This is a genomic window from Geminicoccus harenae (assembly GCF_019800005.1).
Taxonomy (GTDB): domain Bacteria; phylum Pseudomonadota; class Alphaproteobacteria; order Geminicoccales; family Geminicoccaceae; genus Geminicoccus; species Geminicoccus harenae.
In genome coordinates, this window is the sequence record NZ_JABGCL010000009.1 from 114,194 (window position 1) to 210,043 (window position 95,850).

The 95,850-nt window shown below is 70.0% G+C and carries 91 protein-coding genes, 1 tRNA gene, 1 other RNA gene and 3 pseudogenes (1 of these 96 running past the window's edge); 49 read left to right on the forward strand and 47 right to left on the reverse strand.

Features of this window, described 5'->3' with window-relative positions:
• The 6 genes and pseudogenes from HLA95_RS28820 to rpsD form a co-directional block, all read left to right on the forward strand.
• Positions 1–1,095 carry the 3' portion of a GumC family protein gene (locus HLA95_RS28820; RefSeq protein ID WP_222183265.1) on the forward strand. The gene continues 1,104 nt to the left of window position 1, outside the view, so only the last 1,095 of its 2,199 coding nucleotides appear in the window; its start codon lies off the left edge, out of view; the stop codon is at positions 1,093–1,095.
• Positions 1,096–1,241: 146 nt separating this feature from the next.
• Positions 1,242–2,582 (forward strand): annotated as a pseudogene (cysS, locus tag HLA95_RS10590) (cysteine--tRNA ligase); the annotation flags it as partial.
• Positions 2,583–2,741: 159 nt separating this feature from the next.
• Entirely contained in the window at positions 2,742–3,059 is a 318-nt protein-coding gene (locus tag HLA95_RS29890) for a CysS/YqeB C-terminal domain-containing protein (RefSeq protein WP_440588846.1), read from the forward strand.
• Entirely contained in the window at positions 3,046–4,656 is a 1,611-nt protein-coding gene (gene cimA, locus HLA95_RS10595) for a citramalate synthase (RefSeq protein WP_191059201.1), read from the forward strand. Before HLA95_RS29890 ends, cimA begins: the two co-directional genes overlap by 14 nt.
• Positions 4,653–5,465, forward strand: coding sequence for an RNA methyltransferase (locus tag HLA95_RS10600; RefSeq protein ID WP_191059200.1), 813 nt, complete (start codon positions 4,653–4,655; stop codon positions 5,463–5,465). The genes cimA and HLA95_RS10600 overlap by 4 nt, the downstream gene beginning before the upstream one ends.
• Before the next feature lie 91 nt (positions 5,466–5,556).
• Entirely contained in the window at positions 5,557–6,171 is a 615-nt protein-coding gene (gene rpsD / locus HLA95_RS10605) for a 30S ribosomal protein S4 (RefSeq protein WP_191059199.1), read from the forward strand.
• Between the two features lie 82 nt (positions 6,172–6,253).
• Here the strand turns inward: rpsD and HLA95_RS10610 are convergent, their stop codons facing one another.
• Both HLA95_RS10610 and HLA95_RS10615 read right to left on the reverse strand, forming a co-directional pair.
• A complete protein-coding gene (locus tag HLA95_RS10610) occupies positions 6,254–6,961 on the reverse strand; it encodes a glutathione S-transferase family protein (RefSeq protein ID WP_191059198.1) in 708 nt (235 codons plus the stop codon).
• Positions 6,958–8,208: an alginate lyase family protein gene (locus HLA95_RS10615; protein ID WP_191059197.1), complete on the reverse strand. Its 1,251-nt coding sequence runs from the start codon at positions 8,206–8,208 to the stop codon at positions 6,958–6,960. Before HLA95_RS10615 ends, HLA95_RS10610 begins: the two co-directional genes overlap by 4 nt.
• A 53-nt stretch (positions 8,209–8,261) precedes the next feature.
• Between HLA95_RS10615 and HLA95_RS10620 the strand changes: the two genes are divergently transcribed.
• Entirely contained in the window at positions 8,262–9,035 is a 774-nt protein-coding gene (locus HLA95_RS10620) for a DUF3108 domain-containing protein (RefSeq protein ID WP_191059196.1), read from the forward strand.
• Between the two features lie 65 nt (positions 9,036–9,100).
• On the opposite strand, the gene grxD is transcribed toward HLA95_RS10620, so the two are convergent.
• The 9 genes from grxD to HLA95_RS10665 form a co-directional block, all read right to left on the reverse strand.
• The gene (gene grxD / locus HLA95_RS10625; protein ID WP_191059195.1) at positions 9,101–9,430 is read right to left on the reverse strand and encodes a Grx4 family monothiol glutaredoxin; all 330 of its coding nucleotides are present in this window, start codon (positions 9,428–9,430) and stop codon (positions 9,101–9,103) included.
• 21 nt (positions 9,431–9,451) lie between these two features.
• Positions 9,452–9,688, reverse strand: a complete 237-nt coding sequence (locus tag HLA95_RS10630; RefSeq protein WP_159716501.1) for a BolA family protein — start codon at positions 9,686–9,688, stop codon at positions 9,452–9,454.
• 13 nt (positions 9,689–9,701) lie between these two features.
• Positions 9,702–11,903 (reverse strand): phosphoribosylformylglycinamidine synthase subunit PurL, encoded by a 2,202-nt coding sequence (purL, locus tag HLA95_RS10635; protein ID WP_255591786.1) that lies wholly within the window; start codon positions 11,901–11,903, stop codon positions 9,702–9,704.
• The gene (gene purQ, locus HLA95_RS10640) at positions 11,900–12,568 is read right to left on the reverse strand and encodes a phosphoribosylformylglycinamidine synthase subunit PurQ (protein ID WP_191059082.1); all 669 of its coding nucleotides are present in this window, start codon (positions 12,566–12,568) and stop codon (positions 11,900–11,902) included. The genes purL and purQ overlap by 4 nt, the downstream gene beginning before the upstream one ends.
• Positions 12,569–12,575: 7 nt before the next feature.
• Entirely contained in the window at positions 12,576–12,821 is a 246-nt protein-coding gene (gene purS, locus HLA95_RS10645; protein ID WP_191059081.1) for a phosphoribosylformylglycinamidine synthase subunit PurS, read from the reverse strand.
• An 82-nt stretch (positions 12,822–12,903) separates the two neighbouring features.
• Positions 12,904–14,442, reverse strand: coding sequence for a calcium-binding protein (locus HLA95_RS10650; protein ID WP_191059080.1), 1,539 nt, complete (start codon positions 14,440–14,442; stop codon positions 12,904–12,906).
• A gap of 63 nt (positions 14,443–14,505) precedes the next feature.
• Positions 14,506–15,270, reverse strand: coding sequence for a phosphoribosylaminoimidazolesuccinocarboxamide synthase (gene purC / locus HLA95_RS10655; protein WP_159716507.1), 765 nt, complete (start codon positions 15,268–15,270; stop codon positions 14,506–14,508).
• A gap of 130 nt (positions 15,271–15,400) precedes the next feature.
• Positions 15,401–16,384: a 2-dehydropantoate 2-reductase gene (locus HLA95_RS10660; RefSeq protein ID WP_191059079.1), complete on the reverse strand. Its 984-nt coding sequence runs from the start codon at positions 16,382–16,384 to the stop codon at positions 15,401–15,403.
• On the reverse strand, positions 16,384–17,916 hold the full coding sequence (locus HLA95_RS10665; protein WP_191059078.1) for an acyl--CoA ligase: 1,533 nt from the start codon (positions 17,914–17,916) through the stop codon (positions 16,384–16,386). The genes HLA95_RS10660 and HLA95_RS10665 overlap by 1 nt, the downstream gene beginning before the upstream one ends.
• A gap of 176 nt (positions 17,917–18,092) precedes the next feature.
• Between HLA95_RS10665 and araD1 the strand changes: the two genes are divergently transcribed.
• The 8 genes and pseudogenes from araD1 (at position 18,093) to HLA95_RS10710 (ending at position 25,749) form a co-directional block, all read left to right on the forward strand.
• Positions 18,093–19,076, forward strand: coding sequence for an AraD1 family protein (gene araD1, locus HLA95_RS10670; RefSeq protein WP_191059077.1), 984 nt, complete (start codon positions 18,093–18,095; stop codon positions 19,074–19,076).
• A 295-nt stretch (positions 19,077–19,371) separates the two neighbouring features.
• Positions 19,372–20,028 carry a DapH/DapD/GlmU-related protein gene (locus HLA95_RS10675; RefSeq protein ID WP_191059076.1) on the forward strand — a complete coding sequence of 219 codons (657 nt, stop codon included), beginning with the start codon at positions 19,372–19,374 and terminating at the stop codon, positions 20,026–20,028.
• Between the two features lie 72 nt (positions 20,029–20,100).
• A pseudogene (locus HLA95_RS29110) lies at positions 20,101–21,653 on the forward strand (putative N-acetylmannosamine-6-phosphate 2-epimerase).
• Positions 21,650–22,969 (forward strand): ABC transporter substrate-binding protein, encoded by a 1,320-nt coding sequence (locus HLA95_RS10690; protein ID WP_191059777.1) that lies wholly within the window; start codon positions 21,650–21,652, stop codon positions 22,967–22,969. The pseudogene HLA95_RS29110 and the gene HLA95_RS10690 overlap by 4 nt, the downstream one beginning before the upstream one ends.
• Positions 22,970–23,030: 61 nt before the next feature.
• Positions 23,031–23,894 carry a carbohydrate ABC transporter permease gene (locus HLA95_RS10695; protein WP_222183275.1) on the forward strand — a complete coding sequence of 288 codons (864 nt, stop codon included), beginning with the start codon at positions 23,031–23,033 and terminating at the stop codon, positions 23,892–23,894.
• Positions 23,891–24,709, forward strand: a complete 819-nt coding sequence (locus HLA95_RS10700; protein ID WP_191059776.1) for a carbohydrate ABC transporter permease — start codon at positions 23,891–23,893, stop codon at positions 24,707–24,709. Before HLA95_RS10695 ends, HLA95_RS10700 begins: the two co-directional genes overlap by 4 nt.
• Before the next feature lie 82 nt (positions 24,710–24,791).
• Positions 24,792–25,259: a VOC family protein gene (locus tag HLA95_RS10705; protein ID WP_222183277.1), complete on the forward strand. Its 468-nt coding sequence runs from the start codon at positions 24,792–24,794 to the stop codon at positions 25,257–25,259.
• Between the two features lie 67 nt (positions 25,260–25,326).
• The gene (locus HLA95_RS10710; RefSeq protein ID WP_191059775.1) at positions 25,327–25,749 is read left to right on the forward strand and encodes a YciI family protein; all 423 of its coding nucleotides are present in this window, start codon (positions 25,327–25,329) and stop codon (positions 25,747–25,749) included.
• 40 nt (positions 25,750–25,789) lie between these two features.
• Here the strand turns inward: HLA95_RS10710 and HLA95_RS10715 are convergent, their stop codons facing one another.
• A complete protein-coding gene (locus HLA95_RS10715) occupies positions 25,790–26,878 on the reverse strand; it encodes a BMP family ABC transporter substrate-binding protein (RefSeq protein ID WP_191059774.1) in 1,089 nt (362 codons plus the stop codon).
• 788 nt (positions 26,879–27,666) lie between these two features.
• Between HLA95_RS10715 and HLA95_RS10720 the strand changes: the two genes are divergently transcribed.
• Positions 27,667–28,464 (forward strand): OBAP family protein, encoded by a 798-nt coding sequence (locus tag HLA95_RS10720; RefSeq protein WP_223861515.1) that lies wholly within the window; start codon positions 27,667–27,669, stop codon positions 28,462–28,464.
• Positions 28,465–28,491: 27 nt separating this feature from the next.
• Here HLA95_RS10720 and HLA95_RS10725 read toward each other — a convergent pair whose 3' ends face one another.
• From HLA95_RS10725 to tatA, 11 genes are all read right to left on the reverse strand, one after another.
• Positions 28,492–29,025, reverse strand: coding sequence for a hypothetical protein (locus HLA95_RS10725; protein ID WP_191059773.1), 534 nt, complete (start codon positions 29,023–29,025; stop codon positions 28,492–28,494).
• A 175-nt stretch (positions 29,026–29,200) separates the two neighbouring features.
• The gene (locus HLA95_RS10730; protein WP_191060725.1) at positions 29,201–30,796 is read right to left on the reverse strand and encodes an ABC transporter ATP-binding protein; all 1,596 of its coding nucleotides are present in this window, start codon (positions 30,794–30,796) and stop codon (positions 29,201–29,203) included.
• Positions 30,797–30,800: 4 nt separating this feature from the next.
• Positions 30,801–31,634: an ABC transporter permease gene (locus HLA95_RS10735; RefSeq protein ID WP_191060724.1), complete on the reverse strand. Its 834-nt coding sequence runs from the start codon at positions 31,632–31,634 to the stop codon at positions 30,801–30,803.
• The gene (locus tag HLA95_RS10740; RefSeq protein WP_191060723.1) at positions 31,631–32,587 is read right to left on the reverse strand and encodes an ABC transporter permease; all 957 of its coding nucleotides are present in this window, start codon (positions 32,585–32,587) and stop codon (positions 31,631–31,633) included. Before HLA95_RS10740 ends, HLA95_RS10735 begins: the two co-directional genes overlap by 4 nt.
• On the reverse strand, positions 32,580–34,163 hold the full coding sequence (locus HLA95_RS10745) for an ABC transporter substrate-binding protein (protein ID WP_222183279.1): 1,584 nt from the start codon (positions 34,161–34,163) through the stop codon (positions 32,580–32,582). The genes HLA95_RS10740 and HLA95_RS10745 overlap by 8 nt, the downstream gene beginning before the upstream one ends.
• A gap of 77 nt (positions 34,164–34,240) precedes the next feature.
• Entirely contained in the window at positions 34,241–35,824 is a 1,584-nt protein-coding gene (locus tag HLA95_RS10750) for an ABC transporter substrate-binding protein (RefSeq protein ID WP_191061553.1), read from the reverse strand.
• Positions 35,825–35,864: 40 nt separating this feature from the next.
• Positions 35,865–36,629 carry a class II aldolase/adducin family protein gene (locus tag HLA95_RS10755; RefSeq protein ID WP_191061552.1) on the reverse strand — a complete coding sequence of 255 codons (765 nt, stop codon included), beginning with the start codon at positions 36,627–36,629 and terminating at the stop codon, positions 35,865–35,867.
• A gap of 143 nt (positions 36,630–36,772) precedes the next feature.
• Positions 36,773–37,828 carry an ABC transporter ATP-binding protein gene (locus tag HLA95_RS29115; RefSeq protein ID WP_222183281.1) on the reverse strand — a complete coding sequence of 352 codons (1,056 nt, stop codon included), beginning with the start codon at positions 37,826–37,828 and terminating at the stop codon, positions 36,773–36,775.
• Entirely contained in the window at positions 37,825–40,017 is a 2,193-nt protein-coding gene (locus HLA95_RS10765; RefSeq protein WP_191061070.1) for an ABC transporter permease, read from the reverse strand. Before HLA95_RS10765 ends, HLA95_RS29115 begins: the two co-directional genes overlap by 4 nt.
• A 7-nt stretch (positions 40,018–40,024) precedes the next feature.
• On the reverse strand, positions 40,025–41,053 hold the full coding sequence (locus tag HLA95_RS10770) for an ABC transporter substrate-binding protein (RefSeq protein ID WP_191061071.1): 1,029 nt from the start codon (positions 41,051–41,053) through the stop codon (positions 40,025–40,027).
• 116 nt (positions 41,054–41,169) lie between these two features.
• On the reverse strand, positions 41,170–41,400 hold the full coding sequence (gene tatA / locus HLA95_RS10775; RefSeq protein ID WP_191061072.1) for a twin-arginine translocase TatA/TatE family subunit: 231 nt from the start codon (positions 41,398–41,400) through the stop codon (positions 41,170–41,172).
• 139 nt (positions 41,401–41,539) lie between these two features.
• Here tatA and HLA95_RS10780 point away from each other — a divergent pair, with 139 nt between their 5' ends.
• Both HLA95_RS10780 and HLA95_RS10785 read left to right on the forward strand, forming a co-directional pair.
• Positions 41,540–43,078, forward strand: coding sequence for a trimethylamine methyltransferase family protein (locus HLA95_RS10780; protein WP_222183282.1), 1,539 nt, complete (start codon positions 41,540–41,542; stop codon positions 43,076–43,078).
• A 67-nt stretch (positions 43,079–43,145) separates the two neighbouring features.
• Complete coding sequence (locus HLA95_RS10785; protein WP_191060764.1) at positions 43,146–45,158, forward strand: CocE/NonD family hydrolase; 2,013 nt, start codon at positions 43,146–43,148, stop codon at positions 45,156–45,158.
• Between the two features lie 39 nt (positions 45,159–45,197).
• On the opposite strand, the gene HLA95_RS10790 is transcribed toward HLA95_RS10785, so the two are convergent.
• From HLA95_RS10790 to HLA95_RS10800, 3 genes are all read right to left on the reverse strand, one after another.
• Entirely contained in the window at positions 45,198–46,079 is an 882-nt protein-coding gene (locus tag HLA95_RS10790) for an OmpA family protein (RefSeq protein WP_223861618.1), read from the reverse strand.
• 240 nt (positions 46,080–46,319) lie between these two features.
• Positions 46,320–46,994, reverse strand: coding sequence for an Hpt domain-containing protein (locus HLA95_RS10795; RefSeq protein WP_222183283.1), 675 nt, complete (start codon positions 46,992–46,994; stop codon positions 46,320–46,322).
• A gap of 119 nt (positions 46,995–47,113) precedes the next feature.
• A complete protein-coding gene (locus HLA95_RS10800; protein WP_222183284.1) occupies positions 47,114–48,031 on the reverse strand; it encodes a pseudouridine-5'-phosphate glycosidase in 918 nt (305 codons plus the stop codon).
• Positions 48,032–48,117: 86 nt separating this feature from the next.
• Here HLA95_RS10800 and HLA95_RS10805 point away from each other — a divergent pair, with 86 nt between their 5' ends.
• The 3 genes from HLA95_RS10805 (at position 48,118) to HLA95_RS10815 (ending at position 53,082) form a co-directional block, all read left to right on the forward strand.
• Positions 48,118–48,534, forward strand: coding sequence for a tellurite resistance TerB family protein (locus HLA95_RS10805; protein WP_191062481.1), 417 nt, complete (start codon positions 48,118–48,120; stop codon positions 48,532–48,534).
• A gap of 12 nt (positions 48,535–48,546) precedes the next feature.
• Positions 48,547–50,055: an NAD(P)H-hydrate dehydratase gene (locus HLA95_RS10810; RefSeq protein WP_255591788.1), complete on the forward strand. Its 1,509-nt coding sequence runs from the start codon at positions 48,547–48,549 to the stop codon at positions 50,053–50,055.
• A 147-nt stretch (positions 50,056–50,202) separates the two neighbouring features.
• A complete protein-coding gene (locus HLA95_RS10815; protein WP_222183285.1) occupies positions 50,203–53,082 on the forward strand; it encodes a bifunctional diguanylate cyclase/phosphodiesterase in 2,880 nt (959 codons plus the stop codon).
• A 12-nt stretch (positions 53,083–53,094) separates the two neighbouring features.
• On the opposite strand, the gene HLA95_RS10820 is transcribed toward HLA95_RS10815, so the two are convergent.
• Together HLA95_RS10820 and lipB are read right to left on the reverse strand one after the other, a co-directional pair.
• Positions 53,095–53,628, reverse strand: coding sequence for a pentapeptide repeat-containing protein (locus HLA95_RS10820; RefSeq protein WP_191061434.1), 534 nt, complete (start codon positions 53,626–53,628; stop codon positions 53,095–53,097).
• A pseudogene (gene lipB, locus HLA95_RS10825) lies at positions 53,625–54,374 on the reverse strand (lipoyl(octanoyl) transferase LipB); the annotation flags it as partial. The gene HLA95_RS10820 and the pseudogene lipB, both read right to left, overlap by 4 nt.
• A 76-nt stretch (positions 54,375–54,450) precedes the next feature.
• Here lipB and HLA95_RS10830 point away from each other — a divergent pair.
• The 5 genes from HLA95_RS10830 (at position 54,451) to wrbA (ending at position 58,644) form a co-directional block, all read left to right on the forward strand.
• Positions 54,451–54,537, forward strand: a tRNA-Leu gene (locus HLA95_RS10830).
• 155 nt (positions 54,538–54,692) lie between these two features.
• Positions 54,693–55,991: a nickel-dependent lactate racemase family protein gene (locus HLA95_RS10835; RefSeq protein ID WP_222183286.1), complete on the forward strand. Its 1,299-nt coding sequence runs from the start codon at positions 54,693–54,695 to the stop codon at positions 55,989–55,991.
• Complete coding sequence (gene larC / locus HLA95_RS10840) at positions 55,975–57,147, forward strand: nickel pincer cofactor biosynthesis protein LarC (protein ID WP_191059905.1); 1,173 nt, start codon at positions 55,975–55,977, stop codon at positions 57,145–57,147. The genes HLA95_RS10835 and larC overlap by 17 nt, the downstream gene beginning before the upstream one ends.
• Positions 57,144–57,929 carry an ATP-dependent sacrificial sulfur transferase LarE gene (larE, locus tag HLA95_RS10845; RefSeq protein ID WP_191059898.1) on the forward strand — a complete coding sequence of 262 codons (786 nt, stop codon included), beginning with the start codon at positions 57,144–57,146 and terminating at the stop codon, positions 57,927–57,929. Before larC ends, larE begins: the two co-directional genes overlap by 4 nt.
• Positions 57,930–58,041: 112 nt before the next feature.
• Positions 58,042–58,644 carry an NAD(P)H:quinone oxidoreductase gene (gene wrbA, locus HLA95_RS10850; protein ID WP_191059899.1) on the forward strand — a complete coding sequence of 201 codons (603 nt, stop codon included), beginning with the start codon at positions 58,042–58,044 and terminating at the stop codon, positions 58,642–58,644.
• A gap of 12 nt (positions 58,645–58,656) precedes the next feature.
• Here wrbA and HLA95_RS10855 read toward each other — a convergent pair whose 3' ends face one another.
• The gene (locus HLA95_RS10855) at positions 58,657–58,881 is read right to left on the reverse strand and encodes a hypothetical protein (RefSeq protein ID WP_191059900.1); all 225 of its coding nucleotides are present in this window, start codon (positions 58,879–58,881) and stop codon (positions 58,657–58,659) included.
• 97 nt (positions 58,882–58,978) lie between these two features.
• Here HLA95_RS10855 and HLA95_RS10860 point away from each other — a divergent pair, with 97 nt between their 5' ends.
• The 7 genes from HLA95_RS10860 to HLA95_RS10885 all read left to right on the forward strand — a co-directional run bounded on the left by HLA95_RS10860 (position 58,979) and on the right by HLA95_RS10885 (position 65,294).
• Positions 58,979–59,959 carry an ABC transporter substrate-binding protein gene (locus HLA95_RS10860; protein ID WP_191059901.1) on the forward strand — a complete coding sequence of 327 codons (981 nt, stop codon included), beginning with the start codon at positions 58,979–58,981 and terminating at the stop codon, positions 59,957–59,959.
• Between the two features lie 94 nt (positions 59,960–60,053).
• Entirely contained in the window at positions 60,054–61,082 is a 1,029-nt protein-coding gene (locus HLA95_RS10865; RefSeq protein ID WP_222183287.1) for an ABC transporter permease subunit, read from the forward strand.
• The gene (locus tag HLA95_RS10870) at positions 61,075–61,821 is read left to right on the forward strand and encodes an ATP-binding cassette domain-containing protein (protein ID WP_191059902.1); all 747 of its coding nucleotides are present in this window, start codon (positions 61,075–61,077) and stop codon (positions 61,819–61,821) included. Before HLA95_RS10865 ends, HLA95_RS10870 begins: the two co-directional genes overlap by 8 nt.
• Positions 61,818–62,690, forward strand: a complete 873-nt coding sequence (locus HLA95_RS10875; RefSeq protein ID WP_191059903.1) for a DMT family transporter — start codon at positions 61,818–61,820, stop codon at positions 62,688–62,690. The genes HLA95_RS10870 and HLA95_RS10875 overlap by 4 nt, the downstream gene beginning before the upstream one ends.
• Before the next feature lie 145 nt (positions 62,691–62,835).
• Complete coding sequence (locus tag HLA95_RS28165; RefSeq protein ID WP_255591789.1) at positions 62,836–63,495, forward strand: histidine phosphatase family protein; 660 nt, start codon at positions 62,836–62,838, stop codon at positions 63,493–63,495.
• Complete coding sequence (cobA, locus tag HLA95_RS10880) at positions 63,492–64,295, forward strand: uroporphyrinogen-III C-methyltransferase (protein ID WP_370467482.1); 804 nt, start codon at positions 63,492–63,494, stop codon at positions 64,293–64,295. The genes HLA95_RS28165 and cobA overlap by 4 nt, the downstream gene beginning before the upstream one ends.
• 132 nt (positions 64,296–64,427) lie before the next feature.
• The gene (locus tag HLA95_RS10885) at positions 64,428–65,294 is read left to right on the forward strand and encodes a formate/nitrite transporter family protein (protein WP_191061870.1); all 867 of its coding nucleotides are present in this window, start codon (positions 64,428–64,430) and stop codon (positions 65,292–65,294) included.
• A gap of 13 nt (positions 65,295–65,307) precedes the next feature.
• Here the strand turns inward: HLA95_RS10885 and HLA95_RS10890 are convergent, their stop codons facing one another.
• The 5 genes from HLA95_RS10890 to HLA95_RS10910 are packed head-to-tail and all read right to left on the reverse strand — an operon-like array spanning position 65,308 to position 69,655.
• Positions 65,308–66,432: an anhydro-N-acetylmuramic acid kinase gene (locus tag HLA95_RS10890; protein WP_222183290.1), complete on the reverse strand. Its 1,125-nt coding sequence runs from the start codon at positions 66,430–66,432 to the stop codon at positions 65,308–65,310.
• Positions 66,429–67,208 carry an SDR family oxidoreductase gene (locus tag HLA95_RS10895; RefSeq protein WP_222183292.1) on the reverse strand — a complete coding sequence of 260 codons (780 nt, stop codon included), beginning with the start codon at positions 67,206–67,208 and terminating at the stop codon, positions 66,429–66,431. The genes HLA95_RS10890 and HLA95_RS10895 overlap by 4 nt, the downstream gene beginning before the upstream one ends.
• On the reverse strand, positions 67,208–67,945 hold the full coding sequence (locus HLA95_RS10900; RefSeq protein ID WP_322100121.1) for an HdaA/DnaA family protein: 738 nt from the start codon (positions 67,943–67,945) through the stop codon (positions 67,208–67,210). Before HLA95_RS10900 ends, HLA95_RS10895 begins: the two co-directional genes overlap by 1 nt.
• 4 nt (positions 67,946–67,949) lie before the next feature.
• Complete coding sequence (locus HLA95_RS10905) at positions 67,950–68,597, reverse strand: CDP-alcohol phosphatidyltransferase family protein (RefSeq protein ID WP_191062323.1); 648 nt, start codon at positions 68,595–68,597, stop codon at positions 67,950–67,952.
• Entirely contained in the window at positions 68,546–69,655 is a 1,110-nt protein-coding gene (locus HLA95_RS10910; RefSeq protein ID WP_222183294.1) for a DUF8605 domain-containing protein, read from the reverse strand. The genes HLA95_RS10905 and HLA95_RS10910 overlap by 52 nt, the downstream gene beginning before the upstream one ends.
• Positions 69,656–69,827: 172 nt before the next feature.
• On the opposite strand from HLA95_RS10910, the gene purM reads away from it, so the two are divergent.
• A complete protein-coding gene (gene purM, locus HLA95_RS10915; RefSeq protein WP_223861745.1) occupies positions 69,828–70,940 on the forward strand; it encodes a phosphoribosylformylglycinamidine cyclo-ligase in 1,113 nt (370 codons plus the stop codon).
• Entirely contained in the window at positions 70,916–71,593 is a 678-nt protein-coding gene (gene purN / locus HLA95_RS10920; RefSeq protein ID WP_191061902.1) for a phosphoribosylglycinamide formyltransferase, read from the forward strand. The genes purM and purN overlap by 25 nt, the downstream gene beginning before the upstream one ends.
• Here purN and HLA95_RS10925 read toward each other — a convergent pair.
• Positions 71,586–72,746, reverse strand: coding sequence for a tetratricopeptide repeat protein (locus HLA95_RS10925; RefSeq protein WP_222183296.1), 1,161 nt, complete (start codon positions 72,744–72,746; stop codon positions 71,586–71,588). The two genes, purN and HLA95_RS10925, sit on opposite strands and share 8 nt — an antisense overlap.
• A 158-nt stretch (positions 72,747–72,904) precedes the next feature.
• The gene (nudC, locus tag HLA95_RS10930; RefSeq protein WP_223861702.1) at positions 72,905–73,798 is read right to left on the reverse strand and encodes an NAD(+) diphosphatase; all 894 of its coding nucleotides are present in this window, start codon (positions 73,796–73,798) and stop codon (positions 72,905–72,907) included.
• 79 nt (positions 73,799–73,877) lie between these two features.
• Between nudC and ffs the strand changes: the two genes are divergently transcribed.
• From ffs to HLA95_RS10980, 10 genes are all read left to right on the forward strand, one after another.
• An RNA gene (gene ffs / locus HLA95_RS10935) (signal recognition particle sRNA small type) lies at positions 73,878–73,974 on the forward strand.
• A 2-nt stretch (positions 73,975–73,976) separates the two neighbouring features.
• Complete coding sequence (locus HLA95_RS10940) at positions 73,977–75,767, forward strand: DNA polymerase III subunit gamma/tau (protein WP_255591820.1); 1,791 nt, start codon at positions 73,977–73,979, stop codon at positions 75,765–75,767.
• On the forward strand, positions 75,764–76,087 hold the full coding sequence (locus HLA95_RS10945; RefSeq protein WP_191062209.1) for a YbaB/EbfC family nucleoid-associated protein: 324 nt from the start codon (positions 75,764–75,766) through the stop codon (positions 76,085–76,087). The genes HLA95_RS10940 and HLA95_RS10945 overlap by 4 nt, the downstream gene beginning before the upstream one ends.
• Before the next feature lie 13 nt (positions 76,088–76,100).
• On the forward strand, positions 76,101–76,709 hold the full coding sequence (recR, locus tag HLA95_RS10950; protein ID WP_222183328.1) for a recombination mediator RecR: 609 nt from the start codon (positions 76,101–76,103) through the stop codon (positions 76,707–76,709).
• Between the two features lie 104 nt (positions 76,710–76,813).
• Positions 76,814–77,017 (forward strand): hypothetical protein, encoded by a 204-nt coding sequence (locus HLA95_RS10955; RefSeq protein ID WP_191062208.1) that lies wholly within the window; start codon positions 76,814–76,816, stop codon positions 77,015–77,017.
• Between the two features lie 134 nt (positions 77,018–77,151).
• Complete coding sequence (gene def, locus HLA95_RS10960; protein WP_191062320.1) at positions 77,152–77,667, forward strand: peptide deformylase; 516 nt, start codon at positions 77,152–77,154, stop codon at positions 77,665–77,667.
• Positions 77,657–78,631 carry a methionyl-tRNA formyltransferase gene (fmt, locus tag HLA95_RS10965; RefSeq protein ID WP_322100122.1) on the forward strand — a complete coding sequence of 325 codons (975 nt, stop codon included), beginning with the start codon at positions 77,657–77,659 and terminating at the stop codon, positions 78,629–78,631. Before def ends, fmt begins: the two co-directional genes overlap by 11 nt.
• The gene (gene truA / locus HLA95_RS10970; RefSeq protein ID WP_222183300.1) at positions 78,631–79,392 is read left to right on the forward strand and encodes a tRNA pseudouridine(38-40) synthase TruA; all 762 of its coding nucleotides are present in this window, start codon (positions 78,631–78,633) and stop codon (positions 79,390–79,392) included. The genes fmt and truA overlap by 1 nt, the downstream gene beginning before the upstream one ends.
• A gap of 67 nt (positions 79,393–79,459) precedes the next feature.
• A complete protein-coding gene (gene queF, locus HLA95_RS10975; protein WP_191057970.1) occupies positions 79,460–79,924 on the forward strand; it encodes a preQ(1) synthase in 465 nt (154 codons plus the stop codon).
• A gap of 107 nt (positions 79,925–80,031) precedes the next feature.
• On the forward strand, positions 80,032–80,793 hold the full coding sequence (locus HLA95_RS10980) for a hypothetical protein (RefSeq protein ID WP_191057971.1): 762 nt from the start codon (positions 80,032–80,034) through the stop codon (positions 80,791–80,793).
• Between the two features lie 990 nt (positions 80,794–81,783).
• On the opposite strand, the gene HLA95_RS10985 is transcribed toward HLA95_RS10980, so the two are convergent.
• The 3 genes from HLA95_RS10985 to dapD are packed head-to-tail and all read right to left on the reverse strand — an operon-like array spanning position 81,784 to position 84,351.
• Entirely contained in the window at positions 81,784–82,338 is a 555-nt protein-coding gene (locus tag HLA95_RS10985; RefSeq protein ID WP_191057972.1) for a hypothetical protein, read from the reverse strand.
• Positions 82,339–82,342: 4 nt separating this feature from the next.
• Positions 82,343–83,509, reverse strand: coding sequence for a succinyl-diaminopimelate desuccinylase (gene dapE / locus HLA95_RS10990; protein ID WP_191057973.1), 1,167 nt, complete (start codon positions 83,507–83,509; stop codon positions 82,343–82,345).
• Complete coding sequence (dapD, locus tag HLA95_RS10995; RefSeq protein WP_191057981.1) at positions 83,509–84,351, reverse strand: 2,3,4,5-tetrahydropyridine-2,6-dicarboxylate N-succinyltransferase; 843 nt, start codon at positions 84,349–84,351, stop codon at positions 83,509–83,511. The genes dapE and dapD overlap by 1 nt, the downstream gene beginning before the upstream one ends.
• Positions 84,352–84,479: 128 nt before the next feature.
• Between dapD and HLA95_RS11000 the strand changes: the two genes are divergently transcribed.
• Genes HLA95_RS11000 through HLA95_RS11010 form a run of 3 tightly spaced genes read left to right on the forward strand, consistent with a single transcriptional unit; the run spans position 84,480 to position 88,038 of the window.
• Positions 84,480–85,913 (forward strand): FAD-binding oxidoreductase, encoded by a 1,434-nt coding sequence (locus tag HLA95_RS11000; protein WP_223861365.1) that lies wholly within the window; start codon positions 84,480–84,482, stop codon positions 85,911–85,913.
• Positions 85,910–86,422, forward strand: coding sequence for an O-acetyl-ADP-ribose deacetylase (locus tag HLA95_RS11005; protein WP_191057974.1), 513 nt, complete (start codon positions 85,910–85,912; stop codon positions 86,420–86,422). Before HLA95_RS11000 ends, HLA95_RS11005 begins: the two co-directional genes overlap by 4 nt.
• Entirely contained in the window at positions 86,422–88,038 is a 1,617-nt protein-coding gene (locus HLA95_RS11010; RefSeq protein WP_191057983.1) for an acyl-CoA dehydrogenase family protein, read from the forward strand. The genes HLA95_RS11005 and HLA95_RS11010 overlap by 1 nt, the downstream gene beginning before the upstream one ends.
• A 62-nt stretch (positions 88,039–88,100) precedes the next feature.
• Here HLA95_RS11010 and HLA95_RS11015 read toward each other — a convergent pair whose 3' ends face one another.
• The 7 genes from HLA95_RS11015 to hisG form a co-directional block, all read right to left on the reverse strand.
• Positions 88,101–88,889, reverse strand: a complete 789-nt coding sequence (locus HLA95_RS11015) for a lysozyme inhibitor LprI family protein (RefSeq protein ID WP_222183304.1) — start codon at positions 88,887–88,889, stop codon at positions 88,101–88,103.
• A gap of 105 nt (positions 88,890–88,994) precedes the next feature.
• Positions 88,995–89,264, reverse strand: a complete 270-nt coding sequence (locus HLA95_RS11020) for a hypothetical protein (protein ID WP_191057975.1) — start codon at positions 89,262–89,264, stop codon at positions 88,995–88,997.
• A gap of 63 nt (positions 89,265–89,327) precedes the next feature.
• Positions 89,328–90,572: a phosphoribosyl-ATP diphosphatase gene (gene hisE, locus HLA95_RS29120; protein ID WP_191057976.1), complete on the reverse strand. Its 1,245-nt coding sequence runs from the start codon at positions 90,570–90,572 to the stop codon at positions 89,328–89,330.
• On the reverse strand, positions 90,569–91,321 hold the full coding sequence (hisF, locus tag HLA95_RS11030) for an imidazole glycerol phosphate synthase subunit HisF (protein ID WP_191057977.1): 753 nt from the start codon (positions 91,319–91,321) through the stop codon (positions 90,569–90,571). The genes hisE and hisF overlap by 4 nt, the downstream gene beginning before the upstream one ends.
• Before the next feature lie 2 nt (positions 91,322–91,323).
• Positions 91,324–91,917: an imidazole glycerol phosphate synthase subunit HisH gene (gene hisH, locus HLA95_RS11035; protein ID WP_191057978.1), complete on the reverse strand. Its 594-nt coding sequence runs from the start codon at positions 91,915–91,917 to the stop codon at positions 91,324–91,326.
• Positions 91,914–92,504: an imidazoleglycerol-phosphate dehydratase HisB gene (gene hisB, locus HLA95_RS11040; protein WP_222183306.1), complete on the reverse strand. Its 591-nt coding sequence runs from the start codon at positions 92,502–92,504 to the stop codon at positions 91,914–91,916. Before hisB ends, hisH begins: the two co-directional genes overlap by 4 nt.
• A 43-nt stretch (positions 92,505–92,547) precedes the next feature.
• On the reverse strand, positions 92,548–93,438 hold the full coding sequence (gene hisG / locus HLA95_RS11045; RefSeq protein WP_222183309.1) for an ATP phosphoribosyltransferase: 891 nt from the start codon (positions 93,436–93,438) through the stop codon (positions 92,548–92,550).
• A gap of 121 nt (positions 93,439–93,559) precedes the next feature.
• On the opposite strand from hisG, the gene HLA95_RS11050 reads away from it, so the two are divergent.
• Positions 93,560–94,531: a nucleoside hydrolase gene (locus HLA95_RS11050; protein ID WP_191057980.1), complete on the forward strand. Its 972-nt coding sequence runs from the start codon at positions 93,560–93,562 to the stop codon at positions 94,529–94,531.
• Between the two features lie 998 nt (positions 94,532–95,529).
• Here HLA95_RS11050 and HLA95_RS11055 read toward each other — a convergent pair.
• A partial coding sequence (locus HLA95_RS11055; RefSeq protein ID WP_255591802.1) for a flagellin occupies positions 95,530–95,850 on the reverse strand: 321 nt, incomplete at its 5' end.

Genomic DNA, 95,850 nt, shown 5'->3' on the forward strand with positions numbered 1-95,850 from the left:
GCCCGCCAGCTCGAGGCGATCAAGGGCGAGGCCGCGGGCATGGCCACGAGCCGCCAGGAGCTGGCCGCCCTGGAGGAGGAGGCGCGCAACCGGCGCCAGGCGCACGATGCGTTCGAGCTGAAGGCCCAGGAGATCTCCCAGCGCCTGGCCGGGCAGGCCCCGGATGCCCGCATCGTGTCCGAGGCGGTGCCGCCCGCCGCCCCCGCCTTTCCCAAGCCCGGCACCTTCATGTCGGTGGGCGGCAGCGTCGGCCTGCTCCTGGCCGGCCTGTTCGTCTGGTTCACCGAGGCGCGCGACCGCTCGGTGCGCACCGCCAGCGCGCTGGAGGGCGTGACCGGGCTGGTGACCGTCGCGATGGTGCCGCAGCTCGTGCGCAAGGCCGAGCGGCTCCGCCCGCACGACGTGGCGCTCGACCAGCCGCTCGGGCGCTACAGCGAGGCGCTGCGCGACATGCTGGCGGCGGTGACCGGGCCGTTCGACCGGCCGGAAGGGCGCGGCATCGCGGTGCTGGTGACCTCGGCGGTCCCGGACGAGGGCAAGACCACCACCGCCATCTCGCTGGCCCGCCTGGCAGCGGCAGAAGGGCTGAAGGTCGTGCTGATCGACGGCGACCTGCGCCATCCCTCCGTGCTGGGCCGCCTGGGCCTCCCGCCCGGCCCCGGCTTGCAAGAGATTTTGGCCGGCAAGGCCACGCTGGAGCAGGCGCTGCGCACGGACAGCCGCTCGCCGCTGCAGATCCTGCCGGGCAGTGCGGCCGCCCGCGCGGCTTTGGCCAGCCAGAGCGGCGAGCGGCTGCGCCAGGTCGTCCAGTCGCTCACTCGGGACGTCGACCTGGTGGTGGTGGATGCCGCCCCGGCGCTCGCGGTGGCCGACACCAGGCTGCTGGCCCGCGCCGTCGACCGCGTCCTCCTGCTGGCCCGCTGGGGCCAGACCAGCGACTGGCTGATCGGCCGGGCCGCGGCCGAGCTGCGCGAGGTCGGCGCACCGCTCACCGGTGCGGTGCTGACCGCGGTGGATCTCAGCCGCCAGCCGCTCTACGGCCTGGACGACCGGACCTTCGCCTATTTGAAGCATGCGCGCTACTATGCCGCCTGAGACCTGACGGGCGGATCAGGGTGACCGGACCGGTGGAATCGGGCGCGCGATCCTGGTAACGAGCGGGTCCCCCGTGCCGGGACTGCCCGGCGCGGCGGGCGGCCGTGGCAGGACGCCACCCGAACTCCCATGCCAGGAACGGTCCCTTGTCCCCGACCCTCGCCCTCCACGACACCGCGACCCGCGCCAAGCGGCCGTTCGCGCCGATCCGTCCGGACCGGGTGGGCCTCTATGTCTGCGGACCGACCGTCTATGACCGGATCCATATCGGCAATGCCCGGCCGCTGATCGTCTTCGACGTGCTGAGCCGGCTGCTGCGTCACCTCTTCAAGGAGGTGACCTATGTCCGCAACATCACCGATGTCGACGACAAGATCATGGACCGCGCCGCGGAGCGCGGCGTGCCGATCGCGGAAGTGACCGAGAGCACGACCCGGCAGTTCCACGAGGATGCCGCGGCCCTCGGCTGCCTGCCGCCGGATCACGAGCCGCGCGCCACCGAGCACATCGCCGGCATGATCCGGATCATCGAGGCGCTGATCGGAAACGGCCATGCCTATGCACAGGACGGCCACGTGCTGTTCCACGTGCCCTCGTTCGCCGAGTATGGCCGGCTGTCCGGGCGCGACCGCGACGAGCAGGTGGCCGGCGCCCGGGTCGAGGTGGCGCCCTACAAGCGGGATCCGGCCGACTTCGTGCTGTGGAAGCCGTCCGCGGCTGACCAGCCCGGCTGGGACAGCCCCTGGGGCCGCGGCCGGCCCGGCTGGCATATCGAGTGCTCGGCCATGTCCGAGCATCACCTGGGCGTGCCGTTCGACATCCATGGCGGCGGGATCGACCTGACCTTCCCGCACCACGAGAACGAGATCGCCCAGACCCGCTGCGCACATGGCCTGGGCCGGATGGCGAACTTCTGGCTGCACAACGGTTTCGTCACCGTGAACGGCGAGAAGATGGCCAAGTCGCTCGGCAACTTCACCACCGTGGCCGACGTGCTGGCGAAAGCATCGGGCGAAGCGATCCGCCTCTGGACGCTCGGTACCCATTACCGCTCGCCACTGGATTTCAGTTGGGAGGGGATCGAGCGGGCCGAGGCGACGCTCGATCGCTTCTATGGTGCACTTTCGCGCGCACCGTACGAACCCGAGGCATCGGATTTGCCCGAACCGACTCAAGCACACGCCCCCTTGACCTCATCCCCAGGCTCGACCGGGGGATCAACCGCCACACGAATTCTACCAAACGAACCCGAGCCCGCCCTGGTCGAGGCGCTCTGCGATGACCTGAACACGCCGAAGGCACTGGCGGTGCTGCACGACCTGCTCGGTCGGCTGAATCGCACGAACGAACCCGAGGATCGGGCTAGGCTAATCGCCTCTGCGAGAGTCCTCGGCCTACTACAGATGGACCCAAAGGAACGTCTGCAGGGGAAGGTCGAATACAATCCAGAGGCAGTTCGCGAACACATTCTTGATAATATCATTGAAACACACTTCTCACCGGCTGATGATAGCGAAAGAACTTCAATCAAGAATAGGCTACAGCTAGCTATTACTCGTGCAATAGATCTGATATGGCGTCGTAGTGAGGTGGGTTCCCCACCTTATCTTGAGGCTTCAATAAAGCATTTCGAATCATTAGATGAAATGGCGCAACAAATTAACTGCATTGCTCATCAAGTTCTAGAAGAGAACAATCTAAATAGAGCTACACATGCGGCAGATTTGCTTCTGTCGTGTGGCGTAAACCTACAGATCATAGATCACAATGAACTTTTTATCCCAAATGAGAATGCAAAAATCAGCGCTATGGTTCGGGTTCGGCAGGTTGCGCGGAATATGAAGAATTATGCAGAAGCAGACAATATCAGAGAAGAACTAAAGCAGATGGGGGTGCAGGTCGAAGACACAAAAGGCGAACCAGCCTGGAAACGCTTGTGGAGTGTCAGACTTGAGCGCTCCTGATCGTCTTTGGCTCTACGACACCACGCTGCGCGACGGCGCCCAGACCCAGGGCGTCGACTTCTCCGTGGCGGACAAGGCGAAGATCGCGCGCCTGCTGGACGAGCTCGGCATCGACTATGTCGAGGGCGGCTGGCCGGGGGCGAACCCCACCGACGATCAGTTCTTCGCCAAGCCGCCCCAGCTCGCCCGGGCGACCTTCACCGCGTTCGGCATGACGCGACGGGCCGGCCGCTCGGCCGATAACGACCCGGTGCTGGCGCCGCTGCTGCGCGGCCAGGCGAAGGCGGTGACGCTGGTCGGCAAGTCGTCGCGGGAGCAGGTCGAGCAGGCGCTGGGCGTGGCGCCCGAAGAGAATCTGCGGATGATCGCCGACTCCATTGCCGCCCTGGTGGCGCGCGGCAAGGAGGCGCTGTTCGACGCCGAGCATTTCTTCGACGGCTGGAAGAGGGACCCCGGCTACGGCCGGGCAGCGCTGCAGGCGGCGCTGGACGCAGGTGCCCGCTGGGTGGTGCTCTGCGACACCAATGGCGGCACCCTGCCCCACGAGGTCGCGCGCATCACGCGCGAGGTCGCGGCCTTCGTTCCTCCGGACCGGCTCGGCATCCACACCCATGACGATACCGGCAACGCGGTCGCCAATACGATCGCCGCGGTGATGGAGGGGGCCCGGCAGGTCCAGGGCACGCTGAACGGATTAGGGGAGCGCTGCGGCAACGCCAACCTGGTGAGCCTGATCCCGACGCTGGTGCTGAAGCTGGGCTTCCAGACCGGGGTGAGCCCCGCCGGGCTGAAGCGGCTGACCCAGATCAGCCGGACCTTCGACGAGCGGCTGAACCGCACGCCCAACCGCCACGCGCCCTATGTCGGCGCCTCGGCCTTCGCCCACAAGGCGGGCCTCCATGCCTCGGCGGTCGCCAAGAGCCCGCATTTCTACGAGCACCTGGACCCGGCCAGCGTCGGCAACAGCCGCGAGGTGCTGGTCTCCGACCAGGCCGGCCGCTCCAACCTGCTGTCCCGCTTCGCCGAGATGGGCCTGGCGGTCAGCCCCAGCGACGAGCAGGTCCAGGAACTGCTCCAGACCATCAAGGCACGCGAGGCGGAAGGCTGGGCCTATGACGGGGCGGCGGCCAGCTTCGAGGTGCTGGTACGCCGCTCGCTGGGCATCCTGCCCAATTATTTCGAGCTGCTGCGCTACCGGGTGATCAACGAGCGCCGGTTCGACGCGCGCAGCCACGTGGCCGACCTGTCCGAGGCCAGCATCAAGGTCGCGGCCGAGGGCCATGTCTTCCACACGGTCGCGGAAGGCAACGGCCCGGTGAACGCGCTGGACCAGGCGCTGCGCCAAGCACTCAGCCACATCTACCCCTCCCTGCGAGACATGCAGCTGGTCGACTACAAGGTGCGCATCCTGACCCCCAGTGCCGGCACCGCCGCGGTCACCCGCGTCATCATCGAGAGCGCCGACGAGGACGGGCGGGTCTGGCAGACGGTGGGCGTGTCCGGCAACATCATCGACGCTTCCTATGCGGCCCTGTGTGACGCGATCATCTGGAAGCTCGTGACCGAGCAGCGGGCTGCGGCCGCCGAGGCCGCGTGAGGGACAAGAACCTGATCCGGTCCAAGACCCTGCGCGGCGGCATCGAGACCCTGGGCGAAGCCCCGGTGGTGATCCTGTGCCGCCCGCAGATGGCCGAGAATGTCGGCACCGCCGCGCGTGCCATGCTGAATTTCGGCATCTACGAGCTGCGCCTGGTGGCGCCCGGCTTCGGCTGGCCGAACGCCAAGGCGCTGATGGCGGCGTCCGGGGCCAACGAGGTCCTGAACCGCATGGAGATCTTCCCGGACCTCCCATCGGCGCTGCACGACATCCACACGCTCTACGCCACCACCGCACGCGGCCGCGACCTCCACAAGCCGGTCCTGCCCGCCGACACGGTGGCGGAGGCCGCACACGCCGCGATCGCCGAGGGGCACCGGGTGGGCTTCCTGTTCGGGGCGGAGCGCACCGGCCTGGAGAACGACGAGATCGCTCTGGCCGATGCGATCCTGACCATCCCGGTCAATCCCTACTTCCCGTCCCTGAACCTGGCCCAGGCCGTGCTGCTCACCTCCTACGAGTGGCACCGCCGCCGGCCGAAGGAGCCTATCGCCCCTGCCCCCGACCGGACCCTGCCGGCCGCCAAGGCCGACGTGCACCGGCTGCACGAGGCGCTGATGGTCGAGCTGGACCAGGTGGACTTCTTCAAGACGCCGGAGCGGCGGCGCACCTTCGCGCTCACCATCGAGACCATGCTGGAGCGGCGCGGCTTCACCACCTCCGAGATCCACCTGTTCCGCGGCATCCTGAAGGAGCTGACCACGGCCCGGCGGGACAAGGAGACGGGAAATCGGGAGGCAGGCGCTTGACAGCCGCGTGGCTTTCGCTATTAGCTCCGCGGCACGCTGCTTCGCTCCGGGAGCGGCGTTGTTTTTGTCGTGCCGTGGGTATCGAGGGTCGATGACTAAGCGTAACGCCGCGAAGAGCAAGATCTGCCGCCGTCTGGGCGTGAACCTGTGGGGCCGCGCCAAGGATCCGCTCGCGCGTCGCGCCTACGGTCCCGGGCAGCATGGCGCCAAGCGCAAGAAGGTGACGCCCTACGGCGTCCAGCTCGCGCAGAAGCAGAAGATCCGCGAGTACTACGGCAACATCACCGAGAAGCAGTTCCGTAACACTTACGAGGACGCTTCGGCGATGCGCGGCGACACCGCGGAGAACCTGATCGGCCTGCTCGAGCGCCGGCTGGATGCGGTGGTCTACCGCATGAAGTTCGTCTCGACCCCGTTCGCCGCCCGCCAGTTCGTGAACCACGGCCATGTCCAGGTGAACGGCCGCCGGGTCACCATCCCCTCCTACCGGGTCCGCCCGGGCGACGTGATCGAGCTGTCGGCCAAGGCCAAGGACTTCCCGTTCGTCGAGGAAGCCCTGAACCTCGCCGAGCGCGACATTCCCGAGTATGTGCAGGTCGACACCAAGGCCAAGCGGGGCACCTTCGTCCGTACCCCGCTGATTGCGGACGTGCCCTACCCGGTCGAGATGAAGCCCGCGGAAGTGATCGAGTTCTACTCGCGCTGATCCGTCGAAGAGTTTCGCGAAAAGGCCCACCGGAGGCGCCTCCGGTGGGCCTTTTCGTTGTCCTGGGGCTGCGCTCGCCGGCTCAGCCCGGCGGGTAGTTGGACGGGAACATTGCCCGCCTGGCCGCCTCGTCCATCTCCTGCTTGAACGCATGGCCCTGGCCGATCGCACGGGCGCGTTGGGCCGCCGGGCGGGCGTCGATCGCGCGGAACCAGCGCCGCAGCTCCGGGAACGGCGCCAGCGGGTCACCGCCATCTTCCGCCGGCAGGGCGAAGTCCGCCCGCACCAGCCAGCCCCATGCTGCCATGTCGACGATCGTGTAGTCGTCGCCCAGCACGAACGGGCGCCCCTGCAACTGGCCGTCCAGCACCCGGTAGTGCCGCTCCACCTCGCGGCGGTAGCGGTTGATGGCATAAGCGACGGGCTCGGGCGCGAACTTCTGGAAATGCACCGACTGGCCGGAGAACGGGCTGAGACCCGTGGCGACGAACATCAGCCAGGACAGAAGCTGCGGGCGGTCTCCGGGCGCGCCCAGGAACTGCCCGGTCTTCTCGGCGAGATAGAGCAGGATCGCGTTGGAATCGAACACGGTGGCGGGCTGGCCGCCGGGCCCCTGCTCGTCGACGATGGCCGGCACCTTGCCGTTCGGGTTGATCCGGCGGAATGCCGGCTCATGCTGCTCGCCCCGGCGCGGGTCGATCGGCACCTTCTCGTAGGGGAGCCCCGCCTCCTCCAGGAACAGCGCCACCTTGAGCGGGTTGGGTGAGGCGTTGAAGTAGAACCGGATCACCTGGAATCGTCTCCTGCCGTGGTCAGCGCTGCCTGGGCGCTTGGCCCCTCCGCCACCTGGCCGGACGGTGCGGGGGCGAAGAAGCAGCTCATGTTGCCGCCGGAATAGTCGTCGATCGCCGGCTGGAAGTCAGGGTCCCATTCCGCCAGGATCTCGGTGAGCGCCCGTGCCTCCGGCCGCTCCGGGAAGCGCGCCCGATAGGGCTCGACCCAGGCCATGTACTGCCGGCCATGGCCGCGGGTCTGGAGGAAGGTCAGGTCCTGGTCGCGCCAATCGGCATCGGTCCGGGAGTTGGCGTCCTCCTTCGCATAGGGCGCGACCAGGGCGGGATCATGGATCGCCGCCACCAGGAAGCCGATCGCGTCATGGAGGCTCCGGCCGTCCACCTCGCGGGCGTAGAGGTCCACGCCCTGCACCGCGGCGAGCTCGGCGATCGTCACCAGCGAGGCGATCGCATGGCGCTGGTACCAGAGCGCCCTCGCCCCCCGGCGGGTCTCGAGCGGCAGCGAGCCGTCCGGCCGGAGCTCGGCCAGGGCGTCCATATAGGCGTCCACGCCCAGGTCGAACGCCTCCTGGTTGCCGACCAGCGCGCCCCAGGCCATGTCGACGCTGGCGTTCAGGTAGTGATGGTTGTTGCGCGCGGTGGTCTTGTCCGGGGCCGGCGCCATCTGCCGGCGCATCCGCATGAGCTCGGACAGCCAGCGCTCGATCCGCCCGACCTTCTCGCGGTCCATGCCCGGGGCGGACTTGAGCGCGGCGAACGAGACGATCACCGGCAGCACGGTGCGGTTGACGGCATAGAGCTCGTTGCTGGTCTCATCCACCTTGGTGAGTGCCCGGCCATTGGCCCAGCGGTTCATCACCCGCGCCACCGCGCGCCCCGAAGCGCGGTCGTGGGTCGCGACCGTCCAGGCCGTGGCGCGCATTACCTCCATGGCGAACGGCTCGGCCGACTGGCCGCGGTCGCTGCCGGGCGCCTTCGGCCGGGTGATCGCCTTGAAGCTCTGCCACTCCTCGCTGGGCGGGCCGCACAGGAAGCTGCGATCGGCCTCCGTCATGGCGGCCAATTCCTGGTGGCGTGCTTCCGGGTCGAACAGCACCACGCCCGGCCGGGTCAGCCGGCTCGGCTCCACGAGCTGCCAGGACAGGCCGTCGCGGCCGGGGTCACACCCGACCAGTCCCAGCAGCGCAAGGCTTGGAACCACCATGCGCCCGAACCACTTGTCCGACAGTTTCATCGATGCCATCAGGTCGATCGCGGGTCTTGTCCCTATCGCAACTGAGTGGAGGTCTGTCGACGATGATCCACCGGCGCGGGCTGCTAATCGGGGCGCTTGCCATGATATCGCTGCCCAGGCTCGGCATGGCTGCCACCAGCGGGGTCGAGGATTTCCGCCTGGGCGTCAACTGGGGCGGCATGCATGTCGCCGACGTGGCATTGGGCTTCCGTCCGCAAGGGGATGCCATCGACGGCAGCATGGGCATCACCAGCCGGGGCATGGCCTCGCTGCTCACCTCCTATGGCGGCGAGATCCGCGCCACCTCGCGCGAGCGCGCAGGCCTGCTGCGCTCCGGCTACTACCGGGCGCATTACTCCAGCCGCCGCTACACCCGCGACATCGAGATCCGCTACGACGAGGCGGGCGACCCGGCCGAAGTGCAGGTGCTCAAGCGGGGCGAGCCGCAGACCGTCGACATTCCGCGGGACCTGTGGGGCGGCACGGTCGACCCGCTCACCGGGATCCTGCGGGTACGGCGCTGGATGGTGGCGGACGACCGGCCGGAGCGCCTGGTGGTGCCGATCTTCGACGGGCGCTCCCGCTACGATATCGAGGCGAGTGCCATGGCACCGGCCGGCGGTGCCGCGCGCGCCAGGCTCGTGGTCAACCCCCTGGCCTCGTCCAGCCGCTCGTCCTGGCTGGAAGGCTGGGAGAATGACGATGGCCGCTGGATCGAGGCCAAGGTCACCAACGACCCGCGCGCCGTGCCGCTGCTGATCGCCACCCAGGACGGCGGCACCGCCTCCTCGATCGAGCTGGACAAGGACTGCTCCAACGCCACGAGCTGCAGCTGAACGGCAAAAGGCCGCGCCCTGAACGGGGCGCGGCCTTCTTGTCCGGCCTGGTGGCGTGATCCGGCTCAGGAGGCCTTGGCGACCGCCTTTTCCTCGAAGAGCTGGGCGAGCTCGCCCGACTGGTACATCTCGCGGACGATGTCGCAGCCGCCGACCAGCTCGCCGTCGACATAGAGCTGCGGGAAGGTCGGCCAGTTGCTGAACTCCTTCAGCCCCTGGCGCAGCTCGGCGTCATCCAGCACGTTGTAGGTCTGGAACTTCACACCGGTCTGGGAAAGGATCTGCACCACCGCGGCGGAGAACCCGCACATCGGGAAGACCGGGGTGCCCTTCATGTAGAGCACCACCGGGTCGCTGGTGACCTGGGTGCGGATCGTCTGGTTGATATCGCTCATCTCGACCGTTCTCCGGGCTCGTCAGGACGCAGGGGCGGAGGTGGACAGGGCCAGGGCATGCAGCTCGCCGCCCATCCGGCCGCCCAGGGCCGCATAGACCATCTGGTGCTGCTGGATGCGTGACTTGCCGCGGAACGCCTCGGACACGATGACCGCACGATAATGGTCGCCGTCACCGGCCAGGTCGTCGATCCGAACGGTGGCGTCGGGAAAGCTCTCCTTGAGCATGCGCTCGAGATCGTCCTTGGCGACTGGCATCGAAGCTCCTCTGTCAGGCAGCGACGGCGTCCCCGCCCATGAAGTCCGGGAGCCAGGCCTCATGGGCACGCCGCAGTTCCTCAACCGATATGGGGGGCAGGTCCTTGACCTGCAACGCGTCGCCCCCGACCCGGCCGATCTCGCGCGCGATCACCCCGGCGCGCGCGGCATCCGCCAAGAGGTCCTTGAGCGCCGCCGGCTCGACCGCCAGCACGTAGCGGCCCTGCTCCTCGCCGAACAGCCAGCCGACCGCGGCCAGACCCTGGGGGATACGCAGGTCCGCACCCTTGCCGGACGCCAGGCACATCTCGGCCACCGCGATCGCGAGGCCGCCATCGCTCACGTCATGGCAGGCCCGCACGACGCCGCCCTGGATCTGCTCGAGCACGAACGCGCCGTTGCGATGCTCGTGGGCCAGGTCGACCGGCGGCGGCGCCCCTTCCTCACGGCCCATGATCTCGCGCAGCCACAAGGAGGCGCCCATCCAGCCATAGGTCTCGCCGACCAGGACCAGGACCTGGCCTTCCGTGGGGGCGATGCCCACCACCCGGTCCAGGTCCTCGATCAGGCCGATGCCGCCGATATTGGGCGTGGGCTGGATCGCCCTGCCGTCGGTCTCGTTGTAGAGCGACACGTTGCCGGACACGACCGGGAAGTCGAGCGCGCGGCAGGCTTCGGCCATGCCCTCGATGCAGCCGACGAACTGGCCCATCACCTCCGGCCGCTCCGGATTGCCGAAGTTCAGGCAGTTGGTGATGGCGAGCGGCCTGGCGCCTGTGGCGATCAGGTTGCGCCGGCATTCCGCCACCGCCTGCATCCCGCCGGTGCGCGGGTGGGCCTGGCAGTAGCGGGGCGTGCAGTCGGACGAGACCGCGAGCGCCCGGTCGCCGCCCAGCACCCGCACCACCGCGGCGTCGCCGCCCGGGCCAACCAGCGTATCCGCGCCGACCGTGTGGTCGTACTGCTCCCAGATCCAGCGCTTCGAGGCGAGGTCCGGGCAGCCGATCAGCCGCAGGAGCGCCTGGTCGTGCGGCATGACCGGCACGGCCGGCTCGGACAGCGCCACCGGGATGGGTGCGGCCGGCTCCTCATAGGGGCGGTCATAGACCGGCGAGCTGCCGGCGATCGGCGCCACCGGCAGGTCGGCCACCACCTCGCCATGGCGCTGGAGCACCATCCGGCCGGTGTCGGTCACCTTGCCGATCACCGCGAAATCCAGCTCCCACTTGCGGAAGATCGCCTCGGCCTCGGCCTCGTGCCCCTCCTTCAGCACCATGAGCATCCGCTCCTGGCTTTCGGAGAGCATGATCTCGTAGGGGGTCATGCCGGGCTCGCGCATCGGCACCCGGTCCAGGTCCAGCTCGATTCCGGCATCGCCCTTCGACGCCATCTCGAACGAGGACGAGGTCAGGCCGGCCGCCCCCATGTCCTGGATCGCGACGATCGCGTCCTTTTCCATGAGCTCCAGGCAGGCCTCGATCAGCAGCTTCTCGCGGAAGGGGTCGCCCACCTGCACGGTCGGCCGCTTCTCGTCGCTGTCCTCGCCCGAGAACTCGGCGGACGCCATGGTGGCGCCATGGATGCCGTCGCGCCCGGTCTTGGCGCCGACATAGACCACCGGATTGCCGATGCCGGCGGCGGCCGCATAGAACACCCGGTCGGCCCTGGCCACGCCCACGCACATGGCGTTGACCAGGATGTTGCCGTCATAGGCGCGGTGGAAGGTGGTCTCGCCGCCCACGGTCGGCACGCCCACGCAGTTGCCATAGCCGCCGATGCCGCGCACCACGCCATCGACCAGGCGCCGGGTCTTGGGGTGCTGCGGCGAGCCGAAGCGCAGCGCGTTCAGGTTGGCGATCGGCCGTGCCCCCATGGTGAACACGTCGCGCATGATGCCGCCCACCCCGGTGGCGGCACCCTGGAACGGCTCGATATAGGAGGGGTGGTTGTGGCTCTCCATCTTGAAGATGGCGACCAGCCCGCCGCCGATGTCGACCACGCCGGCATTCTCGCCCGGCCCGCACACCACCCAGGGTGCCTCGGTCGGCAGCTTCCTCAGGTGGTTCTTCGACGACTTGTAGGAGCAGTGCTCCGACCACATCACCGAGAAGATCCCGAGCTCGACCAGGTTCGGCTCCCGGCCGATCAGCTCGATGATCCGCTGGTACTCGTCCGGGCTCAGGCCGTGGGACTTGACGATGTCGGGCGTGATCATCCGCGGGTGACCGTTTCGAGCAGGGACTGGAAGATCGCGCGCCCACCGGTATGGCCGGTGCGCGGATCCACGTGGCATTCGGGATGAGGCATCATGCCGAGCACCCGGCCGCTGGCATCGGTGATGCCGGCGATGTTGCGCAGCGAGCCGTTCGGGTTGTCGACATAGCGGAACACCACCCGCCCCTCGCCTTCCAGCCGGTCGAGCGTCGCCTCGTCGGCCGTGTAGTTGCCATCACCATGGGCGGTGCTGACCAGGAGCTGGTTGCCCTGGCGGAGCCCGGCGGTGAACGGCGTGCCGGCCCGCTCGACACTCAGCGCGCAGGGATGGCAGATGAAGCGCAGCCCGACATTGCGGACCAGCGCACCCGGCAGCATCCCGGCCTCGCACAGGATCTGGAAGCCGTTGCACACACCGAGCACATGGCCGCCGGCGCGGGCAAAGTCCGCCACCGCGCGCATGGCCGGCGAGCGGGCGGCGATCGCACCGCAGCGCAGATAGTCGCCATAGGAGAAGCCGCCCGGGATGCCGACCACGTCGACCGGCGGCAGCTCGGTGGCCTCGTGCCAGACCAGATGGACCTCGGCAAAGCCGGTAGCCTTGAAGGCGCGCACCAGGTCGCGGTCGCGGTTGGCGCCTGGGAAGGTGACGACGGCGGCACGCATCAGCGGGTCACTCTTCCACCGTGAATCGGTAGCTCTCGATCACCGGGTTGGCGAGCAGCTTCTCGCACATCGCCTTGACCGAGGCCTCGGCCGCCGCGCGGTCGCCAGCTTCCAGGTCGAAGGTGAAGACCCGCGTCTTGCGCAGCCCGCTCACCCCCTCGAAGCCCAGATGGAGCAGCGAGCGCTCGATCGTGACCGCCTCCGGGTCGAGCACGCCCTGCTTCAGGCCCACTTCCACGCTGACCTTCACCACCTGTCTCCGTAAGCCGCTGCCAACTTTGCCGCGGCCCTTCCCTAGTCCCAGCCCGGCTTGTGGACAAGCATGCCGGGCTCCTTCAGAGCCAGGTCTCCACGTCGTTCCTCGCCAGGTGGTTGATGCCGACCAGGAAGATCTCCTGCGTCTGGAGGGGAACCAGCCCGCTGATGAAGCCCAGATCGATGAGCAGCCCCTGCTGGTCGATGCCGTCCACGCTGCGCGTCACCAATGCCGTCCCGCGGTCGAACGTGTCGACCTGTAGGTTGCCGTCGGTGTCGAGCATGTGGAACATGATGAACACGTCCTCATCGAACCCGAAGACCAGGGTGTCCTCGCCGTTCGTGAAGTCGCCGATCGTGAGATGCATGGGACGTTCATCGAGCGGGAAGAACTTGCTCGAACCGTGCTCGATGGTGATCCGGTCCCGGCCTTGGCCGCCAATCAGCAGGTCGTTGCCGGGCCCGGCCAGGAGGCGGTCGTCGCCGTCGCCGCCGTCGAGACGGTCGTCACCAGAAAGGGCGGGGTCCACCACACCGCGCCCCTGGTGGTCGCCGCGCAGCACGTCCTCGCCCGCACCGCCGCTCAGGATGTCGTTGCCGCTGTCGCCCTGCAGGACGTCCTCGCCCGCCCCACCATCCAGGATGTCGTGGCCAGTGCCACCGAAGATATGGTCCTCACCCCCCTCGCCCAGCACGACATCGTCGCCGGCCCCGCCTTCGATTCGATCCGAACCAGGCCCGCCTCTCACCTCGTCGTTGCCGCCGCCCGCCAGGATCACGACGGAATCCTCGCCGGCGCCGAACCCTTCCGGATCATCCGTGCCCGTCAGCGTGAACGGCGTGCGGGAGCCGAAATTGCCGATCGCCTCGGGCGCCAGTTCCGTCACGCCGAACAGGGTGATCGTCTGCGCGGAGCCGTGCGGCAGGTTCAGCGCTTCCACGAGGTCGAGCAGCAGCGAGTTCCGCGTCTGGCCCTCGACCGTCACGGCCTGGATCGTCGCCGCCCGGTCGCCGTCGCCCAGCCGGCCGGACTGGTTGTCATCCAGGAGATCGAAGCTCAGCCGGACGATGTCGGCGGACTGCCTGGGCTCGATCACGCCGGCGCTCCAGATCGCGACCAGCCGGTCGAAGGACTGGAAGTCGAGGATGATGTCCCGGCCGCTTTGCAGATCGACGCCCTGGTAGCGCTGGATCACGAAGTCGAACTCGTCGGCGCCGCTGCCGCCTTCCAGCAGGTCATGCCCCGGTCCGCCGAACAGGAAGTCGTCGCCCTGCCCGCCGGACAGCCGGTCATTGCCGGTGCCGCCGGACAGGATGTCCGTGTCGGTGTTGCCGAACAGCAGGTCGTCGCCCGCCCCCCCGGCGATCACGTCACGGCCGGCATCACCGAAGATCTGGTCGTTGCCGTCGTTGCCGAGCAGTTCGTCCGCGCCCGGCCCGCCCAGCAGCCGGTCGTGGCCCAGCCCACCCTCGATATGGTCGGCCCCGGATCCGCCCGCGATACGATCGTTTCCGGCTCTGCCCAAGAGGAAGTCCTCCCTGGCCAGACCGTCGATGCGATCGTCCTCCAGCGTTCCCCGGATGGAGTCTTCACTGGTGGATCCGGTCAATGTCGCCATGCCTGCCTCCTGGCCCTGACGGGCCGGAGCATGGCATGAAGTTGAAACACACGAACAGAAATTCTACTGGACGGTATCCGTACCGCGCAGGTCCCGCGGCCCGGCCTCCGGCAGGATGCCCAGCCGGCGGGCGACTTCCTGGTAGCCTTCCTCGACCTTGCCGAGGTCGCGCCGGAAACGGTCCTTGTCGTAGCGCTCGCCGGTCTTGACGTCCCAGAGGCGGCAGTTGTCCGGGCTGATCTCGTCGGCCAGCACGATCCGGAACTCCTCCTCCTCCCAGAGCCGGCCGAACTCCAGCTTGAAGTCGACCAGGCGCAGGCCGACCGAGACCAGGAGGCCGCTCAGGAAGTCGTTGATCCGCAGCGACAGGTTCAGGATCTCGTCGATCTCCTGGTAGGTCGCCCAGCCGAACGCGGTGATGTGCTCCTCGGTGACCAGCGGGTCGCCCAGCTTGTCGTCCTTGTAGTAGAACTCGACGATCGAGCGGGTGAGCTGCGTCCCCTCCTCGATGCCGAACCGGGTGGCGATCGAGCCGGCCGCCACGTTGCGGATCACCACCTCGAGTGGGATGATCTCGACCTCGCGGATCAGTTGCTCGCGCATGTTCAGGCGGCGCATGAAATGGGTCGGGATGTTGATCTCGTGCAGCCGCAGCATGATGTACTCGCTGATGCGGTTGTTGAGCACGCCCTTGCCGGTGATGACGCCCTTCTTCTGGTTATTGAAGGCGGTGGCGTCGTCCTTGAAGTACTGGATCAGGGTGCCGGGCTCGGGTCCCTCGAAGAGGATCTTCGCCTTGCCCTCGTAAACTTGGCGGCGGCGACTCATCTGCACTCTCCGACGGGGAACGAAACAAGGGCGCGCGCGGTCTCGTCACTCCGCGGGCACCCCTTGGCAACGCGCGCGCTTGTAGCGGTCCGGGCCGGCACTGACAACGTCGTCGTAGGTCCGCCCTCCGTCAGGCCTGCCCGTAGAGGCCGAGCACGCGGGCACGGGCGGTGACCAGGGCATGGACGGAGGCCAGGTTCGGGCTGTCCAGCCCGGCCATCCGGCCGAGTTCCAGCACGGCGGTGACCAGCGCGTCGATCTCGAGCGGGCGGCCGCGCTCCAGGTCCTGGAGCATGGAGGTCTTGTGCGCGCCGGTGGCGCCCGCGGCATCGATCCGCTTCTCCACCTCCATGAGGAAGCGGGCGCCCATCGCCTCGCCGATCCCCCGGGCCTCGGTCATCACCCGCCGGCACAGGGCGCGCAGCTCCGGGTCGGCGGTGATGTCCCCGAGCGTGGCGCCGGTGAGGGCACTCACCGGATTGAAGCAGCAATTGCCCCAGAGCTTGGTCCAGATGTCATCGCGCAGCCGCGGGCGGACCGGCGCCTTCAGCCCGGCCGCGATCATCGCCTGCGACAGGCGCTGCACCCGCTCGCTGCGCTCGCCGGTAGGCTCGCCCAGGTCGAAGCGCTCGGAGGCGATGTGCCGGATCACGCCCGGGCCGACGATCTCCGCTGCCGGCCAGACGACGCAGCCGATCGCCCGCTCCGGGCCGATGCCTGCCCAGATCCGCCCCCCCGGGTCGACCGCCTCGACCCGCCGGTTCTCGAACGGCCCCTTCAGGCCATAGGTGTACCACCACGGCACGCCGTTCGCGGCAGTCACCACCGCACCACCGTCTCCGCACAGATGGCGGATGCCGTCGACGGCGCCGGCGACCTGGTGGGCCTTGAGGGCCACCACGACGTAATCGGCCGGGCGCATGGAAAGCGGGTCCTCGGCCGCCTCCACCCGTACCTGGAATTCCTCGCCACCTGCCTGAACGGTCAGGCCGTCCACCTGGAGGGCTGCCAGATGCGGCCCGCGCGCGACCACCGCGACCTCCACGCCGGAGCGGGCGAGCTTGCCGGCCAGATAGCCGCCGATCGCCCCGGCGCCATAGACGCACACCCGCATCAGCCGAGCCCCAGCTTCGCCGCCAAGCCGATGCGCTGCAGCTTGCCGGTAGCACCTTTGGGGATCTCGTTCAGGATCAAGACGCGGCGCGGCACCTTGAAGGCCACCAGCCGGGCTGCCGCGAAGTCGCGGATCTCCCGCTCGCTGGCGGTCATGCCGTCGCGCAGCACCACGGCGATCGCCACCTCCTCGCCGAGCTTCTCGTGCGGCATGGCGAAGGTGACGCACTGGCGTACGGCCGGATGGTCCATCACCACCTCGTCCACCTCCAAGGGACTGACCTTCTCGCCGCCCCGGTTGATGATCTCCTTCAGCCGCCCGGTGATGCGCAGATAGCCCTCCTCGTCCATGCGGCCCTGGTCGCCGGTCCGGAACCAGCGCTGCCCGTCGTGCTCGAAGAAGGCCGCCGCGTTGGCGGACGGGTTGGCCTCGTAGCCGGGCGTCACGTTCGGCCCCGAGATCACCACCTCGCCTTCCTCGCCCGGCGGCAGCATGTCGCCCGCGGCCGTGCACACCCTGACCTCCGGGCCGGCAGCGATCCCGACCGAGCCCGGCTTGCGCGGTGCCGGCGGCAGCGGGTTGCTGGTCATCTGGTGGGCGGCCTCGGTCATGCCGTAGCTCTCGATCACCGGGCAGCCGAACACCTGCTCCAGTTCCAGCATGACCTGGGCAGGCAGCGAGGCCGAGGACGAGCGCAGGAGGCGCAGGCCCGCCCGCGCCAGCGCCTCCCGGTTGCGTCCGGCCCTGGCCAGGATTGCCTGGTACATGGTCGGCACCGCGGTCATCCAGGTGGCACCGCTGCCGTCCAGCTCGCGGAAGAAGCGCAGCGCGTCGAAGCCGCCTTCCGGCGCGGTCAGGGAGCCGCCCGTCGCCAGCGGGGCGAGCGTGCCGGCGATCAGGCCATGGATGTGGAACAGCGGCATGACCGTGAAGCAGCGATCCTCCGCGCCGAGCTGGAGCGTGGCACCGATATGGCGGGCCGAGGCCGCGAGGTTCGCCTGGGTCAGCGGCACGATCTTGGGCCGCGAGGTGGTGCCCGAGGTGTGGAGCACCAGGGCCACGTCGTCCGGCCCGGGTGCGGTCGCCGCCACGGCCGGCTGCGCTGATCCCTCCGCCTCCAGCCGGAAGGCACCGGCCGGGCCGTCCGGATCCTCGTGCAGGCGCAGGATCGTGCAGCCTCTGGCTTGTGCCACCGCGATGGCGGAGCTCTCCGCCCCGGCGGCGACCACCAGTGCCTGGGCACCGAGGTCGCCCAGATAGAAGTCGAACTCCTCGGCCCGGTAGGCCTGGTTCAGCGGGGCGGTGGTGGCGCACTGGGCGATCGCCACGAAGGCGCTGGCCATGGCCGGCCGGTTCGGCAGGACGATCGCGACCCGGTCACCCGGGCCGATCCCGATCCCGGCCAGCATCGCCCGGGTTGCTTCGGTCAGCCGGGCGAGCCCGCCATGATCCAGCGCCGGGCGCCCGGGTCCCAGGATCGCCGGTGCCTGCGGGCTGGCCGCCTGGAGCAGTGCCGTCATGGTCGTCGTCATTGCCTGCCTGCCTCCCGGCCCGGTTCCCGCCGCATCGATCCTGGTCGCACGCGGCCGGTATCGCCGCAAGCCGATCGGGGCTGCCGGCACCAGATGTCCCAGCGGCCACAGAGGTGGTGACGCCGCAACCTCCCGTCGCTAGTTTCCCGGTCGTTTGACGGGAGTAGGGGATCGGCATGAACCTGGTTCAATTCAAGACGGCGCATGGTGGCCGGGCCGTCGCGGTGGTCGAGGGCGGCGAGCTGCGCGTCGTGGACCGGGCGACGACCGTCTACGGCTTGGCCTTGGCTGCGGTCGCCGCGGGCGAGGGTCTGGAGAAGGTCGTGGCCGAGCGGCTGAGCGACCAGACCGAGGATTACGAGGCGGTGATCGCGGAGAAGCGGCTGCTGACACCGCTCGACCATCCCGATCCGGCCCATCTGCTGGTGACGGGCACCGGTCTCACCCATCTCGGCAGTGCCGCCACCCGCGACGCCATGCACGTGGTCGAGCCCGAGAAGCTCACCGACAGCATGAAGATGTTCAAGATGGGCATCGAGGGCGGCAAGCCCGCCCAGGGCGAGATCGGCGTGCAGCCGGAATGGTTCTACAAGGGCGATGGCGGCTCGATCGTGCCGCCCGAGGCGGCGCTGGACTATCCAGGCTTTGCCGAGGACGGCGGCGAGGAGCCGGAGATCTGCGGCCTGTACCTGATCGGCCCGGACGGCACGCCGTGGCGGCTGGGCTTCGCGCTAGGCAACGAGTATTCCGACCATGTGACCGAGCGGGTCAACTATCTCTGGCTGGCCCATTCCAAGCTTCGGACCTCGAGCTTCGGCCCGGAACTGCGGATCGGCGCGCTGCCGGACCGGGTCGAGGGCACCTCCTCGATTCTGCGCGACGGCAAGACGCTGTGGTCCAAGCCGTTCGTGTCCGGCGAGGACGCGATGTCCCACACGCTCGCCAACCTGGAGCACCACCACTTCAAGTACGACTTCTTCCGCCGGCCCGGCGACGTGCATGTCCATTATTTCGGCACGGCGACGCTCAGCTTCGCGGACGGGATCAAGGCGCAGCCCGGCGACGTGTTCGAGATCCAGGCGGAGCCGTTCGGCAGGCCGCTGCGCAACCCGCTGGGCGAGAAGCGCGAAGACCGGCCGGTGCTCGTCCGCGACCTCTGAGCCCGTCACCGGACCGTCACCGCGGCATCGAACGTCGATCACCGTCCGGGCCTAGCACTTCCTGCGTGACCGATGGCGTACAGGAGGCAGGCGGCATGCTCGTTCCCCGGGACATCGGGATGGCCTCGGACAAGGTGAAGGTGCTGCGCGGGCAGCGGTTCCCGTGAGCGCCTGCTCCTGGGCGGATGAAGTTGCAGTGCTGCGACCCGGCCGCCTTCATCCCGCGCGCGATCCCGGCGGCCGCGGTCATGGCCGACCGGATCCCGGCGCGGATCAGCCGCCGGTTCATTCGGCGATGAGCTATGTCGAGCGCCACCCCGCGGAGAACGACCCGGGCCAGCCGCCGCTCTCGCCGGATGGCCCCTCGCTCCATCCTCATGCCGAGGTGCTCCGCTCCGGGTTCGGCGGCTGGACGGCGGTGGGTGCCCGCAGTTCGGTCGTCGAGACGCAGATGGGCGAATATTCCTATGTCGTGAACGACGCCCAGATCATCTACGCCACCATCGGCAAGTTCTGCTCGATCGCCGCCCATACGAGGATCAACCCGGGCAACCACCCGACCTGGCGCGCCTCGCAGCATCACTGGCTCTACCGCGCCGCCGGTTACCGGCTGGGCGAGGACGAAGCCGAGTTCTTCAGCTGGCGGCGCGCCCATGCCGTGTCCATCGGCCATGACGTGTGGATCGGCCATGGTGCCGTGATCCTGGCCGGCACCCGGATCGGCAATGGTGCCGTGATCGGTGCCGGGGCGGTGGTGAGCAAGGCGGTGGCACCCTACCAGATCGTAGGCGGGGTACCGGCCAGGCCGCTGCGGCCGCGCTTCGAGCCGGCCATCGTCGAGCAGCTGGAAGCGCTGGCCTGGTGGGACTGGCCCCACGACCGCCTGGCCCGGGCCATCGACGATTTCCGCCACCTGCCGATCGAGGCGTTCCTCGAAAAATACCCGGCCTGAGCAGCATTTTTTCGCTGTTCCCCGGCGCACCTGCTGCCAAGACTGCGGCCAGCAGCGGGCAGCCCAGGGCGGATCATGGACATTCTTCTCGATCAACTGCGCGGTGGCCTCGTGGTCTCCTGCCAGCCGGTGACCGGCGGGCCGATGGACCGGGTGGACATCGTGGTGGCGCTGGCGCTGGCGGCCCGTGATGGCGGCGCCGTGGGCCTCAGGATCGAGGGGGCGGCCAATGTCCGGGCCGTGCGCCAAGCCTGCGACCTGCCGATCCTGGGCCTGATCAAGCGGGACCTGCCGGACAGCCCGGTGCGGATCACGCCCTGGCGGGAAGACGTACAGGCCCTGGCCGAGGCCGGCGCCGACGTGATCGCGTTCGACGCCACCCGCCGGGCGCGGCCGGTGCCGGTAGCGGACCTCCTGGCGGAGGTGCGGCAGGCGGGGCGCCTGGCCATGGCCGACTGCGCCGACCTGGACGATGCCAGAGCGGCCGCGGCCATGGGGGTCCACCTGGTCGGCACCACCATGAGCGGCTACACGGGCGGCCCCGTGCCGGAAACGCCCGATCTCGACTTCGTGCGGGCGGCAGCGGCGGAACTCGACCTGCCGGTGCTGGCCGAGGGCCGCTTCAACACGCCCGATGCCGCCGCGGAGGCGATCGCGGCGGGCGCGTTCGCGGTGGTGGTGGGCTCGGCCATCACCCGCACCGAGCACGTCACCGGCTGGTTCGCCAAGGCCGTGGCGGGGGCCAGACGATGACCACCGTGCTGGCGCTCGACCTGGGCGGCAGCAAGATCCTGGCCTGCCTCGTCCAGGACGGCCTTGTGCTGGAGGAGCAGCGTGTCGCCACCCCCCGGCAGGGCGGTGTCGTCGCCTGGCTGGACGCGATCGCCGGGCTGGCGGCGTCCTGGTCCGGCCGGTTCGCCCTGGCCGGCATTGCGGCGACTGGCCTCGTGCGCCGGGGTCGCTGGCAGGCGCTGAACCCGGACACCCTCCCGATCCCGGGCGAGTTTCCCCTGGAGCAGGAGCTGACCCGTCGCCTGCGCGTGCCGGTCACCGGGCTCAATGACGCTCAGGCGGCCGCCTGGGGGGAGCATGTCGCCGGGGCAGGACGCGGCTCGGCCGACCTCGTGTTCGTGACGCTTTCCACCGGGATCGGCGGCGGCGTGATCACCGGCGGCCGGCTGCTGCAGGGGCGCAGCGGCATGGCGGGCAGCGTCGGCCAGGTCCGCCTGCTTACCGGCGAGCGGATCGAGGAACTGGCCTCGGGCTCGGGCATCGCGCAGCTGGCCAAGGAGGCGGGCCATCCGGTCGACGCGGCGGCCGTGTTCGCGGCGGCCACTGCCGGTGCCGCCTGGGCGGAGCAGGTCGTGCACCGGGCCGCGCAAGCCGCGGCACTGCTGCTGCGCGACCTCCAGTTCCTGTTTGACCCCGAGCGGATCGTGGTCGGTGGCGGCGTCGGGCTGGCGCCCGGCCATCTCCACCGGATCCGGACCATGCTCGCCGACCTGCCCCCGCTCGAGCGCCCGCATCTGGTGCCGGCCCTGCTGGACAGCCGGGCTGGCATCATCGGGATCGCCGATCTCGCCCTTCGCGAAGCCGCAGCCATCAGAGAGGACCAGACCTTATGAGATCGTCGCGCCTGTTTGCCGCCCTGACCGCCCTTCTCCTGACCTCCGCGGCCGCACAGGCGGAGGTCACCGTGCTGGGCTGGCCGGGCGGGCCGGAGGAGACGGCACTGCGCGACGCGGCCAACCTCTACAACAGCAAGGCCGACGTCGCCGACGAGGACAAGGTCGAGCTGATCTTCTTCAACCGCGATGGCTTCTGGGACAAGCTGCAGACCGACCTGGCGGCCGGTGGCGGCGAGTTCGACCTGAACCTGCTCGCGACCTATGCGATCGGCCGCTATGCGCCGTTCATGGAGCCGGTCGAGCTGCCGGACAGTGCGGTCGAGGTGTTCGGCGAGAAGGTGCTCGCCACCATGCAGTTCGAGGGCCAGCAATATGGCGTGCCCACCGACCTGTCGCTGCATTTCATGTACTATCGCACCGACCTGATCGACCAGTTGCTCTCCGATGCCGACTGGCAGGCGCGCTATGCCGAGATCGCCCAGAAGAAGCTCGGCAAGGCGCTTAAGCCGAAGCCGCCGGCGGAGTGGACCTGGGACGACTACCAGGCGACCGCGCTGTTCTTCACCAAGGCGGTCAATCCCGACAGCCCCGTCCGCTACGGCACGGTGCTGCAGATGAAGAACCTCCTGTTCAACATGATGGTTTGGCATTCCACCGCGCGCTCTCAGGGCGGCGATTGGATGGATGCGGAGGGCAACATCACGGTCGACAGCCCGGCCTACCGCAAGGGGCTGGAGCTCTATAAGGAGCTCTACGACGCGGGCGCCTCGCCCAAGGACAGCCTGAGCTACGAGTTCGCCGAGGCCAATGCCGCGTTCGGCTCGGGCCAGGTCGCGACCATGCTGCAGTGGAATGCCGCGGCCGCCGACCTGAACGACCCGGAGAAGACGCCGGCCGTGGGTGGCAAGGTCGGCACGGTGCCGCCGCCGGCCGGCGAGGCCGGCCGCTTCACCCATATTCACGGCCTGGGCCTGGGCCTGAACAAGTCGGCGCAGAACAAGGCAGGTGCGCTGAAGTTCCTGGAATGGCTGGCCACCCCTGAGGCGATGCAGGCCTATGCCGCGGGCGGCGGCACGCCGGCACTGAGCCCCGACGTGCTGGCGCCGGTGGCAGCGCAGCGCCCGGACCTGACCCAGCTCGGCGACTATGCCGGCCAGTACGGCTTCGTGATGACCGGCGCCACCTCGGCGGGTGCACTCTCGACCTACGAGCTCCAGGCCGAGCAATTCACCGGCTACTGGGCCGGGCAGAAGAGCCTGGACGAGGCGCTGGCCGCCACCGCCCAGGGCATGGCCGACCTCCTGAAGAAGTGAGCCGGCTCGAGGGGGTGTCCACGAGGCACCCCTGACGCCCGCCAATGGGAGCCTTTCTCCGTTGCAGTCCCAACATCTGCGCGACGGGCGGATCCTGCTCGCGCCCCTCACGATCTTCCTCCTGGCGATGCTGGGCCTGCCACTGGTCGTCGACCTGATCTACTCGGTCTCCCGGGTCGAGTTCCGCACGATCCTTTCGCCCGAGTTCGTGGGCCTGGCCAACTATGCCAGCGCGCTCAGCTCGGAGAACTATTGGCAGGCCGCCTGGTTCTCGCTGCGCTTCGGCCTGGTCTGTGCCGTGGCCCAGCTCCTGCTCGGCCTGTTCCTGGCGATCTTCTTGGCCCCGCTCATCGACAGGCGCCCCTGGCTCCTGGCCTTTTTGATGCTGCCGATGATGGTGGCCCCGGCCCTGGTCGGGCTCATGTACCGGCTGATCCTGCATGAGTTCGTGGGCGTGGTGCCCTGGTTCATGTTCACCTATTTCGGCGACAGCCCGTCCTTCCTCGGCCCCGACAACGCGTTTCGCACGCTGGTGGTGGTAGAGGTGCTGCAGTGGACACCGTTCGCGCTGCTGATCCTTTATTCCGCCTATGCTGCGATCCCCAAGGATGTGCGTGAGGCCGCCTCGATCGACGGGGCCGGCCCCTGGCAGCGCCTTTGGCGGATCGACCTGCCGCTGATGACGCCGGTCCTGGGTGCGACCTTCTTCATCCGCTTCATCGACAGCTTCCGGGTGTTCGACAATGTCTACACCCTGACCGGGGCGGGGGCCGGCGGAGCCACCACCACGATGAGCATCTGGGTCTACGAGGCCTTCTTCAAGTCGGGCGACATCGGCCGCGCGGTGGCCGCCTCCATGCTGCTGCTGGTAGCCGCCTGGGCCGTCCTAGCGATCGTCCACCGCCTTTCGGAGCGCCGGGCATGAATTTCCTGCGCTGGCTCGTGTTCGCCATCGCCGCACTCGCGATGAACTTCCCGGTGCTCTCGACGCTGGTGACTTCGTTCAAGTCGGAAGCCGAGATCGCGTCCAATCCGTCCTTGTGGATCCACGCACCCACGCTCGCCAACTATCTGGACGTGTTCCGGATCTCCGACCGGTTCGACATCCTCCATTATCTCTGGAACAGCTTCGCCTCCTCCATCCTGGGGGCCGGCCTGTCGCTGCTGCTGGCCTTCCCGGCCGCCTACGGGCTGGTGCGCTTCGGCACCGGCCGCAAATGGCTCCTGCCGCTGGTCGCCAACCTGCGGGCGATCCCGCTGATCGTGTTCGCGATCCCGCTCTACCTCGTCTATGCGCGGGTGGGCCTGCTCGACACCCGGCTGGGCTTGGCCCTGATCCTGTGCATCGTGAACCTGCCGCTGGTCCTGGTGCTGCTGGTGGCGGCCCTGCGCGACCTGCCGGCCGAGCTGGACGAGGCGGCCCGGGTGGACGGTGCCTCGACCTTCACCCTGCTCTGGCGGATCATCCTGCCGCTGGCGGCACCGGCGCTGGCCACCACCATGGTGCTGGGCTTTGTCTATGCCTGGAACGAGTTCCTGTTCGCCCTGATCCTGACCACGCGCGATGCGGTCACCACCACCGTCGGCGCCTCGTTCTTCTTCGCCGCGTCCGGCGGCGGCGTGCGCTGGGGCATCGCGGCCGCCGTCATGGTGCTGAGCGTGCTGCCGCCCATGGCGCTGGGCCTGCTGCTCTACCGGCGCATCGGCCAGTCGCTCGCGGCGGGTGCGGTGAAGGGCTGAATCGGCCGCATTCCTCGTCGCATTCCCGTGGATTGACGGGCCCAGCCCCTGCCGCTATATACTTAACCTTATGATTAACGATATGGCGCTCCGACGCAGGATGCGCGGGGCGGCGCTCAGGGAGGAAGTGGTGAAGGTCGAGCCTTATCTGTTCTTCAACGGCCGTGCCGACGAAGCCATCCGGTTCTACCAGGACAAGCTCGGCGCCAGGGTCGAGATGCTGATGCGCTTCAAGGAAAGCCCCGAGCCGCCTCCGCCCGGTGTCGACGCGGCCGCACTTGCCGACAAGGTCATGCATGCCAGCCTGCTGGTGGGCGAGACCCGGATCATGGCCTCGGACGGCTGCGGCACCGGCTCCACCAGCTTCGAGGGCGTGTCGCTCTCCGTCCAGGTGCCGAGTGCCGCCGAGGCCGAGCGCCTGTTCGCCGCACTGGGCGAAGGCGGCAGCGTGCAGATGCCGCTTGCCCCGACCTTCTTCTCCGCCGGGTTCGGCATGGTCGCCGACCGGTTCGGCGTGAACTGGATGATCGTGGTCGATCCGGCCGGCTGAGCGATCCGCCCATCACCTGTGGCGGCCCTGGCTGCCCCGCGCGGCCCGGTCGCCAGGAGGCATTCCCATGCGCTTCATGATGCTGATGATTCCGAAGGGCTACGAGACCGCAGAGCCCGGCGAGGCGCCGGGTGCCGAGGCCGTGGCGGCGATGATGCGCTACAATACTGAGTTGCAGGAGGCCGGCATCCTGCGCGGCCTGGAGGGGCTGCACCCGCCCTCGGCCGGTGCGCGCGTGACCTTCGCCGGCGGCAGGGCGCAGGTGATCGACGGGCCGAAGATCCGCAGCAGCGAGACGCTGGGCGGCTACTGGATGATCGAGGTGCCGTCCAAGGACGAGGCGATCGCCTGGGCCAGGCGCTGCCCGGCCGGCGAGAACGAGATCATCGAGATCCGCCAGGTCCAGGAGATGGAGGACTTCCCGGCGGACGTGCAGGCAGCGGCAGCGGGCTTCGCCGAGATGCAGGCTGCTGTCCAGGCCGGCCGATGAATTCGGACGGACGCCGGCTGGCGCCCGTCCGGTTCGGGGGTCAACCCGGCAGCGTGCTGTCCACGCCCTGCACGAAATACATCATCTTGAGCAGGTCGGCGTCGCTGATCACCGTGCCGGCCGGGACCACCACCTCGCCGGCCTGGTTCTTGACCTCGCCCTGGAAGGGGTGCGTGGTCTTGTTCTTGATCTCGCTGACGAGCTGGTCGAGCTCCGCCTGGACGTCGGCCGGCACCGCGTCGTTCCAGGGCGTCAGCACCACCGACTCCTCGGCGAGCCCGCCCCAGTAGTCCTCGGACTGCCAGGTGCCGTCCAGGACGTGCTGGGTGGACTTGATGTAGTGGGACGCCCAGTCGTCCACCACCGAGGTCAGGCAGCGCTCCGGGCCGAACCGGCCCATGTCGGAGGCCTGGCCGACGCACCACACGCCACGCTTCTCCGCCGCCTGCACCGGCGCCGGGCTGTCGGTGTGCTGGACGATGAAGTCGCAGCCCTGGTCCATCAGCGCATTGGCGGCCTCGGCCTCCTTGCCCGGGTCGTACCAGCTGTTGACCCAGACCACCTTGGTGGTGACGTCGGGGATCACCCGCTGCGCACCCAGCGTATAGGCGTTGATGCCCATGATGTTCTCGGGGATCGGGAACGAGCCGATATAGCCGATGGTCTTCTTCTGGCTCATCCGCCCGGCGAGATGGCCGGACACGTAGCGGCCCTCGTAGAAGCGGCCATTGTAGATGCCGACATTGGGTGCCGTCTGGAAGCCGGTGCAGTGCTCGAACACCGTGTCAGGGAACTGCTTGGCGACGTTGATCACCGCCTGCATGAAGCCGAAGCTGGTGGCGAAGATCAGCTTGTTGCCGGCCTGCGCCATCTGGCGCAGCACGCGCTCGGCATCGGCCCCCTCCGGCACGCTCTCCACGTAGCTGGTCTGCACCTTGTCGCCGAAATGCTCTTCGACGGCGAGCCGCCCCTGGTCGTGCTGGTAGGACCAGCCGAGATCGCCGATCGGGCCCACATACATGAAGGCGATCTTGAGTGGGCCTCCATCCTGGGCGCGCGCACCCTTCAGGCCACCGAGCAGAAACGGCGCGGCCAGCCCGCCACCTACCAACGTCCGACGGTCGATCATGCTGCACTCCACTGCGGGCCGGCGACGCGCAGGCCCATCCCACCCCTGCGGCGACGTCACAACGGAAATGGCAGACGGTCAACCACGTACGATGATGCTTTCTCCCTGCCCTCGCCAGCCGCGATGGCGCAGAGCCTGGGAAAGCTCGATGGAGAAACCGACATTCGATCCAGGCATTCGCGTCGGTAGCTAGTCCCCACCTCCGCCGCCGTCGCTGCTGAAGTCGTCCCAGCTCCATTCACCGGAGCCTCCCGAGGCATGCGAGGTGCGGACCCGGGGTCGCTTGCCGAACTTCGTCCGGCCGCAGGTGGTGCACCTGACGGCAGGGATGAACTGGTTGTTGCGCCAGCGGGAAGCATCCATCCAGGCGTGCTTGCAGAAGAAGGGCCGAAGGAAGGCGGGCAAGGAGAAGGACATGAGGCCTCCTTGTCTGGACGATGCCATCCTACCAGCACCTCGGGCAAAGCCACCAATCAAACGCTCGGGAAGAAGACCACTTGAGCCCGAGTGTCCCCAGAGAGCTACAGGAGCCCGGCATGACCACTGACCTTACGCCAGTCAGGCGGCCATTGATGTAATCAGCGCCATCCTGACCGATGCGATGGCGGCTCATCTGGACGCGCAGCCGAACGTCGAGGTCTCGACGGCGAGCTGCCGGTCGAACGGCTCGCGATCGGCAACAGCTGGAGAGTAGGGCCGACGCGGCCCAAGCCGCCCGGCCGAAGCGGCGCAACCTCCGGCCGGCGCGACCGTTGCGGGCACATGGCCCAACTTCCTGGATGCCGCTCATGAACTGGTCGATGCCGCGTTTCGGCCGCCGCCGCCTGGCCTCGATGGCCGGGGCGGCTGCCGCCTTCGTCGCCTGCGCCTGCGGCCGCTCCCATGCGATGCAGGGCGCCGCGGAGGGCCAGCCAGTGACCGGGGAGGAGGTGACGCCCGGCACGGGCATGCTCGCCACCGGCGCCGACCTCCTGCAGAGCAAGGGACCGGTGAACGACATCGACATGTACCTGAATGGGTTCCATTTCTATGCCGACGACCTGGGCCGGCAGATCGAGGCGCATCACTACTGCACCCACGTCACCGAGGACTTCATCCAATGCCTGATCTATGACGGCAACCGCTCCGGTGCGCGGCTGATCGGCATCGAGTACATCGTCAGCGAGCGGGTGTTCCTGACCCTGCCGGAGGAGGAGAAGCGCCTCTGGCACAGCCATCGCCACGAGACGCTCTCGGGCACGCTGGTGATGCCGGGCATCCCGGAACCGGTCGAGAACATGGCGATCGCCAAGCTGGTCACGACCTATGGCAAGACTTGGCATACTTGGCAGATCGATCGCGATTCCGAGCTGCCGCTGGGCATCCCGCAGCTCATGATGAGCTTCACGAAGGACGGGCAACTGCGCAGGGAGATGGTCGAGGCGCGCGACCGGGCGCTGGAGATCAGTACGGCCGAGACCAGGGCCGGCCGTGAAGAGATGGCCAGGGATGCACCGCCGGTCCGGCCGGGCGCCGATGCCTGGCAGAGCGGCCAGACCGTGCAGCTGGAACTCGGCCAGAAGCCGGTCCAGAACCTGCCCGGCTGACGCGCGGGCAGGTGCCGGAAAGCCTGCCTAGCAGGCCTGGGCCGTGGGCTTGGTGTCGATCTTCACCCCGAGAAAGTCGAGGTTGAAGGTCACCGACGTGACCAGGACGTAGTAGAAGGAGTTGCTGTTGTTGACCGTCGCTTGGCTGATCGAGGTCGACGAGGCGATCCGCACGGCATCGGCCACCCCGGACGCGCTGGTGACCTTGGCCATGACCACCGGGGCGCTGAACGGGTTGCTGCCGCTCGCATAGGTCTTGCGCACGAGGCGCGCCTCGATGGCGTCGCTGGCATTGACGTCGCGATAGACCAGGCTCAGCCGGCACACCTTCACGCCGCTCGGAAACGAGACCGGCGCGAAGAAGCGCGAGTTGGGCATGATCGTCTTGAGCGTGCCGGCCTGCTCCTCCTCCAGGTAGCCGCCCGGTGCCGGGCAAGGGCAATGGGTGCCAAAGCCCATGGCGGAGATGGCGATGGTCTCCGCCTTCGCGGGCGGGGGTGCCAGCGCAGACAGCATCAGCCCGGTCAGCATGGCTGCCAGACCCAGACTCAGGCGCTTCATGGCGCAGTCCTTTCCAGTCGCGGGGCCGCGCCGGCCAGGACGGCCGGCCGGGCTGCGCCGCGCGACCCCTCGCCCCGGGGGCGATGGCATATCGGGGTGCAGCGATAGTCTTGTGCAGCTTCCGGGATTGCGCGTCTGTGTTCCAGATCACCCGGAAACGGCGGCCCTCATCAGCTCACGCCCGGCCGGCCAGCACCTCGTCCAGCCAGTCGGTGCGCATCTCCGGAACCGAGCGGATCAGCTTGCCGGTATAGTCGTGGAAGGGCGGCGCCATCACCTCGTCCTTGGCGCCGCTGTCGACCACCCTGCCCCGCTGCATCACCACGACCTCGTGCGCGATCGCCCGCACGGTCGCCAAGTCATGGGTGATGAACAGGTAGGACAGGCCGCTCTCCTCCTGCAGGCGCAACAGCAGGTTCAGGATCTCGTCGGCGACCAGCGGGTCCAGGGCGGAGGTGACCTCGTCGCAGATGATCAGCTCGGGCTCCGCGGCAAGGGCCCGGGCGATGCTGATGCGCTGCTTCTGACCGCCCGACAATTCGCCCGGGAACCGGTCGGCGAAATGGGCGGGGAGTTCGATCCGGGCGAGCAGATCCTTGACCCGGCGGCGCAGTGCGTCGCCGCGCATGCCGAGATAGAAGGTGAGCGGCCGGCCGATGATCTCCTGAACGGTCTGGCGCGGGTTCACCGCGACGTCCGGCATCTGGTAGATGAGCTGCAGCCGGCGGCGCTGCTCCTTGCTCCGGCCGGCCAGATCGTTGCTCAGCACCTCGCCGCCGAAGCGGACCTGGCCGCTGCGCGGCGGCAGGAGACCGGTGATCACCCGGGCGAGCGTGCTCTTGCCGCTGCCGCTCTCGCCGACCACCGCCACGGTGGCGGCGCGCTCGACCCGCAGCGACACGTCGAACAGGACCTGCTGCGCGCCATAGGCGGCATCGACCCGGTCCACCGCCAGCACCACCGACCGCTCGTGGCCGCCGTGCCGCTCGTGCTCGCCACGGCGCACGCTCACCAGTGCCTTGGTGTAGTCCTCCCGGGGCTGTTCCAGGATCTGCCGGGTCTCGCCCAGTTCCACCGCTGCGCCATGGCGCAGCACCAGGATCCGGTCGGCCATCTGGGCCACCACGGCCAAGTCGTGGGTCACATAGAGGGCGGCGGCACCCTGCTCGCGGATGGCGCGGCGCATCGCCGCCAGCACCTCGATCTGGGTGGTGACGTCCAGCGCGGTGGTAGGCTCGTCGAACACCACGAGGTCGGGCTTGGTGATCAGCGCCATCACGGTCATGGCGCGCTGGAGCTGGCCACCCGAAACCTGATGGGGGTAGCGTTGGCCGAAGCGCTCCGGGTCCGGCAGGCCCAGCTTGCCGAACAGCTCGACCGCGAACCGCTCCGCTGCCGCGCGCGGGCCCAGGCCATGGCGGCGGTGGACCTCGCAGATCTGGTCGAGCAGCCGGTGCGCCGGGTTGAAGGCGGCGGCAGCGCTCTGGGCGACATAGGCGACCCGGCGGCCACGGATGTCGAGCAGTTGGCCCACGGGCGCACCCACCAGTTCCTGCCCGTCCAGCCGGACGCTGCCGCCGGCAAAGTGGCAGCCGGGCCGGACATAGCCCAGCGCCGCCAGGCCGATGGTGGACTTGCCGGCCCCGGATTCGCCGATCAGGCCCAGCACCTGGCCGCGGTCAACCTCGAGGGACACGTTCTTGACGATCTCGACGCTGTTGCCGTCGACATCGGTGCCGTCGATCCGGAGATTCTCGATCTGCAGCAGCATGGCGTCAGCCCCGGCGAGAGCGGCGGGAGGCCTGGTCGAGCAGGAAGTCGACCACGAGGTTCACCGAGATGGTGAGCAGCGCGATGCAGCCGGCCGGCAGGAGCGGTGCGGGCAGGCCGAAGGCGATTGCCTGGGCGTTGTCCTTGACCATCCCGCCCCAGTCGGCGGCCGGCGGCTGGATGCCCAGGCCCAGGAAGGAGAGCGCGCTGATGAGCAGGAAGGAGAAGCAGAAGCGCACGCCGAACTCGGCCAGGAGCATGGGCAGGGCATTGGGCAGGATCTCCTTGCGCGCGATCCACCAGATCCCCTCGCCGCGCAGCCTGGCCGCCTCGACGAACTCCATGACGTTCAGGTCGACCGCGACCGCGCGGGCCAGGCGGAACACCCTAGTCCCGTCGATGAAGGCGAGCGTCAGCACCAGCACCGGGAGGGAGCTGCCCATCACCGAGAGCACCAGCAGGGCCAGGATCAGGGCCGGGAACGACATGAACACGTCGACGATCCTGGATGCCACCTGGTCGGCCCACCCGCCGGCGATCGCCGCCAGGAAGCCGCAGACGGAGCCCACCGCAAAGGACAGGACGGTGATCACCAGGGCCAGGCCGATCGAGCGCTGGGCGCCGAAGAGCAGCCGGCTCAGCATGTCGCGGCCGAGCGTGTCGGTGCCGAGCGGAAAGCCCGCCGTCCCAATCGGCTGCCAGACATCGGCCACCGGCTCGGCCTCCGGATAAGGCGCCAGCCAGGGGCCGAACGCCGCCAGGAAGGCGAACAGGAGCACGAGCAGGAGGCCCAGCCGGGTGATCCACGGCATCCGCCGCAGCAGCAGTGCAGCCGTCATCGCGGATGCCGTAGGCGCGGGTTGGCCAGGATCGAGACGATGTCCGCCAGCATGTTCAGCCCGACATAGGTGATCGCGAACACGATGGCGCAGGCCTGGATCAGCGGGATGTCGCGCTTGGACACGGCATCCACCATGAGCTGGCCCATGCCCGGATAGACGAACACCACCTCGACCAGGATCACGCCGACCACCAGGAAGGCCAGGTTCAGCACCACGACATTGGCGATCGGGCCAATCGCGTTGGGCAAAGCGTGGCGGAAGATGATCGCCCGGCGCGGCGTGCCCTTCAGCTCGGCCATCTCGATATACGGCGCGGAGAGCACCTGCACGACCGCCGCGCGGGTCATGCGCATCATGTGGCCGGTCGTCACCAGGGTGAGCGTGAGCGCCGGCAAGGCGATCGCCCAGAGCTTCTGGCCGAAGTTGGCGCTGGGCGAGATGCGCGAGATCGCCGGGAACCAGCCGAGTTGCACGGCGAAGACATAGACCAGCAGGTAGCCGATGAAGAACTCCGGCATGGAGATCGCGGCGAGCGTGGCGGCCGACGTGGTCTTGTCGAAGGTCCGGTCGCGCCAAAGGGCCGAGAGCAGGCCCAGCGCAATCGCGAGCGGCACCGCGATCACGGCGGCGGTCGCGGCCAGGAACAGGGTCGCCTGCAGCCGCGGCAACAGGACGGTGGTGATCGGCCGGCCGGATGCCAGCGAATTGCCGAAATCGCCCACCAGCACACCGCTAAACCAGCGCCAGTAGCGGAGCACCGCGGGGTCGCCCAGGTTCAGCTTGGCGCGGATCGCCGCCACCGCTTCCGGGGTGGCAGTCTGGCCCAGGATCACCTCGGCCAGGTCGCCCGGCAGAAGCTCGGTGCCGATGAACACCAGCACCGAGACCGCGAACAGGGTGAGGAGCCCAAAGAGAAGCCGCTTGCCGATCAGGCGTACGAGATCAGGCATCGAGCCAGACGCGCTCGGGTGCCCGCATGCCGCACAGGCCGAGCTGCGGCGTCAGCTCGAAGTTCTGCACCTCGGCGGTGGAAGCATCCACGAAGTCGTTGAACATCGGGATGAGCTCACCGCCGTCGTCGTGGATCATCCGCTGGAGCTCGGCATACATCTGCGCGCGCTTGGGCCGGTCGAGCTCGGCCCGGGCCTGGACCAGCAGCTTGTCGAATTCCGGTCGGAACCAGTAGGACTCGTTCCAGGCTGCCTTCGAATGATAGGCGATGCTCATCATCATGTCGGCGGTGGGCCGCCCGCCCCAGAAGGTGAAGCAGAACGGCTTCTTCATCCAGACATCGTTCCAGTAGCCGTCGGCGGGCTCGCGGATGACGTCGATGTTGATGCCGGCCGCGGCCGCGTGCTGCTGGTAGAGGACCGCCGCATCCACCGCCCCGGCGAACGGCGCATCGGAGGTCGAGAACGGAATCTTCTCGCCGCCATAGCCGGCCTTCTTCATGTGGAACTTCGCCTTGTCCGGATCATAGGTCCGCTGCGGCAGGTCGGCGGCGAAGAAGGGATCGGTCACCGGGATCGGCTGGTCGTTGCCGACCCGGCCCAGGCCGCGCAGGATCTTGTCCAGGATGTCCTCGCGGTTGGCGGCATATTTCAGCCCCAGCCGGAAGTCGTTGTTGTCGAAGGGGGCCGTGTCGCAGCGCATCACCATGGAATAGTGGCCACCGCCAGCGGCGCGGTGGATGACGACGCCCGGCATCTTGCCGAGCAGGTCGACCGTCTTCGGGTCGACCCGCTCCATGATCTGGATCTGCCCGGTCTGCAATGCTGCGGTGCGCGCCGCCGGGTCGGCGATGCCCACGATCTCCACGCTGTCGAGATTGGCGCGGCCGGTCTTGAAATAGTTCTCGTTGCGCTCGCCGAAGATCCGCACACCCGGGTCGAACTCGGTGATCCGATAGCCGCCGGTGCCGATGCCCGACGCCGGGTCGGAATCCTTCTGCATGATGACGAGGTGGTAGTCGGTCATGAGGTAGGGCAGGTCGGCATTGCCCTCCTCGAGTTCCACCACGACCACGTGCTTGCCGTCGGCCCGGAGGTCCTTCACCTGGGTCATGATGCCGGCGGCACCGGACTGGCTGTCCTCGCCGCGGCTCTGGTTCAGCGTCCAGATGACGTCCTCGGCGTCCAGTTCCTTGCCGTCGTGGAAGGTGACGCCCTTGCGCAGGTTGAAGCGCCAGGTCTTGGCGTCCGGCGACGGCTCCCAGCTCTCGGCCAGTTCCGGCACGGCCGAGCCGTCCGTGCCGTACTCGACCAGGCAGTTGCCCCACATGAAGCTGGTGAGCTGGTGGATCGAGGCGGTCGCCAGCAGCGGGTTCAGCGTATCGGTGGTGGCACCGCCGGTGGCGCCGATCGCGACCGTGCCGCCCCTCTTCGGCTCGCCCTGCGCACGCGCGGTGCCGGGCAGCATGCCGCCGATGGCGGCCCCGGCACCCAGCATCGCCGTGAGCTTGCCGAAGCCGCGCCGGTCCAGCCCGCCCTGCCGCAGAACCCGGTCATACCCGCTGAAGGCACTCATTCTCGTTTCCTCCCCTTATCCAGGCGCCCGGCGGCGCAGCATTCATCCTTTATAGTCGGCCAGACCGCAGCAGCGGGTCAGCCTTCCATCCAGACGCGCTCGGGCGCCCGCATCCCGGCCAGGCCGTATTGCGGGCTCAGCTCGAAATTCTTCACCGTGTCCACGGCGGCATCCACGAAATCATTGAACATCGGGATGAGCGCCCCGCCATCGTCGCGGATCATCCCCTGGAGCTCGGCATACATCGCGGTGCGCTTGGCCGGGTCGAGCTCGGCGCGGGCCTCCAGCAGGATCTTGTCGAAGTCCGGGCGGCGCCAGAACGTGTCGTTCCAGGCCGCGTCCGACTTGTAGGCCACCGTCAGCATCAGGTCGGCGGTGGGCCGCCCGCCCCAGTAGGAGACGGAAAACGGCTTCTTCATCCAGACGTCGTTCCAGTAGCCGTCCGAGGGCTCGCGGATCACGTCGATGGTGATGCCGGCTTTTGCCGCGTGCTGCTGGTAGAGGACGGCGGTGTCGACCGCCCCGGAAAAGGCGGCATCCGAGGTCGAGAGCGGGATCGCCTCGCCGCCATAGCCGGCCTTCTTCATGTGGAACTTCGCCTTGTCCGGGTCGTAGGCCCGCTGCTCCAGGTTCTTGGCGAAGAAGGGATCACCCGACGGGATCGGATGGTCGTTGCCGACCTTGCCCAGGCCGCGCAGCACCTTATCGACGATGTCGGCGCGGTCGGCCGCATATTTCAGGCCCAGGCGGAAATCGACATTGTCGAAGGGTGCCGTGTCGCAGCGCATCAGCAAGGGATAATGGCCGCCGCCGGCCGCTCGATGGATGGCGATGCCGGGAGCCCGGCTCAGCAGTTCCACCGTCTTCGGGTCGGCCCGCTCCATCACGTTGATCTGGCCGGTCTGCAGGGCAGCGGTACGCGCCGCCGGGTCGTTGATGGCCAGCAGCTCCACGGTGGCGTAGTTGCCGCGCCCGGGCTTGAAATAGTTCTCGTTCAGCTCGCCGAAGACCCGCACCCCCGGATCATATTCGGTGATCTTGTAGGGGCCGGTGCCGATGCCCGCCGTCAGCTCCGAGTCCTTGGGCATGATCAGCAGGTGATAGTCGGTCAGCAGATAAGGCAGGTCGGCATTGCCGGAATCGAGCGTGATGATCACCGCGTGGCTGCCGTCCGCCTTCACGTCGGTGACGGAGGTCATGTAGCCGGCGGCACCGGATTCGGTGTTCTCGCCCCGGTGCAGGTTGAGCGACCAGACCACGTCCTCGGCGGTCAGCTCCTTGCCGTCATGGAAGGTGACACCCTTGCGGATGTTGAACTTCCAGGTCTTTGCGTCGGCCGACGGCTCCCAGCTCTCGGCCAGCTCCGGCACGGCCGAGCCATCCGAGCCATACTCGACCAGACAGTTGCCCCACATGAAGTTGGTGGCGGCATGGAGGGAGGAGGTCGAGGGCAACGGGTTGAGCGTATCGGTGGTGGCGCCGCCGGTGATGCCGATGGCGAGATCCCCGCCCTTCTTCGGCTCCTCCTGAGCCCCCGCCATGCCGGGCCAGAGGGTACTGAGCGAAGCACCGGCCCCCAGCATCGCAGCGAGCCTGCCGAAGCCGCGCCGGTCGAGCGCGCCCTGGCGGAGAAGGCGGTCATAGCTGTCGAAGCGGCTCATCTCATTCTCCCCCGGGGCGCAATATGGTGGACGGCTGGTGTTAGCGCAGTTCGCGATACTCCGGCTGCTCCTTGTCCAGCATCGCCATCAGGGCAGCGAAATGCCGGTCGTGATGGCCGGCGTCGCCGTCCCAGGCGGCCTGGGTCGCCTGGACGACCTCGTCGGACAGAATCTTCAGCTTCTGGTTGCGGCCCTCGGCCAGGACCTGCAGTTCGGCGGCCCGCTCCAGGTAGTAGAGCCAGGAGAAGGCCTGGCCGATGGAGGTGCCGGTTACGATCGGCCCGTGGCTGGCGAGCAGTGCCACCGGCCGGCCGGCCATGACCGAGGCGATCCGATCACCTTCCTGGGCATGGTTGCCCATGCCGTTATAGTTCTCGTCGTAGCCGATCCGGTCGTGGAACAGGCAGTAGGTCTGGCTGATCGGCAAAAGCCGGCCGCCCTCGCAGCAGGCGATCGCGGTCGTATAGGGCATGTGGGTGTGCATCACCGCCCGGGCATGGGCATAGCGGCGGTGCACGGCGCGGTGGATGTGGAAGGCGGTGGCCTCCACCACCCCTTCCCCGTCCAGCACCTTGCCGTCGCCGTCGATCAGCAGCACGTCGGCGGCGGTCAGCATCGACCAGTGCTTGCCGTAGCCGTTGATCAGGAAGCGGTCGTCGTCCAGCGCGAAGCTGAAGTGATTGTCGATCGCCTCGTTGAAGCCGAACTTCGCGGCGAGCCGGAGTGCTGCCGCCAGCTCAATGCGGTGCCTGCGGACGTCCGCCGCGTCACCGAGCTGCGCGACCTTGCGGTTTTCGGCCGGCACCAGCGCCTCCTCCTCGTTGGATCGTTCCGAGTGACCTTACGGGATTTGGAAGCCCGATCAATTGCGATGCGGACAGGCGCCATCGTCAAGGCGACATTGTCTCCCTACAAGCCAAGCTTGACGATCCGGCGACGCTGCCGCCCTCAGCCCGGCACCAGCGCCACCGAGCGCTCGTCGAAGGTCACCCAGGCCTCGGCACCCTGGGGGATCATCGCTCCGCCGGCCGGCACTGTCGCGAACAGGTGTCCCACCGGCCCGTCCAGCTCGTATTCCAGATGGCTGCCCAGATAGATCGCGTGGCTGACGCTCATCCGGTTGGCGGCCTCGACCGGCTGCGGATGGACCCGGATCGCGTGCGGGCGCACCGCGAGCGTGGCGGCACCCGGCTGCAGGGCGCGGCCCGGCAGCTCCAGCGTCGAGGTCCCGACCCGCACCGTCGCCCGCCCCCCCTCGACCCGGGCGATCTCCGCGGGCAGGAGGTTGGCGTCGCCGATGAAGTCGGCGACGAAGCGCGAGGCCGGCTCCTCGTACAGTTCGCGCGGCGTGCCGGTCTGGGCGATCACCGCCTGGTTCATGACGATGATCCGGTCGGAGACGGCCAGCGCCTCCTCCTGGTCATGAGTGACATAGATCGAGGTGATGCCCAGGCGCTGCTGCAGGTCGCGCAGCTCTTCTCGGACCTTGCGGCGCAGCTTGGTGTCCAGGTTGGACAAGGGCTCGTCGAACAGGAGCACCTGGGGCTCCAGCACGATGGCGCGCGCCACCGCGACGCGCTGCTGCTGGCCGCCGGACAGCTCGGCCGGCAGCCGCTCGCCATAGCCGGCGAGACCCACCGTGGCGAGTGCCGCCTCGGCGCGCTCGCGCACCTCCGCCTTGGGCCGCCGCGTCACGGACAGGCCGTAGCCGACATTCTCCACCACGGTCATGTGCGGGAACAGGGCATAGGACTGGAACACCATGGCGACGTCGCGGGCCGTCGCCGGCAGGTGGGTGACGTCCTGGCCCTCGATGAAGATCCGCCCCCCGGTGGCCAGCTCCAGGCCGGCGATCATGCGCAGCGTCGTGGTCTTGCCGCAGCCAGATGGCCCCAGCAGGGTCACGAGCGTGCCGGCCTCCACCGCGAAGCTGATGTCGCGCACGGCGACCACCTTGCCATAGGCCTTGGTGACGTTCTCGAACCGGACGCTGGCGACGCTCACGAAGCTGCTCCCACGGGTGCCGCCACCGGCACGGCGGTGCGGCGGCCGAGCCGCCGCTGGCCGACCAGCAGCTGGAAGATGCCGATCACCACCAGCATGACCAGGATCAGGACCGAGCTGTAGGCCACGGCGATGCCGTACTCGCCGTTCTCGACCCGGCCCAGGATGTAGGTGGTGGCCATTTCGTAATTGGCGGAAACGAGGAACACGACCGCACTGATCGCGGTCATGGCGCGCACGAAGCTGTAGACCAATGCTGCCAGGATGGCCGGGCGGAGCAGCGGCAGGACGATCCGGCGCATGGTGGTGAAGCTGGATGCGCGCAGCGTCAGCGACGCCTCGTCCAGGCTCTTGTCGAGCTGGCTCATCGACGCGATCCCGGCGCGTACCCCCACCGGCATGTTCCGGAACACGAACGAGATCACCAGGATGATGCCGGTGCCGGTGATCTCGATGGGCGGCACGTTGAAGGCCAGGATGTAGGCGATGCCGATGACGGTGCCGGGAATCGCGAAGCTCAGCATGGTGCCGAACTCGAAGGCCCGCTTGAAGCCGAACTCCTGGCGGACCAGCAGCCAGGCGGTGAGCAGGCCGATGGCGGCGGTGGGCACGGCTGCGATCAGGGCGATCGCGATCGTGGTGGTGAAACTGTTCCAGGCGGTGCCGGACCAGACGATGCCATGCTCGCCCGTCGTGACGCCGAACGCGGCGATTATGTGGCGCAAGGTCGGCGTGTAGTCACGCCCCCAGAACTCGACCAGTCCGCCCAGCAGGATCAGCGCGTAGAGTGCCACGGTGAGCACCGCCCACGGGATCGTCACCGCATAAAGGGTGTAGCGCAGGCCCGGGACCAGCTGGAGCGGGACGCCGGAATCACCCTTGCCGGTAACGGTCGTGTAGTTGCGCCGGCCCAGCCAGCGCTGCTGCGCCCAGAAGGCCAGGAGCGTGAAGGCCAGCAGGATCAGCGCCATCATCGCGGCGCGCGACGGCTCGTGCTGGGCGCCCACCATGGCGAAGAAGATCTCGGTAGCGAGCACGTCAAAGTCGCCGCTGAGCACCAGCGGGTTGCCGAAATCGGCCAGGCTCTCGATGAAGCCCAGCAGGAAGGCGTTGGCCAAGCCCGGGCGCATCAGCGGCAGCGACACCGTCTTGAACGTGGTCCAGCCATCGGCGCGCAGGGTCTGCGCGGCCTCCTCCATGGACGGGCTCACCCCCTCGACCACGCCGATCAGCACCAGGAAGGCGATGGGAGTAAACGCCAGCGTCTGGGCGAACCAGACGCCGGGCAGGCCATAGATCCAGCGCCCGGGCTCGATGCCGAACATGGTGGCCACGAACTGGGTCACCGTGCCGTTACGGCCGAACAGGAGAATGATGGCGAGGCCGATCACGAAGGGCGGGGTGATGATGGGCAGCACCGTCAGCACCCGGAGCGAGCGCTTGAACGGGAACGGCGTGCGGGTCGCGATCAGGGCGAAGGCCAGGCCCAAGAGCGTCGTGGACAGGCCGGTCAGGACCGCCAGCAGCAGCGAGTTCCACGCGACCCCGCAGCGCACGGTCGAATAGGTGCAGGCCAGCCCCCAGATCCGGGCGTCGAAGAACTGGCCGGCGAACTGGTCCGGCACGAAGGCGCGGGCCAGGATCATGCCCACCGGCACGAACACGAACAGGCCGACCACGGCGACCACCAGGCCGATCGAACCGGCCACGAACCGGTCGCCCTTGACCAGGCCGCGCCCCGCCAGCCCGTTGGTCAGGGTGAAGAGGAAGGCCAGCGCCACCAGCACCGCCCCTGCCCCCATCCCGTACTGGCGGGAACGGTCCGGCACGAACGGGGCCAGCCAGTCGGCGGGGCCGCGATGGTTGACCGCGAGACCCTGGATCGCCAGCCAGGCGATCCCGAGCAGGCCCGCCAGCACCAGCAGATTGGCCCGGCGCGCCGGGTCCACCCCCTGCCGCAGCGCCAGCAGCGGCAGGAGCAGCGGGACCAGCAGCGGCAGGAGCCAGGCCCGGCCGAGCCACAGACCCTGGGCCAGACCGGATGCGTAGTCCCGGTCGGTGAACAGCCCGGCGTTCAGCCAGGCAAGCGAGAAGAAGCCGTCGTCCTGGGCATACCAGGGCAGCAGGAGGAAGCCGCACCAGCCGACCAGAAGCCAGGCGACGAGGGTTCGATCGTGATGCGGCTGCATGGAATCGTCAGCGCGGCAGTGCCGAGACTTCGTCGTCCCACCGCTTGAGGAGCCTGCTGCGTTCCTCCGAGCTGCCGTATTTGGCGAAGTCGTAGTCGATCAGCTTGATGTCGGACAGTTTCGGGCTCTCCGGGGGTGGCTCGGCGTTCTTGTTGGACGGTACCTGGTAGGACTTCGCCAGGCGGGCCTTCTCCTGCACGTCCGGCCGGAGCGCGAAGTCGTAGAACTGCTCCGCCTCCTCGATGTTGCGGGCACCGGCGATGATGCTCATCGAGCCGATCTCGTAGCCGGTACCCTCGCAGGGGCTGACCACCTCGATCGGCGCGCCCGTGGCCTTCATGGTCACCGCATCGTGCTGGAACACGATGCCGACCATGGTCTCGCCCTGGGCTGCCGCCTTGATCGGCGCGGAGCCGGACTTGGTGTACTGGTTGATGTTGGCGTGCAGGGCCTTGAGATAGTCGAAGCCCTCCTCCTCGCCCATCAGCTGCACGAAGGTGGCCAGCGCCGTATAGGCCGTGCCCGAACTGTTCGGGTTGGCCATCTGGATCTCACCCTTGTACTCGGGCTTGATCAGGTCGGCCCAGCACTTGGGCGGCTCCAGCCCCTTCCGGGCGAGCAGCTCGGTGTTGTAGCCGAAGCCCAAGGCACCGGCATAGATGCCGACCGTCCGCCCGCCCGATGCCTGGTACTGGGCGAGCGCCCAGTCCTGCAGGTCGGCATTGGCCGGGGATTCGTAGACCTCGGTCAGCCCCTCCTCGGCGGCCTGGAGGTGCGGATCACCGGTGCCGCCCCACCACACGTCGCCCTTGGGATTGTCCGCCTCGCTCTTGACCTGCGCATAGGTCTCGCCGGAACTCTTGCGGGTCATCGCCACGGAGATCCCGGTCTCCTTCTCGAACTCCGTCGTCATGAGCTGGCACCAGGCCTCGTCGACGACGCAGTAGAGGGTGAGCTTGCCGGCAGCCCCGGCCGGCAACGCCCAGGCGCCGCAAAGTGCTGCGGCACAGCTGGCGGTCAACAAAGCGCTACGCATTTCCCGAGCCTCCCCCGGGCCCGGTTCTGCCGGCCGGCCCGTCACGTTCCAGTGCTGGACATGACAGTTTCGTGACGAGCCGCTTCCGTCAAGCCGGAGCGCGCCAGCCTAGGGATTCAAACCTGTGGCCGGTCCCGGTCGGCGGCTACCTTCTCGGCGGTGAGCAGCACCGGGTCCTTGGCCGGCGGATGGGCCGGGGCCACCGGCTCGTCCTCGTCCTTCATGTTGCGCTTGAACGCCTTGATCCCCTGGGCGACGTCACCCGCCACCTTGGGCAGCTTGCCGGCGCCGAAGATCAGCACGACGACCACCAGCAGCGCCAGCATTTCCCAGATACCCAGGCTCAAGGCCCACTCTCCCCGCTCTATCGCTGCCCCCTATATGGCCGGGCCGAGGGCGGAGCCAAGACTGATCCTGTTCGCCACCGCCACTGCCGCGCTAGGGTCGGGCCAATGTGGTTCGGCATCCTTGCAAGGGAGCGGGGCGATGGAGCGGACGGGACGCCGGGGGCGCACCAGGGAGCCGCGCCAGGGGCATGTGGCCGCCGGGACGGCGGGCCAGCTCCGCCGCATCCTGCCGCCGATCGAGCCCTGGAGCGGCGAGAGGGTCTCGGCCGTGCACGAGGCGGCGCTGCGGCTGCTCGAGGATGCGGGGATCGAGTTCCTGAGCCCGGCCGCGCGCAGCCGGTGGCGGGTGGCACGCGCCATGGTCGACGAGGCCAGTGCGGTCGTGCGCATCCCGCGCGAGCTGGTGGCCGACGCCCTGGCGACGGCACCCTCCAGCTACCGCCTGCACGGGCGCAACCCCGAGCGCGACCTGGTGATCGGCGAGAACGCGGTGGCGTTCGGCCTGGTCTCCGGCCCGCCCACGGTGGAGGACCGGATCCACGGGCGCCGGCCCGGCAACCTCGCCGACTACCGGCTGCTGGTGCGGCTCGCCCAGAGCTTCCCGATCGTCAACTATCTGGGCAACCAGCCGGTACCACCCACCGAGCTGCCGGCCGAGAGCCGGCACCTGGATGCCTGCCTCGCCAACATCCAGGAGGGCGACAAGCCCTGGGGCTGCAGCGCCATCGGCGCGGAACGGGCCAGGGATTCGGTAGCGATGGCGGCGATCGCCCGCGGGCTCAGCCTGGACGAGGCGATGACAGCACCCGGCTGCAGCACGGTGATCAACGCCAACAGCCCCAGGCGCTTCGACGGGCCGATGTGCGACGGGCTGATGGCGATGGCCGAGCTGGCCCATCCGGTGGTGGTGACCCCCTTCACCCTGATGGGGGCGATGGCGCCGGTCAGCCTGACCGCAGCACTGATCCAGCAGCATGCCGAGGCGCTGGCAGGGCTCACTTTGGTCCAGCTCACCCGCAAGGGCGCACCCATGGCCTATGGCGCCTTCACCTCCAACGTCGACCTGAAGAGCGGCGCCCCGGCGTTCGGCACGCCCGAGAACGTCAAGGCGACGCTGATCGCCGGCCAGCTCGCCCGCCATGTCGGCCTGCCCTACCGTGCCTCCAACGCCTCGGCCTCGGTGGCGCTCGATGCCCAGGCGGCCTACGAATCGCTGTTCTCCCTGTTCGCCGCGGTCATGGGCGGGGCCAACATGGTCTACCACGCGGTCGGCTGGATGGAGGGCGGGCTGGTCGCCTCGTTCGAGAAGATCGTGCTGGACTGCGAGCTGGTCCAGGGCATCGCCGAGATCGCCGCGGGTGCCGAGGAGGAGGATGTCGAGGCGGCACTGGCCGCCATCCTGGAAACGCCGGCAGGCGGCCATTTCTTCGGCACGGAAACCACCATGGCCCGCTACCAGCGCGCCTTCTACCTGCCGATCCTGTCCGACTGGCGCAACTTCCAGCAGTGGAGTGCCGCGGGCGCCCCGGATGCCGCCGCACGCGCCACCCGGATCTGGCAGGAGCGCCTGGCGGGCTTCGAGCCGCCGCCCCTGGACCAGGGCATCGCCGAGGCGCTCGATGAGTTCGTCCAGCGCCGCAAGGCCGAGATCGCCAAGGGCGTGCTGCGCCCGGCCTGAAGCCCTGCCGGCATTTCGGCAAACCCGCTAGAACGCGCGCGCACGGACCCGCAGCCAGGAGGATGCCATGCGCCGGGTGGACGCGTTTGCCCGCGAGGTCGAGGAGTGGGAGAACATCTTCATCCCGCTGTCCGATGGCGCCAGGCTGGCGGCCCGGGTCTGGCTGCCGAAGGACGCGGTGGCGGCACCGGTGCCGGCGATCCTGGAATATCTGCCCTACCGCAAGCGCGACGGGACGGTGCATCGCGATGCCCTCACCCACCCCTATCTGGCCGGGCACGGCTATGCCTGCCTGCGGGTGGACATGCGCGGCAATGGCGACAGCGACGGGATCATGGAGGGCGAATACCTGCCCCAGGAGCAGGACGACGCGCTGGAGGTGATCGCCTGGCTCCGCCGGCAGCCCTGGTGCACCGGCCGGGTCGGGATGATCGGGATTTCCTGGGGCGGGTTCAACGGGCTGCAGGTCGCCTGGCGCCAGCCGGAGGGGCTGGATGCGGTGATCTCGCTCTGCTCCACCGACGACCGCTATGCCGATGACATCCACTACAAGGGCGGCTGCCTGCTCTGCGAGCAGCTCGGCTGGTCGTCGACCATGCTGGCCTACAGCTCGCGGCCAGGCGATCCGCTCATCGTGGGCGATAAGTGGCGTGCGCAGTGGCTGGAGCGGCTGGAACGGGAGCCGCACCTGGCGTCGGTCTGGATGGAGCACCTGACCCGCGACGCGTTCTGGAAGCACGGCTCGATCTGCGAGGACTACGGCCGGATCCGGGTGGCGGTCATGCTGGTGGGCGCCTGGGCGGACAGCTACCACGACCCGGTGCCGCGCATGCTGACCCACCTGACGGCCCCCAGGCAGGCGATCATCGGGCCGTGGGTGCACAAATACCCGCATTTCGCCGTACCGGGCCCGCGGATCGGCTTCCTCCAGGAGGCCGTGCGCTTCTACGACCGCTACCTGAAGGATTTGGACAACGGCGCCGACCAGGCACCGGCGCTGCGGGCCTATCTGATGGACAGCGTACCGCCTGCCACCCAGTACGAGCATCGTCCGGGGCGCTGGGTGGCGGAGGCGGCATGGCCCTCGCCGGGGATCACGACCGTGCCCCTCCATCTGGGCCGGGGTCGGCTGAGCGAGGCACCGGAGCCGGCCGAGCCCGTGTCGATCTGCTCACCCCAGACCGTGGGCCAGGCGGCCGGGGAATACTGCCCGATCTGGCTGGGTCCGGAACTGCCCGGCGACCAGCGCATCGAGGATGGCGGCTCGCTCCTGTTCGACGGCCAGGTCCTCCAGGACGACCTCACCATCCTGGGCGGGCCGGTGCTGGAGATCACCTTCCAGGCCGACCGGCCGCAGGCCAACCTCGCCGTGCGCTTATGCGACGTCGCGCCGAACGGGGCGTCGGCCCGGGTGACCTATGGCGTGCTCAACCTCTGCCACCACACGAGCCACGAGCACCCGGAGAAGCTGGTGCCCGGTCAGCGCTACCGGGCCCGGATCGAGCTGGACGAGGTCGGCTATCGCTTCCCGGCCGGGCACCGGCTGCGGCTCGCGGTCTCGACCGCCTACTGGCCGCTGATCTGGCCGTCACCCGAGAACGCCACCGTCACGCTGGCGCTCGAGGAGTGCCGCCTGCTCCTGCCGGTCCGGCCGCCGCGCGCCCACGACCCGGCACCCTCCTTCGCCGAGCCGGAGGCGGCCGCACCGCTGGAGGAGATCGTCCATCGCCCGGCCACCAACCGCCGCGTGACCACGATCGATGCCGCCACCGGCATCCAGCGGCTGGAGATCGTGGACGATTTCGGTGAGTTCGAGATCGTGGCGCACGGGCTGGTCACCGGCAGCATCGGCCGGGAATGGTACGAGATCCATCCCGACGACCCGCTCTCCGCCCGGATGCGCACGCACTGGACCGAGACCTCCCGGCGCGGCGACTGGCAGGTGCGCACCGAGAGCTTTGCCAGCATGCAGGCCGACCGGACCCATTTCCACCTGACCGCCCGGGTCGAGGCCTATGAGGGCGACCTTCTGGTGTTCACCAAGGAGTGGGCGACCAGCCACGCGCGCGGCTGCGTCTGACGCCGGCCCCAGGACAGGGGGCCGGCGCCATTCCGTCGCTCAGTCGGCCGGGAGGGTGAACTCGACCCGGCGGTTCTGCGGCTCGCGCACGCCGTCCTCGGTCGGGACGCGCGGCCGGGTCTCGCCGTACCAGGTGACCTCCATGGCCTCGGCAGGCACGCCCATGGTGCCCAGGACCTGGGCCGCGTTCTTCGCCCGCCGCTCGGAGAGCTGCAGGTTGTAGGCCTCGGTGCCCGACCGGTCGGCATGGCCGGCCAGCACGATCCGGGGCGACTGGCCGCTGCGGTAGGCGGCCGCGACCTCCTCCAGCACGGTCTGGCCGACCGGGGTGATCGTGGCGTCGTCCCAGGCGAAGAACACGATGAAGGCCTGCTCCTCGTCGCCGTCCAGCGCGGCATCGACCCGGTCCCTTGCGTCCTCGAAGCGCTTGCGGCACTCCGCGACCTGGTCGAGCCGCCCGGCCTCCGCACCCTCGAACCAGCAGTCCCAGGCGACCTGGGCGCTGGCGGCATCCAGCGGCGCCAGCTTGCGCGCATTCCTCTCGAAGGCGTCGAGCAGCCGGGCACGGCCGGTCGCCAGCGCGCCATCGGCATCGGTGCCGGCGGCACGGTAGTCCAGCCCGTCCGGCATCACGACCTGGTCCGGTACCTGCGCCAGCCCCTTGGCCGAGGCCACCGCCTTGCGCAGGAAATGGTCCTCGTCGCCCTCATCGTCGTGCTCGCCGATGGCGTCGGCGAGTTCCAGGTAGCCCACCCGGAGCTGGTCGTTGAAGGCCGGCCCCTGCGGGACCATCCGGCGCACCGCCTCGATGTCGTATTGCTTGAGGTAATAGTCGTCGAGGCCGGCCGGGTTGAGCGTGCCGAAATGGGGAGCCGGCGCCTGGGTGCAGCCCACGGCGACCAGGCCCAGGCTCGTTGCCACCAACAGACGCGCGCCGTTCAGCATCCTGCACCTCTTCCAGTCACCACCCTGCCGGCGGCGGGTTCGACAAACGCTGCTTGCCGCAGGCGACGTCCGGTCATGCTGGAGCATGGCGCCACCGTTGCCGCGCGGGGGTTGCCGCGCCGGCGACAACAGGACAGGCGGGCGATAGCATCAAGACTTTCCACCATTGCGCGGAGACGGCGAAACCCACGGTGTTGCAGCGGAGCCGCGCGCGGCTCATCCCGGACGCCGCAACGCTGCCAGATGCGCGTCCATGAAGGCTTCCGCCCGGTCGAGCGTCGTCGCCAGCGCCTGGACCCGCTCTGGCGTGACGCCGTGCGCTTCCGCATCCAGCGCCAGGACCGCCACTTCCCTGGCGCCGAAACTGGCCGAGGCCCCTTTGAGCGAATGGGCGGTGCGGCTGGCATCGGCGCCGTCGCGCGCAGCCCTGCCCAGCTCGGCCAGGTAGTTGCGGGCGGTGGCGAAGTAGAGGACCGCCAGTTCCTCGAACAGGTCCGGGTCGTCGCCGGCGAACTCGCGGAGCCGGGCCAGGTCGACCGGGTCGCCGTCCGGGCGGGCCGGCACCGGCTCCGCGTCCAGCACCGCGCGCAGCGTGGCCAGGAACGCGCCGAACTCCAGGGGCTCCAGGAGGCAGGCGCGCACTTCCGGCCGGTCCGGCGGCGCGGCGGCGACCCCCACCAGGATGGTCGGCACCGCCAGGCCGCCCGTATCGGCCTGGCGGGCACGGGTACCGGCGATGACCAGCAGGTAGGCGGCCGTACCGGGCGCCACGCCATCGGCGGCCTCGTCCACCTGGTAGCCCAGGCTTTGGAGGACATGGCGCACCAGCCGGCGGGTCGACGACGTCACCCCGGTCATGAGGATCCGGCGCGGCTCGGTAGATGCGTCCATGCTGAACTGGAACCCGTACGACCAACCGGGGGCGACGATGGCGGCTGGCAGCGCGACGGGTCAAGCGCGAAACTCGCGCACAGATTGAATTAACTGAGCTTTGTTCGCCTGAGCTCGATCTAGCCGCGCGCGCTGCGGGCGATGCCGCAGCGCCTGGCCAGCCGCGCCGCCAGCCCGGCATTGGCAACGATCAGCTCGCGGTTGAGCTCCACCGTCCTCCCCTCGGACAGCCGGGCCATGGCGGCGAGCAGGGCCGGGGTGGCGGCCTTGCCGCTGCGCTCCGCCTCCGGCACCGAAGCCCGCGCCTCGGCCACCAGCCGCGCCACCTCAGCGCCACTGAGCGCCAAGTTCGCCGGCGGCTGGGCGGCCAGCACCACCCCGGAGCCGAAGCCGAGCTCCGCCCAGGCGGACAGCCAGCGCTGCAGCGTACCCTCGTCCCAGACCGGCGCCACCGGCAGGCCAGTCTCGGCGGTGTAGAAGCCGGGCATCTGCTCGGTCTGCCAGCCCAGCACCGGGATGCCGAGCGTTTCCAGCCGCTCCATGGTGCGCGGCAGGTTCAGGATGATCTTCGCACCCGAGCAGACCACGACCACGCGGGACCGCCGGATCGCATCCAGATCGGCCGACACGTCGTCGCTCTGCTCGACGCCCTGGTGGACCCCGCCGATCCCGCCGCTCGCCATCCAGCCGATCCCGACCCGGGTCGCGACCTCCACCGTGGCGGCGACCGTGGTGGCACCGTTGCCGCCGTTCGCCATCACCAGCGGCAGCTCGCGCAAGGAGCATTTGGCAAAGCCCTGTTCCTTGGCGAACCGGGCGAGTTCGGGCTGGGTCAGGCCCACGCGCAGCGTGCCGTCCAGCACGCCGATCACCGCCGGCACCGCGTCCTCCGAGCGGACTGCGTCGGCCATCCGCAGCGCGGTCTCGAGATTGTGCGGCCAGGGCAGACCGTGGCTCACCAGCGTGGTTTCCAGCGCCACCACCGGCCGGCCGTTCTGCAGGGCGATGGTGATCTCGGCGGCGACTTCGATCGGCATGGTTGCGAGCCTCTCCCGACATCCGCATATCTGCCGCGGCCGGCTACCCAGAATGGGGAGCCGGATCGATTTCGAGGGGCATGCCGATGTCGTCGTTCGCTCGTCAACAGAAAGCACTGGTGGCCACCATGGTGCTGATCGCCGCCGCCGAGGGCGAGATGACCGACAGCGAGCTCGGCATGATCGGCCGGCTCGTCGCGACCTTGCCGGTGTTCCGCGACTTCGACCGCGAGAGCATCCCCGAAATCGGCCGGCACGTGGCGCTCGTCCTGCAGAAGGAGCGCGGGGTGAACGAGCTGGTGACCGAGATCCAGGCGGCGCTGGACCGGCCGCTGCGCGAGACCGCCTACCTGCTGGCCTGCGACGTCGCCGCGGCCGACGGGGTCGCCGGCCAGGACGAGCTCCAGGTGCTGGAGAACCTGCGCGACTGGCTGGAACTGGACAGCCTGGTGGCCGCGGCGATCGAGCGGGCGGCGGCGGCCCGCTATCGCAACCACCACTGACGGCGGCAGGCCTTGGCCGGCGAACGCGCGCACCCCGGCGGCTCCCGCAGGAGCTTCCCCTGCCCGGCCCCGGCCGACGGCGTGCTGCTGGCCCCGGCCGACGTGGCGCGGCTGGACCGCCTGGCGATCGCCGCCGGCACGCCCGGCAGCGTGCTGATGGAGCGCGCGGGCACGGCGGTGCTGCGCGCGATCCAGGCGCGCTTTGCCCGTCGTCCCGTGATCGTCCTTTGCGGCCCCGGCAATAATGGCGGCGATGGCTGGGTGGTCGCACGGCTCCTCCGGCAGGCGGGCTGGCCGGTCGAGGCCGTTTCCCTGGTCGACCCTGCGTCGCTGATGGGCGATGCCGCACTGGCATTCGCCGCCTGGCAGGCGCCGTGGCTCCCGGTCGAGGCAGCGCTGGAACGCAACCCGGGCCTGTGGGTGGACGGGCTGTTCGGGGCGGGCCTGGCACGGGACGTGACCGGCGCCGCCGCCGCGTTGATCGAGCATGTCCTGGCGCAGGAAGCGCCGGTGATCGCGATCGACATCCCGTCGGGCATCGACGGCGCCACCGGGGCGATGCGCGGCTGCGCGCTGCGTGCAGCACTCAGCGTCACCTTCGTGCGCAAGAAGCCGGGGCTGGTCCTGCTGCCGGGCCGCCTCCATGCCGGCCTGGTCGTGGTCGCCGACATCGGCATCGGTGCCGCTGAGCTGGACCAGGTCGCAGGCCCGGTCCGGATCAACCAGCCCTCGCTCTGGCGGCACCTGCTGCCGCGCCGCGACGCCCTGTCTCACAAATACCGGTTCGGCCACGCGGTGGTGGTGGGCGGCCCGGCCTCTGCCACCGGTGCCGCCCGGCTCACCGCCGTGACCGCCCTGCGCATCGGTGCCGGGGTAGTATCAGTTGCCAGCGACCCGGACGCACTGGCGCTCTATGCCGGGGAGAGTGCCGACCTGATCACCGTGCCCGTGGCGGACGAGGCGGCGCTCGACGGGCTGCTCGCCGATGAGCGGCGCAACGCGGTGGCGATCGGGCCGGCGGCCGGGGTCACCGATCGCACCCGGGCGCGGATCGACCGGCTGTTCCGGTCCGGCCGGCGGCTGGTGCTGGATGCCGACGCGCTCACCGCGATCGCACCTTGTACCGGCAGGCTGCCGGCGCAGGGCGAGGTCGTGCTGACGCCCCATGAGGGCGAGTTCCACCGGCTGTTCCCGGACCTGACGGGTTCCCGGATCGAGCGAGCGCGTCAGGCTGCCGCGCTCTCCGGTGCCGTGCTGGTGCTCAAGGGCGGCGATACGATCGTGGCGGCACCGGACGGGCGAATGGCGATCCTCGATCTCGCCGCCCCGGCGCTTGCGACCGCCGGTGCGGGCGACGTGCTGGCCGGGGCGATCCTGGGCCTGCTCGCCCAGCACATGCCGGCCTTCGAGGCGGCGGCCGCGGCGGTCCGGCTGCACGCCGAGGCCGGTGCGGCACTTGGGCCCGGCATGATCTCGGCGGATCTGCCCAGGACGATCGCCGGCCGACTTGCGCTGCACTGAGCACGCTGTGCCGGCGAACCGGACGGCCCGGCCCGTCACCCCCTGGTTGCCGACGGTTGCAGGCGTTACGCCCTTGGTCGCCGGCGACGCCTGGCCAGCCTCTCGCAGGCTGGCCGTGGCGGTCCGCCGGGGCTCGGGGGATGCGGGGTGGACGAAGTGAGCGAGGCCGGTCGCCTGCCGGGGGGCTCGAGGGCGGATCCGCCGGCCGCGACCCTGCCGGCCGCCGACCTGCAGGCCATGCTGGACGGCACCGCGCGGGCGATGCTGCTGGTGACCCGCCCGGACGAGGGGCGGCCGCATCCGGTGATCGTGTGGGCCAACCGAGCGCTGCGCCTGCTGACCGGGCTCGCCGACCACGAGTTGGCCGGGGCGCGCCTGCGCCGCCTGCGCGCCGGCGGGCCGGACGAGCCCGGCTTCGCCGCACTGCTGAGCGCGCTGGCGGCGGGCCAGGCCTGGACGGGCGAGCTGGCCCTGCCGACCAGGACCAGCGGCACGCTCGCGCTCATCGCCCAGCTCGAGCCCCTGGCGGATGGCCGCCATGCCCTGGTGACCCTGGAAGCGCGCCCGGCCGGGCGCGGCGAGCCGGGCGAGCCGGACCTGCCCGGCGCGGCACGGCTCCTGGGCGACCTGATGGGCGGCGGCCTGTACCGGTTGCGCGCCGATGTCGATGCCGGGCTGAAGCTGGAATGGGCGGATGCCGTGGTGGAGCGGCTGACCGGCTATCCCCTGCCTGAGCTCCTGGCGCGCGGCGGACTCACCGGGCTGGTGGTGCCCAAAGACCGCGCCCGGCTGCGCCGCCGCAACCTCGACCTCATGAACGGGGTCGCCACCGAGACCTGCTACCGCCTGCGCACCGCCGATGGCCGCGAGATCCGCCTGATCGACCGGGCGCGCCCGTTGCGGGCCGGCGGCGGCACCGCGGCCGCCGCCGGCCTGCCGGTGGATCGCGCGGTCGGCACGCTGCGGCTCGACCATGCCGGCGAGCCCGCGGGCCGTGGCGGCGGGCCGTCCGCCGACGCGCGGCTGATGGCCGAGCTGCTGGACGGGACCATCCTGCTGGTCGATGCCGAGCTGCAGCCGCTCTGGGTGGCGTCCGGCGGCGACGACGCCCTGTCGCTGGCGCTGGCCGATCTCGATGGCGGCTCGCTCGACGAGGTACTGGGCGAGGAACTGGCCGAGCAGTGGCGCGACCGGATCGAGCAGGCGCTGGTCACGGGCCGCCGGAGCCAAGCCGGCTTCCGCTGGCCGGTCTCCGGCCAGGCTTGGCATCTGCTCGCCGCACCCATGGGTCCCGAAGCGGCGCTGTTGGTGGTGCGGCCGCTGCCGGCCGGCCAGGACGAGCGGACGGGGGAGCCGCCCCAACCCGGCTTCGCCGCCGAGGAGGAGCCGTTCCTGCCGCTGGTCCTGGAACATGTCTCGGACGGCGTGCTGGTGCTGGGCGAGGACGGGACCGTGCGCCGGGCGTCCCGCGCTGCCGAGCGGATCTTCGGCCTGCCGGCGAGCGAGCTGCACGGGCGCAGCGTCACGAGCCTGTTCCAGCCGCAGGAGCGGCAGCCGGCGCCCATGGCCGAGGCACCCGGCCGGTTCGAGGAGCGTGCCGCGGTCCGGGCCGCAGGCGAGCTGGTGCCGGTGGAGGCCGCGACCATGTGGCTGCCGGGCGAGCTGCCGGGCAGGGTCCTGATCGTGCGCGACATGACCCTGCGCAAGCAGACCGACGCCACCATCCGCAACCTCGCCTATACCGACCCGCTCACCGGCCTGCCCAACCGCCTCCTGTTCCTCGACCGGCTGGAGCAGGCGATCGAGCGGGCCAAGCGCAACCGCCAGGAGCTGGCGGTGATGGTGGTCGACCTCGACCGCTTCAAGCTGATCAACGAGAGCCTGGGCCTGGACAAGGGCGACCGGGTGCTGCGCGCGGTGGCGATGCGGATCGGCAACTCGCTGCGCAAGTCCGACACGGTGGCCAGGCCCGGCAGCGACGAGTTCCTGGTCCTGGCGCTCGCGACCGACGGTGCGGAGGGTGCCGGCAAGGTCGCGCAGAAGATCCTGGACAGCCTGCAGGCCCCCTTCCAGATCAATGGCGACGAGCCGACGGTGACGACCTCGATCGGCATCGCCCTGTTCCCGCATGACGGCGACGAGCCGGACCAGCTCCTGCGCAATGCCGGCACTGCCCTGGCGCGGGCCAAGGAGCAGGCCTCGCACAGCTACCAGTTCTACACGACCGACATGAATGCGAAGGCCTACCAGCGCCTGGTGCTGGAAAGCCGGCTGCGCAAGGCGGTCGAGCGGGGCGAGCTGTCGCTGCATTTCCAGCCGCTGGTGGACCTCCTGGAGGAGCGCATCGTCGGGGTGGAGGCGCTGTTGCGCTGGAACAGCCCGGAGCTGGGCTTCGTGCCGCCCTCGGACTTCATCCCGATCGCCGAGGAAACCGGGCTAATCCTGCCGATCGGCGAGTGGGTGCTGCGCCAGGCGGTGGCGCAGATGCGCGAATGGCATGCCGACGGGCTGCACGGCCTGCGCATTGCGGTGAACATCTCCGCCCGCCAGTTCCAGGCCCGCGACTTTGTAGCCAAGATCCGCCGCCTCCTGGGCGAGACCGGCTTTCCCGGCCCGTTCTTGGAGCTGGAGCTCACCGAGAGCTCAATCATGCGTGATGTCGAGGAGACCGTGCACCGGCTGCGCGAGCTGGCCGAGCTGGGCGTGCGGGTCACGGTCGACGATTTCGGCACCGGCTACAGCTCGCTGGCCTATCTCAAGCGCTTCCCGATCGGGGCGCTCAAGATCGACCGCTCCTTCATCGCCGACGTCACCACCGATGCCAACGACGCGGCGATCGCCCGGGCAGTGGTGGCGCTGGCCGAGACCCTGAAGGTCCGGGTGGTCGGCGAGGGCGTGGAAACCCGGCAGCAGTTCGAGTTCCTGCGCGCACTGGGCTGCAACGAGGCGCAGGGCTACCTGATCGGCCGGCCGATGCCGGCCGCGGACGCGCTGGTATGGCTGCGCAATGGCGGGCGGATGGCCTAGCCGGGCGGTTCCTCAGGTGCCGTCGTCGAGTTCCGCAGCGGGTGCCGAGCCGGCGACGCAGCGGCCGATCGAGCCCTCCGCGCAGACGGTCACGCCATCGATCCAGGTAGCCCCGGACAGGTCGGCGCGCAGCAGGTCGGCCCGGTCCATGATGGCGCGGGTCAGGTCCGCCCGGCGCAGCTTCGCGTCGTAGAGACGCGCATTGCGCAGGTCAGCCCCCACCAGCGACGCCTCGTCCAGCACCGCATTGGTGAAGTCGGCACGCCGCAGCTGGGCTCCATCCATGCGCACGCCCGTGAGCTCGGCGCTGAGGAACTTGGCCCCGTCCACGCGCGCCCCGCTCAAATCGGCGCCGCTCAGATCGGCCCGGTTGAACAGCGCGTTGCGCAGATCGGCACCGGCGAGACTCACCCCGCGCAGGTCCTCCCCGCCCAGCATGCAGCGGCGCCATTCGACGCCCGGGCCGGCGGCATCGGCGCAGCCGGCCTCGGCGCCGACAGGCAGCATCACGACGGTGGCGAGCAGAAGCAGGGCTGCAGATTTCATGTCATGGACATGGTGGCAGACTGAGCATCTATCAATCGCTCAGGTGGTGCTGCCGGCATCGCGACCGGCTCGAAAATCGGCCCGAAGCTGTCCCGCAAGGCGCGATCGACCGCGGCGAAGTCGGCCGGAATGCCCAGTGCCGCCAGTGAGGTGACGCCATGCTCCGCGATCCCACAGGGCACGATCCCGCCGAAATGGCCGAGATCCGGGGCCACGTTCAGCGCGATGCCGTGATAGGTCACCCAGCGGCGCACCCGCACGCCGATCGCCCCGATCTTGTCCTCGCGGCCGTCCGGATGGGCCACCCAGATGCCGACCCGCCCCTCGCGCCGCTCGCCCCGGACGCCGAACCGCGCGAGCGTCGTGATGGCCCACTCCTCCAGCCGCGCCACATGGGCACGCAGGTCGACGCCGCGCCGCTGGAGGTCCAGCATCACATAGGCGACCCGCTGCCCCGGGCCATGATAGGTCCAGCGCCCGCCGCGGCCGGTCTGGTAGGTGGGGAAGCGCGCTGGGTCGAGCAGCTCGTCCGGTGCCGCCGAGGTGCCGGCAGTATAGAGCGGCGGATGCTCGACCAGCCAGACCAGCTCGTCCGCCCCATCCTCGCGGATGGCGCGGACCCGCTCCTCCATCGTCGCCACCGCGTCCGGGTAGCTCACCAGCCCGGGTGCCACCCGCCATTCGAGCGTCAAGGCCCTCTCCTTTTGCGCGTTATCGTCGGCCTGCCGGTTTTCGCTGCTCGCCGTGTCTTGCGGCCCCGGTCGTGACCGACTATACCGCGCGGCGCCGGCAGCCGATAGGTTACGGCTTCCCCAGCGATGTGCGGTCGTGGCGGAATTGGTAGACGCGCAGCGTTGAGGGCGCTGTGCCCGAAAGGGCGTGGAAGTTCGAGTCTTCTCGACCGCACCATCTCTCCCCATCTCATGAACGATTCCAGGCGGACGCCAGGCGCTTCCTGAGCTGGCCGGCCTTCGGGCTTGCCGGAGCTTGGGGCTTGAGTGCCAGGCGCGGTTGCGCTTTGTCCGCCGCCTAAGGGACGTGGTGAGCAACCAGGGAGAGTGCCGGTGACCGCTCAGAAGATCGAGATCGCGTTCGGGCGCTCGCACCTGAACCTGCGCCTGCCGCCCGGTGCCGAGCCCCACGTCATCCGCAAGGCGGCGATGCCCAAGCTGCCCGATCCGCACCAGGCCGTGCGCGACGCGCTGGCGCAGCCGGTCGGTGCCCCGCCGCTCGCCGAGCTGGCCCGCGGCAAGGCCAGCGCCTGCATTCTGATCTGCGACATCACCCGCCCGGTGCCGAACCGGCTGTTCCTGCGCCCGATGATCGAGACGATCCACGCGGCGGGCGTGCCCATGGACCAGATCACCGTCCTGGTCGCGACCGGGTTGCACCGGCCGAACGAGGGCGAGGAGCTGGCCGAGCTGGTGGGCGATCCCTGGGTGCTGGAGAACGTCCGGGTCGAGAACCATTTTGCCCGCGACGACGCGATGCATGTCGACCTGGGCTTCACCGAGAAGCGCCGGGTGCCGATCCGGATCGACCGGCGGCTGGTCGAGGCCGACCTGAAGATCGCGACCGGGCTGGTCGAGCCGCACTTCATGGCCGGCTGGTCGGGCGGGCGGAAGGTGGTGGCACCGGGCGTGGCGCATCACACTACGATCCGCACTTTCCATTCCGCCCGGTTCATGGAGGACCCGCTCGCGGTGCAGTGCAACCTCGTGGGCAACCCGCTCCACGAGGAGCAGCTCGACATCGTGCGCAAGCTGGGCCCGGTCTATGCGCTCAACACCGTGCTGGACGAGGAGCGCGACCTCGCCTTCGTCAATTTCGGCGAGGTGATCGAGAGCCACCTGGCGACGGTGGCGTTCGTCGAGGACATCAACCAGGTCAAGGTCCCGCGCCGGTTCAAGACGATCGTGACCTCCTCGGCCGGCTATCCGCTGGACAAGACCTACTACCAGACCGTGAAGGGCATGGTGACGCCGATCGACATCCTGGAGCCGGGCGGCACGCTGATCATGGCGTCCGAGTGCTCGGAGGGGTTCGGTTCGGCCGAGTTCATGGAGGCCCAGGCCCGGCTGGTCGAGCTCGGGCCGGAGCGGTTCCTCCAGACGCTCACCGCGAAATCGCTGGCCGAGATCGACGAGTGGCAGACCGAGATGCAGCTCAAGCCCATGCGTCTGGGCACCATCCAGATGTTCACGACCGGCCTAACGCCGGAGGAGCGGCGGATCACCGGGGTGGAGATCGTGCCCTCCCTCGATGACGCGGTGGCGGCAGCGATGGCAAGGCACGGCGACAGCGCGATCGCGGTGATCCCGGAGGGACCCTACGTGATTCCGGTCCATGCCCCGGCCGGCTGAGGGCGGCCGGCACATCCACCTGGACGCGGCGGGCGGCCTTGCCGGCGACATGTTCGCAGCCGCCCTGCTGGACGCCCTGCCGGAGCTGCAGGACCGGGTCCTGGCGGACTGCCGGGCGGTGCTGCCGGAAGGCGCCGGCCTGCCCTTCCTGGAGGAGGGCACCAGCGGCGCCGTCCGCTGCCGGCGCTTCGGCCTGCGTGATGCCGGGGCCGAGGCCAGTCACGAGGAGAGCCATTTCCGGGACATGGTCCGGCGGATCGAGCAGGCGCGGCTGGCATCCGGCACCGCCGGCCATGCCGTGGCGATCCTGCGCGTCCTGGCCGAGGCCGAAGCCGCCATCCACGGCGTGGCGGTGGACCAGGTCCATTTCCACGAGATCGGCGATTGGGATTCGCTGGTGGACGTGGTGGCGGCCGGCAGCATCGTGGCGGCACTGGCCGATGCGAGCTGGTCGGTCTCGCCCCTACCGCTGGGCAGCGGCCTGGTGCGTACCCGCCATGGCCTGCTGCCGATCCCTGCGCCAGCCACCGCCGCGATCCTGACCGGGTTCGAGTGGCGTGACGACGGGATCGGCGGCGAGCGGGTCACCCCGACCGGGGCTGCCATCCTGCGTCATCTGGCACCGGGCAAGCGGCCGGCCGTGCTGCGGCTGGAGGCGGTGGGCTCCGGGGCCGGCACCCGCGAGCTGGAGGGGATGCCGAACATCCTGCGGGCCACCGTGGGCCGGGTGACAACAGGGTCGGGCACCGAGCAGGTGACGGTGCTGAGCTTCGAGATCGACGACATGACCGGCGAGGAGATCGGCCAGGCCTGCGAGCGCCTGCGCGCGCTGCCGGGTGTGCTCGACCTCTCGACCGCGACCCGGCGCGGCAAGAAGGGCCGGCCGCTGGAATCCTTCCGGCTCCTGGTCCGGCCGGACGCGCTGGACGCGGTCTGCCATGCCTGCCTGACCGAGACCTCGACGATCGGCCTGCGCTGGCATGTCGAGGACCGGCTCTGCCTGCCGCGTCAGGAGGACAGCCTCGAGGGGATCCGGCGCAAGCGGGTCGAGCGGCCGGACGGCAGCGTGACGATCAAGGCCGAGAGCGACGACCTGTCCGGCGGTAGCTTGGCGGAGCGGCGGCGGCGCAAGGCGGCCAGCGAGGTCCAGCCATGAGCGACCCGCAGGCCGAGCTGCTCCGTGCGATCGACCGGCATGAGGAACTGGCGATCGCGGTGAGTGGCGGGGTCGACAGCATGACCCTCGCCTATCTGGCGCACCGGTTCGCCAGGGCGCGGGTGCGGATGGTCCATGCGGTCTCGCCCGCCGTGCCGCCGCTGGCGACCGCCCGGGTGGAGACCCATGCAGCGCGCCATGGCTGGCAGCTCGAGGTGGTGGGTGCCGGGGAGTTCGACGACCCGGCCTACCGGGCCAACCCCGCCAACCGCTGCTATTTCTGCAAGACCAACCTCTATGCCCGGATCCGCGGTCTGACCTCGGGCACCATCGCATCCGGCGCCAACCTGGATGACTTGGCCGACTACCGGCCGGGCCTGACGGCCGCCGCCGAGCATGGCGTGGTCCATCCCTTCGTCGAGGCCGGCATCGCCAAGGCCGGGATCCGCCGGCTCGCCGCCCGGCATGGGTTGGACGACCTGGCGGAGCTGCCGGCCCAGCCTTGCCTTGCCAGCCGCATCGAGACCGGGATCGCGATCGACGCGGGCGACCTCGCCTTCGTCGACCAGGTGGAGCGCGAGCTGGCCGACCTCCTGCCCGCGGGCACGACGATCCGCTGCCGGATCACCCATGAGGGTGCTTTGATCGAGCTGGGCGCGCTCGATCCGGCCGGCGAACCCACGGCACGGGCCCTGGCCCATGCCGCCGAACTCGCCAGGGCGGCCGGTCGGCCGTTGCTGGGCCTCAGGCCCTATCGCCAGGGGTCGGCGTTCCTGCGCTGAACCGTCGGCGGATTGTCCCCGTTCGGGAAACGATCCAGCCCGCCCGACGCCGGTTGCACCCTGCCTGCCCCGCCACACCTGTCCTCCTGTAACCTTTTGAGGAGAACATGCGATGGCGAAGATCCTGGTGCTCTATTACTCGAGCTGGGGCCATGTGGAGCAGTTGGCCTATGCCGCGGCCGAGGGTGCCAGGTCAGTGGCGGGCGTCGACGTGGTGGTAAAGCGGGTCCCGGATCTCGTGCCGGAGGACGTGCAGAAGCAGTTCCACTACAAGATCGACCAGCCTGCACCGTTCGCCCAGCCGGGCGAGCTCGGCGACTATGACGCGATCATCTTCGGCACGCCGACCCGCTACGGCAACATGGCCGCCCAGATGAAGCAGTTCCTCGACCAGACCGGCGGGCTGTGGGCAGCGGGCAAGCTGGTCGGCAAGGTCGGCAGCGTGTTCACCAGCACCGCCTCGCAGCATGGCGGCCAGGAGACCACCATCACCTCCTTCCATACCGTGCTGCTCCACCACGGCATGGTGATCGTGGGCCTGCCCTACAGCTTCGCCGGCCTGAACGGCGTCAGCGAGGTCATGGGCGGCACGCCCTATGGCGCCAGCACGATCGCGGACGGCGACGGCTCGCGCCAGCCCTCCGCGGTGGAGCTGGAAGGTGCCACCTTCCAGGGCCGCCACGTCGCCGAGATCACGAAGAAGCTGCACGGCTGAGCAGAAGACAGCTCAGTTGCTGTTGTCGGCTCCGCTTCCGGCTTCGGGAGCGGGGTCCTTGCGGCGATACTTGTCGGAAATGAAGAACTCGAACACCGCGTAGACGGTGACGCCCAGGAACATCCAGAACCAGATCGAGTTCGGCTCGTGCCAGGCCTCGAACGCCGTCCAGGCCAGGCAGACCAGCAATAGGCCGATGCGGACGGCGAGCGGCTTCAGCATCGGATGGGGGTCCAAGATCCAGCTCCTCTTGTCGCGGCTTGTGCCGGTGTAGCGCCACCGCTAGCGTCCGGCCACGTCCCGCATGACGGGACGATGATCGGGAGAGGTTGACATGGATCGTCGCCAGTTCGCCGGTGCGCTCGCACTGGCAACGGCGGCCGGGGCGCTGGCGCGCCCTGCGGCCGCCCAGGACAAGAAGTTCACGGTCGCCCTCATTCCGGGGCTCACCACCGACGCCTTCTACATCACCATGCACAAAGGGGCCCAGGCCGCGGCCGATGCGCTGGGTGTGGAGCTCCTGTTCCAGGGGGCGCCGGAGTTCAACCCGACCCTGCAGGTGCCGGTCCTCCAGGCGATGATCGCGCGCCAGCCCGATGCCCTCCTGATCGCGCCCACCGACAAGCAGCAGCTGATCGCCCCGCTCCGCCAGGCCCACGATGCCGGCATCAAGGTGATCACGGTCGACACCTTCATCGACGACGGCAAGTACCAGGACGGCTCCGGCGAAGGCGACTTCCCGCTCTCCTACGTGGCCTCGGACAATGTCATGGGCGGCCGCATGGCCGCGCGCGCCCTGGCCCAGGCAATCGGCGAGAAGGGCAAGGTCTATGTCAGCAATGTGAAGCCCGGCATCTCGACCACCGACCAGCGCGAGCAGGGCTTCAAGGAGGGCATGGCGGAGTTCGCGAACATCGAGGTGCTGGAAACCCAGTTCAACGACAACGACGCCAACAAGGCTTCTTCCCAGCTCCAGGCGGTGTTCGCCCGCAACCAGGACCTGGCCGGGGTGTTCGGCGCCAACCTGTTCTCGGCCTTCGGCGCCGCCGACGGCGTGAAGGCCGCCGGCAAGACCGGCGAGATCAAGGTGGTGGCCTTCGACACGCCCACCCGGATCATCGACGACCTGAAGGGCGGTGCGGTGGATTTCGCGATCGCCCAGCATCCGGCCGAGATCGGCTTCTACGGCGTGGTCACCGCATTCGCGGCGCTCACCGACCAGTCGGTGCCCACTTCCATCGGCACCGGTTTCACCGTCATGGACCGGGACAATATCGAAAAGCCCGAGATCCAGCGCTTCGTCTATTCCGACTAGCAGGCGCATCTCCCGGGGCGGACGGCCCGCCCCGGGAGATGCCCTCATCCCGAAGCCTGCGACTGGTCCGCTTCCTCCAAATGGACTGCCGATCTTGGCCACTGCCGCCGCGCCCCATGCGCCCGCCGAACGCCACCCGCTGCTCGCCTTCGTGGCGATCGCCTGGTCCTGGCTGTTCCTCCTGCTGCTGGTCCTGTTCTTCGAGTTCTGGGCCCGGCTCCAGTATGGCTCGACCTTCGTCCTGAACCCCTACAACCTGCAGAGCATAGCGCTCGCAGCCTCCATGCCGCTGCTGCTGGCGCTGGGCCAGACGCTGGTGATCATCGCGGGCGGCATCGACCTGTCGGTGGGCTTCGTCATGGGCCTGGCCTCTGTGGTGATGGCGACCACAATGCAGGCCACGTCCGGGCTGCATCCCGGCCTGTCGCTGCTGGTGGGCATCGCGGCGGCGCTGCTGGTGAGCGTCATCCCGGGCTTCATCAGCGGCACGCTGATCGCGCGGCTGGCGATCCCTGCCTTCATCGGCACGCTCGGCATGTATGGCGTGTGCCGGGGCGTGGGCTTCCTCACCGCCAGCGGCACCACCGTGCCGGTCAACAATCCCTGGTTGTTCCAGCTCGGCAACGCGAAGGTCCTGCAGGTCCCCGTGCCGGTGATCCTGACGGCGATCGTGGTGCTGGTAATGCACTGGGTGCTGCGCGAGGGGCGCTTTGGCCGCTACACCTATGCGATCGGCGGCAGCAAGGCGGCAGCGGTACGGGCCGGCATCAACGTGCCCAGGCACACCGTCATGCTCTACATGCTCTCGGCCTTCTGCGCCGGGATCGCGGGCGTGGTCTATACCGCGCGCTTCTCGGCCGGTGCCGCGCAGGGCGGCGAGCCCCTGCTGCTCGACAGCATCGCCGCGGTGGTGATCGGCGGGGCCTCCCTGTTCGGCGGCTCCGGCACGATCGTCGGCACGGTGATCGGCGCCTTCATCATCGCCGTGATCCAGTACGGCCTGGTGTTCATCAACGTGGCGCCGTTCTGGCAGTTCGTGGCGGTCGGCGTGGTGATCATCGTCTCGGTGCTGATCGACCAGTCGCGGGAGCGGCTGACCGGCGGGGGGCGGCGCGATGAGTGAGCCGCTCCTCCAGATCAGCGGGCTGACCAAGCGCTTTGGCGGCGTCACCGCCCTATCGGACGTCGGATTGACGGTGGCGCGCGGCGAGGTGCTGGCGCTGGCCGGCGACAACGGGGCCGGCAAGTCGACCCTGATCAAGGCGATCGCCGGGGTGCACAGCCGCGACGAGGGTGAGATCCGCTTCAAGGGTCAGCCGGTCGACTTCGCGACGCCCTCGGACGCGCGTGCGGCCGGGATCGAGACGATCTACCAGGACCTGGCGCTGGCGGACAATCTGGACATCGGCGCCAACGTGTTCCTGGGCCGCGAGCGGTTCACGAAGTTCTTAGGCTTCCTGCCGCGGCTGGACCGCGAGACCATGCGCCGGGAGTCCGAGAAGGTCCTGGAGCAGCTCGAGATCGACATCGAGACCCGCAAGCTCACCCAGCCGGTGCGCAACCTGTCGGGCGGCCAGCGCCAGGCGGTGGCGATCGGCCGGGCGATCTACTGGAAGGCCGAGCTGCTGATCATGGACGAGCCGACCGCGGCCCTGGGCGTGCCGGAGCAGCGCAAGGTGATGGAGCTGATCCAGCGCCTGAAGGCCCAGGGGGTCGCGATCATCTTCATCAGCCACAACCTCCACGACATCTTCGCCGTGTCCGACCGGATCCTGGTGCTGCGCCGGGGGCGGAACGCCGGCGAGCGGGCGATCGGCGCCACCAACGGCGACGAGGTGGTGAAGATGATGGTGGGCGGTTGAGGGATTCCCGGCCGCTGCTCCTGCTGGTCGTGGTCGGCAGCCTGCTGGGGCTCACCGCCAACATCGTGAAGCTGGCGCTCCAGGCAGGCTGGCCCGCCCTCGCCTTTTTGTGCTGCTCGGCCCTGGGTGCTGGCCTGGTACTGCTGGTCCTGGCGGCTGCTACCGGCAACCGGCCGGGGCTCGGCCGGCCGGCGCTGGCCTATTATCTCTGGTCCGGCCTGCTCAGCATCGCCCTGCCCAACGCCCTGCTCTTCCTGGCGATCCCGCATGTGGGCGCTGCCTTCGTGGCGCTCTGCCTGGCCTTCCCGCCGCTCGCCACCTATCTCCTGGCGCTCCTGTTCCGCATGGAACGGCCTCGCGCGGTGCGTGCCGCCGGGGTGGCCACGGGCCTGCTCGGTGCCCTCGTGCTGGCGTTCGGCCGCAGCGGCGGTGGTTCGGCCGCGTCCTTCTGGGCGGCCGTGGCACTGGCGGGACCGCTGGTGATCGCGGCCGGCAACATCTATCGCACCCTGCGCTGGCCGGAGGGCGCCAGCGCCCTGTCCCTGGCACCCGGCATGCTGCTGGGCGGTGCTGTCCTGCTGGTCCCGTTCCTGCTACTGCCGGACAGCGCGCCGCCGTTCGGCCAGCTTACGGCCACGCTGCTGCTGCTGGCGCAGATCACCGTATTCTCCGCGACCTATGCGCTCTACTTCATCCTGCAGAAGATCGCGGGGCCGGTCTATCTCAGCCAGATCGGCTCGGTGGGTGCGGTGGTCGGCGCTTCGCTCGCCGTGCTGGCCCTGGGCGAACCGGCCGGCCCTGCCCTCTTGCTTTCGGGGCTGCTGGTCCTGCTAGGCGTTTTCCTGGTCAACCGCTCCAGGGGCGCCTGAGAACTCCTAAACTATTGAAATTAATTGCGCTTTAGCTGTTCTCGGGTTCGTTTGGTAATTTTCTGAATCGCGTTGGCCCCGAGCCCGGCGCATGGTGCCGTGCTGGCGAGGTCGGACAGGATAGCATGGCCGGTTCCATCTTCCCATGACGGCGGCACGAGCTTGGTGCCTCCTGCGGCATGCGCCGACGGAGGGCCCTGCCGGGCGGTTCATCGGCCGGTCGGACCGGGCGATCCTGCCTCCTGCTGCGGACGACGCCGCGGCGCTGGTCGAGCGGATCGGTGCATTCGACGTGGTGGTGGTCACGCCTGCCCGGCGCAGCCAGGAAACCCTGGCCTCCCTGGAAGCGGCGGGGCTGCAGGTGGGTGAGCGGCGGATCGAGCGCGATCTGCTGGAGCAGGATTTCGGGCGATGGGAGGAGCAGGCCTATGACCGGCTGGCGCATGGCGATCCGGCCTACTGGCCGTTCTGGGACGATCCGGTCCGGCGGGTGCCGCCGGGCGGCGAGAGCTTCCAGCAGGTCTTCGACCGCGCCGTGGCCGCGTTCGAGCGCCTGGACCGCGCGCTGGCCGGGGCCAGGGTCCTCCATGTCGGCCATGCCGGCCCGATCCGGGCGCTGCTGACATGGGCGGAGAATGGCACGGCCGAGGCGGCGCTGCGGCTGACGGTGGCCCATCTGGCGCCGATGAGCCTGCCGCACCCCGCCCCGAACAGGCCCGGCCGGCCGGCGCTGGCCGTTTCCTCCTCCGGCATGATAGGGAGCCCGCCGCAACCCGCCACGGCAGCTGGATCGGGAACGACGTGAGCAAGCCTGCGGGCAAGGTCTATCTGGTGGGTGCGGGGCCGGGCGATCCCGAGCTCCTGACGCTGAAGGCGCTGCGCGTCCTGCAGGACTGCGACGTGGTGGTGCATGACCGGCTGATCGCCCCGGAGCTGCTGGACCTGGTGCCCAAGGGTGTCGAGCGGATCTTCGCCGGCAAGCGGCGCGACCATCATCATCTGCCGCAGGGCGACATCAACCGGGTGCTGGTCGAGCAGGCGCGGGCCGGCCGCCGGGTGGTGCGGCTGAAGGGCGGGGACCCGTTCGTGTTCGGCCGCGGCGGCGAGGAGCTGGAAGCCCTGGTCGAAGCCGGCATCCCGTTCGAGGTGATCCCCGGCGTATCCGCAGCCAACGGGGTCGGCGCCTATGCCGGCATCCCGCTGACCCATCGCGACCATGCCCAGTCGGTGCTGTTCGTCACCGGCCATACCAAGAACGGCGAGCCGGACCTGAACTGGACGGCGATCTGCCAGCCGCGCCAGACCATCGTGATCTATATGGGGCTGAAGCCGATCCGGGCGCTGTGCGAGCGGCTGATCCATCATGGGCTGCCGGCCCATCTGCCGGCGGCGGCGATCGAGAACGGCACGCTGCCGGAGCAGCGGGTTGCAACCGGCACCCTCGCCTCGCTGCCGGATCTCCTGGCAGAAATGGCACCCGACGGGCCCGTGCTCGTGATCGTGGGCTCGGTGGTGAGCCTCCGCCAGGAACTCTCCTGGTTCGAGCGCCGGGACCCGCAGCTTCTTCCGCTCGGCCTGGCAGCCGGGGAGCGGCGGGATCACTGAGCGACGGCGTCGCGTCTTGCCCTGCCTGCGGAAAAACCGCGTCGTCGCATCACGACGAGGCAACCTCGGCCCGGCCGGACCTCCTTAGCCATCAGCATCGGGCGACACCGTGCGGACGGGAGCTGATCAGGCATGCAGACTGCAAGACCGGACGAGGACGCCGTCGAGGCCGCGATCGAGCACAAAGGCAGACCGCTGACCGAGGACGAGCAGGAGGATATCCACGAGCACCGCAAGCTGCGTCCGCTGGCCGTCTACGAGGTCATCCGCCGCGAGGGCGTCGAGGAACTGGCCAGGCCGACTGCCAGTCTGTGGTGGTCGGGCCTGGCGGCCGGCCTGTCCATCGGCTTCTCGGTGGTCACCGAGGGCGCCCTGCACATGGCGCTGCCCGACGCGGCGTGGCGCCCGCTGGTCGAGAATCTGGGCTATGCGGTGGGCTTCCTGATCGTGATCCTGTCGCGCCAGCAGCTGTTCACCGAGATCACGCTGACCGCCGTGCTGCCGGTGCTCTACCGGCCGAGCCGCCGCAAGTTCGCAGCCCTGGCGCGGCTGTGGAGCGTGGTGTTCCTCGCCAACATGCTGGGCACGGTCCTGTTCGCCGCCGCCTGCCTGTCCGGCGTCCTGCTGCCGGAGCACATCCTGGAGGGGATGATCGCGATTGCGCGGGAGCTCGCCGAGCTGTCGCCAGGGCAGGCCTTCTGGCGCGGGATCCTGGCCGGCTGGATGATCGCGACGCTGGTCTGGATGCTGCCCTCGGCCGAGACCGGCCGCAGCGCCATCATCCTGCTGCTGACCTACCTCATCGCCCTGTTCGAGCTGGCGCATGTGGTGGCCGGATCGATGGAGGTGTTCCTGCTCCTGCTGGACGGCGAGATCGGCCTTGGCCACGGGATCGGCGGCCTGATCCTGCCGATGCTGGTCGGCAACGTAATCGGCGGCTCGGCCCTGTTTGCGCTGCTCGCCTACGGGCAGGTGCGCGACGAGATCGAGGCCGACTAGCGGGCCGGGATTGTCACATCTCGCAGATGCGGCCGAGCAGGACCGGCCGAGATGCGCCGGTGACGGCCGGCAGGTTGGCGGGGATGCGGTCGATGCGCAGGGAGGCCAGGAGCGCGAAGGCGATCGCTTCCTTGGCGTCCGGGTCGATGCCGGCCTCGGCCGAGCTGACGAGACTGGTATTGCCCAGGGCCTGGGCCAGCCGCGCCATCAGATGGGCGTTGCGGACGCCGCCGCCGCTGGCCACGACCTTGACCGCACCCGGGGCATGACGGGCGATCGCCTGGGCGACGCTCTGGGCGGTGAGTTCGGTGAGGGTGGCGAGCAGGTCGGCCTCGGCGAGACCTGCACGGCGCAGCAGTGTTTCGGCCATGGTGGCGCCGAATTCCTCCGGTCCGGTCGAGCGCGGGGGCGGCCTGGCGAAGAACGGGTGGGCCAGGAGCTCGGCGAGCAGGTCCCCGTCGACCCGGCCGCGCGCAGCCCAGGCGCCGTCCGCGTCATGGGTCAGGCGCCCCTGCGTGGCGGCGCGCACGGTGGCGTCCAGGAGGCTGTTGGCGGGGCCGGTGTCGAAGCCGGTCACGCTGCCGTCGCCGGAAAGGATCGTGACGTTGGCGATGCCGCCGAGATTGAGGACCACCACGGTGCGACCCGGCTCGGCCACGAGCAGACGGTCGATGAAGGGCACCAGCGGCGCGCCCGAGCCGCCCAGTGCCACATCGGCGGAGCGGAAGTCGCTCACCACCGGGCAGTGCAGCGCTGCAGCCAGGAAATGGGGGTCGCCCAGCTGGAGGGTGGTGACGCCGTGCTCGTGGTAGACGGTCTGGCCGTGCAGCCCGACCAGGTCGGGCGAGAGGCCGAGCCCGCCGCAGAAGGCAGCCGCCGCCTCCGCGTAGAAGCGGCCGAGTGCGGTGTGCAGCCGGGCGAGCCCGGCCGTGTCCAGCGCCAGCACCTGGCGGGGCACCAGGGCCAGGCTGTCCGGCTGGGGCACGGTGCGGTGGGCCAAGGTGGCGAGCCGGGGCTTCGGCCCGGCGCTCACCCGCACCAGCGCCAGGTCCAGCCCGTCCATCGAGGTGCCGGACATCATGCCCAGCACCAGCCGGTCGGGCTTGGCCGCGACCTCGGTCGCAGCCAGCTGGTTCACAGCATCCCCGGATAGGCGCCGCCGTCCAGCATCAGCGACTGGCCGGTGAAGAAGCCGGCATGGGCCGAGCACAGAAAGGCGCAGAAGGCGCCGAGCTCGGCCGGGTCGCCGAAGCGGCCGGCGGGGGTGGCGGCCACCGCGCCGGCCTCGATCTGGGCCAGCGGCGTGCCGGTGCGCTCGGCACGGACCTTCATGTTGTCGTTCAGCCGCGCGGTCTTGAACGGCCCGGGCATCAGGCTGTTCACCGTCACGTTGCGCGCGGCGTACTCCTTGCAGACCCCGGCCAGGGCCGAGGTCAGGCCGGCGCGTGCCGCCGAGGACAGCGCCAGCTCGGCACGCGGCGACTTCACCACCGAGGAGGTGATGTTGACGATCCGGCCGAAGCCGCGCTCGGCCATGCCGTCCACCGTGGCGCGGATCAGCATGAGCGGGGTGAGCATCACGCTGTCCACCGCCTGGTGCCAGGCCTCCTCGGGGAAGCTGCGCCAGTCGCCCATGGGCGGGCCGCCCGTGTTGGTCACCAGTATGTCCGGCTCCGGGCAGGCCTCCAGCAGGCGGGTACGGCCATCCGCGGTGGTCACGTCGACCGCGACCGGCGTCACCGTGACGCCGTACTTCTTGGCCAGCCCATCGGCCGCGGCCTTCAGCTCCGCTTCGCCGCGCGCGCAGATGGTGAGATGCACCCCGGCGGCGGCCAGCGCTTCGGCGCAGGCATGACCCAGTCCCTTGCTGGCGCCGCCCACGATCGCCCGGCGTCCAGCGATACCGAGATCCATCAGCCATCCTCCTCCGTTGGTTCAGCGACATCCTCGCCGCCCCGCCCCGCCAGGTCCACCAGGACGCTGCGGGCCAGCGCGGTCGTGACCGGGCGGCAGGCGCGCAGCGAAGCGCGGTCCAGCTCGCCCACGATCCGGCGCACCGCGGCAAAGCTGCGCGGCCCATGCGCCAGCAGCCACTCGACGGCGCCCTTGTCCGGCCGCAGGCCACGGTCGGCCAGCTGCTTGACGTAAAGGGCGGCCAGCAGCGCGTCGTCGGGCGGGCCGATCTCCACCAGGCTGGCGAGCGCCAGGCGCGAGCGCAGGTCCGGCAGCGCCAGGCGCCAGCCGGCCGGCGGCAGGGTCGCGGTCAGGAGCAGGCTGCCGCGCCGCTCGGTCACCAGGTTGAACAGGTGGAACAGGATCTGCTCGTCCCACACCAGATCGGCCTCGTCGATGGCGAGGCAAGTGGCGGGTGCGGGGAACAGGTCGCGGGGCGGCAGGAGCCAGGGACCGGCACTTTCCAGCCAGACCGCCCGGGCGCGGGCCGCCCAGATCCGCGCCAGATGGGTCTTGCCCGAGCCTTCCGGGCCGAACAGCACGGTCACCGGCGTGGGCCAGTCCGGCCAGCGGCTCAGATGCGCCAAGGCTGCCGCGTTGGACGAGGATGGCAGGAAATCCTGTTCCTCGCTGCGCTCGGTATGCGGCAGGTCCAGGGCGAGCTGCTGGTGCGGGGCCAGTCGGGTCAATGGGCTCACCGGATCAGCTGCGTGCGGCATGGTCGGGCAGCCGGCGCAGCGCTGCTGCCAGATAGGTGCCGGCCGAGACGAGGGTGAGCAGCACCAGGAGCGGCAGGAGCCAAGCCGCCAGCAGGCCCGTGAACGGGAGGAACTCGGCCGCATCCGCCAGCACGGCGGCGACATAGCCGAGTTGCGCCGCGGTGGCCGCCTTGCCCAGGAGCGAGGGCGCCACCGTGAAACCGGCGACACCGATTTGCAGCGCCAGCGCGCCCAGCGCCACCAGCACGTCCCTGGCCAGCACCAGCGCCACCAGCCAGACCGGCACCAGTTCCTGCCAGGCGAGCGTCAGCAGCGTGCCGGTGAGCAGCAGCTTGTCGGCGATCGGGTCCAGCACGGCACCCAGCCTGGTGGCCAGCCCCAGCCGGCGGGCGAGCAGCCCGTCCAGCGCATCGGTCAGGGCGGCCAGGGCGAACAGGGCAGCCGCCAGGCCATAGGCCTGCCCGAGCAGGAGGAGCAGGATCGGGACGACCAGGACGATGCGCAGGGCCGTGAGCAGGTTGGCGAGGTTCAGGTCGGAAACACGGCGCGCAGCGCCCGCCCTGCCGTCCGGCGCGGCGTTCACCCGCCGATGGTCGACATCGGCCGGTCGCCCGCACGCCCCAACCGCCATCCTTCGATCTCCTGGCTCAGTGCCAGGCCGCGCCGCTGCAAGGCGGCCTGCAACCCTTCCACACTGCCCACATGCCCGAGCACGATCTTCGCCTCCCGGCGGGTCATCCGCTCGATCCTGGTCGAGCGGATCTCCGGGATGTCGTCGAGGGCCCGCCTTATTTGGACCCAGCCCGAAAGGTCGGCAAGCGGCACGCTGACGGAGAGCAGTGCCACCGTCGCGTCGCTGCGCACGCCGGCCTGGCCGATCTGCCGATCCAATGCTCCCAGCAGGGCCGTGGCTGCCGCCGGATAGTCGGCCTGCCCGTCGGGCCCGGGCGGCACGGTCAGCGCCGGGACGGCCTGCACCAGCCCGTCGCGGTCCAGATATTGCCCGCTCACCACCAGACCCTGGCTGCCGTCCGCCGCGGGTGCGGCGTGCGCCACCAGCACGGCGTCCGCGCCATAGCGCTCGGCCACCGGCTGCAGCGTCCCGGCATCGCCGGCCAGCGCCTGGGCCTCGGCGATCGCCAGGTCCTGCGCATCGCCCAAGGGGAGGATCGGCTCGACAGCCACCGACTGGCCGGCTGCCTCCAGCACCGCGCTGCGCCAGGGATCGCCGTCGAAATAGGGGTCGCCGCCCGGGGAATAGGCCAGCACCACGGTCGGCAGGGTCGGCACCAGCGCATAGGAGAGGCCGTTGCGGTTCAGGAGTTCCTGCACCGCCTCCTGGCGGAAATCCACGGTGAGGCTGGCCGAGTAGGAGCGGGCACCCACCTGCTCCTGCTGGATCTCGAAGCTGCGCACGTAGCGGTCGATCTGCTCCGGCGCGACCTGCGGCAGGCTCGCCGGATCACGGCCGGACAGCCGCGCCATCAGGCGCTGCAGGGCTGCCACCTGGCCCTCGCGCAGCGCCTGGCTGCGCGCCTGGACGGCATCGTCCGCCTCGGCCCGGACGGGGACATCGCGCTCGATGAACTGGCGCTGCTGCACGGCCTGGCCAGCGGCCGGGCCCGGCTGGCCCAGCAGGAGAAGCGCGCCCAGCACCAGCAACGCTATCGACGGACGGCGCGCGGCCATGGCAGATCACCCCGACGCGAGGACGAGCGGAAAGCGCATCGCACCGTTTTCGGTGGTCGCGCCGGGCGGAAGGGACCACGGGAACCGCGGGCTGGCAAGCCTCCGTCGGCGTCCTCGCATGGGGCAAAGCTGGGGCGGATGCGCCCTGATGTGCAACGCCAAGGAGCAACAGGTGGCAAAGGGGCAGGCCGGAGGCCAGGCTGGGGCGCAGCCCGGCGGCAGGTATGCGGAGGCCGGGGTCGACATCGAGGCGGGCAATGAGCTGGTCCGCCGCATCGACGGGCTCACCCGGGCCACCGCGCGGCCGGGCGCCAGCGGGGCGCTCGGCGGGTTCGGTGCCCTGTTCGACCTGAAGGAGGCGGGCTATCGCGACCCGCTCCTGGTGTCCTCGACCGACGGCGTGGGGACCAAGATCCTGCTGGCGGCGAAGACCGGGCAGGTCGAGGGCATCGGCATCGATCTCGTCGCCATGTGTGTGAACGACCTGGTGGTCCAGGGCGCCGAGCCCCTGTTCTTCCTCGATTATTTCGCGACCGGCCGGCTGGAGGCCGAGGCCGGAACCAGGATCGTGGCGGGCATCGCGGAAGGCTGCCGGCAGGCGGGCTGCGCGCTCATCGGCGGCGAGACCGCCGAGATGCCGCAGATGTACGCGCCCGGCCATTTCGACCTGGCCGGCTTTGCCGTGGGTGCGGTCGAGCGCGACGCCTTGCTGCCCCGCCCGGACGTCGGTGCCGGTGACGTGCTGCTGGGCTTGGCCTCGTCGGGGGTGCACAGCAACGGCTTCTCGCTGGTGCGCCTGGTGCTGGAGGAAAGCGGTGCGGATCTTGCGGCCCCTGCCCCGTTCGTGCCGGAGCAGAGCCTGGGTGACGCGCTGCTGACGCCCACGCGCATCTATGTGCGAAGCTGTCTGGCGGCGATCCGGGCGGGCGGGGTCAAGGCGCTGGCCCACATCACCGGCGGCGGGCTGGAGGAGAACCTGCCGCGGGTGCTGCCCGAGGGCGCCCAGGCAGTGCTGGATACAAGCGCCTGGGAGCTGCCGGGCGTGTTCCGCTGGCTGGCCGAGCAGGGCCGCCTGCCCCAGGTCGACCTGCGCCGCACCTTCAATGCCGGCATCGGCATGGTCCTGGCGGTGGCGCCGGAGCGGGCCGATGCGCTGCACCAGCTTCTGACGGAAGCCGGCGAGACCGTCCACCGGATCGGCCGGATCGCCCCGCGCGCCGCGGATGCGCCCAACGTCGTCTTCGAGCATGCCGAGACCGCATGGCCCACCCCGTCACCGTCCTGATCTCGGGCGGCGGCTCCAACCTCCAGGCGCTGATCGATCGCCAGGCGGGCAGCAGCTACGAGATCGTCCAGGTCATCAGCAATGTATCGGGTGTGGGCGGGCTGGCGCGGGCGGCCGCGGCCGGCATTCCCACCAGGGTGATCGAGCACCGGGCATTCGCCAGCCGCGCCCTGTTCGACGCGGCCCTGGGCCAGGCCCTGGCCGAGAGCGGTGCGGAACTGGTCTGCCTCGCCGGCTTCATGCGCATCCTGGGGCCGGAGCTGGTGCAGGCCTGGAGTGGGCGGATGCTGAACATCCACCCGGCCCTCCTCCCCTCGTTCAAGGGCCTGCACACCCATGAGCGGGCGCTGGCGGCGGGCGTGCGCGTCCATGGCTGCACGGTGCATGTGGTCCGCCCGGCGCTGGACGACGGGCCGGTGGTGGTCCAGGGCGTCGTGCCGGTGCTGCCCGGCGACGATCCCGCCATGCTGGCCGCGCGGGTCCTGGAGGTCGAGCACCAGGCCTATCCGCTGGCGCTGGATCTGGTGGCGTCCGGCCGGGCACGGGTGGGTGACGCGACGGTCGAGCTGGCGCCCGACCAGCCCGGCCTCGTCGTCCATCCGGCCCTGGCCGGCGCCAGATGGGCGATCGCAGGCGCTCCGCCGGTCAGTTGACCGGCGTCAGCCAGCGGCGGAACACCCAGCCCTGCGGCTCGTCGTTCTGCGACACCCGGTACCAGCCCTGCTCCTGCTGGTCGACCACCACGATCTCGCCGCCGCTGAACGCGCCCTGGCGCTCGAACCGGGTGCCCGGGCCAGCCCGGACGCTCACGGCGGCCACCACGCGGAAGCGCTCCTCCATGGCCTGATCGGCGGCAGGCTCGGCGGCGGGTGCCTCCGCAGCCGCGGCGGCGACGGGCTCGGGCGGCGGGGCGGGCATGGTCGCCGGAGCTGGCGCGATGTCGGCAGAAGCGGTCGCACGCTGGCCCGCCGGGAGGGCCGGGGGCTCCGCGGCGGGCGGGACGGCCGCGGCAGCCGGAGGCGCTGCCTGGGGCCCGGACGGCGCTGGCGCGGCCTGCGCCGGCGGATCCGGATCGAGTGCCGCGGATGGCGGCGCTTCTTCCCCCATCCGCGTGATCGGCACCACGACCGAGCGCGGGGCCGGCATTGCCTGGACAGGTGCGGACACGGGTTCGCTGGCGGATGCCGGTGCGGCGGGTGCGGCTGCCGGCGTCGTACCTCCATCGACCGGGGCCGCAGGTGCTCCAGCGGGCGAGCTTCTGTCCAGCGCCTCGAGCATCGACGCCAGCTCGGCATTGCCCGGCTCGACGAGCAGGCCATGCCGCAGGTCGGCGCTCGCCCCGATCAGGTCGCCGGCCGCCACGCGTAGCTGCGCGCGTCCGCGCAGCGCCCGGACATCGTCGGGCGAGATCAGGAGCGCCTGGTCGAAATCGGCCTGCGCCTCCCCGTGCTGGCCAGCCCCGGCGCGGGCATTGCCGCGCTGGATGAAGGCGAAGACCAGGTTGCGCCGGAGCATGGGCGTGTCCGGGTTCAGCCGCTCCGCCTTGCGGTACTCCGCGATAGCGGCGTCCTGGTCGCCGAGCCGGGATAGCGCAGCGCCCAGATTGTTGTGGGCGACCGCAATGTCGGCCGGCGCCAGTTCGCCGGAAACCAGCACCGTGCGGAAGGCATCCGCCGCCTCGGCAAACCGGCCGGCTGCATAGGCGTTCACGCCCGCCCGTACCTGATCGCTGATCTGGGCAGGCGCGCCCGTTGCCGACAAGGTCAGCAGGCCGGCGCCGACCAGCGCGGCTAGCCGCATTCGCATGGGTTCCTCCGAAGGTTTGGCGGAAGTTTCCACCATGTCGCAGGGAGGACAACCACACAGGGGCGAGTTTTCCCGGAAAAGTCCGGGTATCGATTGTCGCAACCTCGGCCAGATCCGTGGCCAGCCAGATCCGGACCGCGTCGGATCCGAGCTTGTCCTCAGGCTTCCGCTAGCCACTCCTCGATCAGGAACCGGGCGATGCTGTCCTCGCGCGGCAGGAGCACCGGGCTGCGCTCGGGGTCGGCCAGGATCGGGCGCGGGATCCACAACGCGTCCTCCAGCTCGTCCTGGTCGATCCGGAGCTGGGCGGTTTCCGCCTCGGCCCGGAAGCCCAGCATCAGCGACTGGGGAAACGGCCAGGGCTGCGAGGAGCGGTACTGGATGGTGCGCAGCCGGATGCCCGCCTCCTCCTCGATCTCCCGCTCCACCGCCTGCTCCAGGCTCTCGCCCGGCTCCACGAACCCCGCCAGCGTCGAATACATGCCGGGTGGGAAGCGCGGCGAGCGGCCGAGCAGCGCCTGGTCGCCATGGGTGACCAGCACGATCACGGCGGGATCGGTGCGCGGGAAATGCTCGCGGCCGCACTGGGGGCAGGTCCGGGCATGGCCACCCTGGGCCGGCAGGGTGGCGCTCCCGCAGCTGCCGCAGAACCGGTGGGTGCTGTGCCAGTGCAGCAGCGCCCTGGCCGAAGCCAGCAACCCCGCCTCGTGGGGCGGCAGCACCGGCCCGACGCTGCGCAGGTCGACCAGCGGCAAGGTCGCCTGGACCGGATCGTCCAGCTCGGCGGCGAAATAGGCGACACCGTCGATCACGCCCAGGAACAGGGCACTCTCGTCGAGCTCGCGACCGAGATCGGCCACGGTGAGGAAGCCGGCATGGGGGCCGTCCTCGGCCTCCAGGATGGCGAGGTTCAGCCCGTGCGCCAGGACCACCCGGGTGGTCCGGTCGGCCCGGCGGCTGGCGAGCCAGGCGAGGTTCTTGCGGTAGGCGGCGGCGCGGTCGAAACCCACGGAGGAATAGACATGCGGCGGCGGTCGGAACGGGCGGGGCAAGCGATCGATCTCCCTCGAAGCCGATTGTTCGGCGGCTGCCATCTTGCACGCGCGCGCCCGAGCGTCGATATAGCCTCTCGGAAGGTCGGCGCGGACGGGCTCCTCGCCAAATCGGTCAGGTCCGGAAGGAAGCAGCCGCAACGAGTTCCGGTCCGGGTCGTGTCCGGCCTTCCACCTCCTGGGGTCAGCCCCGTCGCACAGGCCGGCCTGCCCTGCGAACGAGTCGAACGGGCGCATGCGAGACGATACCACCGCGTCCGGCTACAAGGTCCTGGCGAGAGCCTATCGGCCGCAGCGTCTCTCCGAACTGGTCGGCCAGGACGCGCTGGTGCGCACGCTGACCAATGCGTTTGCCTCCGGGCGCCTGGCCCATGCCTTCCTGCTGACCGGCATCCGTGGCGTCGGCAAGACCACGACCGCCCGGATCATCGCCAAGGCCCTGAACTGCGAGGGCCCGGACGGCACGGGCGGCCCCACCCCGGAGCCCTGCGGCGTTTGCGGCCCCTGCCGGTCGATCGAGGCGCAGAACGCCATCGACGTGGTCGAGCTGGATGCCGCGACCCATACCGGCGTCGACAACATGCGCGACCTGCTGGCCAGCGTCCGCTACGGACCCACCGCGCTCCGGACCAAGGTCTATATCGTCGACGAGGTCCACATGCTCTCGGCCAGTGCATTCGCCGCACTGCTGAAGACGCTGGAGGAGCCGCCGGCCCACACCAAGTTCGTGTTCGCCACCACCGAGCAGCGCAAGGTGCCGGTGACCATCGTGTCGCGCTGCCAGCGCTTCGACCTGAAGCGGGTGCCGCCCGACCTGCTGGCGGGCCACCTCGCTAGGATCTGCGACAAGGAGGCGGTCGAGGCCGAGCCGGACGCGCTGGCCCTGATCGCCCGGATCGCCGAGGGCTCCGTGCGCGACAGCCTGTCGCTGCTCGACCAGTCGATCGCGCTCGGCGACGGCAAGGTGGTCGCCAGCCAGGTCGCCGACATGCTGGGCCTGGCCGACCGCGCCCGGCTGCTCGACCTGCTGGAGCCGCTGCTCACCGGCCAGCCGCAGGCAGCGCTGGAAGTGTTCGCCGAATTGCATGCGCGCGGCGCCGATCCGGTGGCCGTGGTCCAGGACCTCCTGGGTGCCTGCCACTGGATCTCGCGGCTCAAGCTGGACAGCCGTGCCGATCCCGGCTGGCATACCGGCCAGGACGGCCATGCGCGCGGCGTGGCGCTGGCCGGCCGGGTGGGCCTGCCCGCGGCCGCCCGGGCTTGGCAGGTGCTCCTGCGCGGCCTGGACGAGGTGAAGAACGCGCCGGACGGGGCGATGGCCGCGGAGATGCTGCTCCTGCGCCTGGCCTGTCTGAGCGAGCTGCCGCCGCCGGCCGAGCTGCTGCGCCGGCTGGAACGGCTGGGCCAGGACGGCGCCCCTGCCCCGTCCCGCGGGCAGCCGGCCATGGCGACGGTTCCGGCCGCACCCAGCGTCCGCCGGCCCGAGCCCCTGCCGGAGCGGCGCGTCCTGCCCGAGCCGCCGCCAGCGGCGCCCGTACCGCCGGCAGCCGGCCAGGCCGAGCCTGCCGACTTCGCGGGCCTGGTGGACTTCCTGCACCGGAACGGCGAGCCGATGCTGGCCTCCACGCTGGAAACCGGCGTCCATCTCGTGCGCATGGCGCCGCAGCGCCTGGAGATCCGCCCGGCCCCCGGCACCCGGCCGGACCTCGCCAACCTCCTGCAGGACGCGCTGCACGCCCGTACCGGCCGGCGTTGGATGGTCGCGATCGTCAACGAGCGCGGCCAGCCCACGCTGAGCGAGCAACGGGCGGAGGAGCGCAGCCGGCTGATCGAGGCGCTGTCCGCGGATCCGGCGATCCGCCGGATCCTGGACGCCTATCCGGGTGCCCGGATCGAGGACGTGCGTCCCGCTCCCGCCACCCCTGAGCAACCCGACGACCAGAACGAGAAGAGGATCGAGCGCGCATGAAGAATCTCGGCAACATGCTCAAAGAAGCCCAGAAGATGCAGGCCCGCATGGGCGAGATGCAGCAGAAGCTGGCGGAGATGGAGATCGAGGGCGGGGCTGGTGCCGGCCTGGTCGCGGTGGTGCTGAACGGCAAGGGCGAGATGCGGAAGATCAAGATCGACCCGTCCCTGCTGGTGCCGGACGATGTCGAGATCCTGGAGGACCTGATCGTGGCGGCGGTCAACGACGCCAAGACCAAGATCGAGCAGCACATGCAGACCGAGATGCAGAAGCTGACCGGCGGGCTGCAGTTGCCGCCCGGCATGAAGCTGCCCTTCTGAGCCGAGGCCGCTCCTGACCAGACCGCAAGCGCCCGGCGCCATCGACGAGCTGATCAAGCGCCTGGCCCGCCTGCCGGGCCTGGGGCCCCGCTCGGCGCGCCGTGCCGCCCTGGCGCTGCTCAAGCGCCAGGACACGCTGCTCGACCCGTTGATCCGCACGCTGGAGACCTGCCGGGCGCAGGTCCGCCGCTGCAGCCTGTGCGGCAACCTGGATGCCACCGACCCTTGTGCCATCTGCAGCGACGGCAGCCGCGACGGGGCCAGCCTGTGCGTGGTCGAGGAGGTGGAGGATCTCTGGGCGGTCGAGCGGGCCGGTTTCTTCCGTGGCCGCTATCATGTGCTGGGCGGCCGCCTCTCGGCCCTGGACGGCATCGGCCCGGACGAGCTGCGCATCGGCGAGATGCTGGCCAGGGTGCAGGCCGAAGGCGTGCAGGAAGTGGTGCTGGGCCTGGGCGCCACGGTCGAGGGCCAGACCACCGCGCACTACCTGGCCGAGCGGCTCCAGGGCCTGGGTGTCGCCGTGACCGGGTTCGGCCGGGGCGTACCCGTGGGCGGCGAACTGAACTTCCTGGACGAGGGCACCCTCGCCGCGGCCTACCGCGCCCGCCGCCCGTTCGCCTGAGCCGCTCCGGCATCCGGTCGCGCAGCCGGGAAAATCCCGGCTGCTTCACCTTCCGTTAACCCGCCATGCCGCAAGATCGATCCGGTCGATCGGCGAGGTGGGCGATGGCGGATCTTTTCCCGGGCGTTCGGATCGCAGTTCTCCTGCTGCTGCTCGTCCCGCTGGTGATGGCGGCACGTTCCGTGGTGCGGGCGCAGCGCCCTGGACGGCAGGAACCGCAGATCGTTCTCGACGAGGCGGCACTGCTCGGCCAGTGCGACCCGCGGCTGCAATCGCCCCGCTCCGGTGCCGGCGAGCCCGCTGGGTGACGGCGCGGGCGGACGAGCGGGGCGGACTGCCGAGGGCGGGCCTGCGGCCTCGGCCGGTGGTCGGTTGACCAGGACGGCGCCACTGCCTACCTGACCAGCCGGTCGTCCTCCCCTTTGCCCGAAACGGTTTCTGCATGGCCTTGCTGCCCATCCTGGAAGTCCCCGATCCGCGCTTGCGCCAGAAGGCAGCACCCGTCCAAGGCATCGATCCCGAGGTGACGGCCCTGCTCGAGGACATGCTGGAAACGATGTACGCGGCGCCGGGCATCGGCCTGGCAGCACCCCAGGTCGGCATCGGCCGGCGGATCGTGGTGCTGGACGTGAGCCCCAAGGAGGAGGAGCGCCGGCCGCTCAGGCTGATCAATCCGGAGGTGGTGGAGACCGGCGGCGAGGCGGTGGAGGCGGAGGAAGGCTGCCTCAGCCTGCCCAACCAGTACGCGCCGGTGAAGCGGCCGGAACGGGTGCGCGTCCGCTACCTGGACGAGCAGGGCCAGGAGCGGGAGATCGATGCCGACGGGCTGCTGGCACGCTGCCTGCAGCACGAGATCGACCATCTGGACGGGGTGCTGTTCACCGACCATCTGAGCCGGCTCAAGCGCGAGATGCTCCTGAAGAAGCTCGACAAGCAGCGGCGCCAGCGTGCTGGCTGAGCGGGCGGCTGAGGCACCGGCTGCGCCCTTGCGCGTCGTGGCGATGGGCTCGACCGGCTTCCTCCTGCCGAGCCTGGAACGCCTGCTGGCCTCGCCCGGCCATAAGGTGGTGGCGGTCTATACGCGGCCGCCGGCAGCGCGTGGTCGCGGTCAGCGCGAGCGGCGCACCGAGGTGCATGAGCGGGCACTGGAGCTGGGCATCCCGGTGGCGACGCCGGCGAGCTTCCGCGAGCCGGGAGCGGTGGAAGGGCTGGCGGCACTGGCCCCGGATGTGGTGGTGACTGCCGCCTATGGCCTGATCCTCCCGCCAGCCGTGCTGGAGGCGCCTAGGCTCGGCTGCATCAACCTCCATGCCTCGCTCCTGCCGCGCTGGCGGGGTGCCGCCCCGGTCGAGCGCGCGATCCTGGCGGGCGACGACGTGACCGGGGTCTGCCTGTTCCGCATGGAACGAGGGCTCGATACCGGGCCCGTCTATGCGTCGGCGAGCGTGCCGATCGGGCCGACCACCACCGCCCCGGAGCTGCACGATGCGCTGGCCCTGCTGGCGGCCGACCTCCTGCTGCCGACCCTGGACGGTATCGCCCAAGGCCGCCTGGCGCCCGTCCCGCAGCCGGACGAAGGCGTGACCTATGCGGCCAAGCTGGAGCGGGACGAGGGGCGGCTCGACTTTCGCCGCTCCGCCCTGGAACTCGATCGCCAAGTGCGCGCCCTGGAGCCGCGGCCCGGGACGTTCGCCGTCCTGAACGGCGAGCGGATCGCGGTGCGGCAGGCGACGCCTTTGGACCGGCCGGCGGGCGAAGCAGTTCCGCCGGGCACGGTGGTGGCCGATCCCCTGGTGGTGGCCTGCGCGGAGGGCCTGCTGCGCCTGGACGTCGTGCAGCGGCCGGGCCGCCGGGCATTGCCGGCGCCCGATCTGCTGCGCGGTTGGCCCGTGCCGGCCGGCACCCGCTTCGATCCGGCCTGATGCCGCGTTACGCCCTGGTCCTGGAATATGACGGCCGGCCGTTCGTCGGCTGGCAGCGCCAGGACAATGGCCCGTCCGTGCAGGCGGCGCTGGCCCTGGCGATCCAGCGGTTCTGCGGCGAGAGCCCCGATCTGGTGGCCGCTGGACGCACCGATGCCGGGGTCCATGCCAGCGGCCAGGTCGTGCATCTGGACCTAGCGCGCACCTTGGACCCGGGCCGGATGCGCGACGCGCTGAACCATCACCTGCGCCCGGCACCGGTCGCCGTCCTGGAAGTCCGTCCGGTTCCGGACGATTTCCATGCCCGGTTCAATGCCACGGCCCGCGCCTACCGCTACCGGATCCTGACCAGGCGGGCACCGCCGACCCTGGAGCGCGGCCTGGTCTGGCATCATCCGCACCGGCTGAACGCGGCGCTGATGCACGATGCCGGCCAGCTGCTGGTCGGCCGCCACGACTTCACCAGCTTTCGCGCCACGGCCTGCCAGTCCCGCTCGCCGCTGAAGTCGATCGACCTGCTCCATGTCCGGCGGCGGGGCGAGCATGTCGAGCTGTACGTCCGCGCCCGCTCCTTTCTCCATCACCAGGTCCGCAACATCGTGGGCAGCCTGGCGCTGGTCGGTGCCGGCCGGCAGCCGCTCGGCTGGATCGCCCAGGTGCTGGCCGCGCGCGACCGCACCGCCGCCGGCCCGACCGCCCCGCCCGACGGGCTCTGCCTCGTCGAGGTCCGCTATCCCGGCTGGAGCAGTACGGAAGGCTGAACCGGCCGACCGGCGGACGCGCCATGATCCGCCGGTGCACATTGCCCAATCCGACAGGACGATCGTGATGAGCCAGGACATCTATGCCGGCCTGAGCCAGCTCGGCCAGAACGCCCCGTCGCCGGCCTCGCCCGAGGCAGCGGTGCTGGAAACCGTGGCGAACCCGCACGCCGGAACACCCTACCTCGTACGCTTTACCTGCCCGGAGTTCACCTCGCTCTGCCCGGTCACCGGCCAGCCGGACTTCGCCCACCTGGTGATCGACTATGTGCCGGACCGGCTGCTGGTCGAGAGCAAGAGCCTGAAGCTCTACCTTCATGCCTTCCGCAACCACCCCGGCTTCCACGAGGCTTGCACGGTCGGCATCGGGCGGCGGCTGGTGGACGCGCTGGCACCGCTCTGGCTGCGGATCGGCGGCTACTGGTACCCGCGGGGCGGCATCCCGATCGACGTGTTCTTCCAGACCGGGCCGGCGCCCGACGGCGTCTGGATTCCCGATCAGGGGGTGCCGAGCTATCGCGGACGCGGCTGAATCCTCCTGCCACCTCCCCCCTCCCGCTTGACCTTGGCGGCCGAAGCGGCGATGCCGCAGCGACCCGAGGGTTCGGGCCGGCTCAACCGTTGCTGACGGCAGGCATCTTGCGTCCCCTTCTGCTGCACATGCATGTTCCCCGCAGCTCGGGGTCCAGCCTGCACGCCTGGTTCGTGACGGCACTGGGCGCTGCCAGCGTCGCCCAGGCGAGCAGTCCCGACGAGGTGGCGGCGGCCACCAGCGGCGGCGCCGCGCCGGCCGTGGTGAGCGGCCATTACCTGCACGGCGTCCATACGCGGCTGACGGGCCGGGACTATCGCTACGTCGTGCTGCTGCGCGACCCGGTCGAGCGGGTACTCTCCCTGTTCCGCTACATCCGGGGCCTGCCCGGCCATTCGCGCCATGCCGACCTCATGCGACCGGGCATGACCATCCCGCGCTACTACGCCGAGGGCATCCCCGGCAGCTGGGCGCGCAACGGCATCGTCGGCCAGCTCGCCGGCAGCTATTCCGCCCTGCCACCCGAGGAGCGCCTGGCGCGCGCCACCGAGCATCTCCTGGACGAGCGGACGATCTTCGGCCTGGTCGAGGACCCGCAACCGCTCCTGCGCGGTGCTGCCGAGATCCTGGGCTTGGCCGAGGTGCCGCCCCTGGCCAGGGTCAACCGATCGGCCTGGGTCGAGCCGGGCCAGGCATTCGGCGGCAATGATGCCGACCTCGCCGCCATCGTCGAGCACAACCAGCTGGACATGGAGCTCTACCGCCGGGCGCAGGCCCATCTGGCCGAGCCCCGTCCGTCGCCAGCGACCGCCCCAGCACCGCGCACTGCCGACCGCCTGCTGCACCGCGCCCTCGGCTGGCTGCGCTGACCCGGTTCGCAGGTTCAGGGGTGGAAGCGGCGGGCTAAGACCTGAGCTGGAGATCCGTCGGCAAGAGTGGCCACGCGGTCGGGAATGCCGTCGGCGAGCTGCGTCCAGACGAATGGCTTGGGCTCTAGAATTTTCAGGTGCCCGTCGACGATCCATTATCCGCCAGCAGGCGGATGATCCGCTTCCAAAAGGGAAGGCGGTCAGCAGACCACAGAGGGCCGGGGGAGGACGTGAAAGCCTCCCGGCCGTTCCTCCAGCCCAACGCCATGCCTGACGCTGGCGGCTGAACGGGACCTCCATGCGCCAGCTGCGTTCCTTCTCCAGCCACGCGGCAAGACCGCCATGGGTGCGAACCTCGATCATCTGCCGTGCCCCCACCTTGTCCCTTGTCGTGCAGGCTGGCAGAGTGGATGTGAACCAGGAGGATCCGGCCCGACGCTTCCACCAGGATGTGCCGCTTGCGCCCGAACGTCATCTTGGTTGCATCGAAGCCTCGGCCAAGTCTGCCCGCGCCTGTTGCCCGTGCTGTCTGCGAATCGGTCACGGCAGCGGGCTGGTTGCGAGTGCACCGTCGGCTCTGTCCGCAGTGCGGACATCACTACCTGTCGCGGCCACTTCGGTGGACGCCGAGGCGGCATGGCGCAGGAAGAAACTGCTCCAGCGCTGTTCGTTCCGCGTCACTCAGGTCGGAAGGATCAGGTCGATCAGGCATGCCCCTCTTCAGCGAGGCCATGCCCGAGTAACCTGCGAACTGGCCACCTCAGCGACTTTGCCGACGCTCCGCCACTTTCTTGAGCCTCGGCCAAGGCCAACCTCAGCCGATCTTCGTCAGGGCGAAGTGTCGGCGTCTGGAAGTCTTCTCGACGTCTTCCGGCACGCGAGCGCCTCCGTGACGTCGCAGAGGGCCACGGAAGAGAGCTGGCATCGTCTTGTGCCGGCAGTCAGGACGTGGCCGAGTGGCAGGAAGGAAGGTCGGCTGGGGCCAGCCCGTCAGAACAGCCGATCGAGCAGCTGGTCCAGCAGGAGGGAGCTCAGGAAGTCCGCCAGGACGAAGCCGAACGCGACGGCACCGGTGGTGCGCAGGGCCGAGCGGACCACGAACCAGCCATAGACCATGGTCGTGGCGAACGCGATGAACTGCGGCATCGCCCTTGCATCCGCGGGCAGCAGCGAGATCAGGAGGATCGCGACCACCAGGAAGCCGCCCTGCAGCACCGAGGCCCAGTTGACGGCGGTCACCAGCGGCACGTAGCGCGCGGTGAGCCCCATCAGCCGGGTCAGCACCAGGGCGAGCAGCGGGAACATGGCGAAGCGGGCGAACAGCGAGACATACTCGCTGGTCCAGTCGATCTGGACCAGCCCGGCTTCGTCCGAACGGCTCAGCACGAACAGCAGCAGGCCGTGCAGCGGCACCAGCCAGAAGACCGCCTGGAAGGAGCGCCAGAACCCGCCCACCGACAGGTCGAGCAGCTCGATCCCGCGGGCGTCGCCGCGGGCCAGGACGGAGGCGGCGGCAAAGCCGCGCACGGCGTCGGCGATCGCCACCGGGTCAGCCGCCGCTCTCTGCCTGGGCGAACCAGCGGTCCAGGATCGCCCGGTAGCAGCGGGCGAGCGACTGGACGTCATCGGTGCGCACCCGCTCGTCGACCTGGTGCATGGTCTGGCCGACCAGGCCCAGCTCGATCACCGGGCAATAGTCCTTCACGAAGCGCGCGTCCGAGGTGCCGCCGCTGGTGGACGGCTCGGGCCGGGCGCCGAACACGGCTTCGGCGGCCTCCGCCACCAGCTCGGTGAACGGGCCGGGGCCGGTCAGGAACGCGTCACCGCTGGAATGGAGCTCCAGCCGATAGCTGCCGCCGACCGCGTCGCAGTGCCGGCGCAGCCAGGCTTCCAGCCGGTTCCGGTCCTGCAGGTCGTTGTAGCGGATGTTGAAGCGCGCGGCCGCCTCGGCCGGGATGACGTTGCTGGCCGGGTTGCCGATGTCGATCGAGGTGACCTGGAGATTGGTCGGCTCGAAGAACTCGGTGCCGCCATCGATCGGCTCGGCCAGGATCGCCGAGAGCATCCGCACCAGCCGGTGCGCCGGGTTGTCGGCGCGGTGCGGGTAGGCGGTGTGGCCCTGGCGGCCCTCCACCACCAGTATTCCGTTGGCGGAACCGCGCCGGCCGACCTTCATCATGTCGCCGTTGCGCTGCACCGAGGTCGGCTCGCCGACCAGGCAGGCATCCGGGCGGTGGCCATGCGCATCCATCCAGCGCAGCAGGGGTGCGGTGCCGTTGATCGACGGCCCCTCCTCGTCGCCGGTGATCACGAACGACACGGCCCCGCGCCTGGGCCGGCCGTGCTCGGCGAGATAGTCCGCCACCGCCGCGACGAAGCAGGCGACGCCGCTCTTCATGTCGGCAGCACCACGGCCGTAGAGCTGGCCGTCGGCGACCACGCCGGCGAACGGGTCATGCGTCCAGGCGGCAAGGTCGCCCGGCGGCACCACGTCGACATGGCCGGCAAAGGCCAGATGCGGCCCTTCCCCGCCGAGCCTGGCGAACAGGTTCTCGACCGGCTCGGTGCCGTCTGCCTGGAAGGCGATCCGCTCCACGGCGAAGCCCAGGCCCGCCAGGCGGTCCTGCAGGAGGTCCAGGGCGCTGCCGGCCTCGGGTGTGACCGAGCGGCAGCGGATCAGTTCGGCGGTCAGCGCCACCGGGTCGATGCTGGCCATCAGTCGCGCAGCAGCTCGTTGATCGACGTCTTGGCGCGGGTCTGCGCGTCCACGCGCTTGACGATCACCGCGCAGTACAGCCCGGGCCCGGGCGAGCCGTCCGGCAGCGGCCTGCCCGGCATGGTGCCCGGCACCACCACCGAATAGGGCGGCACCCGGCCCTTGAAGACCTCGCCGGTGGCGCGGTCGACGATCCTGGTGGAGGCGCCGAGATAGACGCCCATGGACAGGACCGAGCCGGTCTCGACCAGCACGCCCTCAGCCACCTCGGAGCGGGCGCCGATGAAGCAGTCGTCCTCGATGATCACCGGGCCTGCCTGGAGCGGCTCCAGCACGCCGCCGATGCCGGCCCCGCCGGAGATGTGGCAGTTCTTGCCGATCTGGGCGCAGGAGCCGACCGTGGCCCAGGTGTCGATCATGGTGCCGCGGTCGACATAGGCGCCGAGATTGACGAAGGAGGGCATCAGCACCACGCCGGGCGCCACGTAGGCGGAGCGGCGCACCACGGCGTTCGGCACCGCGCGGAAGCCCTGCGCCTCGAACCAGGCGGAATCCTTGCCCTGGAACTTGGAGGGCACCTTGTCCCACCAGCCGGAGCCGCCCGGGCCGCCGTCGATCCGGGTCATCGCGTTCAGGCGGAAGGACAGGAGCACGGCCTTCTTCGCCCACTGGTGGACCTGCCACTGGCCGTCGATCTTCTCGGCGACGCGCAGCTTGCCGGCATCCAGCAGGTCCAGGGTCGCCTCGACCGCGTTGCGGTCGGTGCCGGTGGTGTGCGGGCCGATCTCGGCGGCCCGTTCGAACGCATCCTCGACCTGGCGGCGCAGCGCCTCGATATCCATCGTCATTCCCATCCTCGCGAGCGCGGCCGTACACTAGTGGCGGCGGTTGCAGCGTCAATCCGGCCCTTGGCAGGGGCGGGATGCCCGCGGCACGGTCGATGGTCGAAGGTTCGGGAGGGGCGAGAGCGGTGACGCAAGCGGTGCCGGGGCTGCCGGCGGAACTCGTGGCCGAGCTGCGTGCAGCGCTCGATGACCAGGCGCTCCTGACCGAGCCCGAGCGCGTGGCCCCCTACCTCACCGACTTCTGGCACCTGTCGACCGGATCGAGCCCGCTCGTGGCGCGCCCGGCCGATCCGGCCGGGGTGCAGGCGGTGGTGCGGGTCTGCCACCGGCATCGCGTGCCGATCGTGGCGCAGTCCGGCAATACCGGCCTGGTCGGCGGCAACATCCCCGACGGCAGCGGCCGCCAGCTCGTCCTGAACCTGGAGCGGCTGAACCGGATCCGCTCCGTCTCGCCGTCCGGGGACCATCTGGTGGCGGAGGCGGGCTGCGTGCTGGCCGAGGTGCAGGCGGCGGCCGAGCGGATCGACCGGCTGTTCCCGCTCTCCCTGGGTGCGGAGGGTAGTTGCCGGATCGGCGGCAATGTCGCGACCAATGCCGGGGGCATCAACGTGCTGCGCTACGGCATGACGCGCCGCTTGGTCCTTGGCCTGGAGGTGGTGCTGGCCGACGGCACGCTCTGGAACGGCCTGCGGGCCCTGCCCAAGGACAATACCGGCTACGACCTGAAGCAGGTCTTCATCGGCTCGGAGGGGACGCTCGGGATCGTGACCGCGGCCACGCTGGTACTCCAGCCGCGGCCACGGGAACGCCACGATCTCTGGCTGGCGGTGGAGACGCCGGCCGCTGGCGTCGAGCTGCTCCAGCTGTTCCGCAGCCGGCTGGGCGACACGATCTCGGCCTTCGAGCTGATCGCCGATGCCGGGGTAGAAGCCGCGGAGGCGGCGTTCGGCATCCGGCTGGTCGAGGGGCGCCATCCCTGGCACGTGCTGGTGACCGTGGCCTGGAGCTTCCCGGACGGGCTGATGGCGCATCTGGAGGCGGCACTCGAGGCGGCGATGGAGCAGGGCTTGGTGCTGGATGGCACCATTGCTCAGAACGACGCGCAGCGCGCCCAGATGTGGCAGATCCGCGAGGGCCAGTCCGAGGCCATGACCCGGACGGGCTCGGTCTGGCGCTCCGACGTGGCGGTCGCGACCGACCGGATCCCGGAGCTGATCGAGCGCTGCGAGGAGATCCTGCCGCGGGTGCGCCCGGGCATCGTCCTGTTCCCGTTCGGCCATCTGGGGGATGGCAACCTCCACGTGAACGTGCTGGCGAGGTCGCCGGACCGGCTCGAGGCCGAGGACCGGGCGAGGCTGCAGGACGCGCTGTTCGACATCGTGGCCGCCATGGACGGCTCGTTCTCGGCCGAGCACGGCATCGGGCGCTGGAAGCGGGGCGCGCTGGACCGGCTGAAGGACCCGGTCGAGCGGGGGCTGATGGCACGCCTGAAGTACGCCCTCGACCCGGACGGCATCCTCAATCCCGGCGTCATCGCCGATCCGGAACCCGCACCATGACCAGGTTCGAGGTGATGGAGGCCGACATCACCACGCTCGACGTGGATACGATCGTGAACGCGGCGAACGGCCAGCTCATGGCAGGCGGCGGGGTGTGTGGCGCCATCCACCGCGCGGCCGGGCCCGAGCTGGCGGAAGCCTGTATGAGCCTCGCCCCCTGCCCCACCGGCGAGGTCCGGGCGACATCGGGCTTCCGGCTGTCGGCACGGTTCGTGATCCATGCGGTAGGCCCGGTCTGGAAGGGCGGTGCCGCCGGTGAGGACAGGCAGCTCGCCGCGTGCTATCGCGCCGCCATCGCCGAGGCGGCGCGGCTGGGTGCGGCGTCGATCGCCTTTCCGGCGATCTCGACCGGCATCTACGGCTATCCGCCGGAGCAGGCGGCCCAAGTGGCGGTGGCGGCCGCGCACGAGGCGGCCCATCGCCGTCCGGCGGTGGCGCAGGTGGTGTTCGCCTGCTTTGGCGAGCACAGTGCCCGGCTGCACCGCGAAGCCCTGGAGGTCCTCCATTGATCCCGTTCCGCGCACCCGTCGAGGCACAGATCCTCACCCTCCAGGCGGTAACCGGTGGCACCGGCCCGGCCGGGCTGGACGATGAGCTGGTCGAGCAGATCCTGCGCGAGGGCGGCCGGTTCGCCGAGAACGTGCTGGCCCCGCTCAACCAGACCGGCGACCGGGAGGGTACCAGGCTCGACAACGGCGTGGTGCGCACCGCCAGCGGCTTTGGCGACGCTTGGCGGCAGTTCGGCGAGGCGGGCTGGCTGGGCCTGCCGTTTCCCGAAGAGTTCGGCGGCCAGGGGCTGCCCTGGTCGGTCGCGACCGCCCTTGCCGACAGCTTCAATGCCGCGAACCTCACCTGGTACCTGGCACCTTTGCTCACCCAGGGCGCCACCGAGGCGATCCTGCACCATGCCTCCGACGAGCTGAAGGAGCGCTACCTCCACGACATGGTGAGCGGCCGGGCGAGCGGGGCCATGTGCCTGACCGAGCCGCAGGCGGGATCCGACCTCGGCACGCTGCGCAGCAAGGCCGAGCCCGTGGGCGATGGCAGCTACCGGATCACCGGGCAGAAGATCTTCATCACCTTCGGCGACCACGACTATGTCGACCAGGTGGTCCATCTGGTGCTGGCGCGCCTGCCCGACGCACCGCCCGGCAGCCGCGGCATCTCCCTGTTCCTGGTGCCGAAGCTCCTGCCGGACGGCAGCCGCAACGACTGGCGGGTGGCCGGGCTGGAGCACAAGCTGGGCATCCACGGCTCGCCCACCTGCGTGATCGCCTATGGCGACGGCGGCGGGGCTATCGGCTGGATGGTGGGCCCGCCCAATGGCGGCCTGCGCTGCATGTTCACCATGATGAACAATGCCCGGCTGAATGTCGGCGTGGAGGGCCTGGGCGTCATGGAGATGGCGACCCAGGCGGCGCTGGCCTACGCCGCGGAGCGCCGCCAGGGCCGGCGCGGCAGCGAGACCGTCACGATCGACCAGCACCCGGACGTCGCCCTGACGCTTGCCCGGATGCAGGCGACCACCGCCGCCGCGCGGGGCATCTGCTACCTCACCGCCGCCGCCCTGGACCAGGGGGACGGGGCGCTGGCCGGCCTGCTGACGCCGATCGCCAAGGCCTGGTGCACCGACCGGGCGCTGGAGATCGCCTCCGATGCGATCCAGGTCCATGGCGGCATGGGCTATGTCGAGGAGACCGGGGTCGCCCAGCTTTATCGCGACGCCCGGATCCTGCCGATCTACGAGGGCACCAACGGCATCCAGGCCCAGGACCTGGTGGCCCGCAAGCTGCCGATGGAAGACGGGCAGGTGGCGGAGCGGCTGTTCGCGCGGATCGAGGCCCGGATGGCAGAGCTGCCGGACGGCGGGGAGCTGGCGCCGGCTCTCGAGACGGCACGGGCCGCCACGGCCCATCTCCTCCAGGCTTCCGCCGACGACCAGGCGGCGGGTGCTACCGCGTACCTGCGGCTGCTGGGCGATCTGGTGGGCGGCTGGCTGCTCGGCGAGTGCGCCGCGCGGTCGGACGACCATCGACGGCTCGCCCTCTACTGGGCGCGGCGGGTCCTGCCCCATGCCCCGGCACTGCGCGCGGAAATGGAGGCCGGGGCGCGCGGCCTCACCTGATCGCCGCGAACCGCCGAACGGCCGGACCGTCCGACCCGAGCTGCGGCCTGGCCATGAAGCGCTCAGTCCGAGCGGGGCCGGGTCTCGTAGCTCTGCTGCAGCTTCCCGTCCGCCCAGACGTAGCGCAGCCAGCAGGTCTGGTCCGCCGGCAGGTCGGGGCACTGCTCGTCGGTGACCCAGACCGACGCTTCCAGCCCGTCTGCCTGCTGCGCCAGGCTCGGCGTCCCGCCGGTCGTGGTGACCGGGCGGAATCCGGCAGACGACAGCGCCAGGTCGATCCGGCACCCGGCATTGGCGCAGAAGGCCGTGGCGGCACCCGCGCATTCCAGTGCTGCCGTGTCGAGCAGGTAGTCCAGGCTGCCATCCCGGTCGAGGTCGCCCGCGAGCACGGACGGCCGGTCGCCCGGGTCGAACCGGCCACCCAGGCTCCGGCACTGGTCGCCATAGTCGATCGCCGCCACGGGCGCGGGCAGTTCCGCCGGTGCTGCCTCCATGCCGGCGACGGCGGCGATGCCCTGGCGCAGGCGGTCCTTCAACGTGGCAATGCGCGTGCGGTACGCCTTGTCCAGGCAGTCCCGGTCGTCGCCGCAGGCGGCACGCTCCTCCAGGAACGCTGCCGCCTCGTCCTGGCGGGCACCACTGGCCCCCATCAGCAGCGGCAGCTCGCGATAGGCGAACCACAGGCCGCCCATCTCGCTGTCCAGGGCGGAAAGGCCGGGGTCCGCGCAGACCGCCCGCTCGTCGGCCTGGGTCACGCGAGCGCAGTCGAAGCTGGCCGCCTGTGCAGCCGGTGCCAGCAGCAGCGCGGCCAGCAGCAGCGGCCCCGCCCGAAGAACAGCGCGCCCGATCATCGTCCCCTCGCTCATTGTACAGCGACCGGAGCAACAGGCGCGGAAAAGCCGGGCAAGGTCAATGCGGCCGGGTCGCCGGGATCCGGGGCGACGACGGGCCACGGCTCAGCTTGCGCGCGGATGCAGGTGCACCCTCACCTCCCCGGCCCCGGCCGGGCGGTGCAGCAGCGCCCGGTAGAACGCATCGCGGCTCGGCAGCACCTCCACCTGCCGCTCGCTGCCGTCCGGCGCGATGATCCGCAGGCGCATGGGCCGGGGCCCGGACGGAGCGCCTTGCATCCGGCGCAGGAACAGGAGCGGCAGGAACAGGCAAGGCCAGCCGGTCAGCGTCACCAGCTGGCCGAGTTCGGGCAGGAGCAGGAGCAGGTCGGGCATCGGCGCCTCCAAAAGGCTGGCCCGATTCCTGCCACGATCCGGTAAAGGAAAGGTTAAGGCCGCTCAGTCCCGCCGGGTGACGCGGCGGTGGCGCCGGTCCAGGTGACGCTCGACCTCGGCCAAATCGATGCCCTGGCCAGCCAGCCGCGCCAGGGTGAAATAGATCACGTCCGCGGCCTCGTGGACGATGTGATCACGCTCCCTGGCCTCGATCAGCTCCTCGCATTCCTCGCGCAGCTTGGCGGCGAGCATGGCCGGGTCGCCGAACAGGCGCGCGGTGTAGCTGCCGGGCGGCGGGTTCTCGCGGCGATCCTGCAGGAGGCGCGAGAGCGCGCCCAGCCCGCCATCCGGCCCGAAGCAGGTCCGGCAGCCGAGATGGCAAAAGCCCGGTCCATGCTGGCGGACGGTGAAGCGCAGCGCGTCGCGGTCGCAGTCGGGCGCGATCGCCAGCAGTTCCTGGACGTCGCCCGAGCTCTCGCCCTTGCGCCAGAGTGACCCGCGCGAGCGCGACCAGTAGATGCCGCGCCGTTCGGCCACCGCGAGGCGGATCGATTCCCTCGACGAATAGACCAGGCCCAGCGCCACGCCACGCTCGTCGGCGACCACGGTCGGGATCAGGCCGTCCTCACGGTCGGACACCAGCGGGGCGGCGATCGCGTCGCCTAAGTCCATGCGCCCGGAATAGAGCGCCATGCCGACCTGGGCATCCGCGCCGATCCGGTCGAGCTCGGCCAGTTCCTCGGTCGTGGTCACCCCGCCCGCGACCGTCACCTTGGCAGGGGCCGCGGCGGCGACGATCGCCCGTGCGAACTCGAGGTCGGTGCCCTCCATCCGGCCCTCGCGCTCGACGAAGGTCACCAGGAAGCCGCCGACATGGTCCTTGAGCTGGGCGATCCGGTCGATGACCGTGGCGCCGGTGGCCTTGGTCCAGCCCTCCACCACCACTTCGCCATGCCGCGCGTCCAGGGCCGCGATCAGCCGGTCCTTGGGCAGCTGGCGGAGCAGTTCCGGCGTGGCCGCAGTGCCGAGGATGATCTTGGCGGCACCCTTGTTCAGCCAGTGCAGCGCCCGCTCGACCGAGCGGATGCCGCCGCCCACCCGGACGTCGCCCATGGTGATCAGCCGCTCGATCACGGCGTCGTTGTCGCCCTTGGACAAGGCCCGGTCGAGGTCGATCACCGCGACGTCGCCGGCGAGACGGAAGCGCTCCATGATCGGGGTGGGATCGCCCGCGTCGATCACCTGCTGCTCACCGCCGATCAGCTGGACGGCATGGCCGCCCTGGAGGTCGATCGAGGGAACGATCATTGCCGCACCACCACGCCCTTGCCGGCCAGATAGGTCTTCACGTCGCCCACGGTCGTGTCGCCGTCATGAAAGATCGAGGCGGCCAGCACCGCATCGGCACCGGCCTCGAAGGCTTCGGCGATATGCTCGGCCGAGTTCGCCCCGCCGCTCGCGATCACCGGGACATGGAGGGTGCTGGCCACCGCACCGGTCAGCTCCAGGTCGTAGCCCGAGCGGGTGCCGTCCCGGTCCCAGGAGGTGAGCAGGATCTCGCCGGCCCCCAGCTCCTGCACCTCCTTCGCCCAGGCGAGCGCGTCCCTGCCCGTACCCTGCCGGCCGCCCTTGACCAGCACCTCGAAGCCCTCGCCAGCCTGGCGCGCATCGATCGCCAGCACGCAGCACTGGGCGCCGAAGCGCTCCGAGATCTCGCGGATCAGGCCCGGCCGCTCCACCGCGGCGGTGTTGACGCTGACCTTGTCGGCCCCCGCCTCCAGCAATGCCGCCGCGTCCTCCGCGGTGCGCACGCCGCCGCCGATGGTGAGCGGGATGGAGAGGACGGCCCGCACCCGGCGCACGGTCTCGTGCTGGTGGCCGCGCCCTTCCGGGGTGGCCGCCACGTCCAGGATCACGATCTCGTCCGCGCCCTGCGCCTCGTACAGGGCCGCGCGCTCCGCCGGGTCGCCAGCATCGCGCAGCCCCTGGAAGCGGACACCCTTCACGACCCGGCCGTCCGCCACGTCGAGGCAGGGGATGATGCGCTTGGTGAGCATGCTCAGCGCTCCAGGAAGCGGGCCAGGAGCTCCTGGCCATAGGTGCCGGACAGCTCGGGGTGGAACTGGCAGGACAGGAGGTTGCCCATCTCCAGCCCGGCCACGAACAGCCCGTCATGCTCGGCCAGCGCCACGCTGCAGCCCGGTGCCGCGAGTGCCCGGTAGCTGTTGGCGAAATAGGCATGGCCGTCCTGGAGCAGGCTGCAGTCCGGCTCCGCCTCGACCTGGTTCCAGCCGAACTGCGGGACCCGCACCTCGTCCGAGAACCGGCCGACATGGGCGTCGATCACCGCGAGACCGCGCACATCCGGGCTTTCCTCCGAGCTCTTGAACAGGAGCTGGTGACCGACGCAGATGCACACGGTCGGCCGGTCCGCCTCGATCCGGCGCTGGAGCGCCAGGTCCAGCCCCTTCTCGGTCAGCGCCCGCATCGCCGGGCCGAACGCGCCCACGCCCGGCAGCATGACGTGGCTGGCCGTCTCCACGGTGGCCGGATCGTCGGCCAGCACCGGGTCGGCACCCAGGCGGCGCCAGGCGGCGCGCACCGAGGCGATGTTGGCGACACCGGTCGGGACGATCACGACCTGGCGGGTCATAGGCTGCCCTTCGTGCTCGGGATCTCGGCGCTGCCGGTCCGTGCCACCGCGCGGCGCAGCGCGATCGCCAGCGCCTTGAACGCGGCCTCCGCCTTGTGATGGTCGTTGTCGCCGTGCAGCACGTCGACATGCAGCGCCATCCGCCCGGTCATCGCCAGCGACTGGAAGAAATGGGTCAGGTTCTCGGTGGCGACGTCGCCGATCACCTCGCGCACGAACGGGATGTCGACCCGGGCGAACGGCCGCCCGGACAGGTCGACCACCACGCGGGCCAGCGCCTCGTCGAGCGGTGCATAGGCATGGGCGAAGCGCTCGATGCCGCGCCGGTCACCCAGCGCCTGGTCGATGGCCGACCCCAGCGCCAGGCCGGTATCCTCGACCGTGTGATGGTCGTCCACGTCGAGGTCGCCCGTCACCTGCAGGTCCAGGTCGAGGCGCCCGTGCCTGGCGAGCGCCGTCAGCATGTGGTCGAGAAAACCGACCCCGGTCTGCACCGCGACCTGGCCGGACCCGTCCAGGTTCAGGGCCAGCCGGATCTCGGTCTCGCTGGTCGCACGCTCGACGGTGGCGGTGCGTGGCTCGGTCAAGGCATGGCTCCGTGCTCGGTCGCGACAATCGGAAGATGGGTGCTCACGGCACGATCTGCGCGATGTCGAACACCACGATGTCCGTGCCGCCCGCCGCCTTGATCTGCGCGATGAGGATGGGCAGCCCGTCGCGCGGCACCGCCGCCTTGACCGCGAAGCCGGTGCCGGCATGGAGCGGCGACACGGTGGGATAGCGCATGCTGGGCAGGATGCCGACCAGGGTTTCCAGCGCTTCCGGCGGGACGTTGATCTCGACCATCACCCGCTTGCGCGCGTCCAGCACCGAGCGGACCAGGAGCACGAGATGCTCGATCACCTCGCGCCTGGCCGGGTCGTCCAGGCTCTTCGGATGGGCGTACATCCGGGTCGAGCTGCGCAGGAGCTCGGCGAAGATGGTCAGGCCATTGGCCTTGAGCGTGGCACCGGTCGAGGTGTTGTCGACGATGCAGTCGGCATCCTCGGGCGGGAACACCTCGGTGGCGCCATAGGTACGCACCACCCGGCCCTCCAGGCCTTCACGCTCCAGCCAGCGGCGGGTCAGCCGCTCGTATTCGGTCGCGACCAGGAAGGGGCCCGGCCGCGGCCGGCCGTTCTTCAGGAAGGAGAGCTCGCAGGCGCCCACGATCCGGACCGGGTCCAGGCCGGTATCGAGCAGCTCGACCAGTTCGACCTCCTTCTCCGCCACCCAGTCCGCCCCGGCAAAGCCGACATCGCGCGAGCCGACATGGAGCATTTCGACGATGTTCTGCGGCTTGAGCAGCTTGGTCTCGAAGCCCGGCAGCGACAGGGTCGGCCGGTAGCCGCGCCGGTCGAAGTTCAGCCGGATCCCGGCATCGCCCAGGAGCTTGAGGACATTGTCCTGCATCCGGCCCTTGGGCAGGGCCAAGTGGACGACGGCAGCGCTGGCGGCGGGTTGGGCGGTCTGGTCGGACAAGATGGGCGATCCGGAAAATGCCTGGGCCCGCATCATGGCGAGCGCGCACGGCTATAGACGCTTAGCCCCTGCCTGCGCAAACACCGGGGCGAGGCAGGAGCGCTTTGGGCGAGGAAACGAGATGGCGAACCCCCGACTTGGCCGGCTGGCCGCCCTGGCCGCGGCCCTGGCAGTGCTGGCGGGCTGTGCCCGGATGCCCGAGTTCACGCTGTTCGACGAGCAGGCGCCAGAGGAGACGGCCGAGCTGCCTACGCCCGGCGACAATCCGGCGGCCGCCGCCTGCGTGCTGATCGACACCGACATGGCCCTGGACGATGCCCGCGCGATCGCGGCGATGCTGCCGACCGGCAAGGTCCGCGCCATCGTCACGACCGGCGGGGTCAGCCGCCCGGAGAACGGCGGCAGCGCTGCCGCGGTGCTGGCGGCACTCAGCCGTAACGAGGACGTACGCGTCCTGGTGGGGCAGCCCTCGCCGACCCCGACCAATCCCGACTGGCTGCCGGCCTCCCGGCAGAGTGCCGAGCGACTGGGCTATTTCCTCGCCACCGCCGTGCCGCTGGGCCCGCCTGAGACCTTCCTCGCCGAGGAGGTGCGCCAGGCGATGCGCGGCTGCCAGACGATCGACGTGCTGATGCTGGCGCCCTGGAGCTCGTTCGCCGCCTACCGGCCACAGCTCGGCACAAGGCTGCGCCGGATCATCGTCCAGGGCGTGCCGCCCACCGATGCGGGACAGCTAGGCTTCAGCTGCAGCTATGACCGTGCCGCCTGCCAGTCGGTGCTGGAGGGCGGTCTGGTCGAAATCATGACCTGGGTCGCCCTGCCGGAACATGCCGACGGCAGCTTCGTGCCGCGCCCGGACATGTTCAATGGGCTGGTTGCCACCGGCCTGCCGGGTGCCGTCAAGGCGATGATGCAGATCAACCCTTCGGCGGTGACCGAGGGCTATCTCTGGGACGACACCGCGGCCCTCTACTGGCTCTATCCCGACCTGTTCGCGCAGCGCGGCGCCCATGTCGAGCCGGCCGTCCCGGCCGCGACCCTGAAGGAGCACTGGCGCTACGCGGTGAACGAGGCGATCGAACGGCAGTACTGACACTGGTCTTCCATCGGCGCCTTTGAATTGACGGGCAGCGCGGGCGTCCTTGCCGGGCGGGGTGCTGGACGACGGTGATGCCTCGGGCGCCCGGCGGGAAGACCGGACATCGCTCCGACAGCCGCTGGCGCCATGCCGGCATGGCGGGACGGACATTCGGCGGGTCGGCCACCTGCTTCGATGATCCACCTGATGCTCCGTCCCGCGGTCGTGCACGCGTTCAGTGGCCGGCAAGGGTGGGAGGGAGCCAGTGTCCGGATGCCCCGGGGCCTCCGGTCGGGCGCAATCATTTCGTCTCGTTCTTGCCGCCGGCCCGGTCCCGGCCCTGCCCGGGCATCTGCCCTGCCCGATCGATTAAGCCGGCGATGCCGCACGGTCCGGCAGGACCGAGGGTGCATCCCCGACGACGGTGACATTTCGCGCCCCCGGTCAGGCACGCTTCGCCGCTTCGCCCATGCCATGGCCTCGGCGGCGATGTCAGACCCGGCCAATCCGGCGACCATCCTCAGCGTGGCGCCCGCCGCTGAAGTCGCGCTGGTGCATGAGGCCGTGCTGCCGGTGCGTGCACAGGGACGGGCATCCCCCGGGGCCGGCCCGTACCAGCGATAGGCGTTGTGGTTGCGCATGAACCGCTGCCAGTTCTCGGCGAAGTTCAGATCTGCTGTCACGGGAGCGGAGGCAGCCAGCAGCGACCAAGCCAGCGGCAACAAGAAATCCCAGGCGCCCACTGAACACGTCGAACATCGTCCGCCGACTACCTGCCCCACCTTCAAGGCCGGTCCTCCCAAAGTGACGGCAGTGACCTGCCGCCCCTGTCCGGAACTGGTCGGCTGCTCGCACTGCTAGCCATGGCGGTGCCCCGGAAGACGACGTTGCGGGGCCTCCCCCGCACTCCGGCGGATCATGCCCGCCGGAGATGAAGATTTGGTTGATGCCGGTTCGATTCCCGCTTGCCCCGGCACCGGTGCCAGCCGGTGCCGGGGGCGGGCCTGTGCGGCTCAACGCAGCAGCTGGAGCATGGTCTGGGGCATCTGGTTGGCCTGGGCGAGCATCGAGACGCTGGCCTGGGTCAGGACGTTGTTGGAGGTGAACCTGGTCATCTCCTGCGCCATGTCGACGTCCATCAGCGTGGAGCGGGCAGCGTCCAGGTTCTCGATCGAGGTGGCGAGGTTGGCGGCGGAGAACTCGAAGCGCGACATCATCGCGCCCAGCTCGGCGCGGGAGCCGTTGACCTGGGCGATGGCCCCGTCGATCGCGGTGCCGGCGGCCGCAGCCCCCGCCGAGGTCGAGATGTCGGTGCCGGCCGTGCCCAGGGCCGC

Bases quoted from the DNA above. Each gene is read 5' to 3' on its own strand.
- HLA95_RS29890 (WP_440588846.1), top strand. From the start codon at position 2,742: ATGGCGCAACAAATTAACTGCATTGCTCATCAAGTTCTAGAAGAGAAC.
- rpsD (WP_191059199.1), top strand. From the start codon at position 5,557: ATGACTAAGCGTAACGCCGCGAAGAGCAAGATCTGCCGCCGTCTGGGC.
- HLA95_RS10615 (WP_191059197.1), bottom strand. From the start codon at position 8,208: ATGGCATCGATGAAACTGTCGGACAAGTGGTTCGGGCGCATGGTGGTT.
- HLA95_RS10620 (WP_191059196.1), top strand. From the start codon at position 8,262: ATGATCCACCGGCGCGGGCTGCTAATCGGGGCGCTTGCCATGATATCG.
- grxD (WP_191059195.1), bottom strand. From the start codon at position 9,430: ATGAGCGATATCAACCAGACGATCCGCACCCAGGTCACCAGCGACCCG.
- HLA95_RS10630 (WP_159716501.1), bottom strand. From the start codon at position 9,688: ATGCCAGTCGCCAAGGACGATCTCGAGCGCATGCTCAAGGAGAGCTTT.
- purL (WP_255591786.1), bottom strand. From the start codon at position 11,903: ATGATCACGCCCGACATCGTCAAGTCCCACGGCCTGAGCCCGGACGAG.
- purQ (WP_191059082.1), bottom strand. From the start codon at position 12,568: ATGCGTGCCGCCGTCGTCACCTTCCCAGGCGCCAACCGCGACCGCGAC.
- HLA95_RS10650 (WP_191059080.1), bottom strand. From the start codon at position 14,442: ATGGCGACATTGACCGGATCCACCAGTGAAGACTCCATCCGGGGAACG.
- purC (WP_159716507.1), bottom strand. From the start codon at position 15,270: ATGAGTCGCCGCCGCCAAGTTTACGAGGGCAAGGCGAAGATCCTCTTC.
- HLA95_RS10660 (WP_191059079.1), bottom strand. From the start codon at position 16,384: ATGCGGGTGTGCGTCTATGGCGCCGGGGCGATCGGCGGCTATCTGGCC.
- HLA95_RS10665 (WP_191059078.1), bottom strand. From the start codon at position 17,916: ATGACGACGACCATGACGGCACTGCTCCAGGCGGCCAGCCCGCAGGCA.
- araD1 (WP_191059077.1), top strand. From the start codon at position 18,093: ATGAACCTGGTTCAATTCAAGACGGCGCATGGTGGCCGGGCCGTCGCG.
- HLA95_RS10675 (WP_191059076.1), top strand. From the start codon at position 19,372: ATGAGCTATGTCGAGCGCCACCCCGCGGAGAACGACCCGGGCCAGCCG.
- HLA95_RS10690 (WP_191059777.1), top strand. From the start codon at position 21,650: ATGAGATCGTCGCGCCTGTTTGCCGCCCTGACCGCCCTTCTCCTGACC.
- HLA95_RS10700 (WP_191059776.1), top strand. From the start codon at position 23,891: ATGAATTTCCTGCGCTGGCTCGTGTTCGCCATCGCCGCACTCGCGATG.
- HLA95_RS10705 (WP_222183277.1), top strand. From the start codon at position 24,792: ATGGCGCTCCGACGCAGGATGCGCGGGGCGGCGCTCAGGGAGGAAGTG.
- HLA95_RS10710 (WP_191059775.1), top strand. From the start codon at position 25,327: ATGCGCTTCATGATGCTGATGATTCCGAAGGGCTACGAGACCGCAGAG.
- HLA95_RS10715 (WP_191059774.1), bottom strand. From the start codon at position 26,878: ATGATCGACCGTCGGACGTTGGTAGGTGGCGGGCTGGCCGCGCCGTTT.
- HLA95_RS10720 (WP_223861515.1), top strand. From the start codon at position 27,667: ATGAACTGGTCGATGCCGCGTTTCGGCCGCCGCCGCCTGGCCTCGATG.
- HLA95_RS10725 (WP_191059773.1), bottom strand. From the start codon at position 29,025: ATGAAGCGCCTGAGTCTGGGTCTGGCAGCCATGCTGACCGGGCTGATG.
- HLA95_RS10730 (WP_191060725.1), bottom strand. From the start codon at position 30,796: ATGCTGCTGCAGATCGAGAATCTCCGGATCGACGGCACCGATGTCGAC.
- HLA95_RS10735 (WP_191060724.1), bottom strand. From the start codon at position 31,634: ATGACGGCTGCACTGCTGCTGCGGCGGATGCCGTGGATCACCCGGCTG.
- HLA95_RS10740 (WP_191060723.1), bottom strand. From the start codon at position 32,587: ATGCCTGATCTCGTACGCCTGATCGGCAAGCGGCTTCTCTTTGGGCTC.
- HLA95_RS10745 (WP_222183279.1), bottom strand. From the start codon at position 34,163: ATGAGTGCCTTCAGCGGGTATGACCGGGTTCTGCGGCAGGGCGGGCTG.
- HLA95_RS10750 (WP_191061553.1), bottom strand. From the start codon at position 35,824: ATGAGCCGCTTCGACAGCTATGACCGCCTTCTCCGCCAGGGCGCGCTC.
- HLA95_RS10765 (WP_191061070.1), bottom strand. From the start codon at position 40,017: ATGCAGCCGCATCACGATCGAACCCTCGTCGCCTGGCTTCTGGTCGGC.
- HLA95_RS10770 (WP_191061071.1), bottom strand. From the start codon at position 41,053: ATGCGTAGCGCTTTGTTGACCGCCAGCTGTGCCGCAGCACTTTGCGGC.
- HLA95_RS10780 (WP_222183282.1), top strand. From the start codon at position 41,540: ATGGAGCGGACGGGACGCCGGGGGCGCACCAGGGAGCCGCGCCAGGGG.
- HLA95_RS10785 (WP_191060764.1), top strand. From the start codon at position 43,146: ATGCGCCGGGTGGACGCGTTTGCCCGCGAGGTCGAGGAGTGGGAGAAC.
- HLA95_RS10795 (WP_222183283.1), bottom strand. From the start codon at position 46,994: ATGGACGCATCTACCGAGCCGCGCCGGATCCTCATGACCGGGGTGACG.
- HLA95_RS10800 (WP_222183284.1), bottom strand. From the start codon at position 48,031: ATGCCGATCGAAGTCGCCGCCGAGATCACCATCGCCCTGCAGAACGGC.
- HLA95_RS10805 (WP_191062481.1), top strand. From the start codon at position 48,118: ATGTCGTCGTTCGCTCGTCAACAGAAAGCACTGGTGGCCACCATGGTG.
- HLA95_RS10820 (WP_191061434.1), bottom strand. From the start codon at position 53,628: ATGAAATCTGCAGCCCTGCTTCTGCTCGCCACCGTCGTGATGCTGCCT.
- larC (WP_191059905.1), top strand. From the start codon at position 55,975: ATGCCCCGGCCGGCTGAGGGCGGCCGGCACATCCACCTGGACGCGGCG.
- larE (WP_191059898.1), top strand. From the start codon at position 57,144: ATGAGCGACCCGCAGGCCGAGCTGCTCCGTGCGATCGACCGGCATGAG.
- wrbA (WP_191059899.1), top strand. From the start codon at position 58,042: ATGGCGAAGATCCTGGTGCTCTATTACTCGAGCTGGGGCCATGTGGAG.
- HLA95_RS10860 (WP_191059901.1), top strand. From the start codon at position 58,979: ATGGATCGTCGCCAGTTCGCCGGTGCGCTCGCACTGGCAACGGCGGCC.
- HLA95_RS10870 (WP_191059902.1), top strand. From the start codon at position 61,075: ATGAGTGAGCCGCTCCTCCAGATCAGCGGGCTGACCAAGCGCTTTGGC.
- HLA95_RS28165 (WP_255591789.1), top strand. From the start codon at position 62,836: ATGACGGCGGCACGAGCTTGGTGCCTCCTGCGGCATGCGCCGACGGAG.
- HLA95_RS10885 (WP_191061870.1), top strand. From the start codon at position 64,428: ATGCAGACTGCAAGACCGGACGAGGACGCCGTCGAGGCCGCGATCGAG.
- HLA95_RS10895 (WP_222183292.1), bottom strand. From the start codon at position 67,208: ATGGATCTCGGTATCGCTGGACGCCGGGCGATCGTGGGCGGCGCCAGC.
- HLA95_RS10905 (WP_191062323.1), bottom strand. From the start codon at position 68,597: ATGGCGGTTGGGGCGTGCGGGCGACCGGCCGATGTCGACCATCGGCGG.
- HLA95_RS10910 (WP_222183294.1), bottom strand. From the start codon at position 69,655: ATGGCCGCGCGCCGTCCGTCGATAGCGTTGCTGGTGCTGGGCGCGCTT.
- purN (WP_191061902.1), top strand. From the start codon at position 70,916: ATGGCCCACCCCGTCACCGTCCTGATCTCGGGCGGCGGCTCCAACCTC.
- HLA95_RS10925 (WP_222183296.1), bottom strand. From the start codon at position 72,746: ATGCGAATGCGGCTAGCCGCGCTGGTCGGCGCCGGCCTGCTGACCTTG.
- HLA95_RS10945 (WP_191062209.1), top strand. From the start codon at position 75,764: ATGAAGAATCTCGGCAACATGCTCAAAGAAGCCCAGAAGATGCAGGCC.
- HLA95_RS10955 (WP_191062208.1), top strand. From the start codon at position 76,814: ATGGCGGATCTTTTCCCGGGCGTTCGGATCGCAGTTCTCCTGCTGCTG.
- def (WP_191062320.1), top strand. From the start codon at position 77,152: ATGGCCTTGCTGCCCATCCTGGAAGTCCCCGATCCGCGCTTGCGCCAG.
- truA (WP_222183300.1), top strand. From the start codon at position 78,631: ATGCCGCGTTACGCCCTGGTCCTGGAATATGACGGCCGGCCGTTCGTC.
- queF (WP_191057970.1), top strand. From the start codon at position 79,460: ATGAGCCAGGACATCTATGCCGGCCTGAGCCAGCTCGGCCAGAACGCC.
- dapE (WP_191057973.1), bottom strand. From the start codon at position 83,509: ATGGCCAGCATCGACCCGGTGGCGCTGACCGCCGAACTGATCCGCTGC.
- dapD (WP_191057981.1), bottom strand. From the start codon at position 84,351: ATGGATATCGAGGCGCTGCGCCGCCAGGTCGAGGATGCGTTCGAACGG.
- HLA95_RS11005 (WP_191057974.1), top strand. From the start codon at position 85,910: ATGACCAGGTTCGAGGTGATGGAGGCCGACATCACCACGCTCGACGTG.
- HLA95_RS11015 (WP_222183304.1), bottom strand. From the start codon at position 88,889: ATGATCGGGCGCGCTGTTCTTCGGGCGGGGCCGCTGCTGCTGGCCGCG.
- HLA95_RS11020 (WP_191057975.1), bottom strand. From the start codon at position 89,264: ATGCCCGACCTGCTCCTGCTCCTGCCCGAACTCGGCCAGCTGGTGACG.
- hisE (WP_191057976.1), bottom strand. From the start codon at position 90,572: ATGATCGTTCCCTCGATCGACCTCCAGGGCGGCCATGCCGTCCAGCTG.
- hisF (WP_191057977.1), bottom strand. From the start codon at position 91,321: ATGCTCACCAAGCGCATCATCCCCTGCCTCGACGTGGCGGACGGCCGG.
- hisH (WP_191057978.1), bottom strand. From the start codon at position 91,917: ATGACCCGCCAGGTCGTGATCGTCCCGACCGGTGTCGCCAACATCGCC.
- HLA95_RS11050 (WP_191057980.1), top strand. From the start codon at position 93,560: ATGGCGAACCCCCGACTTGGCCGGCTGGCCGCCCTGGCCGCGGCCCTG.